This is a genomic window from Stieleria maiorica, from assembly GCF_008035925.1.
GTDB classification, from domain to species: domain Bacteria; phylum Planctomycetota; class Planctomycetia; order Pirellulales; family Pirellulaceae; genus Stieleria; species Stieleria maiorica.
Genome location: NZ_CP036264.1, coordinates 6,855,040 through 6,970,382, shown reverse-complemented (window position 1 = coordinate 6,970,382; position 115,343 = coordinate 6,855,040). Strand labels below are relative to the sequence as shown.

Genomic DNA, 115,343 nt, shown 5'->3' with positions numbered 1-115,343 from the left:
CGGATTTGGCAGTGTCGAAGCGGATATCTATTTGATCGATGGCGCGCTGTTGGTGGCCCACGACCGAGACAAGACGTCGCCCGCCCGCACCTTACAAGGGCTGTACCTCGACCCACTGCGGGCTCGAATCAAGCAAAACAAAGGCAGTGTCCACGGTGATGGACAAACCCTGACATTATTGATCGATATCAAATCCGACGGCGAATCCACCTACCACGCCTTGGACGCCGTCCTGTCACAGTACGCCGACATCTTGACCCACGTCGATGACCAAGGCGTTCATCCGGGCCCGGTCACCGCCATCATCAGCGGCAATCGAGCCGTCGACGTGATCCAGGCCGATCCGACGCGATACGCCGGAATCGACGGCCGACTCTCGGATTTGAACACGGACATGTCAGCCGACCTGATGCCGCTGATCAGCGATCACTGGGGACGCAACTTCCGCTGGCGTGGCGACGGAAAAATGCCCCCGGCCGAACGAGAACGATTGAATGGAGTGGTGGAAAAGGCCCATGCCGCCGGACGCCGTGTTCGGTTTTGGGCCACGCCCGACGACCCGGCCGTGTGGGCGTTGCTGGCCGAGGCGAACGTGGACCTGATCAACACCGATGACTTGGCGGGACTTGCGGAATTCTTGCGTTCTCGATAGCACGACGACCGCCGCACGTGCCGGCACCCGATCGGATAGACTGCGTCTGAATTCCCATCGTGTTCCCCTTTTCGCCACCTTGACTGTTCACCATGCGAACCACGCTCGTCTGTTCTCTGTTTGCGCTCGCATCGATCGTCCACGCGCAAGACACTCCGTCGCCCAAGCACCACGTGGCTGATCCGGCCGATGCGTCGATCACGATTTCTCCGGCGCGTGATCCGATCCGACTGACGCATGGTCCGATGCTCGGGCAGCCCTCGGCAACGTCGATGAGACTCTGGGCGCGGACCTCTGATCCCGGACAGTTCGAAGTCCACTATGGCACCGCGGCGGACGCGATGGACTCGGTCAGCGAGTCCGGCGAGACGACGATCGGTCACGACAATACCGGAGTGGTGGATCTGGTCGGACTGAAAAGCGACACCCGCTACCACTATCAAGTTTGGGTCAACGGTCGCCCGCACGGGCTGCCCGGCAGTTTTCGCACGCTGCCCAGCGCCGATCAGTCGCGAAACGACAGCTACAACCCCGACGGGCTGTTCAATTTCCGGTTTCAGATCGGGTCCTGCGCCAACCAGAACCCGCTGCACGGCAACGGGCATCGTGCGACCACGTACGAGCACCTCAATCGCGACTGGGCCGACAAAGTCCACTTCCATGTGATGAACGGCGATTGGCTGTACGAGGAACAGAGGCGATATCCGCCCCAGGCTTGGCAATTGGTCCAGGGTGCCAGTGCGATGCCCCGAGTCGCCCAGATCGCGCCGACCATCGTCGGCGTCTGGGAAAACTACAAACTGTATCTCGATCGCGGTGAATCGTTGTCACAGTGGCATCGCCATGTGCCCAGCTACTTCACGTTCGATGACCACGAATTGGTCAACGACATCTGGGGTTCTGCAGAAACGGGCAAGCGTCATCGCCGCACGGTGTTTCGCGATATCGGAACGCAAGCCTGGTACGACTACTTGGGTTGGGCCAATCCGACCGAACATCACCACCCGATTCATTTCGGCAAAGCGACGATGCGTCGCGACAGTGATCTGCTGTACGACCAGAACGCCGACTTCACCAAGATGCCGCTTTCAGAAATGGGGAATTTGCACGTCCACTGGGGCACCCCCGAAGCCGGAGTGAACGACATGGAATACGACGACGATTCCGGCCACAAGAACTCCTACGTTTACGATATCGTCGAAGTCATCGATCCGCACACCTTGCGGTTGCACATGCCGGCAAAGGTCGACGACACGAACGTCAGCTATTCGATCGGCCGTCGCAGTTACGGGAAAAAGCGGATCGGCAATTGCGAGTTTTATTTCATCGACACGCGCGGTGATCGCCAGATGCATGACGTGACGGAGCGGGACAAGCCCGGTGTTTCGATGCTGGGACGGCCGCAACGCGAGTGGCTGCTTCGCAGCATGCGTGAAAGCGACGCCGACTTTCGCTTCGTGATCTCGACGGTTCCGTTCATGATCCCGCACAGCGGCGCGGGCGGGTTTGAAGCCGACGCGGAAAACAAAGAAGAAGCCTGGACGGGGTTCTTTGATGAACGCGAGTTTTTGATTGCCCAGTGGGAAAAGATCGGCAAACGCGTGTTCGTGATGACCGGCGACTTGCACAACAGTTTTGCGATCAAGGTCACCGACAATGTTTGGGAGTTCTGTTGCGGGCCGCACAACAGCGTCAACCACGTCCCGGTCAACGACGAAAGCGACCGTCCGGCGACGGGCAAGTTCAAGTTCGGACCACGCGAGTGCGACATCCGCTGGAGCAGTTACATCCTGCCCGACCTGCCGCGACTGGAACGCTTGTATCCGTACTTTTGTGTCGTGCAAATCAACAACGTGTTCAACATGCCGCAAAAGCTGGGCGGGAAACGCCTGGTCGCTTACCCCCATCCCCAAGTCGTCTTCCAGTACTACGACGGCCGAACAGGTGAACTGGCCTACGCCGAATCGATTTCGACCGAGCGGTAAAGTTCGAAGCGGTGGCAACACGATGGCCACCTGGAATTGTTTTGCCCCCATTGTTTTGCCTACCCTTCGAGGATCAGGCAACGATCGTGCAATGGGACCAGTAGGACACATAGGACTTATAGGTCGCATTGGTCCTATCCATCATGACGCGCGTCACCGCAGCGACTGGACCGATCACCAGCACGAAGCCAACCGGACGCCCCGCACCTAGCTTGCGAGCGGCACTGCCGGGGGCATACGATGGGTGTCTTGCACTACAGACCCTCTGGTTGGAGTCGATGATCATGTTTCGCTTCGGCAATCGTTTCTTGGTTTCAGCGGCTTTGGTCGGCGCGGTGGTCTGTGTTTGTCTGACGCTGCCAAGCGACACGTTGCTGCGGGCACAGGACGCCGGCTTGGAAGCTTTTCGAAAACTGCAGGCGGAGCTTCGCGGGCGGATGGATTCGGATCTGCAGGCTGCGGTGACGTTTCTTGATTCGAAGATCGCCGAGAACCCGGATTCGGAAGATCACCACGTGCTCCGACACAGTCTGGCCTCGCGGTTTGCCGACCAGGCGGACTACCGGCAAGCGACCGAACAGTTTCGCAAGCTGCTCGATTTCTATCTGAAACATGCCGACGAAAGCCGAAACTTGTTCGGCAGCTGGATGACGATCCAAAGCATCCAGGACGTCGCCCAGAAATCCGGCAACGATGACGCCCTGCGAACCGCCGTCGATGATGCGTTGAACGCGTTCAAGGATGCGCCGGCCGATTCGGATTTCGATCTGCTGATGCCGCTGGCACAGCTGACCGTCTTGAAGGCACAATTGATGGTTGAATCAGGCCAGACGGACGCGGCGACGGAATTGATCGAGGCACAAGTGGGACGATTGAGCGAGATCAATGAATCGGACGACGCAAACGAAGTGTCGATGACGGCCTACATACGCGTGCTCCGCAATCTGGCCGGTGATGAACGCGGCAACGATCCTTGGCGTGATGAATGCATCGAGCGACTTGATCAAGCGGTCAACGCGGCCGTTGAAAGATACCCCGATTCGCTCGCGCTGCAAAATGACTTCGCCGAGACGCAGATGATGATGATCAGCCAGTGGCGCCAAGACGATCCCGAGGCGACCAAGGAGCGGATCGAAAGCGTGTCGCCCAGGTTGGCACGCATTGCGCTGACGAATCGCTCGGTCCAGGCGACGCTTCGTCGCATCGAGATTTATCGCGACCGAATGGCGACCGCCAAGCCGGTCGCGTCGCTCGTCGGCCAACCCGCCCCCGACTGGGACGTCGACGCTTGGGTCAACGTCATCGAAATCGATCCGGAGTCCATGAGGGGAAAGGTTGTCCTGCTCGACTTCTGGGCCATGTGGTGTGGCCCCTGCATCGCGACGTTTCCCCATCTACGCCAGTGGCGTGCGGAATTCGCCGACCGTGGATTCGAAATCGTCGGTGTTACACAGTACTACAACTTCCAGTGGGACGAACAAGCCAAACGCGCCTCCCACGCAAGCGAAGACGTCACGCCAGATGAAGAGCGTCGAACGATCGCCAGCTTTCTGGAGCATCACGATCTCAAGCATCCGGTTTTCGTGACGCCCGAAGGCAGCGAGATGTCCGGCGACTTCGGCGTCCGCGGGATTCCCCACGTGGTGTTGATCGACCGTCAGGGGACCGTGCGACTGGTCAAGACCGGTGCCGGGGAATCAACCGCCGATGAGATCCACGCGAAGATCGATGAATTGCTGGCAGATGGTGATTCTTGAAGTCCTCGGTCAGCGGCCCCCGGCAGGCTCGTCTTGCGAAGACGTGGCAAAACGATGGGGGCAAAACGATGGGGGCAAAACGATGGGGGCAGAATGATTTTGGGGTAGCGGAACTCGTCAACGGCCTGTTGATTTAATCAGCCGTTTGGCGCGAGCCTACGGGCGCCAGTTCGTTTTCTTGGTGTTGGAGGCCCGTACGCTCGCGCGAAACGGCTGATCCCACGTGTGATCGGATTAAATCAACAGGCCGCCAAGTGTTTCGGTCTCCCGGGCGAATCGCCGAAAGTCTTGGCGACTTCCGCAAAGTCCGATCCGAAGAATGCATCGCGGCAGAATCCGGGGATCAGCGGACGATGTCGTCTTCGTCGCAGCGATCGATCGCGTGGGCGCTGGCCAACAGGAAAAACCGGGTCGCTTCGACGATCGCTTCGCCGCTGACGCCGCCTCGGACCGGGATGTGGTAATCAAACACGATCGATTCGCGCTGGTTGACGTGGGCTCGGACGGTGGAGATGTCGTTGTTGACGCGATTGACGAATTCCAGCTTGTCGGCGCGATCGGTGTTTTCCTTGACGCCGACGAACGTCATCAGCATCAAGCGTTCATTTTCGGCCGTCGGCATCACGTAACAGGAAACGCCACGGCTGACGACCAGGTCGCCGTCGTTGTCGCGGCGAACATCCAGATCCGTCGGCTCGAAGATCGCTTCCAGCATTTCGTCAGTCAGGTCATCGGGTCGCAGCACTTCGTTGATCGGCATGTCGTTTCCGGGTGCGGGATGATGGCGGTGGCTTGGAAGGGGGGAGGGTGAAGCAACGTGATCGCCCTCCAACCAAACCGATATTGGGAACGCCTGTCAATGCCAAATGCCGTTCGTTTGGTCCGACTGCTGCGGTGATGAGATTTGTGCTCGATCAGAAACATCAGTCCCGTGAGTCATCGAGGTCCGATCGATCCTGCTGGCAAATAGGACCAATAGGACGTCGGGGACAAATGTGACGATCAAAGTTCTGCCAGACGCTCTAGCTGGACAGCACCACTACAAAAAACAGGCCCGCCGTTTCCGGCGAGCCTGTGTCGTTTTCGTTGCTTCGATGCGGTTGCGGATGGTCACCGCATCAGGGTCCGAAACTTAGCCAGAAATCTTGGCGACCAAGTCCAGGACCTTGTTGGAGTAGCCCCATTCGTTGTCGTACCAGGAGACGACTTTGACGAAGGTGTCGTCCAATTGGATTCCGGCACCGGCGTCGAAGACCGAGGTGCGGACTTCGCCGCGGAAATCGGTGGAGACGACTTTATCGTCGGTGTAACCGAGGATGCCCTTCATGCTGCCTTCGGCGGTTTCCTTCATCTTGGCGCAGATCTCTTCGTAGCTGGCGCCCTTTTCCAGTTCGACGGTCAGGTCGACGACGGAAACGTCCGAGGTCGGAACGCGGAACGCCATGCCGGTCAGCTTGCCGTTGAGTTCGGGAATCACCTTGCCGACGGCTTTGGCCGCACCGGTGCTGGAGGGGATGATGTTTTCCAGGATCCCACGTCCGCCGCGCCAATCTTTCTTGGAGGGGCCGTCGACGGTCTTTTGCGTCGCGGTCGCAGCGTGAACGGTGGTCATCAAACCACGTTTGATGCCGTAGTTGTCGTTCAGGACCTTGGCGATCGGTGCCAGACAGTTGGTCGTGCAGGATGCGTTGGAGACGAAGGTTTCGCCGTTGTAGGTGTCGTCGTTGACGCCCATCACGAACATCCGCGTGTCGTCTTTGGACGGAGCCGACATGACGACTTTCTTGGCACCGGCATCGATGTGACCTTGGGCGCCTTCGGAGGTCAGGAAGATCCCCGTCGATTCGACCACCACGTCGACTCCGACGTCACCCCAAGCCAGCTTGCTGGGATCGGTTTCAGCGGTCGCGCGGACGGTCTTGCCGTTGACGATCAGGTTGTTGCCTTCGACAGCCACTTCGCCTTTGAACGGGCCGTGCACCGAATCGTACTTCAGCATGTACGCCAGGTAGTCGGTGTCCAGCAAGTCGTTGATGGCAACCACTTCGATGTCGTCGCGGCCGATGGATGCACGAAAGACCAGACGTCCGATTCGACCAAAACCATTAATTCCAACTTTGATAGCCACTGTTCGTTTCTCTCCTCGTTCAGGGTAGACTCAGCCAATTCGCTGGCCGGCATCGGATAAAATGTGAGCATTCGATGAGTCAGCGGGAGCCCATTCTCACTCGCTTTGGGAGGAGCTGCGAATCGCTGCGATGAGCTGCAGTCGTGGCGCTGATCACGAGGCGAGATTATAGGAAGACAACTCTGTTTTGAGCCAGCCCCCGCATTCCACCACCCCACCCGATTGGCAGCGGCCGCGTGGTGTCGCCGCCGGAACTTGGCAATACGTCCATCAGCGGACGATCGCACGCCACTACGACGACTTTGTGGCGGACACTCCGCTATGCGAGCTCGATCGGCGCTATGTCCTGGAGACACTGTCGACGTTTTCGCACCGCCCATCCGGTATCGAATCGGCAAATTCCGGTGCGGCGAAGCCATTGGTCTTGGATCTGGGGGCGGGAACCGGACGCTTGGCTCTGCCGGTCAGTCGACGGGGCTACGACGTCCTGGCCGTTGACCTCAGTCACCCGATGCTGGAACAACTGGTCCAGAACTTCGCCCCGGCAGACGATGATGACGACCAGGCCGGCACGGTGATGCCGATGCGCGCCAATCTGGTCCAACTTGATGCAATCGCCGACTCCGTTGCCGATCACGCGATCTGCATGTTCAGCACGCTGGGGATGATCCAGGGCCGGGCCAATCGGATTCAATGCCTGTGCCATATCGCGCGCACCGTTCGCCCCGGCGGCGGTTTGATCCTGCACGTTCACCGGCGTTGGGCCGCACTGCGGGAAACGGGCGGATGGGCGCGACTACTGCGAAGCCGGGTCCGTTCGCTTTGCAGTCGCGAGGCGGAGTTCGGCGACGCGACGTATGCCTACCGCGGTCTGGAAAAAATGTTCATGCACCGTTTTTCCGAAAACGAAATCAAATCGGATTTAAAAGCGGCCGGCTGGACGGTAGAGCGGATCGACCGCGTGGGGATCGACGGCAGCGATCTGGTGACGTCGGCTTGGGATGCCAGCGGGCTGTTTTTGGTCTGCAGGCGGTAGGCGCTCGCCGCTTGGGACGATCGCTTTCCCAAGTACGATGGCCCTTCCGGGCCGTCGTCCGCAGGACTCTCCGCGACGACCTAAAAAGGACGTCGTACACCGAACCGCTAGGACGATTCGATCCGCGACCGAACCAGCGACACGATCTGCTGCAGCACTTCTTCGGGCGACATTCCGTCGGTGTTGACGACCACCGCATCTTCGGCAGCACGCAGTCGTCCGACGTCACGCATCCGGTCTTCCAGATCGCGTTGGTTTTGCGCCGACAGCACATCTTCCAGCGATACGTATCGCCCCGAATCGGCCAGTTGTCGCATCCGCCGTTTGGCGCGTTCGAGCGGTGATGCGGTTAAGAAGACTTTACACTCGGCGTGCGGGAACACTTCGGCGCCTTGATCGCGTCCTTCGGTAACGATGTCGCGGCCGGCGGCGATGTCGCGTTGGATCTGGGACAGTTGGGCGCGGACGGCGGGGACGTCGGCCAAGAATCGAATCGACTTGGTGACCTCGGGCGTGCGAATCAGTTCCGAAACATCTTCGTCACCGAGTCGCACGGAGCGGTCCTGCCAGGACAACTCGAGTGAGCCGACGAATTCGGCCAGGCCGTCGGCATTCTCCAAGTCAAGCTTGGCTCGGATCGCCGCCAGCGTGGCGGCCCGGTAAAGCGCGCCGGTGTCCAGAAACTCGAACGCCAGTTGGGAAGCGACTTGGTGCGCGATACTGCTTTTGCCGGCACCGGCGGGGCCATCGATGGTGACGATCAACGTTGGAACATCCTGTAATTGACGAACGAATTTCACCGCCTATGGTGATGGCGCGAACCACGTTGTGCAATTGGGAGGACGATCGAATCCCCACGACGCAGCGGCCCGGCGGCTCCCCACGTGTCCTTTTTTTCGCCCCCTCCGGTTCTTTCCCATCGTGCGTGACTACCTGAAGCTTCACTTTGTCGTCCTGATTTGGGGCTTCACCGCGGTGTTGGGCAAGCTGATCGAATTGAGTGCGACACAGGTCGTCTTGTATCGCAGCGCCGCCGCGGCCGTGATCCTGTTTGCCCTGCTGCCCCGCCGCGCGGCAGTTTCGAAACCGCTTGTCGTTGCCTTGATCGCCAATGGGATGCTGGTCGGTGCCCATTGGATTCTGTTTTTTCTGGCGGTCAAAGTCGCCAACGTCTCGATCTGCATGATCGGGATGGCGACGACCAGCTTCTGGACGGCGCTGTTGGAACCGATCCTGATTCGCAAGGTTCGCTTCCAGTGGGGGAACCTGCTGCTTGGGTGTGTCGTGATCGCGGCGGTGGTTTGGATTTATCGCACCGAGACACGATTTCACTATGGTTTGTTGGTGGCATTGGTCGGCGCGATCGTAGCCACGCTGTTTTCGATCATCAACGGCTTGTTTGCCGGTCGGGTTCATCCGCAATCGGTTGTCATGTACGAGATGGCCGGTGCGGCGTTGTTCTGCGGTGCGGCACTGGTGACCGCCGATCTGTTGGGGGCTCCGCTTGATTCGGACCGCTATCTGCCGGTGTCGCTGGAGTGGTTGTGGCTGGCGATTCTGGTGCTGGCCGGCACCGTGCTGGCCTATCAAATCTACGTCCGTTTGTTGGACCGTCTGTCCGTGTTCACGATCAATTTTGCCAACAACTTGGAACCGGTCTACGGGATCTCGTTGGGGGCGTTGTTCTTTGGCGACCACGAGCTGCTCGGCAGTCGTTTCTACGCCGGCACGCTGGTGATCCTGGCCGCGGTGATCGTCCAACCCTGGCTGATGAAATGCAAAAGCACACCTGGTGCCGAGTGATCCGATAGAATGGACGGCCTTTGCCAGAAGGTGGCCCCCCGGGTAAATCGGCGAAAGGGACCGTCCAGCTTAGGGCGGAGGCGAAACGCGACGAATCCAAATGATCTGGCCGATCGGGTAAGAGGTAGTCGGTGGAGGGGTGTACGACGTCCTTTCTAGGTCGTCGCGCTGAGCCCCACGGGCGACGGCCCGGAAGGGCCATCGTACGTGCAAGAAAAGCATCGTCCTAAGCTGGACGGTCCCTAAAGCCTAGACACCAACGATGCTCGATCCATTGCCACAGGTGCCTTGATGTTAAACAACGCGAACGATGCAACGAGTGCACCACGGCGATGGCAGGCACTGTCGATGGTCGCCATCGTCTTCACGGTTCTATTCGTTGCGACAGATCGCTGTATAGCGGAGCAGCGGACGATTCGGTTGAGCGTTGTCGATGCGGACACCGGCGAGCCGGTCGCGGCGCGGTTGTACTTGCAATCTTCCGCGGAAAAACCGTTCTACTTTCAATCCGACGATGCGTCCGGTTCGGCGGTGCGCTACGAAAAACAAAACTGGATCAACAAACGCTCCGTCGAGTACCACACCACGGTCTCGGCCCATCGCTGCTCGGCCGCGGTTCCCGAAGGCGAGTATCAATTGACCGTCCAGCGGGGCAAAACGTACTTTCCGCACACCCAGACGCTGACGGTCGGCGCGAATGACGTGGAATTGACGGTCCGATTGAAACGTTGGGCGGATCCGCAGTCACGGGGCTGGTACTCCGGTGACACACACCTGCACCGCACGATCCAAGACTTGGAAAACGTCATTCTCGCAGAAGACCTGAACGTCGCGCTGCCGCTGACCAACTGGGTCACGATCGCCGATCGGGCTCCGCGCGCCGGAGACAAGAACTTGTCCGACATTCCCGACGGGCTGGTCACGGTCGACCAGACACACGTCATTTGGCCTCGCAACACCGAGTACGAGATCTTCACCGTTGCCGAGCAACGACACACACTGGGCGCATTGTTCGTCCTCGGCCATCGCAACGCTCTGCAGTTAGGCGTGCCCCCCTGGCGCCCCGTCGTCCAGTCGGTCCGGTCGACGGATCCGGGCGCGTTGTTCGACATGGACAAACTGGATTGGCCGTTCGCGATGGTGTTGCCGACGATCGCGCCCGATGCGTTGTACGAGCTTTCGAACAACCATGTATGGCGGACCGAGTTTGCGTTTCGAAACTGGAACACGCCGGCCCCGGCCTACATGCAGCCGCCCTATGGCGCGGGCCAGGGCGGCCATCGTCAATGGATCGACTACACACTGGGGATGTATTACACGCTGCTCAACTGTGGCTTTCGCATGCCGCCTTCGGCCGGAACGGCCAACGGCGTCCATCCGGTGCCGGCCGGATTCGGTCGCGTCTACGTGCACCAGGAAGACGGATTCGAATTCGATGACTGGCTGCGTGGCCTTCGGGCGGGACGTTCCTTCGTCACGACCGGGCCGATGCTCTATGCGACCGCCGACGAACATGACCCCGGTCATGTTTTTCGTCTGTCAGCTCCCGAGGCGATTCCGCTGGCCGTCGACGTGCTCTCGGAAAAGCGATTGTCCTACGGCGAACTGCTGATCAACGGGCGTCCGGAGGTACTGCTGCGGCCGCAAAACCAACGTACCGCCGAAGGTGCCTTTCGCTCGGCGTTTTCACTAGACGTCCTTCCCGATCGCTCGGGCTGGTTTGCCGTTCGGTTTTGGCAGCCCCACGATGACGGGCAATCACGGTTCGTCCATTCGGCGCCCTGGTATGTCGAAATCGGTGAGGAACCGGTTCGTCCGCTAGCGCGGGAAAAACGCTATCTGGTCTCGCGATTGGAAAACGAAATGCGTCGCAGTCAGGGCATCGTGCCTGCGGCCGCGATGCAGGAATACGAACGGGCGCTGGCGTACTACCAATCGCTGGACGTTTTTGATGACTCCGCCGACGTCGCTGCCGCAGCGAGACCATCGGCAGGAGAAACACTCAAGCGTTGGCTGGACAACATGATCAATGACCATCGCTTTGACGTCGACGAAGTTCGCTTGGCAACCGGATTGTCATCAGCCGAAGCAGCCGAAGCGATCGCGCAGCGTGCCGACTCCGCCGGCTCGACTGGGTTTCGCATTCTGCCCTATCCCGGTGGCCGACACCCGCGGATCGGGTTTCTAGATGGAGCGATTCGGCCGCAGCGTGAAACCAAGGTCAGTGTCTTCCCACCCTGGGACGAGGGCGGATACGTCGTCGTCGACGTCCCCGAAGCCGTGTTCTCGAATCTCGGTTTGACCTACCTGGCCCACGAACACATCCCCACAATTTGGACCGAACAAGGCATCGACTTGCCCCGATTGGAGTGGTCGGTCGACGAAGACACACTGCACGTGGAAAGAAAGCTTCCCGGCGGGATCGTGATCGAAAGTCATGTGACCGAGCAATCCGGCGCCGCAGCGATGCAGCTGAAATTGACCAACGGCACAAAGGAAAAACTGACGGGGCTGCGTGTCCAGGTTTGCGTGATGCTGAAAGGGGCGATCGGGTTCAACTCGCAAGAAAAACTGCCCAGCGTCACCGCACCGCCGTTTGTCGCCGTACGTGCTGCAAACTCCAATCGCTGGATCATCACCGCTTGGCAGCCGAATCATCGTGTCTGGACGAACCCGCCGGTCCCCTGCATCCATTCCGACCCGATCTTCCCCGACTGTGCCCCCGGCCAGACGGTCACCGTCAACGGCGGATTGTGGTTTTACGAAGGCGACGACATTCAAAGCGAACTCGATCGCTTGGCCGATCAACCGTAATCGGAGGAATCACATGAGAGCGATCATGATTGCACTGTGCCTGGCGATCGTTGCGGCCACCTCGTTCGCGGCAGATTCCGTTCCCGTCGTGCCCGTCGATGGACAGCCCCTGGGCGCGAACGTGACACGATTGATCGAGGCGCTGGAATACCTCGGGCAACCGCTCGATCACGACATCGCCCAATCGCTCCGCACTGCGGCGAAACAACGCGATGCGACCGCATTGCAGGAAACCCTGGACGAGCATGTGCTGTTCGTCGTTTCACTCAATCCGGAGGTTCGCGTCAAGGTTGCGCGTGGCCCGGCGGCGGCGACGTTGCAACAAGCCGGTTATGCCTGCCACATCGTCAAGGTGATCAACAACAGTACCGTGACCCGCGCGCTACGCATCCTGAGTCCCCAGTCGGGACCCGTTTACGCCGGCGCGGCCGAGGGCATTTTGAAGCGGCAGGCGCAGACCGAGCTCAACGAGAATGAAAACGTCGATCGAGCCACCGATCGTTTCCTGGAGCTTGAAATGTACAACGACCAGCCGATGTCGCCGCAATTGAGCGGGCTGGAAGTCGAGTATGCGTTGGCGATGATCTATTGCAGTGAAAGCGGCAAACGTGAAGCGACGATCGGTTTTGACGTCGGCGCGGGCACCCAAGACATCGGGTTTCGTGGCGAAGTGCCTGTCCTGTTTGACGTCCGACCGGCCAAACCGCTGAAGCTGAGGATCGCCGACGAAGACGGCACCCCGACCACCGCGCGATTGACATTTCGCGACAAACTGGGGCACGTGTATCCGCCCCAGATGAAGCGTCTTGCCCCCGATTTTTTCTTCCAGCCCCAGATCTATCGAGCCGACGGCGACACCGTCTTGCTGCCCAACGTCGAATTGGAAGTGACCTACAACCGCGGTCCCGAATACAAAAACGCCACAACAACCGTCGCCTTGCAAGATCCGTCCAACGACGAACTATCGTTGCAGCTTCAGCGTTGGGTCGATCCGATGGAGTTCGGGTTTTATTGTGGCGACCACCACATCCATGGTGCCGGTTGTTCGCACTACGACAATCCGACGCAAGGCGTCTCGCCCCGCGACATGTTTGCCCAGGTCAAGGGTGAAGGATTGAACGTCGGCTGTGTGCTCACCTGGGGGCCGTGCTTTGAGTACCAACGCCGATACTTTTCGCCGATCGCCGATACGGTCAGCGAACCGACGACGATCTTGAAGTACGATTTGGAAATCAGCGGCTTCGGATCGGCGGCGCTCGGGCACGTTTGTCTGTTGCGACTGAAAGATCAAACGTATCCGGGATCCGGAGGCACCAAGGACATGGGCTGGCCGACGTGGACGGTTCCCGTTATGCGCTGGGCCAAACAGCAAGGCGGCGTGACCGGCTACCCGCACTCGGCGATGCACGTCAACCCCGGCGCCGCGGCCCAGCGAATGCTCCGTCGATACGACCGTGATCAGGATCAATTCCTGAGCGCCGCGGAAACGTCCGACGCTCTGCTGCCGAAACCGTTCGCACAAACGGACATCGACGGCAACGGAACGCTGGACTTGAACGAACTCGCTAAAACCATCGACGCGGCGGCCGATCAGATCCCCAATCTGTGCGTTCCGGAGATGAACGGCGCCGGTGCGATGGAAATCTGCGTCAGCACGGCCGAAGGCGTTTGCGATTTCATCAGCGCAATGGACACCGAACGCATCCCGGAATGGAACACCTGGTACCATCTGCTCAACTGCGGCTTCCCGATCAAGTTGAGTGGCGAAACCGACTTCCCCTGCATGAGCAGTCGACGCGTTGGTCAAGGTCGCGTGTACGTGCAACTGGGCGATCCCCAGAACTTCAACTTTGACCATTGGTGCGAAGGGTTGCGGCGAGGGCAATCCTATGTTTCTGACGGATTTGCACATGCGCTGGCGTTCGCCGTCAACGGCCAGCCCCCGGGCAACGACGATGTCACACTGGAATCCCCAGGGAACGTGACGATCGAAGCCAAAGTCGCCTTCGCGGCCGAACAGCCCAATGCGGTCGCCTACGGCGGAATCATGCCCTCGGGCGGACGCCGGGTCGTCGGAGACACTCGGCTGTTGCACGCGCCGCGTGACTCCGGAATTCAGCGTGGCGGTAACCGAACGGTAGAAATCGTCGTCAACGGAAAGGTGGTCGAATCACGCGACGTTCCCGCCGATGGCCGGATTCACGAGTTGGAGTTTCGCGTCCCGATCAATCGGAGTAGCTGGGTGGCGCTGCGTCAGTTTCCCCAATTGCACACCAACCCGGTCAACGTGATCGTCGCGGGGCGTCCGATCCGGGCGGCCAGCGACAGTGCCCGCTGGTGCGAGGAGACGATTCATTTGTTGTGGAAAAACCGCGAACGGTTCATCGCCGAAGACGAACGCGCCGAAGCGAGAGCGACGTACGACCGGGCGATTGAAACGTACCGAAGGATCGCCGTCGAATCCGCGTTGTAATTCGGACGTTACTGCTGACTCAACAAGTCGCTGACGTGGATATGGACATACGCATCGAACCAGTCTTGGCGAGTCGGCAGATCCTGCGGCGAAAGTTCGCCGGGCTTGGCGTTGCTGCGTTTCCAACGGACTTGTGACGGCGTCATCGATTCCCAGTCGATCACGGCTTCACTCAGGTCACTTTGTTCGAACAGCCTTTGCACGGTCTGGTACCCGTTGGACGTCTCTTTCCGCAGTTGCTCCAGTTGCGGCGCAAGTGTTTGGGTCAATCCCAGTGGCCGCACTAATCGAAGCAACTCCACAACCGGATCCGCATGTCGGCAGTCACGCGACCTGCTGACACCGATGCGGGAGACCCAGCGTTCTGGATAATCCCGTATGACGAACTGGCCGGGGGTGTGGCCGTTGAAGTAAGGCCGGCCGACCGGCGGATACGCATTGCTCCACTCCGAGCGGCTGGTATTTTCAAACCGTTTGACGATCGCCTCGGTCAACGATTCATCCCCGCGGACACGCGACGCAAATTCAAGGTGCTTGTCCTGTTTCAACCGCAGGACCGCGAGTGCGGCGGACAATTCGACCGGTGGTGTTTGATCGTCGACAATCAATTGTTTGCACAGGTCGAAGATCAATTCGCCAGTCCAGCCGTTCTCCGTTTCCCAGCCCCAGTTCTCCAACCAATAAAAAGGCGAGATCAGGGGGTCATCGGTGAGTGAAATTTCTCGCAATTGGTCACGCAATTGACTCCGCAGCGTGGTGTCGTAGTCGGGTTTGAACGCGATCGCCACACAAAAATCTCGCGCTTCGTTGACGAATTCATCACGACCACCGCGAACAAGAACATTGCCGAGGATCCAGCGGCAAATCGCTTCGTGCGTCTCGGTATTTTCCGTTGCGATCCGACTGGCATCGATCATTTTCGCCGCCCACTGCCGATCATCGCTCTCCAGCTGATCGATCAGGAACGTCGCTAAATCGTCTTCGGCGATCACGATTCCCAGCGCCCGGGCGACATCGACCTCGGGAATCCGTTCATGATTTTCGATCAACACGTCGACCACCGCGGACGAATCGCCAAGTGTCGCCAATGCCAACACGGCCTGCATCGCCGCTTTCAATCGAGACGCTTCGCGTTCGGTTCGGATGACTTGCAGCCACTGCCCCAGCGTTTGCCCTTCGTAAACGGGAGGCTTTTCGGCAACGCGTTTCACGGACGCTCCGGCACGTGATCCCAGCGGAAGGTGTGGCGGTCCGGGCAACGCGACAGGGCTGCCGGTCCGCGGCGTGTCGAAATGCAGGAACAGTTCGACCCCGGGTTCGGCAAACCACTGCTTGTACAGCTGATTGAGTTGCGATTCGACCTGCTGGAGCGTTTGACCGCGCACCGAGATGACACCCAGCAGACGCGGCTTGATCGTCACGTCGGCCATCACCGTTAATTCCATCTCCAGTTCATCGGCAGTCGATGAAGTCAGCTTCAAGCGTTGCCCCGGCACGAGTGGTTTGTCCGAGGCGGGAACCGGCGGGCGGTCGTTGAGGGCGGCGATGAAATCGCCGGGTCTGGGTTGTTGGGCGACCGTGCCCCCTGGTTCTGATTCATTCATCGGACGGATCCGCGCGATTGCGGTCTCGCCGCGGCGGATCACGATCGTCCCCTTGTCGATCGTCACCTGATCGCTGCCCGCTCCTAAAACCACTTGATAGGATCCGGACCTCAAACGCGTCGTGTTTACGCCCGGTTGGACATTTAGTTGTGCTGCCGGCTTGCCGTCTTGAATCAGACGCACCGACACGTCATCGACTTCCGATTCGATCACCAATTGCCCCTCGTTGGTCTTCAGGGCGATCGTAATCCCCGCAACCAGAAACAACGGCAGCGCAGCGATGGCCATCCACCAACGCCGACGCGACCGGGGCGGTTGGGCGGCCGCAGAGAGCGCCCACATTGCGGGGCCGGTCGGAGGCTCGGCGGTCGCGTCGGCCGGTAACGCGGCCGACGCTTGATCAACCAGCCCCGCCAAATCACATCCGACGCAAAACTGTGACAACGACTCGGCCACGTGTGACGCACTGGCCGGCCGCTGGTCGGCGCCGGACAACAGACTGGCGGTCAATTCGACCAGTTCGGGCGGCAATTCATCTCGCAGCGCATCCAACCGGGGTGGCCGGTGGTTGGCCAGCAACCGCAGTTTCGCCAAGGGAGACAGATCGGGTGCGGCGGCCAGCGGGGCACGTCCGGTCAGCAATCGAAACAACGTTGCGCCGAGTGAATACAGATCGGCGCGATAGTCCACCGCGGTCGGCTGTTCGGCTTGTTCGGGAGACATGTAATCCAAGGTCCCCATCAACTGGCCGACCGTCGTCAGTTCGGCCATCTCACCGTCCCAGCGGCTGTCCTGGGCGAGCCCGAAGTCCAAAATTTTGACCTCGCCATCGCGGCGCAACATCAAATTCGAAGGTTTGATGTCGCGGTGGACGATGCCTTCGGCATGGGCGTGGGCCAATCCGAGAGCCGCCTGACGCACGACTTCGCAGGCGTCGGCGACCGAAAGTTTCACCGCGCGGGCGATCTGGCTGAGATCCAATCCGTCGATGTATTCCATCGCCAAGTAGTGGACGCCGTCGTGTTGCCCCGCATCGGTCGCATTGACGATCGATGTGTGTTCCAAGCTTCCCGAAGCTCGGATCTCACGCAAAAACCGATCCAAACGTTGATCGTTTCCCGACGTCGCCACCGGCAGCACCTTGATCGCCACCTGCTTTCCGAGGTCGCGATGACGTGCCAGATAGACTGTCCCCATGCCGCCGCGGCCGATCGGACGTAGCAACTCGTAGGGCCCGATCCGCTTGCCCGGTTCCATCGTTCCACTGGCGACATTGACGTGGATCGATGGCTCGTCGCAGATCAACATCCGCGAGGCGGACAAGGCATCCTGCACGACGGGATCCGGCGGAGTCGGTTCACCGGTTGCCCCCAAGCCGGCGCGAAGTCGCCGAACAATCGTGTCGCACTCGCCGTCCAGCGATGCGAGCGTTGCTTCGCATGACCGACAGACCGCCAGATGGGATTCAATGGCGTCGGATCGAGGTTCATCCACGGCTCCGTCCAGATAGTCACGCAGCACACTGAGATCGAAACAAGCATCGGTCTTGGCCATGATCATGATGGGGGACTGCCGCTGGTGGAAGTGTTTGACAATTTGATGCTAACATCATTTAGACTGATGAACGCAATTCGACCGCTATTTCCTAGAACGATCCGGGTGTGACAGTGATTTCCGAAAACACCGATTCACACGTCACGAGAACCAGCCTGCTCGGTCGGGCACGGGAGCGTGACCGGCAAGCCTGGAGCGAATTGGTGGACCTGTACGGCCCCTTGATCGCGCATTGGTGTGGCCGCTGTGGATTAGACCGCCATGCCGCCGCCGATTGCACTCAAGAGGTTTTCGCCGCACTCGCGCGATCGATCGGTCAATTCGAACCCGCCAATACCAGCGGGTCTTTTCGGGCATGGTTGTGGACGATCACATCCAACAAGGCCAAGGACCGTCACCGAGCCGACGCGCGACACATTCGAGCTGATGGGGGAAGCACGGCGTTTCAGACGTTAAACAATGTCCCCGATCCGCACGGCGTCCCCGAGGACGAACCGACCGATGACGATCAAATCAATGGCCTGACCGTCAGGGGATTGAAACAGATTCGCCACGAATTCGCCGACAAGACGTGGCGAATCTTCGAGCGTGCGGTGATCGACGACATCCCAGCAGCGACCGTCGCCGAAGAGTTTGACATCACTCCGGCGACGGTTCGGCAAACTCGAAGCCGCATCCTCCGGCGACTCCGCCAATATCTCGGCGAATGACAGGCGAGATGCCTATCCGACACGTGCCACGCGGCGGGTGACCGAGGCGTAGATCGCGGCGTAAACAACCACGGCGATCATGGCGACCCCAAAGGTGCCGGTCCACAGCGTCGTCGGTCCGAATCGCGACAACACCGCCCCGCCGATCGGAGCACCGATCGTCAGCGCCGATGCATAACACATCGTAAAGACGCCCAGATAGCTGCCACGCAACTCCTCCGGTGCCATGTCGGTGACGATCGCCTGGTTGAACGGCGCCTGCAGGATCTCGCCCAAGGTCCAAATCGCGATGCACAAAGCGACAAAGACCAGACCGCTGCCGGTGGCCGTCAGCCCGAACCCGATCGAAATCAACACGCCGCCGATCAACACAATCGTCATCGCGTTGAAACGCGACAACCAATGCGTCAGCGGCAATTGCAGCACCACGATCAACAACCCGTTGACGGACATCAGCAATCCGAATTGCAGATTGCTGTAACCCAGTTGCCGAATGTAGATCGGCAACGTGGACAAGCCTTGCACGAACACCAACGCGATCAACAAGGTCGAGACGCAAAACAACAAGAACGGAAGATCCAGTCCGATCTTTCGCAGCGTCCCGAGCCAAGAGTCGTGCGGTGCACGTGATCCTTCCTGGTCGACAACTGGCTGGCGCCGACGCGTTTCTTCGATCGTCAGCGCGATGATCAATCCGTACACGATCATCGACGCGGCATCGATCCAGAACAGCCACTCGAACGAGTATCCGGCCAGCAGTCCGCCGATCGGTGGAGCGATCGCGAAACCCAGGTTGATGGAAATGTACATCAGGGCGAACGCATGCGGGCGGCGGTCGATCGACACCAGATCCGCGATCATCGCCGCCGCGGCGGGCCGATACAGGTCCGCCACCAGCGCAAAGATCCCGACCGACAACATGAACAGCCAGCGATTGGTCACCGTCGACAGAAACAGCAAGATCGCCGCGCCGCCGAACAGCGCCAACAACATCACCCCGCGCCGCCCGACTTTGTCAGCCAAATGACCACCGAGCACCGAACCGGCCATCGATCCCAAGCCCAACACGCCGATACAAGCGGTGGCAAAGGGCACGCCGAACCCGAGTTGTTCGCTCGCGTAAATCGCCAAGAAGACCAATACGAACGACCCGGCTCGGTTGATCAAGGATCCGAGACACAGAATCCGCACCGGTAGCGGTAATTGGATGTAATCGCGAAGCACGGGATTGCCGCCTAGGGGAAAGCATCGGAGAGATCACGGCGATCGTGACCGAAACGATGACTCTGGGACAGCGGTCGACCGTCGAGGGTTCGCCGCGCGGATGACTTGAACAAAATCTGAGCGAGCCGACCGATGGCAAAGCGCCCCCAAGGATGCAGACAGCCAGGAATCCGTGGGGACGCCCTGCCATCCGTGGGGGAATTCCAGCGCCTTGCCCGAGCTGATTGGAAGATCAACGACGTGTTGATTTAATCAGCCGTTTGGCGCCAGCCTACGGGCCCGGTGCGTTCTCACGGTGATTCAGACCCTCTCGGTGATTCAGACCCGTACGCTCGCGCGAAACGGCTGATCCCATGTGGGATCGGACTAAAACAACAGGCCGGCAAGTGGCTGGGAGATCAAGACGTCCCGTCGGGCTATAATCGTTGATTTCCCCTCCCGCCGCACGTCTGTGGACCGTTATGTATCGCCTGATCTGGCTCGTTTTCGCAATCGGCGCGATTTCGTCCTGCCCCGCCGCCGACGTCGATTTCGACTCGCAAGTCCGCCCGATCCTGTCGGACAAATGCTTTCATTGCCACGGTCCGGACGAAGCGACACGTGCGGCGGACCTACGGCTGGATACCGTCGAAGGTGCACTGGAAGATCGTGGCGGCTATGCCGCGGTGGTCCCCGGCGACCTGGAAAACAGCGAAGCACTGCGGCGGGTGTTGTCGGATGATCCCGACGAAGTCATGCCCCCGCCGGATTCCAAGCTCACACTGTCGGCGCGGGAAAAGTCGATCTTGCAAGAATGGATCGGGTCGGGCGCCCATTGGTCCGAACATTGGTCCTTCGTCGCACCGCAAACTCCCGCGGTCCCAGAGGATCCATCCCATTGGTCGCGCAACGAAATCGATCGGTTCGTTCGCTCCCGCGCGATCGCGGCCGGGGTCGCCCCGCAAGCCGAAGCTGATCGGGAAACATTAATTCGCCGCGTGAGCTTGGACCTGACGGGATTGCCTCCGTCGCCGGCCGAAGTCGACGCTTTTTTGGCCGACAAGTCCGATGGCGCGTACGAACGGCTGGTCGATCGCTTGCTCGCATCGCCACGTTACGGCGAGCGGATGGCTTGGGAGTGGCTTGACGCGGCACGCTACGCCGATACGGACGGATTCCAAGGCGACCCGACGCGGACGATGTGGCCCTGGCGCGATTGGCTGGTCGATGCACTCAACGACAACATGCCCTTTGACCAGTTCACGATCGAGATGCTGGCCGGCGATTTGATGGACAACCCGACCCCCGAACAAATCTTGGCGACCGGATTCAACCGCAATCACATGTTCAACGGCGAAGGCGGACGGATCGCCGAAGAGACGCGGGTGGAAAACGTTTTTGATCGAGCGGAAACGACGGGGACCGTCTGGCTGGGGCTGACGATGACCTGCTGCCGTTGCCACGATCACAAGTTCGACCCGATCTCGCTTGAAGAATACTTCCAGTTCTACGCGTTCTTCGACAACACTTCGGAAACCGGACGCAGCGGTCGCGGCAAGACGGCGCCGGTGCTGAACTACCTGGACGAAGATCAACGTCGGCGGCGCGACGACTTTGCAGCCGAATTGCAAACCGTCGAATCCGAATTGACCGCGCCGATTCCCAACTTGGACGCCGAACAAGCGGTCTGGGAAATCGAGATGCGGGACAAACTGGCCGATCACACCGGTGCGACCGGGCTCGGTCCCTGGTGGCAACTCGGACCGATCCCGGTCGCGGGACGGCAAGCATTTGACCGAGATCTCGGCCCGGAGAAGGCCGTCGATTTGACCGCGACGGTGGGTAACGCCACGTGGCAGCAACTCGATGACTTCAACGACGGCGTCGTGCACCCACTGCCGGAAACCGTCGGAGCGACCTACTTCTATCGCAAGATCACTTCGTCGTCCAAGCACACGTTGCAGCTTTCGCTCGGCAGCGACGACGCCATCAAAGTGTTCTTCGGCGGGAAGCAGGTGTTGGCGAACTACACCGCCAGGGCCGCCGCCGCCGATCAAGAGCTTCTGGAGATCGAACTGGAACCCGGCGAGAACGACTTGCTGATCAAGATCGTCAACACCGGTGGGATCGGGGGATTTTATTTCCAAAAGACCAGCGAATCGGTCTTCGGATTGCCAGCGGAAATCGTTGCGGCTCTGAAGACAGATCCGAACGACCGCCAGCCAGAGCAACGTCGCAGATTGCGCGAGCACTTTCGATCAGCGCATTGGCCCGCGTGGAAGCCGCTTTCGGAGCGCCGCGATCGGCTGAAGAAACAGCTCGCCGACCTGGAAAAACAAGCCGTCACCGTGATGGTGATGGACGACCTGCCCGACGAGCGCCGGCGCAAAACGCTGGTGCTGGAACGCGGCGGTTATGACAAACCGACCGACGTGGCCGTTGATCCCGGAACGCCGGCCGCGCTTCCGCCGCTACCGGCCGATGCACCACGCAACCGATTGACACTGGCCCGATGGTTGGTCGATCCGACGAACCCGCTGACCGCGCGAGTCACTGTGAATCGTTATTGGCAGACGTTTTTCGGACGCGGCATCGTTGAATCGACCGAAGATTTTGGGTTGCAAGGCAATCGTCCGACGCATCCCGATCTGTTGGACTGGCTGGCCGTTCGATTTGTGCACAGCGGATGGAATGTCAAACAATTGCACAAATTGATCGTGATGAGTGCGACGTATCGTCAGTCGTCGAATCTGGACGAGGCATCGATGGAGCGCGACCCGCAGAACAAGTGGTTTGCCCGCGCGCCACGCTATCGACTTCCCTCCTGGATGCTGCGTGATCAGGCGTTGGCGGTCAGTGGGCTGCTGACGCCGAAGATGGGCGGCCCCGCGGTCAAGCCCTATCAACCCGAGGGTATCTGGGCGGAAGCCACGTTCGGCAAAATTCGCTACACGCCCGACAGCGGTCAGAAACTGTACCGTCGCAGTCTGTACATTTTCTGGCGGCGGATCGTCGGACCGACGATGTTCTTTGACGGCGCAAAACGACAGACCTGTGAAGTCAAACCGACGCGGACCAACACACCGCTGCACGCGTTGACGACACTCAACGAAACCACCTTCGTCGAATCGGCGCGGATGATGGCCGAGCGGGTGCTTCGCGAAAAGGAGTCACGATCGTCGCGTCTGACGTATGCCTTTCGATTGGCGACGGCGCGAAAGCCGACCAAGCGTGAGTTAGACGTCCTGGAAAGCCGTGTCGAAGAACTTCACCGTGACTTTGCGGCCAACCCCGACGACGCGATGGAATTGGTGTCGGTGGGGCAATCGCCGCGTGATCCCGAAATCTCCCCCGCCGAACATGCCGCTTACACCCTCGTTTGTTCCATCCTGTTGAACCTGGATGAAACCCTGTCCAAACACTGACGACGCTATCGTAGCTACGCTCGCCAGAGCGTGGATGATGCAGGGGATCCACCTTCTGGCGAAGGTAGCTACGTTTTCATTGAGATCCGCACCAATCCATGCCACACCCATCAAACATCCATCCGATCCAACAAACCCGACGCCAGTTTTTCGGTTCGGCCGGGACCGGTGTCGGTCTGGCGGCTTTGGCAACGCTGTTAGGCCAAGACCGGGCGATCGGTGCCGGCGGATTGCCGACGCTGCCGCACTTTGCCCCCAAGGCCAAACGGGTGATCTACTTGCTGCAAAACGGTGCCCCGTCGCACATCGATTTGTTCGACCATAAACCGACGCTGACCAAACTGCACGGTCAACAGATTCCCGATTCGGTCGTCGGCGGAGCCCGTTTCAGTACGATGACCGGCGGCCAGACGGCGCGGCCTTGTTTGAAAGAGATCACCAAATTCGCACGTCACGGACAAAGCGGCGCGACGGTGTCCAGTTTTTTGCCCGAGACGGCCAAGATCGTCGACAAGTTGTGCTTCATCAAATCGATGCACACGACCCAGGTCAATCACGCACCGGCGATCACGTTTTTCCTGACCGGTGACGAACGCCCCGGACGCCCCAGCATGGGGTCATGGCTCAGCTACGGCCTGGGCAGCGAAACCGACGAACTGCCCGCGTTCGTGGCGATGACGTCGCGCGACAAGGAAGCGTCCTGCGGACAGATCTTTTACGACTACTACTGGGGCAGCGGCTTTCTGCCGACGGTGCATCAAGGCGTCAAGTTTCGCGGCAGCGGCGACCCGGTGCTCTATCTCTCCGACCCGCCCGGCATGAACCGGGATCGCCGCCGTGGCATGCTGGATGACTTGGCGGCACTCAATCAAGAACAGCTCGATGTGGTCGGCGACCCGGAGATCGCGACCCGGATCAAACAATACGAGATGGCCTATCGCATGCAAGCCTCGGTTCCAGAGCTGACCGATCTGTCGACCGAATCGGAGTCGACCCTTGCAATGTATGGACCGGACGTCACGCGCAAGGGATCTTATGCCTACAACTGCCTGATCGCCCGTCGGTTGGCAGAGCGTGGGACACGGTTCATTCAATTGATGCATGCCGGATGGGACCAGCACCGCAATTTGAACAGCCAACTGGAGATCCAGTGCCGCGACACCGACGCGCCCTCGGCGGCGCTGGTCAAGGACTTGGAACGGCGTGGGCTGCTGGACGATACATTGGTGATCTGGGGCGGCGAATTCGGCCGGACTCCGTTCCTGCAGGGAAAAATCGAAGACACAAAGCGTTGGGGCCGCGACCATCATCCGTACGTGTTCACGCTGTGGATGGCCGGCGGCGGCATCAAACCCGGTGTCACCCACGGAGAGTCCGACGAGTTCGGATTTGGCGTGGCGGCCGACGGCGTCAGCGTCCACGATTTCCAAGCCACGATCCTGCACCTGTTGGGGATCGATCACGAACGGCTGACATACCGTTTTCAAGGTCGTCGTTTTCGTTTGACCGATGTCCACGGCCATCTGATCGAACCGATTGTGGCGTAGGCGTCCGCCGCAGCTTTCTTCTCACGTAGTGGACGAGGCGACGAGTCCATTTGGATTGCCAGCTGCGAGGGCTCCTCGCGTCGTCCACGACTGCTGACCCGACAATTTTGGCGACTCGGACCACCCGTGCTAAACGGCTGTGATTCATTTGGCATCAGCCGGTAAGCGCCAGCGTCCGGGCCGTTCACTTGCCGGTATTGGGCTAAACTCAGCAGCCCCTCCATACTATCGGCGCGACTTCACCGTCAATCAGCCCACGGATGGCAAAGCGTACCCACGGATGTCAAGTTCACTGTACCCCAAAAGCGATTCACCATGCTACGGATTCTATTTGCGTCGTTTGTTTGTTTTTCCATCACAACCCAAGCAGTCACGAATGCGGCCGAACCGTCCACCGACGGACTGACGATCCAGTGGGATGGCCGATACCTGGACGTTCACGGCGCCGACATTCCAGGCGACTTCATTCGCACGCACTATCTGGAAGCCTATTGCCGCCCCGGATCGACCGACCGCGATTGGCATCAAACCGTGATCAAGCACACCAGCGAATTGATCAACGCGACGCCCGATCGCAAACGCATCGAAATCCGCGACACGCTGGACGATGGCGTGATCGTCGACCATGTGATCATCGCCGGTCAGGACGAGGTGACGTTTGAATTGACGGCGACCAACCCGACCGACAAAGCCTCCCAGGCCCATTGGGCACAGCCCTGCATGCGGGTGGACCGGTTCACCGGCGCCGATCCCGCAAATGCCCGCGACGTCTATCCGCCCTACATCAAGAAGTGTTTCCTGATGGTCGACGGCAAACTGACTCGGCTGCCGACATCACCATGGGCGTTGGAGGCTCGTTACGTTCCCGGCCAAGTCTACGCGCCGGCCCACGTCGACCGCGACGATGTCAATCCGCGTCCGCTCAGCGAGGTCGTTCCCTCCAGCGGCCTGACCGGATGCTATTCCGCCGACGAGAAAATGATCCTGGCGGTCGCTTGGCACCCGTACCAGGAGATCTTTCAAGGCGTGATCACGTGCATGCACAACGATTTTCGCATCGGCGGCTTGGCGCCGGGACAGACGAAACACATTCGGGGTAAGCTGTACGTCGTCCCGGCAGACACGCAAGCGCTCGTCCGTCGGTTTCAAACTGATTTCCCCTGACTTTCATGGTGTCGATGGATGCCGTTCATCGGCCATCGACTGCCGCCGTTTTGCCCCGAAAACTCGTTGATGGCCGTTGGCCAAACGTTCTCGGTTTTCATTTCAAACCTTAGGTGATGACCGCGGCTATGGGTGTACACGGCTTTTGGCCGAATCCCGACGATGTGAGTCCGAATCCCTCAACTTCCTGTAGACCACGATGATTCGTTTACTGTGTTTCACATTGCTAATTGCGTTGCCGATCGTTTCCACCTCGGCCCAAGAGGAATCCGACGACGGCCCGGCGACACAACCATTGAAAGTCGCGACGTACAACGTCCGCTACGCCAACCCGGGCGACGGCGAAGATGTCTGGCCCAATCGCCAGGAGTTTGTGATCGAATACTGCAAGCGAAACGACATCATCGGCTTGCAAGAAGTCACCGAGCCCCAGTTTGCCCAGTTGCGCGCCGGATTGACCGACTTTGATTCCTACGGCGTCGGTCGCGACGACGGGAAAAGCGGTGGAGAACATGCGCCGTTTTTTTATCGCAGCGACAAATTCGAAGTCATCGACAAGGGGACGTTTTGGTTGAGCGAATCACCCGAAACGGTCGGCGTGAAAGGTTGGGATGCGGCGTTGCCCCGGACCTGCACCTGGATCCATTTTCGCGACAAACGCAGCGGGGCGGAGTTTTACGTGGCAAACACCCATTTCGATCACCGCGGTGCGAAGGCCCGTGCCGAGAGTGGAAAACTGTTGGCCAAGCGACTCGGGCAACTGCCCAAGGAATTGCCGATCATCCTGATGGGCGATTTCAATTGCATGATCGACTCCGAACCGTACAACGCCATTGTGACGTCGCTGACCGATGCGAGAAACGCCAGTGAGTCCGACCCCACCGGACCGAACAGCACTTGGAACGGTTTCAAAAAGATCCAGCCCGATCGTATCATCGACCACATTTTCGTCCGAGCGGCCGACGTGCGACAGTTGGCCGTTCACGATCCCAAGACCGATCGGGGACGGTTCGCGAGCGATCACCTGCCGGTGCAGATCGTCGTGTCGTTGGAGAAGTAGGTCGTCGCGGTGAGTCGTTTACGACGACAGCCCGGAAAGGTAGTCGTACTCGGTAGCGGAAGCCGCCAAGGCTTTCGGCCCTCCCCGCGCGGCTTCGCCGCGATGGCTTCCCCGCGCGGCTTCGCCGATGACGGCGAAACGCTTGGTGAATTCCGCTACCGTTACTCCTGCTGGCCTTCCCATACCGACTGGTACTCACGGATCAGCTCCGCTTCACGCTCGGTCCCGATCGCCGAAAAGACATCCCAGCCAGGTTTCTTCGGCCCCAGCGGATGCTGGTCATTGGGCAACCCGCGCAATCCCAACCGCAGCCCGCCTTCATTGGGATGATCGCTGGGGCGGTGGTAATCGAATGCCAGGATCGACGGGCACTCGCGCAGTTTTTCCCAGGTCAATAGCAACGCGGCAGCCTGGGTCCGCAACTGGTCTTCATCCCGCTCGTCGGCATGAAACCCCTGCTCGCTGCAGATCACCGGGCGAACGCGACCGTCAGCGGTTCGGCTGGAATCGAGGTGCATGAAGCGGTCGAGCACTTGCAGGTTTTTGATGGTGATCAATCGAGTGTCAAAATCATCGGACACCTGGGTGTCGTTCCAAAAGTCAGCTTTCCACAGACTTTGGGGATACGGATGATAGGCGACGCCCCATGGAAAGTCGCCTTCGACTCGACTGTCACGGATCAGCCGCTGCAGCATTACCTTCGGCGCGTAGGTTTTCCAGTGCTGGTTGTCGGTCGTGTTCCAGCGGTGGGTCAACGAGATAAAGACGCGGGCGTTGGGATTGAGTGACCGGGTTGCCGCATCGACCAACCGCATCGACCTGATGTAGTGGTCCATGAAGACTTCGATCGGCTGTTGCCCCATGTTGGTCCACTGCCATCCATAGTCGACTTCGTTGTGGACGATCCAGTGGTCCACCCGACCATGCTTTGGATCCGCTCCACTGTAACGTTGTCCCAGGACGTGGAGTGCGGCGGAATACCGGGCCACCGACTCCGGTTCGGTCAAGTTGGGCATCGCATAGGTACCGGCATCCGTCGACTCGGGATGTGCGATCGGCGACCGAGCGTTCGACGAGGTGGGGATCAACAAGATGCCGGCGACGACGGCTCCCGCATCGCTGATGGTTCGGATGTCGCGATCTTGCTGTCGTAGCCGCGACTCGTTCAGCCACCAGGTGCGTCCGTTGACATCGATCGTCTGCCAACCGGGACGCTCGGTTTCGCTGACCAATCCGCTGACGAGGATGTTGACCGAGGCGTGCCGGATCCCGAGTTCACGTAGCTGGTCGGGGGTGAACCTGGACGTGATGCACGTCAATCCCTTGGCGGCCGCAAGCGAGTCCGACGCCGGGGCGTCTTGGCGATGAACCCAATCACGATATCGGGCGGCAGAGACCGGGGACGCCGCTGCGTCGTGTTGACCAACCAATTGAAGCCGAACCCCCGCATCCAACCAGGGCGAGCCGGCCGGGGATGCGATCACAGCATTGAATCGTTTTCCTGATGGATCGATCGAAACCGGCCAACGCCGCGCCAGCTCTTTGTCTGTCGGCGGATCGGCGGAGACGCTCTCGGCATGCCGCGCGATCAAAAACGCGCCGTCGATCGACGCGGGTTCCGAAAACGTTCCGGCGACCCGGAGCTGGGCTGCGTCAAGGGTGACCGATTCGATTTCCGCGGGCCAGCGACGCGTTTGATAGTTGTTGATTCGCTCCGCCAACGTCGTTTTCTTCAACCTGATCTCGGCAGCGTCCCTACGTTGTTTCATTTCGGCGTCGTTGATCGGCCGAACGAGCACGCTGCGCACTTGCAGCTGAATGTTCGGACGAGTGCCCCAATCGATTCGGACCGGGACTTCGACCTCGCTGCCGATCGCCTCGGGGGCGAATTCGTTGATCGAGAAGGCGTACTTGGTCCAGCCTTCGGCGCTGGGCAGGTTCGGCAATGCGGTGGCGTTGGGCCGATGAATCCCCGGTCCGCTCCGCCACTGGATCCCGCGAATCCCATCGGGGCAAAAGTACTCCAGTTCAAGCATCCAGTCCCGCTCGGCCGCTTCGAGCGGAGGCAGCTGAAAGCGAAAGAAGGGATCGTTTCCTTGGGTCAAAAACGTCACCACGCCGTCCTGTTGCGAAATCCGCAACTGGTTCGCATGGCCGTCGACGCGGGACCAATCCAATCGGTAACTGCCGGAAGTCGTCGAAGTTGCTCCGTCGCTTCGGCCCCCGTCGTTTGCATCGCCGGATGCGAAATCCGTCAAACAGAGCAGCAGCAGGGGCGTCAAAACAAAGGGGCGCAACATCATCAACATCAAACGGTGGGGAACGAAACGGCGGGAGGAAATCAGAATTGGATCGCGATATCATAGCGGAAGATGCCGAGGTTTTCGGCACCCCAATTCTCGTTCGCTGCTCGTTCCCAGGCTCCGCCTTGGAACGCGATGCCCGTGTGGCTCCGCCACGCGCACCACGGCGAGGCGGAGCCTCCCGATCAGAGTGTTCCCAGGCGGAGCCTGGGAACAAGCGGTTGAACTCGATGTGATCATGCCAGCCCGACGCGTCAGCGAGGGGCGCCGCGTGGCCCCTCGCTGACGCGTCGGGCTAGCAGAATGACGGTGAAGACGGATAAATCGACAACCCGTTGGTGAGATCCGCTACCGCAACAGGGCGTACACCGCCATGTCGTGCCAGCGATCGTAGATTCTTTCGGACCGACGCAGTGTCCCCTCGTACTGGAACCCCAGTCGCTGGGGGATCGCCCGGCTGGCATGGTTCTCCACCGCACAGCGGATTTCGAACCGTTGCAAGACGTAGAACTGCTGACCGATGTCGATCAACGCGTGCACGGCACGGGTCATGATCCCACGGCCCGTAAATGTTTCGGACAACCAGTAACCGATCGTCCCGATCCGATTCACGGCATCGATAGTGTGAAAACCGGCCACACCGACCAATTCCTGTTCCCAGAAGACCAGTGTGCACAACGCTTCGCCTTTGGCGAAACGGTCCAACTGGGCGACCAAAAAGCGCCGCGTGTGATCGACTTGGGTGACGGCATCCAGCCAGGGTAACCATCGTCGCAGATACGATCGGTTTCGCTCGGTCAACTGAAACAACGGTTCGGCATAAAACGGAACCGCCAACTGCAGGGCGATCTGGTCGGTCACGTGGCGGGAGAACACCTGTCACTCCTCTTGTGAATCGCTAGGGCGCCGCTGGCGGCACCACGAACGGGAACACGATCGGGATCACGATCATCGAAACGGCAAACACGATCACGGACAATGGCAGCCCGAAACGCACGTAATCACTGACGCGATAACCGCCGACGGTGTAGACCATCAAGTTGGTTTGATAGCCGAACGGGGTCAGAAAGCTTGCCGACGCGGCGATCATCACGGCGATCACGAAGGGCAATTCGCTGACACCCAACGTTCCGGCGGCTCCCATGGCGATCGTCAACATGATCAGCCCCGCCGCGGTGTTGGTGATCAATTCGGTGCACAGCATCGTGGCCAGGTACACCAGCGCCAGACTGATCCAGGGGTTTCCGCCGGCCAAGCGGATCATCTCCGTCGCGATCGCCTGGGCGGCACCGCTGGTTTCCAACGAACTGCCGATCCCGATCGTCGCCCCGATCACGATCAGGATGCTCCAGTCCACCGAGCGGCGGGCTTCGCTGGACGTGCAGCATCGAAACAGGATCATGGCGATCGCCGCGGCCATCGCCGCGGTCAGAATCGATGCGATCTTCAGCGCGGCGATCAACACCATCACCACCATGATCACGATCGCGTACCACGCCCGCTCGTGCCTGCGGACGACGTCCGAACCGACCCGGCTGACCAGATAAAAATCACGGAGTTCTTTGGCGCGGTGCAGAAACGACGGCGAAGCTTCCAATAACAGCACGTCACCGGTTTCCAACGTCACGTCACCGATCTTGCCCGTCAACCGACGATCGCCGCGCGCGACCGCCACGACGGCGGCGTTATAGTTGCTGCGAAAACGACCTTCGCGGATCGTCTTGCCCAACAGCGTGCATCGCGGGCTGACGACCGCTTCGATCAACGTCCGACGCCAAGCGGGCACTTCCAACTTGCGGCCCTGGTCGTCGGGCGTCAGTAAACCGCGGATCTTTCTCAGATCGACCACCGACTCGAGTGCCCCGACCAGAATCAACGCGTCATCCCCTTGCAACCGTTCGATCGGCTTGGCCGGAATGACCGTGTCGCCGCGTTGGATTTCGGCAACGTACAACCCCGGCAGACTTCGCAGCCCCGCGTCTTGAATCGATTTCCCGACCAGCGGACCGTGGGGATCGACCAACATTTCGACCGTGTACTGTTTCGGGTCGTCGCTGACACTGACCGCCGCCTTCCGCTCGGGGATCAGCTTGGTCGAGAACAGAATCATGTAGGCGACGCCGAAAACGGACGCCGGGACCCCGACCACGGCGGGGGCAAAGAAAGTGATCTCGCCGCCATAGTTGGCTTGAAACTCCTCACGCACGATCAAATTGGTGCTCGTTCCCATCACCGTGCACATCCCGCCCAGGATCGCCGCGTAAGAAAGTGGCAACAGCAATCGGCTGGCGCTGGCCCCCAATCGTTTGCAGACGTCGTCGACGATCGGCATCAGCGCCGCGACGACCGGCGTGTTGTTCAGAAACCCGCTGCCGATTGCGACGGGCACCAAGATCCTCGCCTGCGCCGAGCGAAAGGTTTTTGCCCGATCCAGGAACCAGCCGGTCGCCAATTTCGTCCCCCCGGTCATTTCCAACCCCGCGACGACGGCAAACAACAGACCGATCGTCAACAACCCCTGGTTGCTGAACCCCGCGACCGCTTCGGCCGGGCTGGGCAAATTGGGCGTGCCCGTCAAATCTTGGACGATCACCAAGATGGCCAGATACGCCAGCGCCAACAGGTCCGTCGACGCGACCCGCGTCGCCAAACTGGCCAACAATCCGAGCGAGACGGCGAGCGATAACCAGGCTTCCCAGATCATGGATCGGTGGAACTAGAGGGTGAGACGGAGGTGCGGGACAAAACGACATACTGCATCGCTAAGCTCAGCGAAAAGGCCGCTCGCGCTGGCGCAATCCGGCTGATGTCAAACGAATATCAGCCGTTTGGCGCTAGCCTACGGGCCCATACCTGAGGAAAACAACGCTTAACTCAGCGGTACGCGGCCGAAGCGATTGCGAGATGACGAACAGAAACAATAATCGCTCAGACCTCAAATGTTCAGATGGGGTTCAGATCCACGCCCATCGGGCCGCGGCGGATCGCGAAACACGCGCCACAGCAACAGCGGGGTCACCACCGCACTGAATCCACCGGGAATCAGCCCCGCCACTGCGCCCGTCAGGCCAAACCCGCCGAGGAACACGGCGGCGACCAGACCGCTTAAAAACCCGCAGATTCTGCCGAACATGAAGACCGACCCGCGGTCCCAGGACTGATCCTGCAAGGCGGCCAGACTGTTCCGCAGCAAAAAACACAGCGGAACCAGAACGATCGAAACCAGCCCGGCGGCAATCACCCCGCCCAGAATGGAGAGGGGAATCGCGTAAGCAAAAAACAATCCGGCGTCATCATCAATGTCCCTCAGGCCGCGCGAGAGCGTGATGGTTCCCACGACGATCGTCGAGAGCAACACGGCGAACAGCCCCCCGGAAATCGTCACCGCACCGATCACCGAGACGATGATCCGCCGGGCCGAGAAGGTTTGGGAATTCAGCCCCGCTTGATCAAGGGCCTCCGAACCGAGATGAGACGTCGGGGCGAAGGGGTTCAGCGGGGGCGATTCACCATCAGAGTCGTGCATCATTCTTTCAAAGCACCAAGTCTTTCACTGCACGGGAAACGGCAGAGCAAATCGATCGCCGACTATCTGGCAGTGGGACCGCCGTTACAATCGTAACGGACACCGACGATGGTCGCCACGCTTCGCCCCCATCGATTGACCTCGCCCCCAGCCGCCAGCAATGACCGCCAACGAGAAAACCTCCCCGATCGACGAACTGCGGGCCCAGTACGAGGAGCTCGCCGAACTCGCCGGATCGCTCGCGCACGAGATCAAAAACCCGTTGTCGGTGATCCACATGAACATCGATCTGCTTAGCGAAGACCTGGTCGAGTGGAATTCACCACAGAGCCGGCGGTCGATCGAACGCGTCAATATCGTGCGCGAACAGTGCGAGCGGATGCAGGGATTGCTACGAGATTTCTTGCGTTATGCCCGGCTCCGGGACATCGATCTGGTTTCCGGGTCGCTGAACGACCAAGTCGACGCAGTGCTGCGTGCTTACAAAGCCGAGGCGGCCAAGCGGGGAATCGAGATCAAACGCTACCTGGACAACGATCTGCCGTCGATCGCCCTGCACAGCGACTCGCTGCAGGCGGCACTGATGAATCTGGTCAAAAATGCGCTCGAAGCGACCGGGCGTGGCGGCCAACTGCTCGCACGCACCTACAGCACGCAATCCAGCGTCGCGTTGGATTTGATCGACAGCGGTCGCGGTGTGGACAACAACACCATCATGCACATGTTCCAGCCGTTTTACACCACCAAGGAAGGCGGCAGCGGGCTGGGGTTGCCGACGGCGCGAAAAATCATCGAGGCCCACGGCGGCCGCATCAGCGTGCAAAGCGAAGTCGGCCGGGGCACCAAATTCACGCTGGAGTTCCCGGTGCTCAAGAGAATCTCCTGACCGCCGCGTCCCTTGGTGCCCGTGCGATTTGTTTCAACCGCGTTTTTTTCCGAGCACTTGCCGAATCCGCGCACGAACCGAGGGAGCTTCATGCTCACCGGCCCAACGCAATCGCTGATCCGTCTCGGATTGAAAGGGTTCGTGCTGTTAACTTGTCTTCCAGGGCCATCGTCGTGCTCTCGTAAACCTCGTGCTCGATCCGCGCGATCACTTCAACGTGCCGTGCGATCACTCCAACGTGATTGTTCACACATCGTATCCGCTGGTGCGAGGCCCGTTCGAATTCGGCGGATGCGAACCGGCACAATCGCATCATCCGTCACAATCGATTCGATCGTTTGCCGCCGGAATGACTTGCGTCGCTGTCGTCGCTTGTATCTCGGTTTCGCCCAAATACGTTGTTTTTCCGTGTCACACCCGCGATGGTGACCTGACGCGTTCCGCCCCGAACTTTCTCCCGTCGCCACGACGTGCTCCCATGCCAAAGACGAATCTCGTACTCGCCGGTCTCACGTTCGCCCTGTTATCGCTGTCCTCCGGTCAGCAGGTGACGGCCCAGGCCGACGCATCGCCTTCGGACGCGCTCGTCATCGAGGAAGCTCAAACCTCATTGATCCAGAACGTGTTCATTGCCACACCGGTGTCCGGCGTGGTTTCCGCAGTCGAAGTGCAAGAAGGCGATCGCGTGCAAGCCGACACATCACTCGTCACACTCGAAAACGATCTTGCGGAAAAGGAACTGGTCTCCGCCCGAGCCGGCTTGGACGCCGCACGTCTGGAAAGCGACAATGACGTCAACTTGCGCTTCGCCCAGCGGACCTTGCAGGTTCGTGAGCATGAGATGAAGCAAAGCCGATTGGCCAACGAAACCTATGCCGGGGCAGTCAGCGACTTTGAGCTGGAGGAAATCCGTTTGAAAGTCGACCAAGCGGCGTTGGCGATCGAACAAGCTCGCCACGACCTGATGATCGCCGCGGCCGCCGCGGTCGAAAAGCAGGCGGCCGTTTCGATCGCCCAGACCCGGCTGGATCAACACAGCGTGGCGTCCCGCGTCGAAGGCACGGTCGCGGAAGTCGATGTCCAACCGGGCCAATGGGTCGAAGCCGGCGCAAAACTCGTCCGCGTCATCTCCCTGGACCCGCTCCGTGTCGAAGGCTTCATCGACGGCCGCAAGCACGGTCCCCAACTGATCGGTCGCAACGTCCGCTTCACTCCCGCCGGAGCGAGCGAGGACGAAAGCCTGACCGGTCGCATCTCCTTCGTCTCACGAGAACTCCATCCCGTCACCGGCCAAGTCCGACTGTGGGCAACCGTCGACAACCCCGACGGCCGGGTCGGATCCGGAACGCCGGGTAGGTTGGTGGTGGAGTAACGGGTTTCAAGTTTCAAGTTTCAAGTTTCAAGTTCTTGGTTCTTGGTTCTTGGTTCTTGGTTCTTGGTTCTTGGTTCTTGGTTCTTGGTTCTTGGTTCTTGGTTCTTGGTTCTTGGTTCTTGGTTCTTGGTTCTTGGTTCTTGGTTCTTGGTTCTTGGTTCTTGGTTCTTGGTTCTTGGTTCTTGGTTTTTCTTGTCACCCATTTTCTTGTCTCCCTTTTTCCCACATCTATTTTTCTGCCCCCCATTTTTCTGTCCTCTCCTCCCATCTCCTCCCCCCACTTCCCTCCCGCGTTGCGTCATCGTCTTCCTTGGCGGACAATCCGTCTGAATGACACGTTTGGATTTCCCCGACACCCACCAAGCCTGCGATGTCCCCCTCGCCACCTGCCACGCCGGCCCGCATGAGCGCCGGCTCGATGGTCCTTTCCGGAGTCCGCTACAACTGGCGGACCTCATTGGCGGTCGCGTTGGGGGTTGCGATCGCCACCGCGGTGATCGTCGGCGCGTTGTTAGTCGGTGATTCGATGCGTGGCAGTTTGCGTGGCTTGACGGTCGAGCGATTAGGGAAGATTGAATCGGTGGTCGCGCCGGGCGGGTTCTTTTCCGCCGATGATGCGGCGACGACGCTGGGCGTGGATCCGTCCCAATTGGCGACCATCATCTTGTTCGATCGCGCCGTCATCGAAACCGTCGGCGCGGCCGACTCGCGTCGTGCCGGCGCGGTCCAAACGATCGGGTGCGACGAATCCTTCTGGAAATTGGACGTCTCCGGCGTCGCGCCGACGATTCCGCCGGGCGAAGATTCGATCGTCTTGACCGAAGGGCTGGCCGCCGAGTTGGGGGTCCAGGTCGGTGACCAAGTCACGGTGCGGTTGCCGGTCGAACAAGCGGTTCCGGCGGACAGCCCGCTCGGACGACGCGACGTCCAGACCGAAGGGATTCCGCGATTGAAAGTCGTCGACGTCCTGCCCGATCGCGGTCTGGCCAGATTCTCACTCTCCCCGGCCCAAGCCACGCCCAAAAACGTTTTTCTATCGCGCGACTTGATCGGCGACGTGTTGGAACGGGCCGGCCAGGCAAACGTGGCGCTGTCGACGGCGTCGATCGATCCCCAAAACCTCCGCGTGAACCTGTCCGATCTGGGGCTGCAACTCGAGCGCGTCACCAAGACCTTCGAGGGCAAAACGGTCTTCGATTATTACAGCGTCACCAGCGATCGGTTGTTGCTCGATGACACCGCGGTTGACACGATCACCGCGGCCCTGCCGACCGATTCGGTGACCCTGGCGATGACCTACTTGGCCAACGCGATCGAGCGTCTTGACGATCCCGGCGATGCCGCCGGCGACGATGTTGTGTCGACGGTGACCTACAGCACGATCACGGCGATGGATTCATCGCCCGAATTGCCGCTGGACTTTGGCCAGACCGATCCGCCTGCTGACGTCGTCCCGATGGTACTGAACTCCTGGACCGCCCGGCGACTGGGGGTCGACGTGGGGGCGCGATTGCAAATCGCCTACTTCGAACCCGAGGTTGAAAACGGCAAGGAAATCGAACACACGTTCCAGGCCGTCGTAACGGGCGTGGTGCCGATCACCGAGCCGTCCCGGCGTTACTTCCGCAGTCGCCCGGCCGTGTTTGACACCCCGCCGACGCGCTACAACGATCCGAATTTGACGCCGACGGTGCCCGGCGTGACCGACCAGGATTCGATGAGCGACTGGGACACGCCGTTCGAGCTGACACGCGAGGTGCCGGCGGCGGATGATGATTACTGGAAGAACCACCGATTGACTCCCAAAGCCTTCATCCCGCTGGCCGATGGACGACGTTTGTTCGGCAGTCGGTTCGGCGAGACGACGGGATTGCGAATCGATCCGGCGGTCGCCCCGGATGTTGAAACGCTGCAATCGACACTGGTCGAGTCACTCGCAGGCGTCCTCCCCGAACTCGGCTGGCATCCGCGTCCGATTCGCAGCGACCAGTTGGCCGCATCCAAGGGCACCACGCCGTTCGACGGATTGTTCTTGGCGCTCAGTTTCTTCGTCATCTTTTCCGCCGTGATGCTGATCGCGATGCTGTTTCGGTTGGGCTTGGCCCGCCGGGCGCGTGAGCTGGGAACGTTGATGGCGATCGGATTGGAACGCAAGCAGGTTTCGCGGTTCTTTCTGGGTGAAGGCGTCGTGATCGCGATCGTCGGTGTGATGCTGGGCGTGGCCGGTGGCATCGCGTATGCCCACGTGGTTTTGGCGGCGTTGCGGACCTATTGGGTCGGCGCCGTCACCGTCCCATTTTTGACGTTTCACTGGACGCTCGAAAGTCTGGTCGGGGGCGGGGTGATCGGACTGTTGATCGGGGCCGGGACGTTGTGGTGGACGTTGCGTTGGATGTTGCAGCATCAAGCCGTCACATTGCTTCGAGGCGGAGAGTCCTCCGATCAGGTCCGCCCGGGAGTCCGCGTCAGCGCGTGGCCGTGGCGCGTGTCGATGGTGATGATCGTGATGGCAATCGGCGCAGGCGTTGGCGGTGCGATGTCGGGCGGTCAGACGGCCGCCGGAGGGTTTGTCGGCGGCGGGATGCTGTTGTTGATCGCCGTCTTGATGCTCATTTACGACTCGCTGCGGAAATCCAAACGGCACGGTGACTCCGCGGCGGGCTATTCGCTCGGGCGATTGGCCCGCAGCAATTCGACCCGGTCGCCGCTGCGCAGCACGCTGACGATCGGATTGATGGCGACCGCATCGTTTTTGATCGTCGCGATCACCGCGTTTCGATTGCAACCGTCCGACGAAGGCACCGGCGGGTTTGATCTGGTCGCCGAAACGGCCCAGCCCCTGTACGAAGATTTGACCGATCCGGTCGTCCAGACGGGATTGCTGGGGAGCGATGCACCACTCGTCTCGTCGGCCACCATCGTTTCCATGCGCGTCCGCAGCGGACAGGACGCCAGTTGCAACAATCTGTACCAGGCCACCGAACCGACGGTGCTGGGCGTCCCCGAGCGGTCGGCCGAATCGCTGGGCAAATTCCGCTTTTACGCATCGGCTACATCGGAAACCGCGGGGCAGACGGCATGGTCCTTGCTCAGCCGGCGGGCGAGCGGCAGTGAAGACGACCCGATTCCGATGATCGTCGATCAGAACACGGCGATGTGGAGTTTGCAGATGATCAAGGGGATCGGCGAGCGAAAAGCGTTCGTCTATGACACCCACACGATTCACTTCGAGGTCGTCGGATTGCTGGAGAATTCCCTGCTGCAAGGTCGGTTGATCATCGGCGAATCGAATTTCCAATCCGCCTTTCCCCAGATCAGCGGCTATCGATACGTGTTGATCCGCAGCGACGACCAGCCGGCCGACAAGGTTGCCTCGGCTTTGGAAAACCGTTTGGGTGACGTCGGCTTCGACGCCTCCGACGCCGGCCAGGTCCTCAGCGGCATGATGGCGGTGCAGAACACGTACTTGCGGACCTTCCAAAGCCTGGGCGGACTGGGGTTGCTGTTGGGGACGGTCGGGTTGGCGATCGCGCAACTGCGAAACGTGCTCGAACGCCGCAACGAACTCGCGGTGATGCGTGCGATCGGTTTCACCCAAGTCCGATTGGCGGCGATGGTGATGGGCGAAACCGCGTCGTTGCTGTTGATCGGAATCGGCTGCGGTGTCGTCTGTGCCGTGGTTGCGGTGCTGCCACATGCGTTTTCCGGCGGGGTGGCGCCACCGGTCGTCGAACCGATCCTGGTCGTGCTGGGGATCGTCCTGTTCGGGCTGCTGGCGGGGCTGATCGCTGCCTGGAAAGTCGTCCGAATGCCGCTGTTGGAATCGCTGAGGGGAACGTGAGACGGACGGAATTGGACGAAGGTCGCTTTGAGGCGATCCCCGACGCGCTGCGGGCCCCGGCCATGCTGTTGGCGCTCGATGAAGCGTTTTTGATGGCGGCCGAAGACGGCGACACCGGCCCCTCGTTTCGGACCTGGGAATTCACCAGACCGACCGTGGTGCTGGGGCGATCGTCCAAGGTGGACCGCGAAACCGACCGCGACCATTGCGATCGCCACGGCATCGAGATCTACCGCCGCTGCAGCGGCGGGGCGTCGATCGTCGGCGGTCCGGGGTGTTTGATGTACAGCGTCGTGCTGTCGTTGGAGCAGTTTCCTAGAATCGCAAAAATCGACCAGGCCCACGACTTTGTGATGCATCGGGTCTTGGCCGCGGTGCAGCGACAATTGCCGGAGGTTCGGCTTCAGGGGATTTGTGATCTGACGTGGCGCGATCGCAAGTTTTCCGGCAATGCGTTGCGGATCACGCGCCGCCACGTGCTCTATCACGGGACGATTTTGTATGCGGCCGATTTGCATTGTGTCGAACGATGCCTGGATTTTGCCCCCCGACAGCCCGATTACCGTCGCGGACGCGATCACGGTTCCTTTGTCACCAACGCTCCGCTGGATCCGACCCGATTGGCCGATGATCTGGCCGAACAATTTGGGCCGCCGGTGCGGCAAATCACCGATGCGATCGTCGCTCGGGCGACCGAATTGGTGTCAAAACGTTATAGTTGCGAAGACTGGCGTTTTCGGCACTGAGATTTCACCCGGTAGGCGGCAAGTTTTCCGATTGCGACATTTGTCGACCGAGTAAACTAACATGCGACGGCGATTCAGACGGAAAGCCCGACGAATCGGCATTGACGCTCGACGTCGAACCACTTCGGCACAAAAAGCTGATCCGATCGCGGGATCCGCGCCCGCGGTTGGCGAGGTTTGCACGTCGTTTAGCGGTGTCAATCGCAGCAATTTTGGTTGCCCGCGAAACCATTCGGCCAAGCGAAGGTTTCACAAGGATAGGGTGCGTGTGCGCGCCCGGTTGCTCGTGTTGCCTTCGTGTCCCCCCCACCCCTGACATCCTGCCCTCCCTTCAACGGTCTTCTCATGAAAATGAATCCGCGTCCTGTTGTGGTCACGCCGCGTGGCCGAAGCACGCCACTGCGACCGCGCCGTGGGGGGGCGTTCGGCGCCCTGGTCGTCTGTTTGGTGGTCGCGGGAATTCTCGGCGGGATCGGCTACGCGCTCTTTTTTAACGACGGCGACCGTCTCAACACCGGCGAATTAATCACGGCGAACGTGGTCAAGGGACCGTTCGACCACATCGTGCTCGAGCAGGGGGAAATCGAGAGCAGCAGCAACATCGAAGTCATCTGCCTGGTCAAATCACGTGGCAGCGGAACCGGCGGCACCTCGATTTTGTGGGTGATCGATGAAGGCGCGCGTGTGGAAGAAGGCGACAAGTTGGTCGAGCTGGATGCCTCGCAATTGGAACAAACGCTGAACGAGGACAAGATCCGGGTGATCACCGCCGAGGCGAACGTGACGACCGCCAAGGCCCAGGTGGAGCAAGCCAAGATCGCCCGCCAGGAATACCTGGAGGGCGTTTACATGACCGACGAACGGGCGATTTTGAACGAAAAACTGATTGCCGAACAAGACCTGGTCAAAGCTCAAAAAGCGCTCGAGAGCAGCCAACGTCTGGTCGCCAAAGGGCTGATCAAGTCGCTTCAATTGGACGCCGACAAGTTCGCCGTCGCCAAAGCACGCAACGAACTCGAAGCCGCCGAGGGCCGGTTGCGGGTGCTGCAAAACCTGACGAAAAAGAAGATGCTGGTCCAATTCGACAGCGACATCGAAGCCGCCCAGGCCCAATTGTCGGCTTACGAAAGCGAATTGTTGGAACAGCAGATTCAATTGAAGGACACCGAACAGCAGATCAAAAACTGCATCATGACCGCCCCGGCGGCAGGCGTCGTGGTCCACGCCAACAAATACAGCAGCCGTGGTGGGAACGCCGAATTTGTGGTCGAAGCGGGTGCCACCGTCCGCGAACGTCAAGAGATCATCTACCTGCCGGACCCCAACAAGATGCAGGTCAAAAGCAAGGTCAACGAATCGCGAATCACGCTGATCCGCGAAGGCATGGCGGTGAAAATCGCTGTTTCGTCGATCCCGGGTCTGACCCTGAAAGGTCGTGTGACCAAGGTCAATCGATACGCCGAACCGAGCAGCTTTACCAGCTCGGGAATCAAGGAATATGCGGTGTTGGTCGACATCTTGAATCCGCCCGAGAACATCCGCACCGGGATGACGGCGGAGGTCCAGATCTTTGTCCAGCAACTCGAAGATGCGATCCAAATTCCCATCCAGGGGCTGTACGAACATGACAACCACATGTTCGCGTTGGTCAAGGAAGGTCCCGAGTCGTTTCGAACCACCCAAGTCAAAATCGGAGCGACCAACGACACGATGGCGACAATTGACGAGGGGCTGAAAGAGGGTGACATGGTCGTGCTGAACCTGCGCGAGCACCTGAATTTGATGGAACTGCCCGAAGTCTCAGGCGCCGACAACAGCGAAATGCGCGAGATCGCCGACGTCGATCCCAATGCCAAGTCTGTCCAGGTCGAAGACGGGCCGAGTGACGAGCGCGGCGGACCGGGAGGCCGCGACGGTGGCCCCGGCGGAGCCCGACGTCCCGGTGGCGGTGGTGGCCCCGGCGGCGGTGGACGTCCCGACCCGGCAACCATCGTGTCGCGAATGATGGAAAACGGTGACAAAGATGGTGACGGCACCATCAGCGCCGACGAACTCAGTTCCCTGGACGCCAATTTTCGCGATCGCATCTCCGCCGCCGATAGCGACGGCGACGGAGCGATCACGCGGGCGGAGATCATGACGATGATCAACCAGCGGTCGGGAGGGTGAACCGAGCATGTCAATGACTGACGCCTACCGGTCCTCCGGCGCCGATCCTAACGGCACCGCCACCACCCCGAAACGCCTGGCAACGTCGATCCGGAATCTGCAAAAGCACTATGTGCTGAAAAGCGAAACCGTCAAAGCGCTTCGCGGCGTGTCCTTCGATGTCCCCGAAGGCGATTACGTCGCCATCATGGGCCCCTCGGGGAGCGGCAAGAGTACGCTGCTGAATCTGCTCGGTTGCCTGGATAAACCGACCAAGGGTTCGTTGATGCTCGGTGACGATGACATCGCCACGATGACCGATGACGAGCTGGCCGAGATCCGCTCCGAACGGATCGGGTTCGTGTTCCAGTCCTACAACCTGATCCAGCAACTGAGCGTCGTGGAAAATATTCAGGTGCCGTTGTATTACCAGGGGAACATCGGTGCCAAGGAGCGTGCCCGCTCGATCGAATTGGCCGAACGTGTGGGGCTGAAAGACCGATTGGATCACCGCCCCACGCAATTGTCCGGGGGACAGCAGCAACGCGTGGCGATCGCCCGCTCGCTGGTCAACGACCCGTACTTCGTGCTCGCCGACGAACCGACCGGTAACCTGGACTCCGTCACGACCGAAGAAATCCTGACGATCTTCGACCAGCTGAACGAAGAAGGCCGCACGATCATCCTGGTCACGCACGAGGACTTCGTCGCCGCGCGGGCTAAGCGTGTCGTACGCCTGAAAGACGGCAAACTGCATAAGGACGAAGTCAACGACGAAGCCTCGCGCGAAAAAGCGCGTGAGTTCCAGCGGAACCATGTCGCGCAGCTCTTGAAAGAGGTGGATCGTTAAGATGATTTGGTTGCGCACACTCCGGCTGGGCGTCAAAAGCCTCGCCCTTCACCCGCTCCGCAGCGGCTTGACGATGCTCGGGATCCTGATCGGCGTCTGGGCCGTGATCTTGTTGACCGCGGTCAGCCAAGGCGCGAGCGATCAGGTTCAAAAGCAGATCGAATCGTTGGGCGCCAACACGATCATTGTCCGCAGCCAGAAACCGCCCGAAGAAAAGTTGGCCGCCGGCGGGTTCGCCAGCCAATATGGGCTGCTGCGACGCGACCTCGATGTGCTGTTGGCAAGCGTCCCGACGATCAAAACCGCAGTGCCGATCCGCGAGATCCGACGCCAATTTGCATTTCGGGATCGCACCGTCGATGGGCGTCTGGTCGGTTGCACTCCCGGGTATGCCGAGGTCAACACGCTGTCCATTCGAAATCAGGGCGGCAGGTTTCTGAGTGATGCCGATGGGATCCTTGCCGATACCGTCTGCGTCGTCTCGGCCGGCGTCGCCGAACGGCTGTTCCCCTTCGAAGACCCCTTGGGAAAACGGATCTACATCCCCGAAAGCCAAGACTATTACCGTGTCGTCGGTGTGCTGGAGCCCCGCAATCCCTCCGCCGCCATCGGCGGATCACTCGATTCCCAAGACTTTTCGTCCGACGTCTACGTCCCCATCCAAACCATTCGCAGTCGGGTCGGTGACCGTATCGTCACCCGCCGCAGCGGTCAGTTCCAGATCGAAATCATGGAACTGAACCAGATCACCCTGCAAGTCGGCAGCGTCGACGAAGTGCGTTCCAGCGCTGCGATGATCGAACGACTGCTGGACCGGAATCACGCCAAGATGGGTGACGTCGCGGTCGTATTCCCGTTGGAATTGCTCGAACAGGCGCGGAACTTACGGATGATGTTCCTGGGGATCGGGATCTTGATCGCCTGCATCTCGCTGATCGTCGGCGGCATCGGAATCATGAACATCATGCTGGCCAGCGTGACCGAACGGACCCGCGAAATCGGGATTCGTCGGGCATTGGGCGCCAAACGGGTCGACATCGTTCGTCAATTCTTGGTCGAGACCCTGGTGCTCAGCTTCTGTGGGGCGGCACTGGGAATCTTGCTCGGGTTCCTCGGCCCGGCCATGTACGAGGGTTTGATTTATGTCGTTCGTGAAGGGTTCCCCGACAAGTTTGCGGCGCTTCCCGATGCGATCCGTGAGGCCAAACCGACGATCGTTTACGAGACGATTCCGCTGGCCGTGTTGATCGCCGTTCTGGTCGGCTTGGTCAGCGGGCTGTACCCCGCCATCCGTGCCGCGCGGATGAACCCGATCGAAGCCCTCCGCCACGAGTAGACTTCGTCAATCGTAGCGACCTTCGCCAGAAAGTGGTGTGGTGTTATTTCCACACTCTGGCGAGCGTCGCGACACGACCGGGAGCGAGATCTCGTCCTGACGCCCGACCGCCCGCCTCCGCCTCGTTCCAAGGCTCCGCCTTGGAACGCACTGCAGGTGTGGCTCCAGCCACACACACCGCACGCGGAGTCGGGAACTGCGCAAAATCTGGAATCTGCGCTAGTTCAGAATTCAAGCGAAATCATTCCGCGACGGCTGGTCGACTCACAGCCGACACCGGGCGACGAAACACGAGTGAAATCAGCCGATTCGCGCAAGCGTTCGGGCATCCCAAGCGTTCGGGCATCCAGCGTCGATGGAGGCCCGTAGGCTGGCGCCAAACGGCTGATCGCAAGAGGGTTCAGCGGAATCGAAAACGCCAAAATCCGACGATCGAGAACGTGAACGAATCGACCGATTTCGCGCAACCCAGGTGGAGCCTGGGGAAATCTCCGTTCCAAACCGCAGCCCAGGAACGAGGCGCCCGCGGGTTTCTTCGCGTCCGCCCCAGAGAAAACAGCCCCCAACGACGCCTCCTCGGCGCAGAGAGCGACCAGATCGGGGGCGTATCCTTCCCTTTCGCCCCCAGTTCGCGTGGTCGCTAGCGACATCACCGCCGAGTGACCATAATGCCGCTCCGATTTGTCGTCCCACCAAATTCTCCCCCGCATCCATCCACCGCATCATGTCCCGAATCCTTCTCGTCGCCTCCTTGGCCTTGATCGCCCTGCCACTTTCCGCCGCCGAGTACCTCAACGGCATCACCTGGAAAGCTCCTCCGGTCGTCACACCGGGGGAAACCAACGCCGCGCCGCCGTCGGATGCCATCGTCCTGTTTGACGGCACCGACATGTCGAAGTGGAAAAACGGCGAAAACTGGCCCGTGGCCGATGGTGTGGTGACCGTCGGCAAGGGACAGATCGTGACGAAGGACGAATTCGGTGACTGCCAAGTGCACATCGAGTGGTCGGCGCCAAATCCTCCGAAAGGCGACGGGCAAGGCCGTGGCAACAGCGGACTGTTCCTGATGGGGACGTACGAGATTCAGATTCTGGATTCGTACCAGGCCGACACGTACCACGACGGACAAGCCGGTTCGATCTACAAGCAAACGCCGCCGATGGCCAATGCGATGCGCGGTCCCGGCCAATGGAACACCTATGACATCATCTGGACCGCGCCTCGATTCAACGAAGACGGTTCGCTGAAATCGCCGGCCTACATCACCGCGATTCACAATGGTGTGGTTATCCAAAACCACTTCGAACTGCTCGGCGACACGCCCTACCATCGCCCGCCGGCCTACAAGGCCCACCCGCCCAAGGGGCCGATCTCGATCCAAGATCACGGCAATCCCGTTCGATTCCGCAACATCTGGGTTCGCGAATTGTCCCCGGCCAGCGGCGAACAAACCCGCAAGCCTTACATCCGTGACGGACAGAAAGAAACGCCGATTGAATGACGACCATCACAAAACAACCACTCGACCGATTGAGCGTCGATGACTACTTCGACGTGCTTTCGTCCTGGTTGGATCTGGAAGGCGATGCCGAACGCGCCCGGATGGCGCTGCGTCGGCAGATGCGAAACACCCGTGATGCCGAACGGACCGGCGAGACGATTCTGGGGCTGCAACTGCAGGACCACCAGACGGGGCTGGCCGGACGATTCCTGTTCGATTTTTCCAAACACGGCGGTCAACCACTGCCGCTGAATCGGCTGAAAGTCGGCTCGCCGGTCGTGATCTCTGACGCCGACGATCCGGGCGATCAAGGGATCGCGGGCGTCGTCAGTCGTCGCAGCCAATCGGTGATTCAGGTGGCGTCGGAAAAGTGGCCCGACGCCCGATCCTTTCGCTTGGATCTTTCGCCGGACGAAACCACGCGCCGCCGGCAACTCGCGGCAATGGCTTCGGCCCGCTGTGCGACCGGGCGTGCCAAACAGATGCGTGACCTGTTGTTGGGTCAGCGTCCGTTCCGCTACGGCGACACGGAACCGGTCCAGTTCCGCTCGGACTTGAATCCGCCACAACAGGAAGCGGTGCTGTTCGCGCTGGCGACTCCCGACGTGGCGATCTTGCACGGACCTCCCGGCACCGGTAAGACGACGACGCTGGCCGAGGTCATCTATCAAGCGGTGATGCGCGGGGATCGCGTCTTGGCCTGCGCCCCCAGCAACACCGCCGTCGACAATCTGTTGGAACGCTTGGTCGCCATGTTGCCCAACGTGCTGCGGGTCGGGCACCCGGCGCGCGTGTTCGAATCCCTGCGCGGCCACACGTTGGATGAACTGGTCGACGCCGATCCGTCGTCGGCTGTGATCCGGGACATGCGGCGCGAGTTGTCGGAATTGATGCGGTCGGCGGCGCGGGCCCATCGCGGTCGTGACGGAAAGAAACGCCGCAGTCTGCTGTATTCCACCGCCGGCGACCTCCGCGGCCAGATTCGATCGCTGGAACGGAGTGTCGTTCGCAGCGTGATCGACGGTTCAGACGTGATCTGTACGACGACGACGATCGATGAAGACCTGTTGGGAGACGCGCGGTTCGATCTGGTCGTGATCGACGAGGCCTGTCAGTGTACCGAATCGAGTGTTTGGCAAGCGGTCCTGCGTGCCGACATGGTCGTCATGGCCGGCGACCATTGCCAGCTGCCGCCGACCGTCCTGTCCGACCAGGCGGCGGCCGAAGGCATGCGTGACTCGATGATGCATCGTTTAATCGAGCGCGAAGGCGAATCGATCTATCGAAGGCTGACCGTGCAATACCGCATGAACGAACCGATCATGGAGTTTTCCTCACGCGAGTTCTACGACGATTCCCTGGTCGCCGACCGCAGCGTCGCCGGGCATCGCTTGTGCGATTTGCCGGGAGTGGAAACGTCGCCGATGACCGAAGAACCCCTGATGTTGGTCGACACCGCCGGGGCCAGCCTGCAGGAACAATTGGAACGCGACGGGGAGAGTAAACTGAATCCGGGCGAAGGCAAACTGGTCACCCGGTTCGCGACCGAACTGATCCAGGCCGGAGTGCAGCGTGATCAAATCGCCATCATCGCGCCTTACGCCGCTCAAGTCCGCTGGCTGCGAAATCGCGTGGAGTTGCGGGACGTCGAGATCGACACCGTCGATGGGTTCCAGGGTCGCGAAAAAGAAGTCGTCTTGATCACGTTAACGCGCAGCAACGACCGCGGCGAAATCGGATTCCTGGCCGACACCCGCCGGACCAACGTCGCGCTGACGCGAGCCCGACGAAAGCTGATCGTGATCGGCGACAGCGCCACGCTGGGTGGCAACGAGTTTTATCGTCGAATGTTGGAGTACTTCGAATCACAAAACGCCTACCGAAGCGTGTTCGAATTCGGCGACGTTTGAATCGGTTTGCACACACAAAACACCGCCACGATGGCGATCGCGGGCATCATCGGGGCACGCATTCGCATGTTGCTCCAGTAGACCGCGTGCACGCCGGTCAGCGTGACCGCCAACAACCAGATCGCCCACCAGCGACTTCCCAGCATGCGGCGTCGGTGCCGCACGACGGCGACGATCACGGCGACGAACAGTGTCAAATAAAACACGCCGACCGCTGCGACCGCCAGCTTCGAACGGCCCGACACGTCATGCGGAAACGGGCTCCACAGTCTCGCCACACGGACGACCGCCGACCAGACAAACATCGACGGCTGACGTTTGATCGTGGCCACGGCGGATTCATAGCACAAGCGGTCGTCGTCGACTTCCGAAACCGCAGCGTCGTAGTTCGGCGCGGCGTCCCAATCGCGGTGCCAAAACGCGGCCCGACGCGGGTCGCCTTCGTAGCGATGTGCGTACGCGTTTAAGAACGACGTCGCGTCCCAAGCCTGGCCGAATCGGCCTTCGGAAAGGTAGCGATAAAAGGAATCGTTGTTCGCCAACAACAGCGTGTACCCGCCGTGGGTCGTGGCCCAGACCGGGTGCCCCAAGACGCGTGTGTTGCGCCACGTCCACCCGCCCACTGCGATGGCGACCAACGAGGCGATCACCGCCGCCGACCACAGGCCCCGGCGGTCACGAAAACGCGCCACGGTTGCGATCACCAACAACACGGCCCAAACCAAGAACGTCGGACGGCACAGATACGCCATCGCCAAAGTCGCGCCCAGCCCCAGCGGAACCCATCGCGACGATGCCGCTGCCGGCGCAGGTGCATCGTCATCCTGCCAAACGATCCACAGCCAGATCGCCGCGGACGTCAATGTCGCGGCCAGGGTTTCGGTCATCACTTCGACCGATTGACGCAGCAGGATCGGATCGATCGCCGTCAACACCGCGGCGACCAAGCCCCATCGTTCGGGATTTCCGTTGCGTCCGTCACACAGCGTTGTCGCCAAGCGGCGTGTGGAAAGAAAGACGAAAGCGGAAGCGAAACCGGCCAGGCCCAAATGCAGCACCGCGACGCCCAGCGGCGACCATTGTCCGCCGGGCATGCACATCGACAGCAGCCACGGATACAGCGGCGGCCGAAATGCGATCGCCCGCGGCACGCCATCGGAGCCGGTCAACCCAAACACACCCGAGCGTCCGAGCGTCTCGGCGATCACACGGTAGGCATCTGGGTCGGCGAGAAAGGCATCAGAATCCAGCCAAATCGCCAGGCCGCGAATCACCAGCGTCAATGCGACAGCCGACAGCAGGAATCGCAGGAACGATCGATCGGGCAAGGGAAAGGACTCTGCAAAAAGACAAGTGACCAAACGACACCGAAACGATGGCGTTCGTCAATTCTATCAGCCCGGTCCAACGCCGGGCATACCTGCGAGCGTTGGATCGTCACGTGCCGACGCGCAGGAAAGAAGCGTCAGCAAACAGGGAGTCGCGGACGCGTCACGCCCTAGCCCAACCACCAGGCACCGGCGGCCAACCACGCCGGAATCAAAATGATCCCGGCGACGGACGTCCACAACACGACTCGCAACGCCGTTTCGGTGTCGCGACCGTAAAGTTTGGTCAGAACGATCGGAAAAACCGCTGCCGGCATCGCTGCCTGTAACATCACGACGGTTCGCAAGTCGGGGCTCTGGACGATCCAGCCCCCGATACCCAGCATGAGCAGTGGAAGCAGAAGTTGACGGATGCCGATCCCCGCCGCGATCACTTTGGCATCGGCCAGCCAGGACTTGTCGCGGATGAAGTCGACGATGATCGCACCGCTAAGCAGCAACCCCAACGGGATCGCGCACGATCCGAGCGTCCCGATGGCCGTCGCCAGCGGAGTCGGAATGGATTGTGCCCATCCCATCGCGCTCAAAAGAATCGAGATCACGACCGCCCACAGCGGTGGGCTGATCAGTACCTTCTTCCAACCGTCGCCGCCCGACCCGCTGATGATCGCAATCCCCAGGCTCCAAAGTGCGATCGAAACGCCCACATTGTGCAGGATCAAATCGATCATCGCCGTGGGATAAAACTGCTCGGCCAGCGGCAACGGAATGTAACCGTAATTGCAGATACCGGCACATAACGCGAATGCCCGCTGAGACGAATCGCTGACCAAGCCGAACCACCGGCCGACCACCGAGCGGGCAAACCCGTGTGCCACCAGCAGACCGACGCAGGTGGACACGAATCCGAACAACGGGGGCTGCCACGCCGTTGCGATCTCGCCGATTTCGCTGCTTTGGGAAAACTGATGGATGAAGTACGCCGGCAACATCACGTTGGCCGCCAGATTCGCGAGCGTCCGATCGGCTTCGGCGGTCAACCATCCCACCGACCGGCAGGCAGCCCCCACGCCCATCACCAGAAAGACACCGAGGACGGACGCGATGATGGGCCAAAAATCTTGCATGCGGCCCAACATAAACACAACCTCCCCCGGGCGTAAGAAGTCCTCCCGGCAAGCTGACGATATCATCACCGTAGCCAGCTCCAAAGGCGCGCCGTGGGACGCTAGTGCTATGCCGCACAATGCCAGCACGTGGCGTGACGGCCTGTTGATTTCATTCGATCACACGTGGGATCAGCCGTCTCGCGCAAGCGTACGGGCCTCCAATACCAAGAAAACACACTGTCGCCCGTAGGCTCGCGCCAAACGGCCGATTAAATCAACAGGCCGTGACGCTTCCCGCCGGCATCCTGATCCGGTGTCAGCGTCCGATCCGCAACAGCGACGTGTCCAGTGTCGTCGCACCGTCGATCGCAAGCTGGCTGGCCAATTCTCCCAGCACGCTCGTGAACTTGAATCCGTGGCCGGACAGCCCGGCGATGACCGCGACCTGTCGTGCGTTCGGGAGCAGGTCGACGATGAAATGTTCGTCCGGCGTCGTCGTGTAGTAACATCCCGTTTGCGTTTTCAACTGGTCACCGACGCCCGGCAGGTAACCGTTCAAATAATCCTCGATCCGCCGCTGCTCGTCACGGTCACGCGGATGGGGCGACGTCGGTGACTCGACCGCTGTCCCACCGCTGTGTCGTGCAACCTTCAGCCCCTCGCTCCCGATGTCGGGAAATCCATAGAAATACCCTGACGGCGTTTCGTGAAAGAAGCAGGGGAAGCCGTCGCTTTGGGCATAGCCGGGCGACTTCGGTTGATACCAGTATTGATACTTTCGCAGCACGCGCAATGGGATCCCAAGACTTGAAAGCAGTCGCCCGCTCCAGGGACCGCCGGCGATCACCAACCGTGCGGCATGTTCGATCCCCTCGTCCGTCGTCACCTCGACAGCTTGCCCGTTCGTCCTCCAGTGACGCACCGGGCGAACGTGCCGCAGGGTTGCCCCGGCGCGTTCGGCCAGCTGAAGGTGGGTTTCGACGCAGTCTTCCACGCGCAGGTAGCCGGCGTCTTTTTCGATCACGGCTCGCAGGCCGCCGTGTTCTCGCAATCGGGGACCGGCCAATCCAGGCCATCGGCGCGTGACTTCGTCGACCGACAATGCTTCGATCGCCAAGGCATGCTCGGCGGCACTTCGCAGCACCCCCGGGATCACGACGCCGTCAGCGGGTCCCAGTTCGACCAGTCCAGTTGGATGATAGAGCTGCCGGCCGGAGGCGAGTTCCAGTTCCTGCCACAGCTGATAGGCCCGGCACAACAGCGGAACGTAGGACGGGTGTTCGAAGTAGGCTTGCCGGATAATCCGTGTCTTTCCATGCGAGCTGCCCAGCGTGTGGCCGCGAGGATGCTGGTCCAACCCTAACACGCGACACCCTCTGGCGGCCAAATGATGCGCCGCGGCGCTGCCGACCCCACCCAGTCCGATCACGACGGCGTCCCAGTTCGCCATTGCTGTTGCCCTCCTCAATCCTGCATTCGATGTCAAACCACGCGATCTAGTAGGCCTGAATCATGAAGATTCTGCGCAGCGGTGTCAGGGGAGCCTTTCGGGCCTGGACAGAACCGCCATGGCCTCTCCATGATTCGCGATCTGTTCGCATCTTCATTCCAATTGCACCCGTCTATGAACCTAAGCCGTTTTGTTCAGATTTGCGGTCCGTCATTTTTTGCCGTCACCGCCGTGCTTTCGATCGGCCTGTCCGTCGCAGTCATCCTGCTTGCCGTGAAAGCAAAACGCGAACTGTTGTTGTCGGCATTTTTCCCGCTGTGTTTTCTGCCGCTGTTGATCGCCGTGGGGGTGTCCCTTTTCCGATTGCTTTCGTCGATCGATATGCAACTGGATCATGAGGAAGCCTCACTGCGAGATCCAGGGTTGTTGCTGACGATGAATCTCGTGCCGCTATTCTACGGCGCGACGGCATCGGCCGTGCCCGCGGCGTTCGCGATGCTGGGCCGTTGGGGGCTGGCCTGGCGGGCAAGTGGGATCAGGCTGCTGCCCGAGCGGAAACACGAGGATTCGGGCAGCGACCAATTCGATCCAGCCGCATGGGCCAAGAAAGATGCCGACGACTACATCGAACAACTCGTTCGCCCCCGCTAGCCCGATCGGATTTGGAGGCCGAGCGGATTAATCCGTTCATTGGTGTCCGCGCACGATGGTTCTTCCGAGCCATTTGGAAACTCGATTCGACGACCGAATCGCTGTGAAAGCGGAAATGTTCGCTCCGGGCGGATCACTGATCCGGCCAGTCGGCCAGTTCGAATTTCTTTTTTGTATTGGCGGTGTGATCGTCATAATGCCGCTCCATTTGCCGCAGCAATCCGCGTAGCGTCCAGCGGCTGCCCGGAGCCCGCGTGTCGAGGTTCACCCCACGGAGCAGGTAGGCAAACCGTCGCGTGAAGTCGCTGACCCGTTGCATTTGCCGTGCTTCTTCGTGCCCATCCCAGTCGGGATGCGCCGCGGCATAGTCCGCTGGCATCTGCTGGGGATTCAAATCCATCACCGGGATCGCCGGATCCAGTGCGTGATAGATCTGTGAAAAGAACAGCAGTTGTCGTCCCATCATGTGTTCGGCGTTCCAACGTGGCGTATGCGTTCCGTTGGCAGGCCGGAAGTTCAATTGGTTCGCACTCAGGGCACGGAACACGACTTGCGAACGCGCGCACGACGCTTCCATCTTTCTGACCAACGTTTCCAGCTCCTCGGAAAGCTCAAAGGGCGTCGATTGCAACGTCACCAACCGTGTCGTCTGACGTCGGTCGCCGGCCCGGGCGATCGCAAAGGTGTTGTGGTCGATCTGGGTAAGCTCGCCGAGTGAATTGATCTGTTTCGCAAAGCGTTCGGCGGCCTCTGCGGCAATGCCGGAGGGAATCAACACGAAGCGTGGTTGGATCGTATTGATCCAGCTGACCACGGCGTTTCCGGCAACCCGGTCGCCGGCCGGCGACGGCAGGACCACCGCGTCGATGCGGGTGTTCGCGGCACCGGTCGCAGCAGCTTCTTTCAGGAGAGCGACACCGCCGGCCGATGACTCGGCCAAAACCGCTAGAGTCACGCCGTCGGTTCGAACCAGCCAGCCCACGGCATCCCGGTCTGGTCCCAACAGCGATGTCACGCCGATCGCCCCAGGCGGTAGAGGTTGGCCCGACGCCGGATTCCACGATGCGGCGTCCTGATTCGGTCGTCGCGACCACACGTGGTCGATCCCCGTGCCGATTGCGACGTGCTTTTGAAAGGACGGATCCAGCTTCTCGTCGGCCGCGACGCCGGAAGCAACGATCACGCGAAGCCCCCAGTGATTTTCGATGTCGACGCGACCGTCGGGCCAAGTCTGAATCGCAACGGGATCGCCGTCGGCGGCAACGGACGAGACTGGCGTGTTGGCGATCAACCATACGATCATCGACACCGCACCGCAAAACGAGCGTGCGACGGGCAATATTCGAGTCCTGGGCATAGATCAATCCGTACCGGATCCGTTATTTTGATTCGTGCGACGTTGGGCCGTCTTTTCCGATGCCATTCCACTTTAGCGTAAATGATCACGATCGAATCGATCCAAGTCGGGAAAGTGGTGACCGAAGGTGATCCCGACACGCGTGACGTCCTTTCACGGCAATGGACCAGTGCCTTTCGAAAGTCTCGCGTCGACGCTGTGGTTTCAGCAAATGAATTGGGCATCGTCGGTGACCAAGTGGCCGATACCAAGAACCACGGCGGGCCGGACAAGGCGATCCTGTGCTATGCCAGCGTGCACTATCGTGCTTGGGCCAAAGAGCATCCCGAACTCGAGTTGACGCCCGGCGGATTCGGCGAAAACCTGACTCTCGCCGGTGCCACCGAGTCGGACGTCTGCATCGGTGATCGATTCCAGTCGGGCGATTGTGTTCTGGAGATCAGCCAACCGCGTCAGCCTTGCTGGAAAATCGCCCGGCGCTGGCAGACCAAGTCGATGACCAAAGAAGTCGCCCAGACCGGCCGAACGGGATGGTACGTCCGAGTCGTTTCCGACGGACAATTGGCCCCCGGCGCGACGATGGCCCTTCAGCTTCGCCCCAACCCCGAATGGACGGTCGCCCGTGCGAACGATGTGTTGTATGGCCGCGAAGTCGATCGAATGTCGGTTCACGCATTGATGAATCTTCCCCAACTGTCGCGAGAATGGCAGGACGCGTTGGCGTAAGGGCGGCAAAAAAATAAACTCCGCGTTTGGCATATTTGCGAGAAGGAATCGTTTTCGATGAGCTCTCGCCTCCCCCGCAGGACCCCAAGACGATGTCACGACCAAGCGATGACAGGATCATCGAATCGATTCGGCTGTATCGCGAAGCCCTGGATGAGACACAACGGCTGTATATCGAAGCCGGGAACCAGGTCCGCGGGTCCTACGCCTGGCTGGGCGGAGGTGACGCCCCCGATGCGGCGTCGGTCGCTGATCAGATGAATGACCTGCATCAGGGATTCTTGATGAAGGTTTTTGCGACCGTGGTGCCCGACGCGAGCGCAAAGAGTCTTGAGCAGCGGCAACTCGGCCGAGTGCTTTTGGAACACATCTGGGGCAAGTCGGTTCTGGGTAGCCAGTTGCACGAAGCGGTCGATTGGTTGATCGGTGCCGCAGGCGAATTCCAGTGGGCTGATCTGGTGCGTCCGTTCGTCGAACTGCCCGAGCTTCGCGATCACTGGGGGGAACTGGAGACGTCGGCGATGCGGATGGCGACGTTGTTGACTTCCGTCGACGGAACGGTCAGCGCGTCGGACAACCAGCGGATCGAACAAATGAAAACGCAGTTTGATACCGCCCGTGGTCGCGCGCCGGAAACGCTGACCAGCGAGGTCGACACGTCCAATGCGCGCGATGCGTTGGCGTGGCTGCGTGAAGAAGCCAAGCGGTTGAGGGAAGGCATCGGTCCGACCGCCGCAGAAAAACCGACACCGGTCGCCGGTCCCGGCGGAAGTGGCTCGGCGGGGACCGCGGCCGCTAAACCGTCGCAACCGGTCATCGACGGCCAGCCGGTCGACGAACGCACCCCCGAGGAACGGCTGGCCGACGCCAAGGCCAAACTGGACAGTCTGATCGGGCTGGAGAACATCAAAGACCAGATCACGACGTTGACAAACTTTTTGGCCATGGAACGTCGCCGCAAAGAGTTGGACCTGCCGACGTCACGCCCCAGTTTGCACATGGCCTTTGTCGGCAACCCCGGAACCGGAAAGACGACCGTCGCCCGCATCATCGCCGAAATCTACGGTTCCCTGGGCATCTTGGAAAAAGGTCATCTGGTTGAAACCGATCGCAGCGGATTGGTCGCCGAATATGCCGGACAAACCGGCCCCAAAACCAATGCCAAAATCGATGAAGCGCTCGACGGTGTCTTGTTCATCGACGAAGCCTACACGTTGATCGATGAAAGCGGTCAGGACCAATATGGTCGCGAAGCGATCCAGACGCTGCTCAAGCGGATGGAAGACCAACGCGACCGACTGGTCGTCATCCTGGCCGGTTATCCGGTCGAAATGCGGCAGATGATCCGCAGCAATCCGGGGCTGAGCAGCCGGGTCGGAACGACGATGCAGTTCGCGGACTATTCACCCGAGGCGTTGTGCCGGATCTTTGAATTGATCGCCAAGAAATCCAAGTACACGTTGCCGACCGAGTCCCGGCGCAGATTGTTACGCGGGTTCACGTACCTGCACTCCAATCGCGACCGTCATTTCGGCAACGGGCGAACGTCCAGGAACTCTCTGGAGCGAAGTGTCCGTCGGCTGGCCAATCGGATCGCCGCGGTCGAAGACGTGACGCGTGAGCTGTTGACGACGCTTGAGCCAGATGACATCGAGGTCGCCGGCGTCGATCCGATGCATCTGAAAGCCATGGCGGCCCAGCCCGGCAAGGTGCGTGTCGAGTGCAAGGGGGTGCCGCAGGTGATCGACGATCAACTGTTGGGAACCGAAGTCCGATGCAAAACCTGCGGTGAAACCTTCATGGCCGACTGGGGCGAACCGGTCTTGGAACTCCCCGCGGGGGAAGAGGAGGCGTTGTAGTCGTGTTCACCCCCGTGTGGTCTGAACACTTCAGCCTGAAACAACAAAAGCGCCCCCCCACAAGAGCTACGCAAGGGTGCGTTAATCGGCAGAAATCGATGATGATGACGACATTAAACTGGACACTCTGTGGGTTTTGCGTATCATCCGGTCCTATCCCCCCATTCATTTCCCACCATTCTTGGAGCATCTGATGCGGCGTTGTATTTGTCTATGTGGTCTCCTCCTTGCTTTGGGACTTGCGTCGCAAGCCTCCGCGGCGGCCGTGCTGCGTTATTCAGCAGACGGGACCGCTGCGAGCGCCCAAGATAACTTGGTGGTTAACGGTGATCTCGGCGAAACGTTTCGCTTTTCGGTGTTCCTTTTTGAAACCGCCGGGGACACCCGTTTGTCAGCGACTGGACTGAACACCGCCGGATTCCAGGCCAATTTCAATACCGGATTGGGAACAGTTTCTAATCCGACGACGGACGCCGGTTTCGGATTTGCTCCCCCAGCAACGGTCGACAATGCAAGTGGAACCGTCGTCGCTGGTGGCGGTGTCAACTTATTTAGCCCCGCGCGACCTGGTCGAGGCACGGGCAACGCACTGATCGGCTTCTTCGATTACACGATCGAACAACGGGGAACAACGACGTTTACATTTACCGACCCGAACCCGGGCTCGACGGCAGACAATGTCCTCGATGACGCCCCCGCGTTTACCGATTTGGACCCGGAAGTGTTCGCCAACCCCGGAACGATTACGGTTGTCTCTGCGGTGCCAGAGCCTTCGACGATCCTGGCGTTGGGCGGATTGGCGGGTTGTGCCATGTTGCGTCGTCGCCGCCGCTAATAACAACGAAATCGAGCATCTACCATGGAAGCATCGCCGGTAACTGGCGATGCTTTTTTTTATTTCGGTGTCGTGGTGCGAAACGCTCGGATCGTTGTGACGACATTCACGACCTGTTTGGCACTTCGACGGTCCCAAAGGCTTGCCTGATCGAACAACGCAACCTCAGAATGAGATCGCCACGCCGACGACTCAACCGATTCTCTTTTTACCGCGCGACATCCGTTCATTGACGCCTCCGACCGAGACCACTGCGACGCAAGCTTCGGCGGCCGCCCGACATACCCGCTCGTTTGCAACTTCATTCGGCCGTGTCCGGGCACTAGGGTTAGGCGTCTTGATCTCGGTGACGTTTCCGATGTGGTTTCACCCTTGGTGGCAGGAACTTGGTTTTCCACGCGTGCCCTGGGTGGCGATGCCGGGTGGGGCCTGGGCCGTTGGCGCGATAGAGACCGCGGCGTTGTTGGGTTTGGTGATCGGTTTAGCCGCGTTGATGATTCTGCGTCTTCATCGCTGGTGCTGGTGGGGCATTGCCGCGGCACTGGCGGCGTTGATCGTGCTGGACCAACATCGATTGCAACCCTGGGCGTACCAGTCACTGCTGTATGCCGTGATCCTGGGTGGGTTGCCATGGCGGGAAGGACGCCGCTGGCTAATGGCGCTCGCAATCAGTGTTTACTTCTACAGCGCCCTGGGAAAACTGGACTTCCAGTTCGTCCACACCGTCGGCCACCAAATGGTCCAAACGCTGGCCGCTCCGATCGGCGGACTCGGCGAAACGACGGCGACCAAGCTTGCCTTCGCACTGCCGCTGGGCGAGCTGTCGATTGCGTTGGCACTGATGTTTCCCCGGACGCGACGAATCGCCGGCGTGGCTGCCGCTGCGATGCACCTTACCCTGATCGGTTTGCTCGGCCCCTGGTCGCTCGGACACAGCCTGGGCGTGCTGGCTTGGAACGGCTTGTTGGCCGTCGAGGTTGTGCTGCTGTTTGTCGTCGCTACGCGAACGGCGACAGAAGTCGAGACGACCGAACAACCGGAATCGATCGACCGATCGCATGCCACCCCGGCAGTGAGTTGGGCGATTCGGATCGTCGTCTTCGCCGCTTTGCTGCTGCCATTGACCGAGCGACTGGGGTACTGGGATCACTGGACCTCGTGGGCGCTCTATTCGCCACACAATAGTCGCGCCGACGTTCAGATCCACGATTCGGTGGCCGATCGATTGCCGGACCACCTGGCGATGTTCTTGGCCGACGATGAGGATGGCGATGGCGACCGCTGGCATGATCTGGACCTCGGCGGCTGGTCGCTTGATCAACGTCGCGTGCCGATTTACCCCCAGGCGCGGTACCAACTGCAACTGGCGCTGGCATTTTCCAATCGCCACGATCTCGGACCGGCGGTCCGAGTGAAATTGAAGAGTGCTTCGGATCGCTGGACGGGAAAGCGGCAGGAGACGTTCTTGATCGGCGCAGACGAATTAGAACGTCACGCCGATCGGTACTGGCTGGGTGCCCCATCACCATGACGGAAAGTCGCCGTGTTCTCCGAACTCGGCGTGCGTAATAACGCGAAACTTCGCCCCGCGCCGACCTCGGAGAGGACGGCGACTGTCCGGCCCAATCGAAAACGAAGCGGCCTCGACTACAAGACCGAATCGTCGCTGATCGCCAGATGCGAATTCCGTGCGTCTTGCCACTGTGAGTCGCAGGCCGATCGGGTCCAGGTTCGCAGCAGATCCAGTTGGACGAGCTTGGAAATCAACTCCGGTAGCGTCGCGGCATCAAAATGTCTCATCACCGCCGCACGCCGTCGTTCGACCGTGCGATCGGAAATCTGCAGTTCACGTCCGATCTCGCGATTCATTTTGCCCCGGACGATTCGATCGGCGACGTCACGCTCCTGGTCCGACATCTGGCTTGCCGCGTGCTCCAGGGAATCAAGTCTTCGCTTGAATCGCACGTAGGTTTGGACGCTGGCGGTCACATCCCGCGCCAGATTGTGTCGTCGAACGATCGGGCCGCCCTCGCGTTGTGCCACCCCGACGGTGTAGATCGAGAGGATCCGTCGCTTGCCCGACGCGTCACGCACGCTGCGAAGCGCGTGGATGCGATGGCCGTCGCCGAGCTCGGCTTGCTGACACTCGGGGACATCCTCATTGAGCGGATCCCCCGGGCACAGAAACTGCTCGTACGACCGGCCGGCGAAAACGCGCGGGTTATACCCCAATACAGTTTGGATCGACGGACTGACGTACGTGACTTCCGAGGATCCACGGTTGGAAAAGAAAAAGTAGGGGTCGACAAAATCGGTTGGCCGCGGCCGGTCCAATGCCCAATCACTGCTCACTTCGACGGCTCCTGGTGTGTCTTCGGTGCGGGATTGGCCAACATACTTGGGGGGGCTCGGATTGCGAACAAAGACTGCCCGTCTGACCGGGAACCCTCAACGGGCGTGGGGGCATGGTCGGGGAGCGGCGAGGGTCGATCGATTTGGTGGGAGAGGGAGGCAAGCACAATGGGGCAGAATAATTCAGGGCAGAATGATGGGCTGCCGGATGATGGTGCGCAGAAACTCGACGGGTAGAATGGGGGTGTGGAATCGATCGGAGCGCGAATCGTTTTGCCCCCATCGTCTTGCCCCCATCGTCTTGCCCCCATCGTTTTGCCCCCATCGTTTTGCCCCCATCGTTTTGCCCCCATCGTTTTGCCCCCATCGTTTTGCCCCCATCGTTTTGCCCCCATCGTTTTGCTCTTCCAGCGTTCAGGCGGCCCTGAGTCACCAGTGAGGTCTGATTTGTCAGTGCGACGTTTGATCCTGAACTTGCTGGCGGCGGTGTTGCTGCCGGTGTGCTTGTGCGCGGCGGATGACGATTCCGTCTTGACCGCTTCTTCACCGCCCCAGAACGCACCGCCTCGAAAACTTGATCTACCTTCCACGCCGTATCGCTACAGCCAGCTGGATCTACCGCCAGTACTTCTCGATCGGCTCGGCCGGCTCGACAACACTCCCGTGGACAATCCGTTAACGGATCATGGAGCGACACTCGGTCGCGTGTTGTTTTACGACAAATCACTATCGGCAAACGGAACCACGTCCTGTGCGACGTGCCACGTCCAAGAAAATGCGTTCAGCGATCCGCGTGCGACAAGCGTTGGGTTTCGCGGCGAAAGGGTGACGCGAAATTCGATGAGCCTGGTGAATTTGCGTTTCTATGCACGCGACAAATTCTTCTGGGACGAGCGTGCCGACGGACTGGAGTCACAGGTGTTGATGCCGATCGAGAACCCGATCGAAATGGGACACACGCTCGACGCTTTGCTGCCTCAATTGTCGCGTGATCCGATCTATCGCCCGCTGTTCACCAACGCGTTCGGCGATCCCGATGTCACGGCGAAACGAATCGCTAAAGCACTTGCGCAATTCGTCCGTTCGATCGTGTCATTCCAATCACGCTATGACATCGGCCTGCGCCAAGTCGGCTCGCCCCGGGAAGATTTTCCCAACTTCACCGAGCAGGAAAACCTTGGGAAACGACAATTCTTTGGCCGCGCCCGGTGTGCCGAATGCCATCTGCCGGGTCACGACGACGACGGCATCAGGCAGTGGTCGATCTTTCAATTGAGCGAACCCGGCAACAACGGAATTGATGTCGATGGTCCCGATGTCGACGCCGGCGTGGCGTCCTATTCGGGCCGGACGGTCGACCGGGGCAAGTTCAAAGCGTCATCCCTGCGGAACATCGAATTGACCGGGCCGTACATGCATGACGGGCGGTTCATCACCCTGGACCAGGTGATCGAACATTACAATTGGAGCGTCCGACCACATGAGAACCTGGACCCGCGATTGGCCGACTTTTCCGCAAACGGTTTGGCGTTGCCGGAAGTCCCCAAGGTTGCCCTGGCAGCGTTTCTTGCGACGTTGACCGATCGCAAATTGTTGACCGACCCCAAGTACTCCGATCCGTTCGTCAAACGGCCGTAGCAAACGGTCGACCACGTGCCAACACGCCACGTCAGAGTGTGGCCTTTGATGCATTCCATCGTCCCCTGCCTCTGACTTGGAACGCGTGGCCGGTGTGTCCCCGGGCAGCAGCCCGGAGACAAAACTGATCCGCGGCAGGTGGGCGCAGGAAACCGACTTACAGTTCGCGGATGGAGAGAGCGCGGAACTGGACGGCGTCGCCGTGGCCGGCAAACCCGAAGTGGCCTTTGGGACGATCTTTGCCGGGGTGGGCGCTGTCGGCCATGTACTCGGTGATCTCCGACAGGTCGGTTTTCAAGATCACGTTGCCGTTCAGCTCCACCGTGATGCTACTGCCATCAACCGTGACCTCTTGGAAATTCCACTCGCCGACCGGACGCAAGAATCCGCGTGCCGCCGCCGCCATGCCGTAGGCCGAACCGTGGTACTGCCGCTTGTCCAAGCCTGCATACTTTTCCGCGGTGTTGTCGAGCACCTGCAGCTCGCACATCGCCTCATAGGCCGGGTTGCCTTTCAGCGGCGAACGAATCGCCAATCCGTTGTTGCCCCCCGGCGGCAACCGGAACTCCAGCCGCGCGACGAAGTTGGCGTACTCCTTTTCGGTCAGCAAGTTTCCGCCCTTTCCTTTCTTGCACGCGATCGCCCCATCGACGACTTCATAGTTGTCCGTCGCGCCGACCCAACCGGTCAGGTCACTGCCGTTGAAAATCGATTCAAACCCGTCCGCACCTTTGGCCGCCAGCGTGCCGTTCGCCTCTTCGGTGCTCAGTTCTTTGATCTTCAAGTTGCGCCAACGGATTTCCCCGCCGTGGGTTTGCAGCTCGATCGGACCGCTGACGAACAAGGGCGATTGTCGATCCCAATAGTTTTCCATGATCGCATGATCGACGACCAACTGATCATTCAACCAAACGCTGGTCCGCGCGCCGATCTGCAGCACGCGCACCGAATTCCACTCGCCGAACGGTTTGTCGGCACACACCAACGGGTCTTTCCCAGGGGCGCCGGCGCTGTTGTTCCAAAGTCCCCCGCTGCCCTTGTCGGCCCCCAGTTTGAATTTGGCCTCTTCGGTCGTATCCCAGATCTGAACTTGCGGAGTGGCTTTCAGATAGATGCCGCTATCGGCCCGCGGGACCGTCTTGTACTCCAGATGCAATTCATAGTCACGATAGTCTTTGTCGGTGACCAGGTAGGCTCCGTGCCCGTCGTTGACCAGTTCGCCGTTCTCGACACTCCAGTGTTTTTCGGCGTCGGCTTGCCACTCGGCCAGCTTGTCGGCGCGTTCCTGCTCGGGCAGTTCGGCCAACTTGATCGGGCTGAAATGGGGGCGGCCGTGCCAGCCGTCCAGGTTCTGGCCGTTAAAAATCGGTTGGAAACCGTCGGGGGATTCGGCCGGCGTGACCGATGGCAGCAAAGCGATGGCTGCGATTGCGGCAGCACAGACCAGGCGGGAAAGTTTCATGGCGGGGGTGATGTCTAGCGGGTAGGAAACTGGAAGGCCGCTATGATAACCAAACTTTGCCGCGATTGGTCGGCGGTCGGTTACCGGAACGGTCAAAAATCACGGCGTGCAAAGTACAACGACGAAACCGTCAACATCACGGCCAAGAAAAGGCTGCAACTGACGACGGGGCGCAAAACCTTTAACTGGACGACTTCCTGGTCCTCTTCCGAACTGCCCCCGATGGCAAACGAGGTCTTACCGCTGACCAACGCCGCAACCGTCTGGCTCAATTCCCCCGTTTGCGGCGTCAGGGTACGTAGCGGCGTGATCAAATAACGGTCGACGCTTCTCCAACTGGTCAGGGAGGGTCGGATGGTCCGGTCGACGGTCGCTGCCGCCGTGGCGTCGTTCCCGATCGTCACGAAGTCGATCGAGTCGATGTGGTGAGCGATCGCCAGGTGGCCAGATTGCTCGTCGAACTTGATCGCCGTCACCTCGCGTTGCGGCAGCAACGTCCAAACGACATCGGTACCGCTGCGTGTTGCGATCCGGACCCGGCCGTCGGTCGTCAAAACCGCGAAACGTTCGGCCTGGCCCACCCCTTCGGCGGCCACCACCGTCTGGTCTTCGGGCACAGGAAACTGAACGAGCGTTTCCAACGTCGTCGCGTCGATCCAACGGATCGGTTCGTCCGCCCGAGCGAGAAGCACCGAAGGGCCGCTGACGGCCATTGTCGTCCGCGCCGCGCTGTTGTCATCCATCAACACATCCGCGGTCAGCTTGGTCGTTGCATCTTCAGTTGACGGTGCATCAGCGGCGGCCGGCAACTCCAATCGCATCAGGCGGCCACGCGAATAAACGATTATTGATTGTGTCCCCGAAACCGCCTCCACACGGACCGGATCGGTCAACGTGACACCGCGGGGAAGGATGGAATGAAACGATTCGGTCGCGCCGCCCTGCATGCGGATCAAGTCGGTGATCCACGCGGTGACCCCGATGCTTTCCGGCGACGGCACCGGTTCGGCATCGGCCGGATCACTCGACCGTTCACCGCCACTATCGTCGCGCGGTTGTTCCGGATCGCTTTGCCCGATCCCCGATTCGGAAATCGCTTCGTCGATCGTGGTTGCCATCAACCCGGCGTTGTTGAGTGCGAGCAATTGGTCGCCGAGGATGACCAAACGCCGCGTTCCGTTGGGCAGCCGCAGTCCGGGATTGGGCTGCCAGTCCTGAGCCCCGTCCAAGATCAACAGGTCCAGCGATCCGCTGCCGTACAAGTTGAACCGGCCGCCACGAATGCGCGCCGTTGCGATCTTGCCCGCTGCGATGCGGACCGGCGGCACGATCAAGTCGCGGCGACGAAAATCGCCTTCGATCACCTCGTCCCACTGGTTCGATGCCGGGTCAAGACGCTTCAGCTGGCCGCCACGCGTCGTGGCCACAACGTCCCGGCCGTCAAACGACATCTGCGCGATGCGGTCGGGTCCCCGAACCAACGCGTCAAAGTAGCCGCCGATGAACCCGATCACCAAGACGAACGCGCCGAACATGCAGGTGACGCCGATCGACAAGATCGGGGAACGCCAACGCAGACCGGCAAGCAACGAAACGCTAAAAAACACCGCAAACAAGAACACCGCGACCGGGATGCACCACAGCATCCGCGCGTTCCAAATGTCCAGTCGAAAGCCCGCGATCAGCCACAGCCCGACGACCAGCTGGGTCACGCACAAAAACACAAAAGCGCAGCCGCCGACGAACTTGGACAACAACAGCATCGTCCGCGAAATCGGCTTGCTCAACAACAAGTGCAACGATCCCGGTTGAAGCATGTCGGGAACGATCGACGCGGTGACCAAAATCCCCAAAAAAATCAGCGCGAATCCGAGCAGCCAATCCATCATGATCGGCACGACAAACTGATTGATCAGCGAAACGAATTGCTCCTTTCCGATCAAGAAGAAGGCCGGGAAATCGAACCCCGCATAAGACAGCGTGACCGACCGGGCCGACATCGCGGTGAACACACCGGGCAAGGCGGCTTCGATCCGAAGCCTGGCCCGACGCCGCCGCTGGGGCGTGGTCAGTTCATCCTCGGGAATCTCATCCAACTCACGCAACTCGCGCAAGCGAACCGTCGTCTGCCACGCTTGTTGATCGTACCAGGATTCATCATCCAACGAATCGTTCAGCGAATCGGCCAGCGCCCCCTTGTCGATGCGTACGTCTTCACCGCGGGCGACCTGACGAAGCTTGCGCTGGATGTCGTCGGGAAAGGTCCGTGCGAGCCGCCCCAGCGCCGTTTCCGATTCCTTGGGATCGACCAGCCCCCGCGCCAGCATCGCCTTCATCTGCGTGCCGTTGTCCAAGTCGAACCAGCGAAACGTCGTCGTGTAATCTTCGTGGTATCCGATCGGCGCCAGCGCCGCCAGGAAGATCCAGATGGCGACAAAGGCGATCCAGAGGATCCGCGAAGCGAGTGCCGAATGAAAGGAATCGGCGATCACGGCCAAGTACGGTTTGATCACTGCTGGCCCCCATCGCCGACGACCGCCGACGGGACTTCCGAATCGGTTTCCGACGAGGGACGATCAACGGTGTCGGTTTCGACCAACCGCATGAACGTCTCCTCCAACGATTCGCGTCGCACTTCCAATCTCCAGATCGATCGGCCCGCCCCGCGCAGCCGGTCGACGACCCCATTGATTTGGTCCTGTCCGGCCACGGCAATCGTCAAACGGAATGCATCGCGGACCTGAGTCGATTCCAGCTCCAGTGGTTCACCGTCGGCGAAGATCGCTTGCCAGTCCGGTGGCCGATCGTCGGGCCCATCACAGGGGACTTCGACGATCAGTTTTTGTTCGTCGCGATGCGCCAGTTCGTCGATCGGCCCGATCGCTTTGATTTCGCCTTTGGCGAGGATCGCCACCCGTGTGCAAACCATCTCCACTTCCTGAAGGATGTGGCTGTTCAGAAAAATCGTCTTGCCGCTGTCGCGCAACCGATCGATCACCTTGCGGACCTCGTTTCGTCCGACCGGGTCCAGCCCATCGGTCGGTTCATCCAGCACCAAAAGATCGGGGTCGTGAAGCAAGGCTTGGGCAAGCCCCAACCGCTGGTACATCCCTTTGCTGAACCGCCGCACCGATTCTCGATCGCGTCCTTCCAAACCGACAAGCTTCAACAAGTCGTCGCTTTGCGCGCGAATCTCGGCAGCGGTCATGCCACTCATCCGCCCGTAGTACCGCAGCGCCGATCGGGCCGAATGGTGGCGATCGACGCGCAATGATTCGGGCAGATAACCGACGCGGGATCGGGCGGCCGAACTGCCGATCGGTTGCCCCAACAGCGTGGCGTCACCGCCGGACGGTTTGACCACGCCCAACAGCATCTTGATCAGCGTCGTTTTTCCGGCGCCGTTGGGACCGAGCAACCCGAAGACCTCGCCGGGATACGCTTGCAACGAAACGCCTCGAACCGCATCGATCCGGCGGCGTCCGGTCAGCGACAGGCTGCGATAGGTCTTTCGCAGCTGGTGGACATCAACGATGGGTTCAGACACGGCGGATCTTGATGGGTTGGCGACTGACCGACCCAGTATAGCGGCGCGCGACGAAATCCGCCCGCCCTGACCGGTTGGACATGCCGGTTCACCATGCCTGTTCGAGGAAGCATTCGCGCGCTGACATCAAGTACTGGCGGTCCGCCTGAACATTGGGTCGCCGTGTTCTCCGAACTCGGCGTGCGCATAAAATCGGCGTGCGCATAAAAAGCGAAGCTTTGCCCCACGCCGACCTCGGAGAGGACGTCGACAGTTCAGCTACCCCGCGGCGGCCCCGAACATCAGATAGCCCAACCATGCCATCGAAACGGCGATCACCGCCGCTGCCAACCAGCGATGCCCCGGATGCCGCCAATCCGGCCGTTGGATCTCGCGTTCATACAGACTGCGAAACCGCTCGCGTTGGTTTTCGGTCGTGAACACCCCGTCTTCGACCAGTTCGTTCAAACCGAATTGAGTCGAGTATTCCACCACGCCATAGACCCGATGGCGGCGGTCCAATTCGTCCACGCCGACCCCTTCGAAATACCAGAGCTGGTTGCCAAATTCGGTTTCCGTTTCGGCCCGATTGTCGATACATCGCAACTGCAAGATTTCACTGCGTTGTGGACAAAAGCGGGCGCGGATCATGGCCCGATTGCAATCGAGCCTGACCTGGCGGATGGTCGCTTCTGAAAACCGAATCACCTGCACGTGGCTATTCATAGACCCCTCTCGTTATTTTCCGCCTAGTGGAAACTAAACTCACTTAATCCGATTATTGCCGGGAACCTAAATCCCGTCATGGGCAGAAAGCGGAAAAAGCGGACCGAATCTTGATATTTGTCAAATCGTGGGTATCAGCGCTCGGCAAACTGGCGAAGCCCCGTCGTGTTTGTCGACCAGTGACTGCCACAGAATGAACGCGCGTTCAACATTTTTGCGGCTGCCCGAAAGGCGTTGCGGCCAGCACAAAGGCGGCTTGATCGACCGAACGCTGACTTCAACCGATGCATACCCGGACTGCGCACATTGAATCCCGATCGTCCTCCGGCAAGGGTCCGCGAGGAGGCAACGCAGACAGGTCGCGTCGGCTCGCGCCAGACGGCTGACCGTCGCTCGACATCCGCCGGTTGCCACGAACATTCGGCCTCTCCGGCCGGCCTTCCGTTTTCGGGTTTGGGTTCAAGCCCGCGCGTCACCACCGCTACAGCCAAATTGCCGAGCGGCGTTAAACTGGTCCTCGATCTCCCGATGACCAAGCGTTCCGCGGGATCCGCCACTGCATCGAGCGTCGCAACTCTGGGGCGGCCGCCCTGAACCGCAGACGCAGCCCCATCCGCCCCTGTCACACATTTAACCTGTAATGCTCGAACGCCGTTCCCTGCGAGCCCCCGTCACTCTGGGGGTCGTCCTGATCGTCCTGGTGGTGATCCTCGGTGCGATCTATACGGTGTCTAGCTTCATCGGCTCGGAGCGCAGCGGGTTGTTCTGGACGCTGTTCATCCTGGGCAGCCTGTTGCTGTTGAGCATTCTCGCCGGAGTGATTGTCTATTTGACGCTGACGATCAAGGCCGTTCGTTTAAACCAACGCCAATCCAACTTCATCGACTCGGTCACCCATGAACTGAAAAGCCCGATCGCGTCGTTGAAGCTGTACCTGCAGACGATGTCGCGGCACAGCGTCGACGAAAGCCAGCAACGTGACTTCCACCGCATCATGTTGGAAGACGTCGAACGGCTGGACGCCCTGATCAACCACCTGTTGGACGCGGCCCGCATCGACCGGGGAAGCGAACCCGAAGACGACGAGGTGTTCCGGCTGGACCAAATGCTTGCCGAATGCGGCGAAGCGGCATGCATGCGCTACCGCCTGCCGACCGAGACGGTCCAAGTCGACAGCACCCCCGTGACGATCCGCAGCCGTTCGGTCCAGGTCGAAATCTTATTCCGCAACCTGATCGACAACGCCATCAAATACGGCGGGTCTCCCCCCGAAGTCATTGCGTCGATTCGCCCAGTTGAAGGAAAAGGAAAAGAAGATCAAGTGGTCGTTTCGATCACCGACAACGGCGCGGGAATCCCCTATGACAAACGCCGCAAGATTTTCGGCCGATTCGTGCGTCTGGGAAACGAACTCGAACGCAGCACTCCGGGCACCGGACTGGGGCTGTACCTGGTGCGGACGGTCAGCAAATCCGTCGGTGCGAGCGTCAGGATTCGGGGCCGGCGCGAAATCGACGGCAACGCAGGCACCGTTTTCGAAGTCACCATGAAAAACGTCGTCACCGACACCAACCTGAAACCTGAAACCTGAAACTGCCACGTCCTTCCCCTCGCCCTTGAACCAATACAGCTATGCGTCCTCATATCCTTGTCGTCGAAGATGAAAAGCACTTGGGGGTCGGAATCAAGTACAACCTTGAAGCCGACAACTATCGCGTCACGTTGGTCGAAGACGGACCGACGGCGCTGCGATTGATCGATGCGTCCAGCGAACCGATCCATTTGATCGTCTTGGATTTAATGCTGCCGGGGATGAGCGGCTACACGGTTTGCGAGACGATTCGCGACGCCGGGGTCACCACGCCGATCTTGATGCTGTCGGCCCGAACGCTGGCCGAAGACCGCGCGCGGGGTTTTGACGTCGGCGCCAACCAATACATGAACAAGCCCTTCGAACTGGATGAACTACTGAGCCGGGTAAAGAACCTGCTGCAGCATTCCCCTCCCTCCCCGGGCAAGGCGTCGCAGCGCCGCATGCGTGCATCGGTCGATTACATCGAGTTCGGCAACGTTTCGGCACACTTTCTTAACCACGAGGTTTCCGTCGGCGGAAAGACGGTCCCGATGACACCCAAGCAATTGAAACTGCTGAAGTACTTTGTCGAAAACCCCGACCGCGTAATCAGCCGCAGCGAATTATTGAGCGAAGTTTGGGAGATCAACGGAAACCTGCAAACACGCGCGGTCGATCAAACCGTCGCGCAATTGCGCAAGATCATCGAACCCGATAGCAGTCAACCGACCCACCTGCTGACGATTCGTGACGCCGGTTACCGATTCATCTTGGGACCGACGGACGGTCAAGCGGAGTGATCGCCGAGCGGCATCAGGTCGGGCGAATGACGCGTGGTGATCGCGTCAGTTAATCGTGGCGACCTTCGCCAGAAGGTGGATCCCCAGCCGTTTCCACGCTCCGGCGAACGCAGCGACGACAATCCATGTTTACCAGAGCAGCGTGCGCAAAAGAGGCGTGCGCATAAAAAAAGCCCCCGGTCCAGTACGAGATCCTAGGGGGGCGGAGGATAACGCGCTATGGGACCGGGAGCCGGTGGATCGTGTGTGGCTGGCAACCACTCGGGTTCGGTTCGACGCGGTCCCATGCTTCCTTGCCGGGACCTGCCGAACACTTGCCTGCGTCTCGCCGCCTTCACCGTCACACGTGATTCAATCCGTCGAATCCGTGCCGTACGGTTCGTCCGCAGCTACCTAAGAATCGATTAATGAATTCCAAGGCGCCAGTGCAGGATCACGCCAGCGAGTCGCTTCGATCGCTGAGCTTTGTTCGGCTCAAGGCCAAGCGTCTCAGCGATGGGCGGAAGATACGGGCGCCCCTTTGCGGCGGTCAAGGCGGATCATGCGCGGATCCGAAATTGTTTTCATGAATGTATTTGCTAGCAAACAAAAGAATGTCCGTCGACCGTCCTTGACGAAAACGCCTGCGCCCGTCGCGCGCATCAATTGCATTCCATCGGACATCGCGGATGCACCGCAGACACTCGCGCCGCGCGATCGAATGAAGCAACGATTGCTCGAAATTCTTGAAATTCCTGTAGGCAATTTCTTTGCAATGTGTGATATTTGATCGTCCTCCAATCAACACATCTTATAGACTTGATTTATGACGACGATGCAAACCCGAGAGATCGTGACAGCGGCATCTGCTCTCCTTGCAAAAAGCTCGGTGCCGGAACTTCGTTCGCTGCGAGTGGATGAGGAATCTAACGAGCTGCAGCTTCACGGCAACGTCCGCAGCTTCTATCACAAGCAACTGGCACAAGAGGCCGTGCTGCCGGTCGCCGGGTCGTTGCAAGTGGTCAACCACGTCGACGTTCGCAACTGATAGCGGACGGCCATGAGAGTTGCTGCCTGTGATCGGGCAGCGAGCGACAAAGGCCGGCAATCATGTTGCCGGCTTTTTCTTTTAGTTGACGATCACGCGCTGTTCGAATCGTTCAATCTTGACCGCACGCCCCTCGGCGTCCGATTCGACAATCGCACCGCACAGCCGCACGTCACCGGTGGCCACGTGAAAGTGACAGGGCTCTGCGGTTCGTGTGGTGTGGGTGACCCGTTCGATGTCTCGCCCGATGATGCTCTCGTACGGCCCGCACATGCCGACGTCGCATTGAAACGCGGTTCGACTGGGCAGGATGCACGTGTCCGCGGTGGGGACGTGCGTGTGGGTGCCGAGCACGGCGGTGACCCGGCCGTCCAGGTAGCGACCGATGCATTGCTTGTCGCTGGTGGCTTCGGCATGCACATCAACCAGGATGTGATCGGTGTGCGGCTCGATTTCGGCCAACACTTCATCGAGCGCCTTGAAGGGACAATCGACCGGTCGCATGAACACGCGTCCCATGATCGAGACGAACGCCAAAGGCCGCCGCCCGCCTCGTTTGACCAGTGACCAGCGTCGCCCCGAAGCCTCGTCGGGGTAATTGGCCGGTTTGACGATGCGATCACTTTTTTCCAGCGTCCGGATGATCTCTTTGCGACGAAAGATGTGGTCCCCCAAGGTGACCCCGTCGATTCCGCCGTCGATCAACCGCTCGAATTGCTTGGGCATCAAACCCGAACCGTCCGAAGCGTTCTCCGCATTGGCGATCACGTAGTCCAAGTCCAACTCCTCGCGGATCCGCTGCGTATTTTGCAGCACAGCGCTCATGCCCGGTTTTCCGACGATGTCTCCGAGAAACAGGAACTTCATACCGGGTGAATCACTGCAGGGGTTGGGGGACTGCGATTCGAAAACAAGACAACAACGAGCCGGCGGCACCAACCGCCCGGCGGACGGGGAAGCCGACAGGCCAAACCGTATCGGTGCAGTCGCCCGTCGTCAACGCTCCAGGACGCCACGTGCCGCGGAATAGGGCGTCGTACCGCCCTTTTCCGCTCGCGTGACCTCTGGCGGTTCCTTCCCGGCACAGTTCGGCTATGGTGATAGAGGTTCAAACCGGATTTCGCGATTCCGCTTCCTTTCTTTCAGCAACTTTCCACGTCCATGAACACGGCCGCGCCCTCCATCGATCTCGCCACGTACTGTCGTGACACCGCGAAACGCGCCAAAGAAGCTTCTGCGGCACTGGCGACGCTCGACGCGGAAATCAAGAATCGTTGGTTGAACGAATCGGCCGACGCGCTGACCGCATCAGTCGACCAAATCATCGCCGCCAATGAACAGGATTTGGCGGCGGCTCCCGGCTACGGTCTGACCGACGCGGCGGTGGACCGGCTGAGACTCAATGCGGACCGAATCGGCGGCATCGCCACGGCGCTCCGCGAGGTCAGCATGTTGGCCGATCCGGTCGGTGAAGTCCTTGACGGGTTTACACGTCCCGGCGGGTTGCAAATTCTGAAGAAACGCGTGCCGCTGGGCGTGGTGTTCTTTATCTATGAAAGCCGCCCCAACGTCACCGCCGACGCCGCAGCCATCTGCGTCAAGAGCGGCAACGCCGTCATCTTGCGAGGCGGCAAGGAAGCGATTCACAGCAGCCGTGCGATCGTCGACTTGCTGTCCGCCGCGGCAGAGAACTGCGGGTTGCCCCCGGCGGCCGTCCAGCTGGTATCGACGACCGATCGATCCGCCGTCGGCGAGTTCCTTTCGCTCGACCAGTACATCGACGTCGCGATCCCACGCGGCGGCGAAGGGCTGATCCGTCGTGTCACCAGCGAAGCGACGATGCCCGTGATCAAACACTACGACGGCAACTGCCATGTTTATGTCGACCAGTCGGCGGACGTCGACATGGCTGCGAAAATCGTTCACAACGCGAAATGCCAACGGATGGGAGTCTGCAACGCCTGCGAGTCGTTGCTGGTCCACGAATCGATCGCCCCGTCGGCGCTGCCGGTCATCGCCGAGCGACTGCAAGCCGAAAACGTCGAGATCCGCGCCGACCAAGCGGCGGCCCCACTGATCCCCGGTAGCGTGCCGGCAAGCGAAGAGGACTGGGGGACGGAATACCTGGGGCCGGTGATCAGCGTCGCGGTGGTTCGCTCGATCGACGACGCGATCAAACACATCAATCGCTACGGATCACACCACACCGACGCGATCATCACGCGCGACTTGGCCGCAGCCGAAACGTTCACCGCGGGCGTCGACAGCTCGGCGGTGATGGTCAACGCCAGCACCCGGTTCAACGACGGCGGCGTTTTCGGGCTGGGGGCGGAAATCGGCATCTCCACCGACAAATTCCACGCCCGCGGCCCCTGCGGATTGCGCGAGCTGACGACGTACAAGTACATCGTCAAAGGCGACGGACAGATCCGCACGTAGCCCGACCCGACTCACCGTCGGCGACAGAGGCCGTGCGGTTTTTAACCCCGGAGATACAAGGCGTCTACGCGTTTCACTCCCTTTGGCAGGAAGCTGGCTTTGAGGTGGAGCGATCGGGCAGGAGGTCTGGAAGAACCGAATAAGCCCACGGATAGCAGTGCGAACCCACGGATGTGATGCGGCCTGGGATCCGTGGGTTCGCGCTTTCATCCGTGGGCAATCGACCTCCCTATGGTTCAGGGCGGCCAGAGAAATTTGCAAAAAACCCTGAGAATCAAAGACTTATAAACCGCACGCCCCCTGCCAGGGAGCTCAATCGCCACCGGATGACAGCCCCCGACCTGACGGCGTTGGTGGCACCCGCCGCAAAATCTGCGCCTTTCTGCCCCTGGAAACGGGTTGAAGTCCAAGGGATCTGTCGATATTCTCCTGGACCCCCAAAAAACACAACGATTCAGGTCTAGAAAGATGGCACATAAGAAAGGTCAGGGATCCAGCCGCAACGGCCGCGATTCCAACGCACAACGTCGTGGCGTCAAAAAATTCGGCGGCGAAGCAGTCAGCGCGGGCAACATCCTGATCCGTCAGTGTGGTACCCGTTGGCGTGCCGGACGCGGTGTCGGACAGGGCAACGACTACACGCTGTTCGCCCTGGTCGACGGCAAGGTCGAATTCGACCAAAAAGGCCGACGCATCAACGTCGTGACGGCTTAGGCCGTAGCGGAAGTCGCCAAGACTTTCGCAAACCGTCGCCCCTCTCTCGCGTTTGCTTGATGCGCAAACGCCGTCTCTCCCAGAAGGAGAGAATCTCAACGCAAGCAAGGCCCTCCGCATGACCTATGCGGAGGCGACATCCACCCATCGTTGCTGGCGATGACTCTTCAAGATCGCTTCGCAGAGCAGGATTTCGTGGTGCCCATCCAGGAATGTCGGATAGGGCGCCGGGTCCGACAGAATGCCTTTCTCGATCGCCCCGTAGAAACTGCGAAAGAGTTGCTTGAAGGTATCGGGGAATCCTTCGTTGTGACCGCCGGGGTAGCTCGAAATCGCTGCGGCGGTTGGTTCCATCGCCGCCGGATCGCGGACCAGCGACTCATTGGGCCGATCGCGGTTGCCGAGTTGCAGCGCGTTGGGTGACTGGCTGTCCCAGGTCAAGGATTGCTTCGATCCGGCCAATTCAAAACGCAAACAGTTCTTCTTGCCGGCGGTGGTTTGCGAAACCCACAGGCAACCGTTTGCCCCATCGGCGAACCGCAGCATGATCGCACCGCAGTCTTCGGTCGTGATCTCGACCGGCTCGGTCGCCACATCCGCGGGGGTATCGCCGGAGTAGGTTTGTACCGGACCGGTCGGCCGCTGCCGCGTCGGGTACACGGTGCGTAAGTCCGCGCAGACCGACGTGATGCGACGACCGCTGATGAATTGGATCAAATCCAACCAGTGGGTGCCGATGTCGGCGACGGCTCTCAACTCCCCCCCGTCGGCGGCCAGCACACGCCAATTGAAATCGGTCGGCTTGAGCAGCCAGTCCTGGACATAAGAACCGGTGACGTGCAACAGGCTGCCGAGCGAATCGTTGCGGACCCGCGCGGCTGCTTCGTGGCACAGCGGATAGAACCGAATGTTGTAGGCGACCGCGGCGGCGCGCCCGCTGTCCCTTGCGATGCGAACCAGTTCGGCTGACTCGGTCGAGTTCATCGCCAACGGCTTTTCACAGACGACATGTTTGCGGGCCTGCAGCACCGCCTTGGCTTGGTCGAAGTGATAACGATTCGGTGTCGTCAGATGGACGCAATCGACCGTCGGGTCAGCCAACACATCGTCAAGTGTCTTGTAGTCGGCGGGCAAACCGAGACGCTGCGACGCGGCAATCGACTTTTCCGGACTCGACCCGACCACACCGGCGACTTGCACACCGGCCCGGCCGAGCGCTTCGACATGAACGGGTCCAATAAATCCGGTCCCTACCACCACGGTTCGAAAGCCTGTCATCCGTCACCACGCGTTGAAATCAAGAAGGCTGAAATCAAGAAGTACGCCGCACAGTGTGTCGCACCGACGACGCGGGTTCCAGGTGGCGCGCTGACAGAAAAGCGCCAGAGAGAAGCACCAAGCTACCACACGAGGAAGAAACCCTCCCCGGCAGGGAGGGGGAGGCAGACTGGTGCTTTCCTCGTTCCCGGGCTTTGCCAGGGCCGTGCAAAATCGTTCGATTCGCTCGTATTTTCGTTCGCAGGATTCCGGCGTTTTCGATTCCGCGAAGCGCTCATGGGATCAGCCGTTTGGCGCCAGCCTACGGGCCTCCATCGACGCCGGCGCCCCCATCGACACCGGCGCCCCCATCGACACCGGCGCCCCCATCGACACCGGCGCCCCCATCGACACCGGCGCCCCCATCGACACCGGCGCCCCCATCGACACCGGCGCCCCCATCGACACCGGCGCCCCCATCGACACCGGCGCCCCCATCGACACCGGCGCCCCCATCGACACCGGCGCCCCCATCGACACCGGCGCCCCCATCGACACCGGCGCCCCCATCGACACCGGCGCCCCCATCGACACCGGCGCCCCCATCGACACTGGGCCCGAACGCTCGCGCGAATCGGCTGATGTCACTCGTGTTTCGCCGCCCGCTGGCTACTGTGAGTCGACGCCCCGCCGCTATCCCGATGCGCCCCCGTTTGCGGCAACCCACATGCGTGGATCACACACGTGTGTTTGACACTGCGTTTTATTCACCTGCGTGACGAACACCCGTGTAGTAAACGCCCTCGCGGTTGGTGAGGGCGAACACTCATACAAGCCGATGCAACAGGTGATGAGAAAAATCCTAACGCGGTTGTGACTGTTTTCCGCCGCCCCCACCGACGCCAACCAACGAAGGCGAAACGATGCTGAACCACAACGAAACCCCGATGGGCCTGACACCAACTCCCCGGCCGGTCGTGTACGCGGCAAGCAAGGACGCCGGCTGGCTCTCGAAGGTCGCCCAGGCAGCACAGGCGGAGAACTGTCGCTTCCAAACGTCCTCTTCCATCACCTCGCTGATCAACCAGGCGGCCGCCGACAACGATGTGGCCTGTGTGCTGTTGGACTATGATCCGCGGATCCAGCAATGGACCAGCATCGAGCAGTTGCTGTTCGAAAAGAACGTGGTGGCGCCGGTCGTGTTGGTCCTGGATGAAACAAGTGGGATGGCGGCATCGGAAGCCGTCGCGCGGATCGCGCACGTCGTCGCCATCAACTCGATGGAAATTCCCGAGATCATCGAAACGATCCAACATGCGGTCGGTCTGAGCACGCTAGTCGAACACCAATTCGATGTCTTGCGTTGCCACCGGTTGTACCAAGGATTGCCGGACCGCCAGCGTCAAATCGTTGATTATGTCGTCGAAGGTGCACCGAACAAACAGATCGCGACGAAGCTGAAGGTGTCAGTCAAGACGATCGAACGGGAACGTCAAAAGGCGTACCGTCAATTGAACGTGCGGAGCACCGCCGAGATGACGCGAGTGGTAATCCTGGGCAGTCTGCATGACGTGGTCTTCCCCGCCGGAAAACCCGCCAAACCGCCCGGCGGCCTGCGACTCGATTCGCGCAGTTCCGGCGTCGCGCCGATCGCCACCAAGCCGACGAACGTGTTCAACCCGCCGACACCGCGCTGATCCGGTCAATGGAGCCGCGCGGTTTACCGCAGCTTCGTTTTCGATTGGCTGGACAGTCGCCGTCCTCTCCGAGGTCGGCGCGGGGCAAAGCTTCGCCTTTTCGGTCCGCCGAGTTCGGAGAACACGGCGACTCTCGGGTCTGCAAAAGCCTATCCCGCCTTACAACCTGGCGGGGTTGACCGGCACGCGAGGGATCGTGCCGCTGGCTTTCTTGCGCAGTTGATCGCGCAGCGTATCGATCACGGCCTGACGCCTGGCATCGGGCTCGATCGCCAAGTTGTCAAACTCCAACGGATCGGCGCGATGGTCATAAAGTTCGACGCCTTGCGCCCCTTCGGCCCATTCGGTATAGCGATAACGCTGGGTGCGAATACTGCATCCCATCACCTGTGTCTCCAGCCGGTCATCGGCGGGCCGCAAGACTTGCGTGATCGCTTGGCCGTCCCAGTCCGCTAGCGGATCCTCCAGCAACGTTGCCAAGTCACGGCCGGCAAGCCCCGGCGGCCCTTCGATTCCCGCCGCACCGACCACGGTGGGATAGATGTCCACAAACTCGACGATGCGTCGACAAGCCTGGCCGTTGCCGGCTGCTCCCGGAACACGAATGATCAGCGGTGACTTGGCCGACTGCTCGAATAACGTGCGTTTCTGCCAGATGCCGTTGTGTTCGCCCAGGTGATAGCCGTGGTCGCTCCAGAACACGACGATCGTATCGTCGGCCAACTCCAATCGCTCCAGCGCGTCGAGCAGCCGCCCCACCTGGGCATCGACAAACGAAACACAGGCGTAATAAGCTTGGGTGGCGCGGCGCAGCGTCGGTGGATCCAAGTTGTAATTGGGAATCGGACAATTGTGCGCAAACGCAGCCGTCGGGATGTCGTCTCGATCCCCCGGCGGCGCGTACGGCAGCGAGATCGTTTCCAGCGGGTACAGGTCGAAGTACTTTTTGGGCGCGACGTAAGGTGTGTGGGGGCGGAAGAACCCGACACCTAAAAAGAACGGTTCGTCACGGTGGGCTTCCATCAACTTGATCGCTTCGCTGGCGATCATCCCGTCGGTTTGTTCGTCGTCGCGGCCGTCGGCAGCCAGCCATGACAGCGCAGCGCTGATCTTTCGGTGTGGCTCGGCGTTGAAGATCAACGCTTCGTCGCTCTTGTCGCGGCCTTTGGGATTGACGGTCAGGTTCCACGACGGCGGATCATCGAACCCATCGGTTCCGATCGATGCGGGCACGTTGTAGTGATAGATCTTGCCGACCCGTGCCGCCAGATAGTCCCGCTGCTGGAACGCTTGGGGCAACGTGACCACGTCGGGCAATTGGTCGCGGAAGTGACGGTCCAAGTCATAGACGCCGATTTCATCCGGTCGACGGCCGGTCATGATCGACGCCCGCGTCGGATTGCAAAGCGGCAATTGGTTGTACGCGTTCAAGAAACACACGCCGGATGCCGCCAGCCGATCGATGTTCGGCGTTTTGGCGATCGGGTCGCCGTAGCACCCCAGCGTCGATGCCAAGTCATCGACCGCGATGAACAGCACGTTGGGAGATTCTGCGGCGGCGGGGTGTGCGGGGAAACCGGCCAGCAACAGCACGAGGATGGTGGGCCGGAACGCATGACCGAGAGCGGGCGATGAGAGCATGGAGGATGGCAGAATGATACGGGGCAGAATGATGGGAGCAGGGACACATCATATTCGGTCGAAAAAGGTCCCGGCAAACGGTCGATGATGCATCGCCGCGGTTGGGCAGGAGAGGGGGCAAAACGATGGGGGCAAAACAATAAGTCAATCCGAGCAGGCCGGTCAGTCCCCATCACTCCGTCCCCATCACTCCGTCCCCATCACTCCGTCCCCATCACTCCGTCCCCATCACTCCGTCCCCATCACTCCGTCCCCATCACTCTGCCTCCCATCATTCTGCCCCCCATCATTCTGCCCCGTATCATTCTGCCTCCCATCGTTTTGCCCCCATCGTTTTGCCCCCATCGTTTTGCCCCCATCGTTTTGCCCCCATCGTTTTGCCCCCCACTAAAACCGCCCCTGCCGCTGCATCAAATACTCCGTCAGCGCGGTATCAAACGGCATGCTGGTATCCAGGGGGACGTAGTCGATTTGCAGTTGATTGCAGCCATCACGGAAGGCGTCGCGGAATTCGGCGAGCGCGGCCAGGTAGTCATCGCGGAACCCCGAGGCGTCGACGGAGACGGATTGTCCGGATTCCGAATCGGTAAACTGCACCGGGCCGTCGTAGGGGAATTCGACTTCGGCCGCATCGAGCACGTGAAAGACGATCACGTCGTGCCCGGCGTGCCGCAGCCTTGCCAGCGAAGAGACGACGTCGGCGATTTGCTCCTGCCAACTTTTTTCGCCGTCATCGGCCGGCCACAAGTCGCTAAACAGCATCACCAGCGAGTGTTGCTTCAACATGGCGGCCACCTGAGTCAACGCGGCCGGGACGTCGGTCGCCCCGGCGGGTTTCAGGTTCGAGAGTCTGGCGATGACATCGCCCAGATGCCCGCGACGCGAGCGAGCGGGCAGGGACGCGTGGAGCTTTTCGTCAAACGTGATCAAGCCGACCGGGTCTTGTTGCATGATCATCAGGTACGTCAGCGCGGCGGCCAGGCAGGTCACGTACTCGAACTTCGTCATCGATTGGCTTTCGGTAAAACCCATCGACTTCGACAGGTCGATGACCAGGTAACCGACCAGGTTGGTTTCCGATTCAAACCGTTTGACGAAGTACTTGTCGGTCTTGGCATAGACCAACCAGTCGATCAGTTTGGGGTCGTCACCGCGGTTGTAGCGTCGATGCTCGCTGAACTGGACGGAAAAACCGTGAAAGGGACTGCTGTGCAACCCTTGCAGAAACCCGCGGACGACCATCCGCGCGCGGAGGTCCAAGCGTTTGATACTTTGCAGCGCTTCGGGCGAGAGCAGCGAGCTCATTTGGCCATTTTTTCCGGTTGCGGCGGCTGGATATCCTGAAGCAATCGCGTCACCAGCGCGTCGCTGTCCATGCCGTCGGCGGTCGCTTGGAAATTGGTCCCGATGCGGTGCCGCAGCACGGGCAACGCGATCCTCCGGACGTCGTTGACGTCGACGCTGAACCGACCTTCCATCGCCGCGATCGCTTTGGCCCCGGCGATCAGGTTTTGTCCGGCCCGAGGCCCGGCGCCGAAATCGACCAGGTCGCGAATGTATTCCGGCGAGCTTTCATCGGACGGGCGGGTGGCGCGGACGATGCTGGCAACATACTTGATGACAAAGGGATTGACCGCCACGCTGGTGACCAATTGCTGGACGTTCAGAATCGCGCGGGCGGACAAGACCTTGTTGACATTGGCGGTTTCCCCCCGGGTCGTCGTCGTCAGGATTTGCTCTTCTTCGGCCGCCGAGGGGTAGTCCAATTTGATATTGAACATGAACCGGTCCAGTTGGGCTTCCGGCAACGGGTACGTCCCCTCTTGCTCGATCGGGTTCTGCGTCGCGATCGTGAAGAATGGTTTCGGCAGGGCAAACGTTTCGCGTCCCACGGTGACCTGGCGTTCTTGCATCGCTTCGAGCAGCGCGGCTTGCGTCTTCGGCGGGGTGCGGTTGATTTCGTCTGCCAACAAGATGTTGGCAAAGATCGGCCCTTCGACGAATCGGAAGCTACGTTTTCCGTGTTCGTCCTCCTCCAAGACTTGCGTGCCGGTGATGTCCGAAGGCATCAGGTCGGGGGTGAACTGGATGCGTTTGAAGCTGACGTCCAGGATGCTGGCCAGCGTGCTGACGATCAACGTTTTGGCCAGTCCCGGGACGCCTTCGAGCAAGCAGTGGCCGCGGGTGTAGATCGCCGCCAGCAACTGCTCGATCGTTTCGGATTGTCCGACGATGACCTTGGACAGTTCGCTGCGGATCGTCGACTGGTGATCGGAGAATTCACGCAGGACATCGCCGAGGTTGCGTCCGGGTTGACCGCCGGGTTTGGCGGCCGGCGGGTTGGGTGGAGTCGGGGCGCTCACGATGGGGCGGCTACCTTGCAAAAAGGGGACGTGCAAAAAGGGGACGGGGGTCGAATCAGGTGGCTCTCGCTTCGCGAGTCACGCGGCGGTGACACCGGCGGCATCGCCGACATGGATGCATCAGTGTAAGATGGACAGACAGGTTACTGGAAAGGGGGACCACCGATTGTTTCGCCGCATCACGCTAGTTTTTTCCGTCGTTGTCGCATTTTGGACGGTTCCCGCGACGGTTCATGCCGACGTGGATGCCGCTGCGGTCAATCGCGCGATCGATCGCGGGATTACCTATCTTCGCAGCACGCAGGGTGAGCGCGGCGGCTGGGACGAATTCCAGGGCCAATCGTGCGGGCTGTCGTCGTTGTGCACGCTCGCCCTGCTCAACGCCGGTGTGTCGCGTGATGACCCGGCGATCAAGCGAGCGATGACCTATTTGCGGGCGACGGTTGCCGAAAGCACCTATTCGGTGGCGCTGCAAACGCTCGTGTTCTGCCAACACGGTTCGGCCAGTGATTTGCCGCGGATTCGCAACAACGTGACGTGGTTGACCGAATCCCAAACCGCCATCGGGGCCTGGAGCTACGGCGGGAAACGCCAATTCGGTGGCGACCCCTCCAATGCCCAATTCGCATTGCTGGCCCTCGGGGCGGCCCAGGACCGTGGCGTCACGGTCGACCCGAAGGTGTTTCAGCAGGCGATCGACTACTGGGAACTGCAACAGAAACCAAACGGCGGCTGGGGTTATGGGGGCAGTTCGGCGACGGGAAGCATGACCTGTGCGGGCATCGCGTCATTGATCATCGCCAACGGTCGACTGGGCAACGTCAGTTCATCGGTCAGCGACGGCAAGATCGAATGCTGCGGCGGTGCGTCGACCGAGCAAGACCCGATCGCGCGCGGCATCGATTGGTTGGCCAAGCGATTCAGTGTGGATGTCAATCCCGGCGGCAGCGCCGACACCTACTACTATTATCTCTACGCGGTCGAACGCACCGGACGACTCTCCGGCCGCCGTTTCTTTGGCGGTCACGATTGGTATCGCGAAGGCGCCGAACGATTGATCGCGCAACAGGATGACTTTCAAGGTTTTTGGGAAGGCGGACAATGGGAACGCCCCACCGTCGCCACCTCGTTCGCGTTGCTGTTTCTTTCCAAAGGCAAACGTCAAGTCGTCGTCGGACAGTTGCAGCGTGACCGCGCCGGACAATCCGAATGGCAACCGCACCCCGATGCGTTGCGACAACTGGTGCGTCACGTCGAACGCGCATGGGGACGCGATTTGACCTGGCAGACCGTGCGGCTGGAAGATGCCTCGCTGGTCGACGTGCTGCAAACCCCCGTGCTGGTCATCAGCGGCAAACAAGCACTGTCGCTCGATGCCAACGCAAGCGACCTACTCAAGGACTACGTCGACCAGGGCGGCACGATCGTCTTTGACGCCAGTGGTGACAACGGTTGTGGCAACGCCGCGAATTTTCAGAACAGCGTGGCGAACCTGTGTGCCGAGTGGTATCCCGGCGCACCGCTGGAGCGATTGCCGACGTCTCATCCGGTATGGAATGCCGAGCGCAACGTGGACATCGGTGCGATGCCCAACGGGTTTTGGGTCTACGGCGTCCAAGCCTGCTGTCGGACCGCGGTGTTCTACGTGCCGCAAAGTCTGACGTGTCGTTGGGAATTGGGCGACCGACTGTTTCATCGCGGAGAGACCGACGATCCGGATCGCCGCCAGATCGACCATTCGATCCGGATCGGCCAAAACATCATCGCTTATGCGACGGGGCGTGAACTGAAAGACAAATTGGACGCCCAGATCGTGCTGCAAGCCGACGGCGTGGAATCGAGCGAGCGGGGGACGACACGGATCGCGCGGCTGGATGTCGGTGCCGGCGGTGAAGACGCGCGCCGCGCGCTGCCCAACGCGTCGACCATCATTCGCAAACAAACGCAGGTCGCGATCAGCGTGCCCGAAAACCCGGTCGCCTTCGACGAGCAAGCCCTCGCGGACGTCGCGGTGTTGTGGGTCCATGGGCGACGCGACTTTGTGTTGTCATCCGGCCAGCGAGACGTGCTGCGGCAATTCGTCGAGCGTGGCGGAGTGATTCTGGGCACCGCGATCTGCGGGGACGAATCCTTTGCCCGAGCGTTTCGCCGCGAGTTTGCCGCGGTGCTGGGACAGAACTCGCTGCAATCGATGCCCTCGGATCACCCGATGCTGTCCACCCAGTACTACGGTTACGACCTTCGATCGGTGACCATTCGCCGGATCGGCCGCGGGGCGAGCGGTCAACAAATCCGCCGCCAGACCTCGCCGCCGATTTTGGAATACGCCGAAATCGACGATGTCGTCGCGGTCGTGTTTTCACCGCTGGACATCAGCTGCGCCCTTGAAAGCCAGAACTCCGTCCAGTGCCCGGGCTACGGGACCGAAGACGCTGCCAAAATCGTCACCAACGTCGTGCAGATGGCGCTCAATCAGTAACCTACTGGTTTTCGCGACGAACCAAGTGGTCGGCGTTCGAAACACAGGCGTCGATCGCGGTCTCGGCGTTCCGGCGAATGCGTTTGGTCATGATGACACCGAAGCATGAAAACAGCAGCAGCATGAACGCCGCGCCGACAAGCAGCTTTTCAATCAATCCTTGAGGGAAGTTGGCCTGGGGGATGTTCGCGAAGGCGACGGCTATTGTGATGACCATGAACGCGGATAGGCCACCGAATAAACAAAGCGGAAAGAAGATCATGAAATTGCGCATCCAACGAACACCGCCCAGATCGGCTTGAACGGCGATCTTTCCTCGCGTTGAATGGCTCCGTCGCAGCGTGATTTCCGTCGCCCCAAGGATCGGGTTTTGATTGGTGCTACGCATGCCCGGTCCCCGCAACTTCACTTCGTTGTCATTTTGTGAAGTCACATTGAAACCGCAGGCGATCAGCAATTCGGACGCCTTGTTCAGAACGACGTCTTCGCTGGAGTGAACCGGTAGCTGCGTTACGTACTGCATAGCACAAGATCAGCTCATCAATCGGGAAACACCGCCATCACTTCTGCGGCCCACGCGTCCCAGCCTTCAGCGGCGGCTTCGAAATCGACCTTCATCCAACGCACCGGATCCCGCGGCATCACGCGGGGACGATACTCACTGTCGCGGCTGATCGGCAGCTGGCTGCTGTCCCCCATCGCCAACCGGTCTTCGGTTTGGGCGGACACCAGGTAATCGGCCAGCGATTCGGCGGCGACCGGGTTGGGCGCGTCCTTCAAAATCGCCAACGTGTTGGGGATCCGCAACGTCCCCGGTTGATCGGGTTGTTGGTCCGGAAACACGATCGCGACCTTGCGCAATTGGTCCTTTTCGATGATCGCATCGTCGGTGTCGGTCAGCCCCCAGGCGACTTCGCCGGATGAGACCGCTTGGGCGACTTGCTTGTTGCCAGAGAGCACCACGGCGTTGTCGTGAATCTGGCGCAAGAAGTCCAGCGTTTCATCATGACCGTCACGGACACGGAGCACGGCAAAGTGCGTCGCGGTGGTTCCGAACAACGGCCGAGCCATCGCGCAGTTGTGTTTCCATTTCGGATCCACTAACTCCGCCACGCTGGTCGGATAGTCGTCTTTGGAGGGAATCTTGTCGGTGTTGACCAGCAGCACTCTTGCGCGGGCGGCGAATCCACACCAGGTTCCATCGCTGGCGATCATGTCACTCGGCCAGCCCGGCGCGACGGCCCAGGTTCGCGGTTTCAACAACCCCAGCTTTTGCAGCCGAACGGTGTGCATGATCTCGTTGTTCCAAAACACATCGCAAACCGGCGAATTCTGCTCGGCGAGAATCTGGTTGACCAGGCCGACCGTTTTCGTCGATTCCACGTCAAACTTGGCGACGATCCCCGTCTCGTGATCCACACTTCGTTCGTAGGCGGCAAAAATCGGTGTCGCAAACTGCTCGTCCAGCGCCGAGTAGACGACCACGTCCCGTTCGGCTTTGGGGACACAGGCGGTCGTGCCCAACAGCAGCGGGCACAGCAAAAGGCACCATCGAATCGCAGCGGATCGCGTCTCAAGGGCGAATCGTCGGTTCGCGGTGTGCAGGTTAGAATGGTGCAATGGTCTCATTTATCAACAACAGTTCGATCGACTTGGGTTGGCACTTCGGCGCCGCGTTCCGCGGTGCTGCGAAGCACGTTTTCAGAAAACAACTGAATGCTTCTTGGTTTCGGCGCATTCTAACACTGATCGGATGGATCGGCATCGCGGCGTTGAATCCCGCGGAGGTGTTTGCGCAAACGTCGCCCGAGATGCAGACGGTCGAGATGCTACGAGTCCAAGGCAAACACATCGTGTTGAAGTCGGACTCCGGTTCGCGTGAGTCGCTGGTCGAGTTGGTCGACGCCTTCGATGCCGCAGTCCCCCAGTGGGAACGGTTCTGGCAACTGACACCGGGGGCGTTGGACCGCTGGCGGGTCGACGCGTTTGTGATGTCCGATCCACAGCGATTTCGTGACAGCGGAGATCTGCCGCCGGACCTGCGTTTCCCCTTCGGCTATGCCATCGATTCCAACATTTGGGCGTTGCGGCAAAAGAGCGACTACTACACCCGCCACCTGTTGCTGCACGAAGGCGTGCACGCGTTGGCGATCGAGTTGTTCGACGGCACCGGGCCGTCATGGTTTGCCGAGGGGCTGGCGGAGATGCTGGGCGTTCACCACGGCACGGGAAAGCAAGTCCAAGTCAACGTGGTACCGGAATCACGCCAGGCCGTTCCCTACTGGGGCCGGTTCAAACTGTTGTCGCAGCGTCGCGAGGAACAGCGAATTCCAGCCCTCGATGCCGTGCTGCGATACCCACCGGATTTAAAAAGCGATGTCGAATCGTACGGCTGGAGCTGGGTGGCGGCGATGTTGTTGACCGAGTATCCCGACTACCGCCCGGCAGTTCTGGCCGAGGCACGCAACGGCAGCGTGCGAACGGTCGCCTTCACCACCGCGTTTAAACGTCGACTGGCACAACAGTGGCCGATCGTCCAAGCGCGCTGGCGAATGTTGACGCACACGATCGATTACGGATTTGACTGGTCGCGGGAACGCATCGAATTGGCGATGACCGACAAACTGTGGCGGGGAAGCCAGCTTGAGAAAACGATCGCGGCAGACCAGGGCTGGCAAAGCGTCGGCGTCCGATTTGCGCCCGGGATGCGAGTCAAAATCACCGCCGAGGGGCGATGCAGCCTGGACGACGAACCGAAACCGTGGATCAGCGAGCCCCCCGGAGTCACGATCCATTACGCCAACGATCGGCCGCTCGGTCAATTGCTGGTGTGCGTCTTGCCCAACAGAACTGACGAGGAACAACAGCTTGATCCGTTGCTGATTCAGAGTGTCGAATCCGAAATCGAATTGGTCATCGACAAGCATTGCTGGTTGCTGTTTCGAATCAACGATCACCTGGACGACCTGGGCAATAATCGCGGCGGTTATGGGGTGACGATTCGGAGGTAGGGTCGGGGAGTTTTTGGTCAAAAAATTTGTTGGTCAAAAAATGGCAACGACCCGATTCCTCGTTTCCCGCCCCCATACTACGCCCGGGCTGCGCAGAATCGCGGGGCCTGCCATCGCTAAATATCTAACGAATTGATGCTTCGATTTACGAAAGACGAATACGGGGCGGCTCGCCAGGAAAACTCAACTGACATTAGCCGGTTCGCCCACGTGGTCCCAATTCTTAGCCACATGCAGAAATGGGGTAAGAAGATTTCGGAGGTAAGAAAATGATGAAAGACACCATCCATTCGATTTAGCCAATTTTCCTACCTCCAAAATCTTCCTACCTTTCCACTTGCTACGACGTCCTGCCATGTCGAAGGGAATCAGCAGGGGGATAACACCACGAAAACTGAAGCTGACCCGGCACCACGGTTTTGATACCGTCGCCGCGGGCTCGCCGAGTCCGTCTGTTTTGTGAATCGCTCTGTGCGTGGTGGATGTGTGATGCGTCGACGAAAAGGATTTCGTGGTGGTGTTCATTTTTCCAGTCGCCGACGGCTCGGGGTTGAATCCCTCGAAACGCGTCGACTGCTTGCGGGCGATGTCGTGCCGGTGGTGCAGGATCGAATCGACAGCTCCCCATCGATTGAAAGCGTTGCTGTCAACGACAACGCCTCCGATGCGGCCGGCGAAACGATGCGAACGGCGGCAGACCTAGGCGTTGTCGACGGCCCGATCCGGCGGGCGGGAAGTCTGGATTGGTTTGACCGTATCGATGTGGTTCGATTCGAAGTCGTTTCGGAAGCCACCGTCCGCATCACGCTGGACCAACTCAATCACGATGCCGATCTGTACGTGGTTGATCGCCGCGGTCACGTGATCGGATCATCAACGCGTTCGCTCGATCGCAGCGAATCGCTGTCGGGATCACTGCCGGCGGGCGAATACTACATCGCGATCTCCGCGGTCGATTATCGCAACATTTTCTATCGATTGACCGTGGATGCCCAAAGCCAGCAACCGGCAGTAGCGGCCCCACCCGCGCGGCAGAGAGACTCACCCGCGCAGCAAAGAGACTCACCCGCGCAGCCGACCACGGTGACGCCACTTGCGGACGTGCCCTACTTTGGTGGCAGCCAGGACTGGAATCTCAATGCCGTCGGGGCGCCGGAATCGTGGGCGGCCGGATACCGTGGACAAGGGGTCACGGTGGCCGTGATCGATACCGGCGTGGACCTCGACCATCCGGACTTGGTCGACAGCTTGTACATCAACCGGGGCGAGATTGCTGGCAATGGGATCGACGATGACGGCAACGGTTTCATCGACGACGTCTCGGGCTATGACTTTGTCGGCGGCGACGCCTGGGCGGATGACGGCAACGGTCATGGCACGCACGTCGCCGGCACGATCGCAGCGGGCGACAACGGGTTTGGGGTGACCGGCGTGGCGCCGGATGCCAAGATCCTGCCCGTCCGCGTGTTGGATGATTCCGGCAGCGGATCGGATGCCGGCGTTGCCGCCGGGATTCGCTACGCGGCCGACTCGGGCGCGCAAATCATCAACCTCAGCCTCGGCGGCGACGCCAGTTCGCGGATCGCCGCAGCGATCAACTACGCGATCTCCTTGGGGTCACTGGTGATCGCCGCGGCGGGGAACGAATCAGCGACCAGCCCCAGTTACCCGGCGCGACACAGCGCCGCGTCGACCGGCGTGCTGTCGGTCGGTGCCTATGACGTTGACGGCCGCATCGCGGGTTTCAGCAACGATGTGGGCAACAGTGGCGCCGTTCAAATCGACGCGCCGGGCGTTCGTGTTTACAGCGCCTATGTCGGCGGCGGCTACCGTTCGCTGAGCGGTACCAGCATGGCCAGCCCACATGTGGCAGGCGTGGCCGCGTTGACGCTGTCGGCCAACCCACAACTCACCTCGTCTCAACTGCGAGCATTGCTCGCCGGCGGAACCGTCGGGCAAGCGACAGCAAGTGATTCGATCGGCAAGGCCAGCACCTTAAACTCCGTCGCCTATGCCGCCGCGGGGTGGACATCGGCTGGTGGACGGGCAGGGGGGGGAATCGCAAGTTCGACAACGTCATCGACGCGAGTTCGAGCAACGACGGGCAATCTCGCAACAGCGGTGTCGGATTTGCTGGGCAACCAGTCGGCAACGTTCGATCAGCCATCGAATGATGTCGTCGACGCCCCATCGATTGACGTGGCGACAATGAAAAAATTGGTCTCCACCGATCCGCTCCCTTCGCACGTCGTTGACGATCTGCTTGGAAACACCGAACTTGATTGGACGGACGATGTGTTGGGACGCGACGAAACCGAGCCGATGGCAAACGCATTGTCCAGCCTTGAGGGACGCGCCGATTTGGGACCATCGGTATCCCACGCATAGCCGTCGCTCCAAGCACGATGCTCCTTCCGGGCCGTCGCTGAACCACAGGGAGGTCCCTCCCCAGAACTTTATCCCGAACGCACGCCAGTGTGCCTCTCCGCACCGACGGCGTGTCCTCCCGCGTCTCTCGGCGGCATCTGAGCGTGCCGATTGAGCTACTCCTGATCGGCCGTGATCGTCTAGAATGCGAGCATCTCCCCTCCATGAGCTTCAGGATGACGCATCGGCAGACCCGCACCAGGAATCGACCCCGCCCTTCCACAGGCCAGCCCCGCGCCGCATCGGCGGGGGTGCTGCCGGGCCGACCGTCGCCACGCGATCCCGCCGTTTTGAGTCGGCTGGCCGGAGAAGTCGCGATTCGGACCTTTCCCGCGCGGCAACGCGATCAATGGCGGCGACAGATCTATGAACAAATGCTGGTGACCAGTCGCTGCATCAACGGTCCGAATTTCCAGAAGGTCGCCGCGGACGACGTCGCTCGAATGATCCGCATGTACGATGACCGTTTTTTCGAAGGACGGATTTTAAGCGCCGCGTCGGCCGAAGGCATCTCGTTCCATCTGTCCTCACGGATGACCAGCGTCGGCGGCAAATTGGTCACTCAATACCCCGAAGGCAGCTACGACGGGCGACGCCAATTCGAACTCGTCCTCTCCAGCACCCTGCTGTTCCAAACCTTCGAAGACGTCTCCCGTCCGATCGAGGTGGCCGGGTGCTTGTGTCACGACCGCTTGGAGGCGATGCAGCGGATCGCCGAGCACGAGTTCGTGCACTTGATCGAAATGTTGATTTGGAATGACGGCAATTGCAGCGAAGCCCGTTACCAGTCGATCGCCAACCGATACTTCGGCCACACCGATTACCAACACAACCTGATCACCCAACGCGAGCGGGCCGCGGTCCGTTTCAACATCCGCGTCGGTGACGACGTCGTCTTTTTCCACGACGGGCACCGCATGCAAGGGCGGGTCAACCGCATCACCCGCCGCGCGACGGTGCTGGTCCCCAACCCCGCCGGGCAAAAATTCAGCGACGGAAAACGCTACTCACGCTACTACGTCCCGCTGGAGCGGCTGCAGAAGAGATGAGTTGGGAGAAGGGAGATGGGAGTTGGGAGTGAAGGAGAAGGGAGTTGGGAGAAGGGAGAAGGGAGATGGTTTATTAGCACCTTCACTCTCAACATCCCAACTCCTTCACTCCCAACTCCTTCACTCCCAACTCCTTCACTCCCAACTCCTTCACTCCCAACTCCTCACCCCCCCGGCGTGAAGTCATCCTCTGACTTCAGAGCGGCCGCGAAACGGGCCAACAGTTGTGCGACGTGATCAATGTCGTCGATCGAGATGGCTTCGACGGCCGAGTGCATGTAGCGGTTGGGGATGGCGACCAATCCGGTCGCGACGCCGGCGCCGTGAAGCTGCAAGACGTTGGCGTCGTTGGGGGTGGCTCGCCCGATGGCCGCACGTTGGTAGGGGATTTCATTCGCGTCGGCCAGTTCCATCAACCGCGCGGCGACTTTGGGGTTGATGTTGGGGCCGCGGAAGATCACCGGACCGCCGCCCAGGCGGATGTCGCCTTGCTTGTTTTTGTCGATGGTCGGACAGTCCGAGGCATGGGTGACGTCGACGGCGATGGCGACCGACGGGTCGATGCCCCCGGCGGCCGTCTTGGCGCCCCGCAGGCCGATTTCTTCTTGGACCGTGGAGACACTGTGCAGGTGGCAGGCCAGGCCATCGGTGCCGGCCAGTTCCTTGGCGCGGCGAAGGGCTTCGATCACCGTCCACATCCCGGTTTTGTTGTCCATCCCGGGGCCGCTGACCAGTGAGTTCATCAGCGGACGCATCCGCAGGTCCAAGGTGACCGGGTCACCGATGCGAATCTTCTCGGCCGCTTGCTGGTCGTTGGTGGCACCGACGTCCAACCACATCTCGTCCAGCGAGACGACTTTTTTGCGTTCCTGATCGTTGAGCAAGTGAATCGGTTTGCGGCTGATGACCGCGGGAACTTCACCGGCCTGGGTCCAGATCGACATCGCTTGGCCGATCAATTGCTGAGGGTCCCAGCCGCCGATCGTCTGAGCGTAAACGAAACCGTTTTCATCGATGTAGGAAACCAGCATTCCGATTTGGTCGCAGTGTCCGGCCAACATCAATCGCGGACCGTCGACGTCCCCCGACTCGGCGATCAGGTTGCCGTGCACATCGATGCGAACGCGATCGGCATGGGGGGTGATGTAGTCACGATTGAGTTGTTGAATCCGCTCTTCGTATCCCGACGGACTGGGTGTTGCGATGGCTTGATCAAAGAAGGCACGTGCTTTGTCTTGCATGGAATTGCGATTTCGATGGGAGACGCGATGAAGGTGAAACGGGTTCGCCGAAGGTGGGCAGATGACCGCTCGAATGACACGCTGTCTAGACCGATCGGGCACAAAAGTGAACTTTCCGAAAAGTTTTTTTTCTCCACAAATCGTCGTTTCCGGTGCGACTAAAACGGCGTCGGTAGCGTCTAAAGCCCCGGAAACACGGGTGTTTTGCATCATTCGCATCGAAGGGCCCGTCCCGATTGATCCGGTCAAGGCCCGTCACAGGGACGATGACGCTTGTTCCCTTCCAAACGCCCTAAAGAATTGGGGCGGTTTTGCTCGACACTAAGTCTCGGATCGACAGTTTTCGACTGAGTTTTCTCGCACCGCAGCGGTTTCGACCGCCGTGATGCGAGAGGGCTGGTGGCAGCCGAATCGTTGATCTGCCCAGGGGGGATTCTGGGAAAGCATTCGGGCCGGTGCATGTGGCGTTCGCGACATCCATCCTGCTCGACGGCAGATGGCGACTATAGCCGAACGTTCCTGCAAACACAGACTTGATGACTACACCCATCATCATGTCCGCCGTGTTTCATCCATGGGAACGTTGGGCGTTGGTCGCCGGATGTCACAGCATCTACCCCGAAAAACGGAGCGTTCCGTTTTACAACGTTTGAAACCTAGCAAGTGATCCCGTTCGGTAAGCGTCACAGGATGTGAGCCGGGTGGCCTGACCCAGCGTTCGGTTTGCAGCACACACAGCATTCAGGTTCGAAACAGTTTGACTCGCCGATCAGGACCGGTAAGACAGATGAAGCGAACGAGAAAGCGTGCGGCACGATCGATCGACCAAGGCCATGAGAACATTGGGTACCGACGCACCATTGTTCGAGGGAATAATCAACGAGGCGTTATGGAGAGCCTGATATGAAGGTCTTTACGACTGGACAGGTCGCCAAGATTTGCAAAGTCGCACCCCGAACTGTTTCGAAATGGTTCGATTCGGGGCGTTTGAAAGGCTACCGAATCCCAGGATCACAAGATCGTCGTATTCCACGTGAATACCTGATCAAGTTCCTGAAGGAACACGGCATGCCGTTGGGTGACTTGGAAGACGAAGCGATGGCCAAGTGCCTGATCGTCGCCCAAGATCAAGTTTTGATCGAGAACCTCAAGCGTGAATTGCCGCCGGAAAAATCGTTCAAGGTCGCCGTGGCCGCGAGCGGTTTCGAAGCCGGAATTCAAGCCGAAAGCTTCACGCCAGACTGCATCATCGTCGACTTTTCGATCGGCAAAATCGAAGCCGTGCAAATTTGCCAGAACCTGCGCAAAAATGCCGACTTCACCGATGTCATTCTGATCGCGCTGCTGCCCGATGACGGCCAGCCGATGAGTTTCGATCGAAGTAGCATCAACGAGACGTTCAAAAAACCGTTCGACGCCCACCTGTTGGCTGAACGACTGCGAACGCTCGTCGGAGCAAAGAAAGAACTGGTGTGAACGCGGCCTGCGAAGGCATTCGGCCGACGCAAACGCCTCGTTTCACCACCGACCATTCAAAAAACGCCACACATTTCCCGCGAATGTGTGGCGTTTTTTTGTTGGCTGATTGTGGATAAGCTGGCCCAGCCTCCTACCTTTCACACTTCACACTTTCTACTTCACACTTCCATCGTGCCTTCCAACCACTTCGACGCCGATGGCAACGTCCACATGGTCGATGTTTCCGGCAAACGCGTCACCGAACGCACGGCGACGGCATCGTCGCGGATCATGATGAATGCCCAGGCAGCCGAACTGGTGCGGCAGGGAACCAGTCGCAAGGGCGATGTGCTGGCCGTTGCTCGACTGGCCGCCATCGCGGCAACCAAGTGGACGCCCCACCTGATCCCCCTCTGTCATGCGATCCCGATCGAATCGGTCGAAGTGCAGTTTGACTGGGCCGATCATCCGCAACCGTCACCGGCCGACGCATCCCGACCCCAATCGACCGACCAACTGATCTGCCGGGTCACCTGCGTTACCTCGGGCAAAACCGGAATCGAAATGGAAGCCCTGACCGCCGCGAGTGTCGCTTCCCTGACCGTGTACGACATGCTGAAATCCGTTGATCGGGCCATGCAGATCGGCCCCACACAGTTGGAAGGCAAAGCCGGCGGCCAGTCGGGGACCTTCGTGCGCCAGCCCCCAACCCAGGGCTGATGCGACCGATCGTCGCCCCCCGGCACCTCGGCCCCCTTTGTTTTGGTTGTCTCTGGTTTCTAATTGCGGTTTTTCAGGGTATGACTTGACGGCCAGCCCCAATCCCCGCAACGACGCGCAAGAAAATGGACGCTTCCGAGACATTTCGAGACCGATCCGACACGGTTCAAGTCGACGCCCACTACCGGGCCGGCGACACCCGTTCCGGCGGCTCGCGTTCAGGCTTCTCGGGTTCGGGCGGCTCGCGAGGCGATTCCCACCCGGCCCCCCCGACCGATCCCGGTGGGCGTGAACAGGGCGGTCAAGCCACGGCCCCGCCGGCCGCCGCTTTGCTGCAACGACTCTACGCCCCCATCCTCAACCCGTTGGCGGAGGTCGAAGCTCGCTTGCGGTCGGAATTGCAGAGCCCACTCGAAGGGGTCTCGGCGCTGCTGCGTCACGGAGTCGCTTTGGGCGGCAAACGACTCCGGCCGGCGATTCATCTGCTGATGGCCGACGCCCTGGGCGGAGTCCGGCCCAGCAATGTTGTGATCGGAGCGGTCCTGGAAATGGTGCACACGGCGACCTTGGTGCACGACGACGTGTTGGACGACGCCGCGACCCGCCGTCACGTCCCGACGATCAACGCCCAGTGGAACAATCACACCAGTATCCTGCTGGGTGATTACCTGTTCGCCCAAAGTTTTCAATTGGCCGCAACGCTTGAAAGCACCCGCACCTGCCAGTGGGTCGGCCAAGCCGCGCGGTTGGTTTGCGAAGGGGAATTGCGACAGGTGCTCGGCCGCGACGATGTCGAAATCGATCGCGACACCTATTTCGAAATCATCCAGGGAAAAACCGCCGAACTGTGTCGGGTGGCCTGCTCCCTGGCCGCCGCGGAGGCGGGTTGCGACGCCGACACGATCGCGCGACTGGCCGAATACGGCAACAGCTTGGGGATCGCGTTCCAGATCGCCGACGATTTCCTGGACCTGTGGGGCGACGACCACACCGTCGGCAAGACGCTGGGAACGGACCTGGACCAGGGCAAGATCACGCTGCCGGTGATCCGGCTGTTGGAAACCGCCACGCCGACCAAACGCACCGCGATTTTAGAAGTGCTCCGCGGTCCGGCCGCCGACCGCCACGCCCAGATCCGTGGCTGGCTGGATCAGTCCGACGCCAGAGAATTCACGGCTCAAACGGCAGCGGACTTCAAACAGCGCGCCCTGGACGCGATCACCGAATTGCCCTCCGGCGCGGCCAAGCATTGCCTGGCCGAAATCGCGGAATTCTCGATCCAACGTTCGTTCTGACTTCAACGCAGTTGGAGGGGTTCGCTGGTGTCTAGGCTTTAGCCGATCCCCGGTCGATGCTTCGCAGCGACCGGGGGTGAACGATCAGGACCATACGAGCCCGAAACGCGAGCGAGTGGCCCCGCTTTGCCCCTTGCTCGCGCCGCGGCACTCGTCGATCGTCAGACCGCTCGGTCACGCGAGCGTGCTCACAACAATAAGCCGTTCATCGCGCCGGCTTCTGTACCTTCGCCCGCGCTTCGACCTGTGCCCGCGCGCCACCTGCCGCACGCTCGACGGCATGGATGCGATCGGTTTGGCCTTGCAACCAATAGCGTTTTCCTCGGGGAGCCGACAAACGCTGCAGATGCGGTTTGCGGATCATTTGCACCGAACAGGGCGGGCATTGATCGGCGCGGAGTTCGACTTGGGTGTGCTTGTCGGTGCCCCATTGCCTTAGCCGCCGCAGCAGTGCCGGGGCAATCGGCTCCTGGCGGCTTTCGGCGCGGGCGGCGACCACCGATTCATCTTCGCTCATCAACAACAGCCGCCGAACATCCTCCATCCGCAGCTCGGAGTCGCTCTCCTGGATGAACACGAGTTCGCCGGTCGCCCGTTCCAAACCCGTTTGGCCGGCCGCCTCCATGCCGCGCGGCCGGTCGTGGCGCGCGATCCGCACCTGGGGGTACTTCACCTGCAGCGTCTCCAAAACCTCCTGCGTGTCGTCCCGACTGCCGTCATTGACGACGATCACCTCCGCCACTTCACTGGTCAAATCGACCAGCCCCTCCAGGACGCTTTCCACCCGCTGTGCGATTTCATCCTGCCGATCGCGGACCGGCAGAACGATGGACAATCTTGTCGGCGACATCAAGGAAAACCCCACTGAAGGAAACACCTGCTCGGCAAAACGTGCTCGGCAAACGGCGAACAAACACCGCTGCCCGGGTTATCGTCCGCCGCGCGGCAGTGCCTTCAGCGACCGCTCCGGGCTGATCATTTCGTCGGCAAGCCCCGCGACAGTCGTTCCGTTTATTACGAATCTGCCTATAATCTTCGCCTCCCGTCTCGATTCCCCCCCGGAAATTTCACCGTGATCGATGTCTCCACCGCTGTTGATTTCTCTCGTGGCGCCGACGGACTGTTGCCGGTGATCGCGCAGGACGCCGAGAACGACCGCGTCTTGATGATGGCGTGGATGAACGAAGACGCGCTGCGAGAGACCTTGGCAACCGGCCAGGCGGTTTATTACAGCCGCAGCCGAAAATCGCTGTGGCGGAAAGGCGAAACCAGCGGACACCGCCAACGTGTCAAAGAGATTCGCGTGGATTGTGATCGCGACACGATCCTGTTGCGGGTCGAACAAACCGGCGCCGCCTGCCACGAAGGCTATGAGAGCTGTTTCTTTCGCTCGGTCGACCCCCAAGATGCCTCGCTGACGGTCGTCGACCCGCGGTTGGTCGACCCGAAAGAGGTTTATGGCAAGTAGTCCGTCATCGACCGCTGGTGTCTCGCCCTGATCACTTGCCCTGATCACTTGCCCCGAAAGCAGCGCACCACGCCTTCGTCATCGGCGACGAACAACTCGCTGTCGGTGACGGCGACGCCGGCGACAAAGCTGCCGCGGATCTCGTAGGTCCATTTCACGCTTCCGTCGGCCAACGCCAATCGCAACAAACGACCGTCGGTCGCCGGGATCCAAACATCCGCACCGGCGATCACCGGCGATGCGTCGGCAAACCGCCGCAGCGTGTGTCGCCAAAGCCGCTTTCCCGTTTTCAAATCGATCGCATCGACCTGTTTGCGCTGGCTGCTGACAACGGCGACGTCCGCGGAGATCGCTGCGCTGTTGCGATACTCTTGTGCCTGCAGGGGGTCCTCGTAGCGCCATCGCTGTTGCTTGTTCTTCCAGTCAAACGCGAACACCGAACCGTCATGGGTCGGCAAGATCGCCAGGTCACCGCGGACGGCCGGCGTGCTGCCCGTCGGCCCCTCCAGCGGCATCGCGTCCCCGTCGGCCTCGCCCGTCTTCAGATCCACCACATGCAATTTGGCGTCGCAGCCGCCCAGAAAGGTCCGGTCGCCCGCGATCGTGGGCGAACATTGGATCTGGTCTTCGGCGGCATAGGTCCAAACCGGCTTTCCCGTCGCCAATTCGAAACAGTAAAGTTTGCCGTCCTGGCAGGCGACCAAGACCTTGTCCTCGAAAATCGCCGCCGAACCGCTGATTTCGCCTTCGGTGGTCGCGGTCCAAAGCTCCGTACCGTCTGCGGCGGAGATCGCGTAGACGTTGCCGTCATAATCCCCGATGACCAGTCGCTCTCCGGCGATCACGGGCGAGGCCAGGAATCCGGTCCCGAAATCCTTTCGCCACCGCTGTTGTCCGTCGCCGCGAGCCAGGCAATAGATTTTGCCCATCACATCGGCGACAAAGACGCGGTCACCGACGACGATCGGCGTCGATTCGATCGCATCGTCGGCAGTGAATTCCCATGCCACCGCCAACTCATCGGGCAACTGTGCCGTCGTCGCTCCGGATGCCGCCGCGTCGCCGCGCGGAAAACGCCAGTCCGCAGCCGAGCAAACGCTTCCGAAAACGGCAAAACCAATCAAGCCGACGAGGGAGAATCCGAGTCTGCAAAAAAACCGCCGACCGCCCGCGTCACTGCGTCGGGAGGTCGATTCAACAGGGGACAATTCCATTATTCTAATTCTCGACTAAAAGACAAATTGCGCGAGCCTCCGGACCTCTAATCACATCGTTTTTTGCGGCCGCGTCGGATTTTGCGGTCGCGTCGCTTCGGGTTGTGGAGATGGCGTCATTTCGCGACACGAACAAAACAATGGAGGGGCCCGGTAACTGGCGCGAACCCTGGGGACCGCTGCCCCCGAGGAATTAAAATGCACCCCTGACCGTTGCATCCGCCGCGACCTATTATACGCGGGCGGCACGCCACACAGTAAACTCTTCACTGAGCCCCCCGCCGGCGGCCGCCGCAAGCTTCACTTCCCCCTCCTTCCTCTGATTTCGAAACCCTATGATTTGTGTCAGTCTCGGTCGCAGTCGCCACACCCGGATGATTGGCGAACACAAGCATTTGGTTGAACAAGGCGCCGAACTTGTGGAATTGCGGCTGGACTATGTCGGTCGAGCCGTCAATCTGAAACGTCTGATGGACAATCGACCGGGGCCGGTCGTGATGACCGTTCGACGGCGTCAAGACGGGGGGCGTTGGACGAAAAGCGAGCAGGATCGACTGATGCTGCTGCGATCGGCGATCGTCGCCGGCGCCGAATACGTCGACATCGAGGCTGACGTGGCGGCCCAAATCCCGCGTTACGGCAACACCAAACGCATCATCAGTTACCACGATTTCTCCGGCACCCCGGACAATCTGGAAGACCTGCACGCGGCGATGGCCGAAGAGGACGCCGACATCGTCAAGATCGCGACGATGGCGAATTCCTTTGCCGACAACGTCCGCATGTTCGACCTGATCCGCAACGCCAAAATCCCCACGATCGGGATCTGCATGGGAGAAATCGGAACGATCACCCGTATCCTGGCCAATCGATTCGGCGCCCCGTTCACCTACGCCACCTACAGCACCGACAAGAAGATGGCGCCGGGACAGTTGAATTGGAAGGAGATGAACAGCCTGTATGACGTCAAGAACATCAACGCGGACACCGAGCTGTTCGGGGTGATCGCCGATCCGGTCGCCCATAGTTACAGCCCACTGGTGCACAACACGGCCTTCCAGGCAGAGGAAATGAATGCGCGCTATCTGCCGCTGCGTGTCCCTCAAGATGACCTGCACCACTTCATGGACAGCGTCGACAAAATCGGACTCCGCGGGATCAGCATCACCATCCCCCACAAAGAGCGCGCGTTGGACTACTGCACCCAGGCCGAATCGAGCGCCAACGGGATCGGCGCGATCAACACCATGGTTTTTCACGAAGGGGAACGACTCGGCTACAACACCGACTATCGCGCCGCGATGGACTGCATCGTCGAACTTTTGGAACGAAAAGATGTCCCCCGTGAAAACGCGTTGCAGGGTGTCACCGCGATGGTGCTGGGCGCCGGCGGCGTGTCCCGCGCGATCGCCTGGGGATTGCGGCAGCGCCAGGCCGACGTCGTGATCACCTCGCGTACCGAAGAACGCGCCCGACTGTTGGCCTCCGAGGTCGGTTGCCGCGTCGTGCCCTGGGAAGACCGTCACAATCAAAAGGTCCAACTGCTGATCAACGGGACCCCGGTCGGCATGCACCCCGACGTTGACAAATCGCCCTTCAATGCATCGGGGCTCAACCAGTTCATGGTCGTCTTTGACACCGTGTACAACCCCGAAAACACGCTGCTGGTCAAATACGCCAAACGGGCGCAGTGCCGGATCATCACCGGCATCGACATGTTCGTTCGCCAGGCGGCCTACCAGTTCAAACTGTTCACCGGCAAAGACGCACCGGCAATGCTGTTGCGAAAAACGATCAAGCAAGCGACCAACCCGGTCCAGTTGCACTGACGATCCAAGGGTTAGGTCACTGCATTGAACGACAATCAATCCGAATCACCGTCGCCGTTGGCGGTGCCCCAATTGCGACAGGCGCTGCCCAGCGACGCCGCGGCGATCCATGCCCTGCTGCGTCCCTTCGTGATGCAACGGTTGCTGCTGTCACGCACCCATGCCGAACTGATTGAACTCACCCGGCACGGCTTCATCGCCATGATCAATGAAACGCCGGAGGAGGGAACACCGCCCGGCGATGCCCCCGGAAACGAAGCGTCGAGCGACGAAACGGCACCCGAGGAACCCGCTCAACGCTGCGTCGGGTTTTCCGCCGTCGAAGTCTACAGCCCCAAGCTGGCCGAACTGCAATGCCTGGCCGTGCACCCCGATTTCCAACGGTTCGGGGTCGGAAAACGCCTGGTCCAGATGTGTGTCGACCGCGCCAGGGATTTGGGCATCATGGAAATCATGGCCATCAGCTCCTCCGATCGGTTCTTGGAAAACTGCGGCTTCCACTACTCGCTCCCCGACCAGAAGCGTGCTCTGTTCCAACAGCTCCGCCCCCGGCCGTACGAGGACCGGAGTTAGGGAGCGAGTTTCGAGTTTCCAACCTCGTTCCAAGGCTCCGCCTTGGAACGTAATGCAGGTGTGGCTCCCGCCACACGTCACGAGGCCCTCGAGGCGGAGCCTCCGGAAAGCCCCGTTCCCAGGCGGAGCCCGGGAACGAGGCACGAAACGCTTCTTACTTCACCATCTCTTCGATCGCGGCGTCCAGCTCGGCGGCTCGGACGTTGTGCCGAACGACGGTGCCATCTTTGTCGACCAGCATCATCGTCGGCAACGTTTGCACGCCGAAGGCCTTTGACAGCCGGCTGGATTCCAGGCCGCCTTCTTCGAACAGCTGGATCCAGGGCAGACGGTTTTCGCGGACAAAGCCCTCGGCGTCAGCGCGACGGGCGTCGACGTTGATGCCGACCAGCGTCAACCCTTGCCGCTTGTAGCGGCCCTGCAAACGGCTCAGCAGCTTCATGTCCTGCTTGCACGGTTCGCACCAGGTGGCCCAGTAGTGGATGACCACCGGCCGGCCGCGAAGCGCCGAGAGTTTGAACGTCTTTCCGTCCAGCGTGGCACCCTCGAGTTCGATTTTGCGTCCCACGGATTCCAGCCGCTGGACCGCACCGGCTGCTTTCTCGCCCGCTTCGGTGCCCTTGTAGCCGTCGCGCACCTTGCGGTAGTACGCCAGGGCGTCTTTCTCGTTGTCTTCAAACTCTTTGGCCAGCGCCAGTTGCAGCATCGCCTGGGCGGCTTCGATCGTGCGGGGATGCGAATCGACAAAGTCGGCCAGGGTTTGCAGGTACCACGTTTGGACCTTTTCGAAATCCGCGTCCGGTGTTTGTTTCAGGAAGTAATCCGCCTGGATCGCCTGGTAATCGGCATAGGCCGCCAACGCCTCGTTGGAGCGTGCGAATTTACCGGAAACGGTTTTCAAGCGGTCCAGTCCGCTGGGGTACTGCCCGCTTTGCACCGCGACACTGACGGTGTCAACCAATTGACGCGTCCAGGTCGCCCGGTCTTCGTCATTGCCGCTGGCGGTGATCAGCTTTTCGACCAATTCGGCGCGGGCGGCATGCAACGCGGGCAACCCGGCTTCTCCGGCGGACGCCAGTTTTTTGTCCAGCGACTCGAGCTGGGTGACCAGATCCTGGAGCCCGGAATCGGTGCTCGGCATTGCGGCTGTCGCGACGCCGCCGGGCGTAAAGAACAGCCCGCCGGTTTGCGTCAACGCGCCGTCTTCGCTGCCGACGTTGGGCAGGGTGACCATTCGCCAGCGGTCGTCGACCTGAACCAGCGTCCCGACCATCAACTGGCCGCTCTGGCCGCCGTTTTCGTACATCGCGACGACGTTTTCGTAGACCACGACGTCTTTGGTCGAACCGCCGGTCCCCTCGGGAACCAACCCGGGCGCCGGGGCGGCGAATTGCAACCATTCGGTATCGGGCCCGATCACGGTTTGGTTCTTGGCCAGTTCGGCAAAATTGCGGGCGGCCAGCTTCGCTTTCATCTCCAGTTCGGCCAGCTTGGCTTCGCCCAGCCCCAACGCCTTCAACTCCGACGGCGTGGCAAGCAGGCGGACGAACCGCCGCGGGTCCTTGTCGCGGAGTGCCGCGACGACTTCGGCGGAGACTTCTTCGGCGGAAATTCGTCGCCAGGAATCGATCCGGCCGTCTTCATCCTGGTCCAGGCCCCAGCGGGTGCCGCTGTTGCCCAGCCAGCGATACTGGTCGGCTTTCCCGTTGAAATCCGCATCGATGTCGCGATAGGCCTCCACCCCGTAGTTGAAGTACGACCACAAATCAATCTTCTTGTCGCCGTTGGTGTCGACGAACCGGCGCAGCATTTGGCCGTCCGCAGCGACCACTTCCCAGCCATTTTGGCCGGCCTCGGTGATGTCGTTGACGGTGCATTTGGCGACGGCGTCGGCCGGAACGGTCTCATACGTTGCGTCGGGCTGAAGCGGTTTGAGTGCGAGCGCCTGGGCCGCAGTGGGGCTTTGCGCCCACGCCTCGGGGGGCAGCCCGGCAAACAATGCCGCCGCGACTGCCAACAGACCGAGGCACAGCCACTTGCTGTGCCTCCACTTGCTGTGCCTCGTGGGCGTCGCGAAAGACGTCGCGCGGCGGCGCGATCGACGTCGCGCAGAGGGGTCCACCAGGGGTGGGGGGTCTACCAGGGGTGGTCGCCGAGTGGAACGATCCATCATCTTCACGGGTGTCCAATAGAGTGGGAGGGTTGATACGCCGAGTATTTTGACCGAACCTCGGCATTTGTTGGAATGTCGATTTAAGTGAAAACGTTCTCGTGCCGAATAAAACTGGTCCACCGACAGCGAAACTTCGCCAGAGCAGCCCTCTGGAGACGGTCGACGCGGTGGAACGTGTCGGTCACGGAGAAGCTTTTTTCGCTCAGAATGCCAACTTGGCTTTGACAGCCCAATTGGTTTGCGTAAACTTCTCCCTCGCTCGACGGAACTTGCCGTGAGAGACGGCTCTGGCTGAACACTTGTTTGACAGGAACGCCTCCTCATCAAGCAAGCGTTAGCGAACAAACACGGGCGTGTAGCTCAGTTGGTTAGAGCGCGTCGCTGATAACGACGAGGTCCCAGATTCGAGTTCTGGCACGCCCACTCGGCCATCGGCCGAAACCTCAGATTTGAAACATCAATTTTGAGAGGCATCTCCGTCGGAGATGCGACCCGAAGGGGGTATAGCTCAGTTGGGAGAGCGCCTGCTTTGCACGCAGGAGGTCGTCGGTTCAAGTCCGTCTACCTCCACTTCGGTTAAACAGAAAGAAGGATCAGTCGTCACGGCCGAGCGTCGGCGACAGGCTGAGCCAAGGAGATGAGCTTGCCGCTGCAAGCAAATCATGTACCGCACCGGCCAAATACTGGCCCCGCGAGTCGTGATTTGACAGCGACGGCAGCCCGCCCGGACACACCGAGCAGCTCAACCTCTTTCCTTTTTTCACTCCCGCACGGGAAAAACCCCGTTGCGGGGCCGCGGTAGGCCGCGGCGGAAAGCTAAGAAAAAGTTTTCTTGGTTTTCCGATGAAGAACGGTTGACGCCCACGGCTGTCGGCTCTATCTTCCCGCCTCGCTCGTGAGTGACCGCTCGCCGCAAAGTTCTGCGGCGGGCGGCTGCACACGCAGTGTCCTTCGCTTTCCCCCGCGACGCGGGCCGGAAACGGAGAACTGATTTTTGACAATTTGGTTGTTTGGTAATTGGCATCAGTAATCTGCCGGTCGATCGAAATCGATTGATCGGCGACTACAAAGTTCTTCGGAACAAGCGTGGCCAGTGAACGTCGACAGGGTTCCTTAAGCCCTGGCGAAAAGTTGCTGGCCGATTAGAAGCGAATCTGACAGGATTCTGTGCGAATACTGATTTGTGACGTTGTGGCATCGCGACCGCGGTGCTGTGATCGATCAATCCAGTCATGTGATATCGTTATGGTGATTAGCACAAACGACGATCACGATTCTTGGCGTCAGGTTGCGTCGGCTTCGGCCGGTTCGACTTGAGTGTTGAGTTCGGGATTTCGTTGGCCAATCTACCAAGGGCACATGGGGGATGCCTTGGCATTAAGAGAATGGGCGTGGAAGTCTGCGAAATGCCTGGGGGAGTTGACAAACAAGCGATGATCCCGGGATACCCTATCCAACCTGGTGAACTGAAACATCTAAGTAACCAGAGGAAGAGAAAGAAAAATCGATTCCGTCAGTAGCGGCGAGCGAAATCGGAATAGCCCAAACTCAGAGGGTTTCCCTCTGGGGGTTGTAGGACTCCAATATCGAATTGTGTGTTGTTAGTGGAAGGTTCAGGAAAGTTCCGCCACAGAGGGTGACAGTCCCGTACACGAAAATAAACACGCATCGTAGGAGCACCTGAGTAGGTCCAGTCACGTGAAACCTGGACTGAATCCGCGGGGACCATCCCGCAAGGCTAAATACTCCTTAATGACCGATAGCTAACCAGTAGCGTGAGTGAATGGTGAGAAGAACCCCTGTAAGGGGAGGACAGTGAACCTGAAACCATGTGCCTACAAGCGGTCGGAGCCCGATTTGAACGGGTGACGGCGTGCCTTTTGCATAATGATCCGGCGAGTTGTGGTATGCGGCTTGGTTAAGTTCCTCCGGAACGAAGCCCAAGGGAAACCGAGTCTGAATAGGGCGAATATTGTCGTATGCTGCAGACGCGAAAGCTGTGTGATCTACCCATGGGCAGGTTGAAGCGTGGGTTAAACTGCGTGGAGGACCGAACCCACTTAGGTTGAAAACTGAGGGGATGACCTGTGGGGAGGACTGAAAGTGTAATCAAACCAGCAGATAGCTCGTTCTCTCCGAAATATCTTGAGGGATAGCGTCGAGCCACTATTTACCGGGGGTAGAGAGACTGAATCGGATGGGGGCCCTTCCCGGGGTACCTCACCGAACCAAACTCCGAATACCGGTAAAATTATCTCGGCAGTCAGTCCCTGGGGGATAAGCTCCAGGGTCGAGAGGGAAACAACCCAGATCGCCTGCTAAGGTCCCTAAGACATACTTAGTCACTAAGGAAGTTGAAGTGCTGTGACAGCTGGGATGTTGGCTTAGAAGCAGCCACCATTTAAAAAGTGCGTAACAGCTTACCAGTCGAGCATTTCTGCGCCGATAATGAACGGGAGTAAGTGTGTCACCGAAGCAGCGGGCTTGTGCCTAGCACAAGCGGTAGGAGAGCGTCGATGATCAGATACGAGCCATACGGTAACGAGTGGTGTCGGGGTCATCGAGTGATTATGCCGGAATGAGTAACGATAAAACAGGTGAGAATCCTGTTCGCCGAAAGCCTAAGGTTTCCTGGGGAAGGCAATTCCGCCCAGGGTTAGCCGGCACCTTAGTCGAGGCCGAAAGGCGTAGACGATGGAGAGAAGGTCAACATTCCTTCGCCGGTTGTGTATCCGATGCAGGGACGGCGTCCAGAAAGTGAGCGGTACGAATAGAAATGTCCGTAGCGAAGGCCGAGATGGAGGGGATTAAATCACCCTCGCAATTCAAGGCGTAGCTCGAGAGCACTTAAGTTCTCGAAGTCATTGGAAGGACGTCCAAGAAAAGCTGCTAGGTTAAGCAACTGACCGTACTAAAACTGACACAGGTAGGCGAGAAGAGTATTCTAAGGCGCTCGGGAGAACGGTGGTTAAGGAACTCTGCAAAATGGCCCCGTAAGTTCGCGATAAGGGGCGCCTCGGGTGGTTCACGCTACCTGAGGCCACAGAAAATCGGCTGTATCGACTGTTTATCAAAAACACAGGTCTCTGCTAACACGCAAGTGGATGTATAGAGACTGACGCCTGCCCGGTGCTGGTAGGTTAAGGAAGATTGTTAGCGCAAGCGAAGCAAGCGACCGAAGCCCCAGTAAACGGCGGCCCTAACTATGAGGGTCCTAAGGTAGCGAAGTTCCTTGTCGGGTAAGTTCCGACCTGCATGAAAGGCGTAACGAATTCAGCACTGTCTCAACCACCGACCCGGTGAAATTGTAGTCGTGGTGAAGATGCCACGTACCCGCGGTTAGACGGAAAGACCCCGTGAACCTTTACTGTAGGCTGATATTGGGTTGAGATATGTCTTGTGTAGGATAGCTGGGAGGCTTTGAGCTCGGCACGCCAGTGTCGAAGGAGCCGTTGTTGAAATACCAGCCTGGTCATATTTTAATTCTAACTTTGATCCTGTGAATCCAGGCAAAGGACAATGTCAGTCGGGCAGTTTGACTGGGGCGGTCTCCTCCCAAAGAGTAACGGAGGAGTGCAAAGGTACACTCAGCCTGGTCGGCAATCAGGCGAAGAGCGTAAAGGTAGAAGTGTGCTTGACTGCGAGAGCCATCACTCGAGCAGGAACGAAAGTTGGCCTTAGTGATCCGGTAATCCCGAATGGAAGGGTTATCGCTCATCAGATAAAAGGTACTCCGGGGATAACAGGCTTATCGCATCCGAGCGTCCACAGCGGCGATGCGGTTTGGCACCTCGATGTCGGCTCATCACATCCTGGGGGTGTAGAAGCTCCCAAGGGTTTGGCTGTTCGCCAATGAAAGTGGTACGTGAGCTGGGTTCAGACCGTCGTGAGACAGGTCGGTCCCTATCTGCCGTGGGCGTTCGAAACTTGAAGAGATTCAACTTTAGTACGAGAGGATTTAGTTGGACGAAGCTCTGGTGTACCAGTTGTCGCGCTAGCGGCACGGCTGGATAGCTAACTTCGGAAAGGATAAACGCTGAAAGCATCTAAGCGTGAAGCCCGCTCTAAGATTAGGTTTCGTAGACAACTGTCGAAAGTCCCCTGGAAGACGACCAGGTTGATAGGCCGGATGTGTAAGCACGGTAACGTGTTCAGCTAACCGGTACTAACGGACGAAGGATTGGCCATCGATATCCCGCACTCATGATTCTGTCATGCGTCGCTTCGGATAACGTTTGGTTCGAAGTAACTGCCATTACCAGACAACCGGCCGTGTGCTGGGCGAAATACCCCTCACACGGTCTTTTGGCGACCATATCGGAAAGGTCCCACCTGTTCCCATCCCGAACACAGCAGTTAAGCTTTCCGAGCCGATGATAGTGCCCACCAGCGTGAAAGTAGGTCTCGCCATTTTTTAAAAAATCCTTCGACGGTTCTCCGTCGAAGGGTTTTTTTGTGCGCGCCCTGTTGTCTGCTGTACACCGGCCCTTCTGGGCCGGCGGTTTTGCTGTACGCCGGCCCTTCCGGGCCGGCGGTTTTGATGTACGCCGGCCCTTCCGGGCCGGCGTGGGCCGCCGCAGGCGGCTCCCCCGGCGCTGGCAACACGGAAATAGGACCTATGGGACCGATAGGACCTATACGTCCCATGTGTCCCATTGGTCCTATTTCCCGCTGGTGATTCCCCCCACCCCGTGGCCGGTAAACCGGCCAGCGCCCGCCCGGAAGGGCCGGCGTACGACCAGCCACTGCCGCCCTCGGCCGATCAACCACCGAATTGATTGACAGCCGCCATGCAGAGGGGATACAACTGCACTATCTCGATAGTACACCAATTCGCATTGCATCAACGCGTCGGGATCAGTGACACGATTTCCATCAACAATCAGGGGTAGCCATCCAATGAAGACTTCGATCGGTTTTGGTTTGACAATCTGCGTCGCAGTCGCGATCAGTTCTGCCGCGGCCCAAGATCCAGCGAAGGATTTGGCGTTTTCCGTGCTCGGCGATTCGACCGGGCCTGTCTTCCAGACCACCGAATCACTCCAGTTGCGGGTGGTCAACGAGGCCGGGGATCCCGTCGCAGGCGCCCGCGTCACCCCCTGGGCGCTGCGCAGCGGCCAAGGCCACGGACGTTGGACCGATAGCGGAAAGGACCGCTCGGAAACCAAACCCGAAACATCGCAAACCGACGAGGATGGCATCGCGATCGTGAAGTACCCGATGTTTCGCAATGTCGCTGAGCAAACCAAGACCATCGGGGTCTCTGTCCGGGTGGACCATCGCGACTATGTCCTTGAAGGTGCGATCCACCTTGATCTTCCGCACGATCCAAATACCGCCGATCCGGTGGTGCTCAAACGCGGTGCGGATCTGTTCGTTCGTCCGCTGATCGACGGCCAACCGGCTGACCCAAAACTGATCGTTGCCAACTGGTCCGACAGCCGCAGTTGGAGAGACCCCGGTGTGATGGAAGCGGTCGATTCGGAGACGCTGAGATTTCCGTCGTTGGAACTGGGGGATGCGAGCGTGCTGCTCATGCGTGTCGATGACGACCAAATCACCCACGCCAGCCGGATCGTCGACGTGAATCTGAAAGCCGACGGGCGCAACGAGATCGCGGTTGAATTGAAGCCCGTCGTCCCGATCAAGGGCCAGTTGGATCCGTCGGTGCCGCGCCCGATCCGCAATGGTCGTGTGGTCTACTGGACACTGGATCCGTCTGTCGGTCACGACCGAGCCGGTTTCGTTTCTTGGAGCCCGGTTTCCCAAAACGGTGACTTTGTGATTCCGGTATGGCCGACGGGTGAAGCGATCCAGTTGGCGGGAATTTGCAACGGGTATATCGGCGAGTCCGGTGAAGCGCCACCCGAGGTCGCCAATCCACGCAACCCGGATCCCTACTTGCGCGCTCAGGTGATACGCCCGGATCAAGGCGACCCGGTCGTGTTGACCATGGAGCCCTTGGTCCCGTGTGACATCACTGTTGTTGACGAACTAGAGCAGCCGGTCAAAGGCGCTAAGGTTGGTTCTTGGCCAAACATTCAGTGGTGGAATAACGGATCCCAGGTCTACTGCGATACACTGCTACGTGGCGAAGACATGATCCGTGTTCGCGACCATCAACGTGATTACGAAGCGTTTGTCAACGAAGACTATGGCTTTCCGTTTGAAATTCAAACCGATCGAGACGGTGCTGGCACATTGATGTTGCCGAAGGGATCTCAGAGTCTGACCGTCAAAGACGATCGTTATGAGCTGCCCGCCTTTCTGGGGCGCCGGTACACCAAGATTGAGATGGTCCCCGGTGAACGTTCCGAAATCACGCTGACGGTCCAGCGGAAAGGAACGGATCGCTTGGGCGAGTGGGACAAACTAGCCGGCGTCGTCTTCGGCTGCTCCACACGCGAAGGCCGACGAATCTGTGCATTGCCGGAAGTGCGCAAGAAGATGGATGAATTCGCCAAGACCTTCCGCGAAGGCAAAAACCAAAAGGATCCCAAGCTCCTAGCCGAAGCCTACACGATCGTCGCTGACGCCTTCGCGACCGCCGGAGACCTGAACGAATCGACGAAATGGCGAAAGAAGGCCGCCGAGCAAAAGAGGATGATCAGTGCGGACGCACCGTAGTGGCGCCGTCCGGCAAGCCGGCGGTTCCCCGGGATGTCAGCGCCGGCATAGGACCAATGCGACCGATAGGACCTATATGTCGCATACGCCCCATTGGTCCTATTTCGGGCTGGGTCATCGCCAACGGGCGACCGGCAAGTCGGTCGCGGCGTCCCGCATCCACTACACCACAGGGATGATCTTGAAAAACTCGCGCACCCAGGGCGCTGTTTGTTGCTGATAGGCGATCAAGTAACGGCGACGCGTGAAATAATAAATCGCGTTGCCGCCCTGAAAGATCACGCTCAACACGATCACGCTTCCGTAAACCGTCAGATTCAATGCCTGGTAGAGTTGCTGGCCGTCGGAACCGAGCAACCGGGACAACTCGGGATTGGCCCGGATGTCGGGGACGTCGCCCAGCAGCATCCATAGACAGTACGCGACGATCAACGCCAGAAAACCGACCTGATTCCAGCCCAGCCAGATTGCCCCCGCGGGGTCAAATCGGAGCAATTTTCGCCGCCCCCAAAACTCCAGGCCGCAGACGGTCGACAATCCGACCGTGATCGCCACGCCATCGAGCCCGAAGAAGGCGAACGGTAACGACAAGGCCGCGATCACCCCGACCGTCCAACCATTGAACGTGGCCACCCGCGATGCGCGGCGCACCGGCCGGATCAGGCTGGTCGCTGCCAACAGCTCGCGGTAATGGTCTTCGTTTAACGGTCCGCCCGCGGGGTTCAACGGCCCGCCTACTGGGGACGCGATCGGTGCGGTATCCACGGTTTCCAACTCCCAGAGATTCGTCGGACTTTTCTTGTGACGAACCCGGAGGTTACGGCGGGAGTCGGGTGAAAGCAAGCGTCACGGAGATCATCGAGGACAGGTCCCGGGATGCAGCTGGTCAAAAGATATATTGGTCAAAAAATGAGGAAAACGTCTCCTCATGGATCGCTCCCCACGCTGTCCCCCGTCACGGCTCCCATTTTTTGACCATCCCATTTTTTGACCACCATTCTCCGACCGCCGCGAGCGGCCCCTCGGCGGCACCTCGCCCCCTCTATTTCAGGACCGGGACGCCCCTGATGCACGCGGTGCATACCAGGCATGACGGGAATGCATTGGACCCTTCGGCGACGCTAGTAAAGAATTCACAGCCTTCGACTAGCCGAATCGTCATACTAACAAGACACACGGTTCGGAATCACAAGCGTCGTATTTCGTCCTCGCACCCAGGAATACTCATGACCTCGATCAACCATTTCGCTCGTTCCGTGACGGGCGTCGTGGCGCTCTGCATCGGCGCCACCGGGTTCGCACAAGACTCTCCGTCTGCCGTCTCGTCTGGCGGAGACGGTCAGATCATTAGCAAGTGTCCGGTGATGGGCGACGTCCCGGATCCGTCCAACCGACACACCGCGGCCGGCGTCTTTTCCAACGGCGACTGGTGGCCGAACCAGTTGAACCTGCAGATCCTGCATCAGAATTCGCTCAAGAGCAATCCGATGGGCGAAGGGTTTAACTATGCCGAAGAATTCAACAAGCTGGACCTTAATGAGCTGAAGAAGGACGTCGAGGCGTTGATGACGACTTCCCAAGATTGGTGGCCGGCGGACTATGGCCACTACGGCCCGTTCTTTATCCGGATGGCCTGGCACAGCGCCGGGACCTATCGCGTCGCCGACGGACGAGGCGGCGCCGGGGACGGCACACAACGTTTCGCACCGTTGAACAGTTGGCCCGACAACGGCAACTTGGACAAGGCGCGGCGATTGCTTTGGCCGATCAAACAAAAGTACGGCAATAAGATTTCGTGGGCCGACCTGATGGTCTTCGCCGGCAATTGCGCCCTCGAGTCGGCAGGATTTGAGACGATGGGATTCGCTGGCGGTCGCGAAGACGTCTGGGAACCGCAACAAGATGTTTATTGGGGGCCGGAAACGCAGTGGTTGGGCGACAAGCGTTACTCGGGCGATCGCGAACTGCAAAACCCCTTGGCCGCGGTGCAGATGGGACTGATCTATGTCAATCCGGAAGGCCCCAATGGTAAACCGGATCCGCTGGCGGCGGCCAAAGACATCCGTGAAACGTTCGGACGCATGGCGATGAACGACGAAGAAACCGTCGCGTTGATCGCCGGCGGACACACGCTGGGCAAGGCGCACGGTGCTGCAGACCCCAGTAAATTCGTCGGCCCCGCACCCGAAGGCGCTTCACTGGAAGAACAAGGTCTGGGTTGGAAGAACAGCTTCGGAAAAGGCAACGCCGAGGACACCATCACCAGCGGACTGGAAGGTGCTTGGACGTCGACACCGGCCACTTGGTCCCACGGTTACTTTGAAAACCTGTTCGAATACGAATGGGAATTGACCAAGAGCCCCGCCGGCGCGCACCAGTGGACGCCGAAAGACGATTCGGCCCAGGGAACCGTGCCTGACGCTCACGTTCCGGACAAGTCCCATGCCCCGATGATGTTCACGACCGACTTGGCACTCAAACTGGATCCGATCTACGGTCCGATCTCAAAACGATTCTATGAGAATCCCGACGAGTTCAACAAAGCATTCGCGAGGGCCTGGTACAAACTGACACATCGCGACATGGGCCCCGTCTCACGCTGCTTAGGTCCCTGGGTGGCCGAACCACAACTGTGGCAAGATCCCGTGCCGCCGGTCGATCATGAATTGATCGGGGCGGACGAGATTGCCGCGTTGAAAACCAAGCTGCTCGATTCCGGACTGTCGATCTCGCAATTGGTCGAAACCGCATGGGCATCGGCGTCAACCTTCCGCGATAGCGACAAACGAGGTGGAGCCAACGGCGCGCGGATCCGACTGGCGCCTCAAAAGGACTGGGACGTCAATCAGCCGGCGGAGCTGGCGAAGGTCGTCCAGACGCTGGAGAAGATCCAACAGGAATTCAACGACAATCAGCCCGGCGACAAGCGGGTTTCGCTGGCGGATTTGATCGTGCTGGGCGGATCCGCGGCTGTGGAGGAAGCGGCCAAGCGAGCCGGCCATGACGTCAACGTTGCGTTCTCTCCAGGACGTACCGATGCGACTGCGGATCAGACCGATGTCGAGGGCTTCGCCGTTCTGGAGCCGAAAGCCGACGGATTCCGAAACTACTTCGGTCACAAACTGAACCGACCTGCCGAAGAGCTGTTGGTCGACCGCGCGAATCTGCTGTCACTGACCGCACCGGAGATGACCGCCCTGGTCGGCGGCTTGCGCGTGCTCGATGCTAACGCAGACAACTTGAGGCTGGGGGTGTTCACCGAGCGACCGGGGACGTTGACCAATGACTTCTTCGTCAACCTGCTGGACTTGGACACGACGTGGCAAAAGTCGCCGATCTGCGAACACTTCTTCGAAGGCCGTGACCGAGAGAGCGGCGACGTCAAATGGCGGGCGACGTCCGTGGATCTGGTGTTCGGTTCGAATTCGCAACTGCGAGCCATCGCGGAGGTCTACGCCAGTGCCGACGGAAAGCAGAAGTTCGTCGAAGACTTCGCGTCGGCGTGGAGCAAGGTAATGAACCTGGACCGATTTGATCTCGGCCCGAATCGGTAGCATGCCGGCGGGACGCGCAAGCGACCCGTTGACCGACTAGCCCGCAGCGCTAGCAGGGCGTGGGGCTTCACAACGAGTGGCGGAGCCACTCCGGCAAGCTCGTTCCAAGGCGGAGCCTGGGAACGAGGGACATAAGTGTGGGACAGGGTGCCGGCCTATCATCCTCCTTGTTCCCGGGCTCCGCCTGGGGACACGTTTTCTCGGAGGCTCCGCCTCCCGGTCACCCGCAACGCGTGGCGGAGCCACCCCGGCCTCCCGTTCCAAGGCGGAGCCTTGGAACGAGGGATACAGGTGTGGAACAGGGTGCCGGCCTATCATCCTCCTTGTTCCCGGGCTCCGCCTGGGGACACGTTTTCCCGGAGGCTCCGCCTCCCGGTCACCCGCAACGCGTGGCGGAGCCACCCCGGCCTCCCGTTCCAAGGCGGAGCCTTGGAACGAGGGCGTCAGGGCGATTTTTCGCGGCCATTCTTAATCTTCCCTTGCCTTCTTCTCGCAAGCGGCTTAACATTCAATCGTTGATCGACGATAGACGTTAAAACGGATCGAAATCGATGGCCAAGAAACAGTCTCAAACGAAATGCGACCCCTCCTCGGTGAAGCTCAAGGCGGACCCGACGGCGGATGAATTGGCGAAGCTGGCATGGGCCATCGCCCATCCGGCCAGGGTCCAGATCGTGAGACTGTTGATCGGCCGCGAGGCCTGCATGTGCGGTGAAATCGTCGACTGCTTGCCCCTGGCCCAGTCGACCGTCTCGCAACACCTGAAAATCCTCAAAGAGTCCGGCCTGATCCAAGGCGAAGTCGACGGACCGAAGGTCTGTTACTGCGTCAACACGAAGCGACTGAAACAACTGAAACGATTGGTGGCGGGACTCTAAGGACCGGCCAGCCAAGGACGCTCCCTTCTCCGCGTACGATGGCCCTTCCGGGCCGTCGCCCACGGAAGTCACCGAAAGGAAGTCGAAACGAATCATTTCCCACGACACAAAATCGCCTATCGGCGATAGACGCTTACACTTTTTCAACCGAGGAGAATTCCCGATGAGCTCTGTTCAAATCTATGACCGCGCCATGTGCTGCAGCACCGGAGTCTGTGGCCCCCAGGTGGACCCCGTGCTGCCGAAATTTGCCGCCGACCTGGACTGGCTGAAAAACCAGGGACACGACGTCCAGCGATTCAATCTGGCGCAAGACGCGGCCGAGTTCGCCAAGAATCCGACCGTGCAGTCGATGCTGGCCTCCGAAGGCGTCGAGTGCCTGCCGTTGGTGATCGTCGATGGTCGAATCGTCAGTCGCAACGAGTACCCGACCCGCGAAAACCTGGCGCTTTGGACCGGCACTTCGCTGGCCCCCAAAGGCGCGCTTCCAGTGGCAGGCTCGGGCGGTTGCTGCGGCGACACGGGTTGCTGCTAGGTTTCACCAAACAGGAGAACACGCGATGGATTTTTTACAGACAGCGACGCGGAACTTGTTTTTCACCGGCAAAGGCGGTGTCGGAAAGACTTCGATGGCCTGCGCCAGTGCGATCCGGCTGGCCGATCGAGGCCGACGCGTGCTGCTGGTGTCGACCGACCCTGCGTCCAACCTGGATGAAGTGCTGGCGACAACACTCCGCAGCGAGCCGACGGCGGTCGATGCGGTGCCGAACCTTTGGGCGATGAACATCGATCCGGAGCAGGCGGCCGGTGAGTACCGCGACCGGATGGTGGCTCCCTATCGCGGCGTGCTGCCCGACGCTGCCGTGCAAAGCATGGAAGAACAGTTTTCGGGATCCTGCACGCTGGAGATCGCGGCCTTTGATGAATTCGCCAAGCTGCTCGGGGACGCGCAGGCCACGGAGGAATTCGACCACATCGTTTTCGACACCGCACCGACCGGTCACACCTTGCGATTGTTGACACTGCCATCGGCGTGGTCGGGATTCATGGAAACGAACACCTCGGGTACTTCCTGTCTGGGACCATTGGCCGGACTGCAAGCACAACAGGAACTCTATAAGAAAACTGTTGAAGCACTCAGCGATGGCAAGCGGACCACGCTAGTCCTGGTCACCCGGCCGGAGCCTTCCGCGCTCGCCGAAGCCGACCGCACCAGCGGAGAGCTTCGCGTGCTCGCCGTGACCAATCAACACCTGGCTATCAATGGCGTCTTTCAGGCAACCGATGCCTCGGATCCCGTCGCCACGGCGATGCAATCCCGCTGCGATCAGGCGATCGCTTCGATGCCGAGTCGCTTGAAGAAACTCGACCGCACTTCGGTCCCGCTGGCTGCCCGAGGCTTGGTCGGTGTCGATGCGCTGCGTCAGTTGGGCGTCGATCGTTCGATGTCTGACTTGACCGCCCCTTCCGAGGACCACACGATCGCGCATGTTGATAACGCTGCTGACTCAGTTGCGATGGATTCGTTGATCGATACGCTGGCCGCCCAAGGGCACGGCGTCATCATGACGATGGGCAAAGGGGGCGTCGGCAAGACCACGGTCGCGGCCGGGGTCGCGCTCGCGCTGGCCGAACGGGGATTTCCCGTGCACCTCTCGACCACGGATCCGGCGGCACATGTTGCCGCGACGATCGCCGCCGACCAGATCGACGGCCTGACGGTCAGCCGCATCGACCCGGAGAGGGAAATCGAGGCGTATCGCGAAGAGGTGATGCGCACCGCCGGCGCGGAACTGGACGACCAGGGGCGTGCGTTGCTGGAGGAAGACCTGCGCTCCCCGTGCACGGAAGAAATCGCGGTGTTCCGAGCGTTCGCACGCGCGGTGGCCGAAGGCGAGGACCGTTTCGTCGTGGTCGACACCGCACCGACCGGGCACACGATCCTGCTGCTCGATTCGGCGCTGGCCTACCATCGCGAGGTGACACGTCAATCCCGCCAGATGCCGGAATCGGTCGAGAACCTGTTGCCGCGGTTGCGCGACCCCAACTTCACGCGGGTGCTGATCGTCACGCTGCCCGAATCGACCCCCGTTCACGAAGCCGCCAAATTGCAGGATGACCTCCGCCGCGCAAGGATCGAACCGTTTGCATGGGTGATCAACCAGTCACTCGCCCCGCTCGAGATCACCGATCCCGTCCTGTCTGGCCGGAAAGCACACGAGAAAAAGTACATTCACGAAGTCTTGAACCAACACGCCGATCAGACCGCAATCATTGCTTGGCAAACGACACCGCCCACCGGGACCAACGGATTACGGGAACTGTTTCTCGTGTCGACGACAAGCGGTTAATCATTCAACAGGAACACCAGTAAAAACATGGACACGAACCAACTGTATCCCGCACTTGCCAGTTTTATTGACGAGCGCCGATCGGAATTCGACCAGATTCCTGCGTCGCGAAAAACAGAACTTGAAGAGGTCGCTGCATATCTGCGTGCTCGACTGGGCGATTCAGAAACCGCCCGACTGACCTTCATCTGCACGCACAACTCGCGAAGGAGTCATCTGTCGCAAATCTGGGCCAAGGTGGCGGCAGACGCGCACGGCCTGACCGGCATCACGACGTATTCAGGTGGAACCGAAGCCACCGCGATGAATCCGCGGGTGGTCGATTCACTTCGACGCAGCGGTTTGATTGTCGACACCGACGGCGGGGACGCGGACAACCCGATCTACCGTGTGGCGTATTCGGATGATTCAAATCCGCTGGAATGCTTTTCCAAAGTCTTCAGCGAGTCGCCGAATCCGACCACCGACTATGCCGCCGTCATGACCTGCTCCAGTGCGGACCAGGCATGCCCCGTCGTGACGGGATGCGACCTACGATCGCCGATCCGCTATGAAGACCCCAAGGTCGCCGACGACACACCGCAGGAGGCTGCGGTGTACGACGAACGCTCGCGGCAGATCTGCCGCGAGATGCTTTACATGATCTCGAAGGTCTGAAAACCTACTTTCGAGCGATTTCCAAGACGCGTGCGGCGTCGTCGATTGCAGCCTTGGCCGCTTTCGCGTCACCGCACGATTGAATCAGCATCAGTGCGGGCTCCAATTGATCGATCAACGACGCCGCGTTGGCCTTGCCCCCTTTTCGGCTTACCGGCGCCTTGGCGGATCGCTTGGTCAATCCGGCTTTGCGTTTGGCCGCCGAAACCGTGGGGACCGACACGTTGCAAGCCTTTGCCGTGTCGGCAATGGTCGCTTCGGGATTCTTCTTCAAGTAGTCAATGACCTTTTCTTGCTTGTTCGCTTTCTTTGCCATCGTTCAATTCTCTGTGGGGGGGGAGTAAAGTAGAAGATAAGATGAGTGCTGACATCAACGACATGACTTATGTCAATGCCATCAGCGATAGGGTCAACCTACATTATCGTCCCGTTTTTCAATACAATTACCAGCAGGTTATACGAAAAAATTCTTGCT

Annotated in this window: 83 protein-coding genes, 2 tRNA genes and 2 rRNA genes (1 of these 87 running past the window's edge); 55 read left to right on the top strand and 32 right to left on the bottom strand. The window is 60.1% G+C overall.

Going from position 1 to position 115,343, the window contains the following annotated elements; all coding sequences use genetic code 11:
* The 3 genes from Mal15_RS23840 to Mal15_RS23830 form a co-directional block, all read left to right on the top strand.
* Positions 1-652: the 3' portion of a phosphatidylinositol-specific phospholipase C/glycerophosphodiester phosphodiesterase family protein gene (locus Mal15_RS23840; protein ID WP_147870053.1), read on the top strand. 149 nt of this gene lie to the left of the window's left edge; 652 of the gene's 801 nt are visible here — the last part of the coding sequence; its start codon lies beyond the left edge, outside the window; the stop codon is at positions 650-652.
* A gap of 92 nt (positions 653-744) precedes the next feature.
* Positions 745-2,637 (top strand): alkaline phosphatase D family protein, encoded by a 1,893-nt coding sequence (locus Mal15_RS23835; protein WP_147870052.1) that lies wholly within the window; start codon positions 745-747, stop codon positions 2,635-2,637.
* A gap of 143 nt (positions 2,638-2,780) precedes the next feature.
* Positions 2,781-4,394, top strand: coding sequence for a TlpA family protein disulfide reductase (locus Mal15_RS23830; RefSeq protein WP_147870051.1), 1,614 nt, complete (start codon positions 2,781-2,783; stop codon positions 4,392-4,394).
* 343 nt (positions 4,395-4,737) lie between these two features.
* Here Mal15_RS23830 and Mal15_RS23825 read toward each other — a convergent pair whose 3' ends face one another.
* Positions 4,738-5,154, bottom strand: coding sequence for a YbjN domain-containing protein (locus Mal15_RS23825; RefSeq protein WP_147870050.1), 417 nt, complete (start codon positions 5,152-5,154; stop codon positions 4,738-4,740).
* Between the two features lie 372 nt (positions 5,155-5,526).
* Positions 5,527-6,522 carry a type I glyceraldehyde-3-phosphate dehydrogenase gene (gap, locus tag Mal15_RS23820; protein ID WP_147870049.1) on the bottom strand — a complete coding sequence of 332 codons (996 nt, stop codon included), beginning with the start codon at positions 6,520-6,522 and terminating at the stop codon, positions 5,527-5,529.
* A 187-nt stretch (positions 6,523-6,709) separates the two neighbouring features.
* Here gap and Mal15_RS23815 point away from each other — a divergent pair, with 187 nt between their 5' ends.
* Positions 6,710-7,558 (top strand): class I SAM-dependent methyltransferase, encoded by an 849-nt coding sequence (locus tag Mal15_RS23815; RefSeq protein ID WP_147870048.1) that lies wholly within the window; start codon positions 6,710-6,712, stop codon positions 7,556-7,558.
* 107 nt (positions 7,559-7,665) lie between these two features.
* Here the strand turns inward: Mal15_RS23815 and cmk are convergent, their stop codons facing one another.
* The gene (gene cmk / locus Mal15_RS23810) at positions 7,666-8,322 is read right to left on the bottom strand and encodes a (d)CMP kinase (protein WP_147870047.1); all 657 of its coding nucleotides are present in this window, start codon (positions 8,320-8,322) and stop codon (positions 7,666-7,668) included.
* Positions 8,323-8,479: 157 nt separating this feature from the next.
* Between cmk and Mal15_RS23805 the strand changes: the two genes are divergently transcribed.
* The 3 genes from Mal15_RS23805 to Mal15_RS23795 all read left to right on the top strand — a co-directional run bounded on the left by Mal15_RS23805 (position 8,480) and on the right by Mal15_RS23795 (position 14,648).
* Positions 8,480-9,361 (top strand): DMT family transporter, encoded by an 882-nt coding sequence (locus Mal15_RS23805; protein WP_233902984.1) that lies wholly within the window; start codon positions 8,480-8,482, stop codon positions 9,359-9,361.
* Between the two features lie 291 nt (positions 9,362-9,652).
* Complete coding sequence (locus Mal15_RS23800) at positions 9,653-12,175, top strand: CehA/McbA family metallohydrolase (protein ID WP_147870046.1); 2,523 nt, start codon at positions 9,653-9,655, stop codon at positions 12,173-12,175.
* A 13-nt stretch (positions 12,176-12,188) separates the two neighbouring features.
* Positions 12,189-14,648 (top strand): CehA/McbA family metallohydrolase, encoded by a 2,460-nt coding sequence (locus Mal15_RS23795; protein WP_147870045.1) that lies wholly within the window; start codon positions 12,189-12,191, stop codon positions 14,646-14,648.
* An 8-nt stretch (positions 14,649-14,656) separates the two neighbouring features.
* Here the strand turns inward: Mal15_RS23795 and Mal15_RS23790 are convergent, their stop codons facing one another.
* Positions 14,657-17,812, bottom strand: coding sequence for a protein kinase domain-containing protein (locus tag Mal15_RS23790; RefSeq protein ID WP_147870044.1), 3,156 nt, complete (start codon positions 17,810-17,812; stop codon positions 14,657-14,659).
* 101 nt (positions 17,813-17,913) lie between these two features.
* Between Mal15_RS23790 and Mal15_RS23785 the strand changes: the two genes are divergently transcribed.
* Positions 17,914-18,516, top strand: a complete 603-nt coding sequence (locus Mal15_RS23785) for an RNA polymerase sigma factor (RefSeq protein ID WP_147870043.1) — start codon at positions 17,914-17,916, stop codon at positions 18,514-18,516.
* A 12-nt stretch (positions 18,517-18,528) separates the two neighbouring features.
* Here Mal15_RS23785 and Mal15_RS23780 read toward each other — a convergent pair whose 3' ends face one another.
* Positions 18,529-19,740 carry an MDR family MFS transporter gene (locus Mal15_RS23780; protein WP_147870042.1) on the bottom strand — a complete coding sequence of 404 codons (1,212 nt, stop codon included), beginning with the start codon at positions 19,738-19,740 and terminating at the stop codon, positions 18,529-18,531.
* 461 nt (positions 19,741-20,201) lie between these two features.
* On the opposite strand from Mal15_RS23780, the gene Mal15_RS23775 reads away from it, so the two are divergent.
* The 4 genes from Mal15_RS23775 (at position 20,202) to Mal15_RS23760 (ending at position 26,915) form a co-directional block, all read left to right on the top strand.
* Positions 20,202-23,144, top strand: coding sequence for a PSD1 and planctomycete cytochrome C domain-containing protein (locus Mal15_RS23775; RefSeq protein ID WP_147870041.1), 2,943 nt, complete (start codon positions 20,202-20,204; stop codon positions 23,142-23,144).
* A gap of 98 nt (positions 23,145-23,242) precedes the next feature.
* Positions 23,243-24,691 (top strand): DUF1501 domain-containing protein, encoded by a 1,449-nt coding sequence (locus Mal15_RS23770; RefSeq protein WP_147870040.1) that lies wholly within the window; start codon positions 23,243-23,245, stop codon positions 24,689-24,691.
* A 315-nt stretch (positions 24,692-25,006) separates the two neighbouring features.
* Entirely contained in the window at positions 25,007-25,855 is an 849-nt protein-coding gene (locus Mal15_RS23765; protein ID WP_147870039.1) for a hypothetical protein, read from the top strand.
* A 199-nt stretch (positions 25,856-26,054) separates the two neighbouring features.
* The gene (locus tag Mal15_RS23760; RefSeq protein WP_147870038.1) at positions 26,055-26,915 is read left to right on the top strand and encodes an endonuclease/exonuclease/phosphatase family protein; all 861 of its coding nucleotides are present in this window, start codon (positions 26,055-26,057) and stop codon (positions 26,913-26,915) included.
* Positions 26,916-27,076: 161 nt separating this feature from the next.
* On the opposite strand, the gene Mal15_RS23755 is transcribed toward Mal15_RS23760, so the two are convergent.
* From Mal15_RS23755 to Mal15_RS23740, 4 genes are all read right to left on the bottom strand, one after another.
* Positions 27,077-29,218, bottom strand: a complete 2,142-nt coding sequence (locus Mal15_RS23755) for a DUF5722 domain-containing protein (RefSeq protein WP_147870037.1) — start codon at positions 29,216-29,218, stop codon at positions 27,077-27,079.
* A gap of 348 nt (positions 29,219-29,566) precedes the next feature.
* On the bottom strand, positions 29,567-30,094 hold the full coding sequence (locus Mal15_RS23750) for a GNAT family N-acetyltransferase (protein WP_199773722.1): 528 nt from the start codon (positions 30,092-30,094) through the stop codon (positions 29,567-29,569).
* A 22-nt stretch (positions 30,095-30,116) separates the two neighbouring features.
* Positions 30,117-31,922 carry an SLC13 family permease gene (locus Mal15_RS23745; RefSeq protein ID WP_147870036.1) on the bottom strand — a complete coding sequence of 602 codons (1,806 nt, stop codon included), beginning with the start codon at positions 31,920-31,922 and terminating at the stop codon, positions 30,117-30,119.
* Positions 31,923-32,153: 231 nt separating this feature from the next.
* Complete coding sequence (locus Mal15_RS23740; RefSeq protein WP_147870035.1) at positions 32,154-32,744, bottom strand: hypothetical protein; 591 nt, start codon at positions 32,742-32,744, stop codon at positions 32,154-32,156.
* A 160-nt stretch (positions 32,745-32,904) separates the two neighbouring features.
* Here Mal15_RS23740 and Mal15_RS23735 point away from each other — a divergent pair, with 160 nt between their 5' ends.
* Positions 32,905-33,630, top strand: a complete 726-nt coding sequence (locus Mal15_RS23735) for a two-component system sensor histidine kinase NtrB (RefSeq protein ID WP_147870034.1) — start codon at positions 32,905-32,907, stop codon at positions 33,628-33,630.
* A gap of 94 nt (positions 33,631-33,724) precedes the next feature.
* Here the strand turns inward: Mal15_RS23735 and Mal15_RS34225 are convergent, their stop codons facing one another.
* A complete protein-coding gene (locus tag Mal15_RS34225) occupies positions 33,725-33,880 on the bottom strand; it encodes a hypothetical protein (RefSeq protein WP_167547012.1) in 156 nt (51 codons plus the stop codon).
* Between the two features lie 228 nt (positions 33,881-34,108).
* On the opposite strand from Mal15_RS34225, the gene Mal15_RS23730 reads away from it, so the two are divergent.
* The 8 genes from Mal15_RS23730 (at position 34,109) to Mal15_RS23690 (ending at position 47,334) form a co-directional block, all read left to right on the top strand.
* Entirely contained in the window at positions 34,109-35,002 is an 894-nt protein-coding gene (locus Mal15_RS23730) for an efflux RND transporter periplasmic adaptor subunit (protein WP_167547011.1), read from the top strand.
* A gap of 370 nt (positions 35,003-35,372) precedes the next feature.
* A complete protein-coding gene (locus Mal15_RS23720; RefSeq protein ID WP_147870032.1) occupies positions 35,373-38,843 on the top strand; it encodes an ABC transporter permease in 3,471 nt (1,156 codons plus the stop codon).
* On the top strand, positions 38,840-39,589 hold the full coding sequence (locus Mal15_RS23715) for a lipoate--protein ligase family protein (RefSeq protein WP_147870031.1): 750 nt from the start codon (positions 38,840-38,842) through the stop codon (positions 39,587-39,589). The genes Mal15_RS23720 and Mal15_RS23715 overlap by 4 nt, the downstream gene beginning before the upstream one ends.
* Before the next feature lie 345 nt (positions 39,590-39,934).
* Positions 39,935-41,758 (top strand): efflux RND transporter periplasmic adaptor subunit, encoded by a 1,824-nt coding sequence (locus tag Mal15_RS23710; protein WP_147870030.1) that lies wholly within the window; start codon positions 39,935-39,937, stop codon positions 41,756-41,758.
* Between the two features lie 7 nt (positions 41,759-41,765).
* Positions 41,766-42,587 (top strand): ABC transporter ATP-binding protein, encoded by an 822-nt coding sequence (locus Mal15_RS23705; RefSeq protein ID WP_147870029.1) that lies wholly within the window; start codon positions 41,766-41,768, stop codon positions 42,585-42,587.
* Between the two features lies 1 nt (position 42,588).
* Positions 42,589-43,923, top strand: coding sequence for an ABC transporter permease (locus tag Mal15_RS23700; protein WP_147870028.1), 1,335 nt, complete (start codon positions 42,589-42,591; stop codon positions 43,921-43,923).
* A 724-nt stretch (positions 43,924-44,647) separates the two neighbouring features.
* Positions 44,648-45,424, top strand: coding sequence for a 3-keto-disaccharide hydrolase (locus Mal15_RS23695; RefSeq protein WP_147870027.1), 777 nt, complete (start codon positions 44,648-44,650; stop codon positions 45,422-45,424).
* The gene (locus tag Mal15_RS23690; RefSeq protein ID WP_147870026.1) at positions 45,421-47,334 is read left to right on the top strand and encodes an AAA domain-containing protein; all 1,914 of its coding nucleotides are present in this window, start codon (positions 45,421-45,423) and stop codon (positions 47,332-47,334) included. The genes Mal15_RS23695 and Mal15_RS23690 overlap by 4 nt, the downstream gene beginning before the upstream one ends.
* Here the strand turns inward: Mal15_RS23690 and Mal15_RS23685 are convergent.
* The 3 genes from Mal15_RS23685 to solA all read right to left on the bottom strand — a co-directional run bounded on the left by Mal15_RS23685 (position 47,301) and on the right by solA (position 51,221).
* Complete coding sequence (locus Mal15_RS23685) at positions 47,301-48,662, bottom strand: ArnT family glycosyltransferase (protein WP_147870025.1); 1,362 nt, start codon at positions 48,660-48,662, stop codon at positions 47,301-47,303. The two genes, Mal15_RS23690 and Mal15_RS23685, sit on opposite strands and share 34 nt — an antisense overlap.
* Positions 48,663-48,832: 170 nt before the next feature.
* Positions 48,833-49,789: an AEC family transporter gene (locus Mal15_RS23680; protein ID WP_233902983.1), complete on the bottom strand. Its 957-nt coding sequence runs from the start codon at positions 49,787-49,789 to the stop codon at positions 48,833-48,835.
* Positions 49,790-50,087: 298 nt separating this feature from the next.
* On the bottom strand, positions 50,088-51,221 hold the full coding sequence (gene solA / locus Mal15_RS23675) for an N-methyl-L-tryptophan oxidase (protein WP_147870023.1): 1,134 nt from the start codon (positions 51,219-51,221) through the stop codon (positions 50,088-50,090).
* A gap of 174 nt (positions 51,222-51,395) precedes the next feature.
* Here solA and Mal15_RS23670 point away from each other — a divergent pair, with 174 nt between their 5' ends.
* Positions 51,396-51,872, top strand: coding sequence for a hypothetical protein (locus tag Mal15_RS23670; RefSeq protein WP_147870022.1), 477 nt, complete (start codon positions 51,396-51,398; stop codon positions 51,870-51,872).
* A 133-nt stretch (positions 51,873-52,005) separates the two neighbouring features.
* On the opposite strand, the gene Mal15_RS23665 is transcribed toward Mal15_RS23670, so the two are convergent.
* Positions 52,006-53,229: a DinB family protein gene (locus Mal15_RS23665; RefSeq protein ID WP_233902982.1), complete on the bottom strand. Its 1,224-nt coding sequence runs from the start codon at positions 53,227-53,229 to the stop codon at positions 52,006-52,008.
* An 81-nt stretch (positions 53,230-53,310) separates the two neighbouring features.
* Here Mal15_RS23665 and Mal15_RS23660 point away from each other — a divergent pair, with 81 nt between their 5' ends.
* From Mal15_RS23660 to Mal15_RS23645, 4 genes are all read left to right on the top strand, one after another.
* Positions 53,311-53,955, top strand: coding sequence for an MOSC domain-containing protein (locus Mal15_RS23660; RefSeq protein WP_147872402.1), 645 nt, complete (start codon positions 53,311-53,313; stop codon positions 53,953-53,955).
* A 92-nt stretch (positions 53,956-54,047) separates the two neighbouring features.
* Complete coding sequence (locus Mal15_RS23655; protein WP_147870021.1) at positions 54,048-55,814, top strand: AAA family ATPase; 1,767 nt, start codon at positions 54,048-54,050, stop codon at positions 55,812-55,814.
* A gap of 232 nt (positions 55,815-56,046) precedes the next feature.
* Positions 56,047-56,649: a PEP-CTERM sorting domain-containing protein gene (locus Mal15_RS23650; RefSeq protein ID WP_167547010.1), complete on the top strand. Its 603-nt coding sequence runs from the start codon at positions 56,047-56,049 to the stop codon at positions 56,647-56,649.
* 358 nt (positions 56,650-57,007) lie between these two features.
* A complete protein-coding gene (locus Mal15_RS23645; RefSeq protein ID WP_147870019.1) occupies positions 57,008-58,180 on the top strand; it encodes a hypothetical protein in 1,173 nt (390 codons plus the stop codon).
* 116 nt (positions 58,181-58,296) lie between these two features.
* On the opposite strand, the gene Mal15_RS23640 is transcribed toward Mal15_RS23645, so the two are convergent.
* On the bottom strand, positions 58,297-59,001 hold the full coding sequence (locus tag Mal15_RS23640; protein WP_147870018.1) for a LuxR C-terminal-related transcriptional regulator: 705 nt from the start codon (positions 58,999-59,001) through the stop codon (positions 58,297-58,299).
* 453 nt (positions 59,002-59,454) lie between these two features.
* Here Mal15_RS23640 and Mal15_RS23635 point away from each other — a divergent pair, with 453 nt between their 5' ends.
* On the top strand, positions 59,455-60,639 hold the full coding sequence (locus tag Mal15_RS23635; protein ID WP_147870017.1) for a cytochrome-c peroxidase: 1,185 nt from the start codon (positions 59,455-59,457) through the stop codon (positions 60,637-60,639).
* Positions 60,640-60,796: 157 nt separating this feature from the next.
* Here Mal15_RS23635 and Mal15_RS23630 read toward each other — a convergent pair whose 3' ends face one another.
* The 4 genes from Mal15_RS23630 to Mal15_RS23615 all read right to left on the bottom strand — a co-directional run bounded on the left by Mal15_RS23630 (position 60,797) and on the right by Mal15_RS23615 (position 66,353).
* Positions 60,797-62,101: a 3-keto-disaccharide hydrolase gene (locus Mal15_RS23630; protein ID WP_147870016.1), complete on the bottom strand. Its 1,305-nt coding sequence runs from the start codon at positions 62,099-62,101 to the stop codon at positions 60,797-60,799.
* A gap of 92 nt (positions 62,102-62,193) precedes the next feature.
* A complete protein-coding gene (locus Mal15_RS23625; RefSeq protein ID WP_147870015.1) occupies positions 62,194-64,614 on the bottom strand; it encodes an ABC transporter permease in 2,421 nt (806 codons plus the stop codon).
* Positions 64,611-65,648, bottom strand: a complete 1,038-nt coding sequence (locus tag Mal15_RS23620) for an ABC transporter ATP-binding protein (protein ID WP_315854273.1) — start codon at positions 65,646-65,648, stop codon at positions 64,611-64,613. Before Mal15_RS23620 ends, Mal15_RS23625 begins: the two co-directional genes overlap by 4 nt.
* A 258-nt stretch (positions 65,649-65,906) precedes the next feature.
* A complete protein-coding gene (locus Mal15_RS23615) occupies positions 65,907-66,353 on the bottom strand; it encodes a hypothetical protein (RefSeq protein WP_147870013.1) in 447 nt (148 codons plus the stop codon).
* 640 nt (positions 66,354-66,993) lie between these two features.
* Here Mal15_RS23615 and Mal15_RS23610 point away from each other — a divergent pair.
* The 4 genes from Mal15_RS23610 (at position 66,994) to Mal15_RS23595 (ending at position 69,753) form a co-directional block, all read left to right on the top strand.
* Complete coding sequence (locus Mal15_RS23610) at positions 66,994-67,944, top strand: sensor histidine kinase (protein ID WP_147870012.1); 951 nt, start codon at positions 66,994-66,996, stop codon at positions 67,942-67,944.
* Positions 67,945-67,985: 41 nt separating this feature from the next.
* A complete protein-coding gene (locus tag Mal15_RS23605; RefSeq protein ID WP_147870011.1) occupies positions 67,986-68,726 on the top strand; it encodes a response regulator transcription factor in 741 nt (246 codons plus the stop codon).
* A gap of 565 nt (positions 68,727-69,291) precedes the next feature.
* Positions 69,292-69,495: a hypothetical protein gene (locus Mal15_RS23600; RefSeq protein ID WP_147870010.1), complete on the top strand. Its 204-nt coding sequence runs from the start codon at positions 69,292-69,294 to the stop codon at positions 69,493-69,495.
* Between the two features lie 36 nt (positions 69,496-69,531).
* Positions 69,532-69,753: a BON domain-containing protein gene (locus Mal15_RS23595; RefSeq protein WP_147870009.1), complete on the top strand. Its 222-nt coding sequence runs from the start codon at positions 69,532-69,534 to the stop codon at positions 69,751-69,753.
* 81 nt (positions 69,754-69,834) lie between these two features.
* Here Mal15_RS23595 and Mal15_RS23590 read toward each other — a convergent pair whose 3' ends face one another.
* Positions 69,835-70,620, bottom strand: a complete 786-nt coding sequence (locus Mal15_RS23590) for a TIGR00282 family metallophosphoesterase (protein WP_147870008.1) — start codon at positions 70,618-70,620, stop codon at positions 69,835-69,837.
* A 294-nt stretch (positions 70,621-70,914) separates the two neighbouring features.
* Between Mal15_RS23590 and Mal15_RS23585 the strand changes: the two genes are divergently transcribed.
* Positions 70,915-72,192, top strand: a complete 1,278-nt coding sequence (locus Mal15_RS23585; protein WP_147870007.1) for a glutamate-5-semialdehyde dehydrogenase — start codon at positions 70,915-70,917, stop codon at positions 72,190-72,192.
* 468 nt (positions 72,193-72,660) lie between these two features.
* Positions 72,661-72,906 carry a 50S ribosomal protein L27 gene (rpmA, locus tag Mal15_RS23580; RefSeq protein WP_147870006.1) on the top strand — a complete coding sequence of 82 codons (246 nt, stop codon included), beginning with the start codon at positions 72,661-72,663 and terminating at the stop codon, positions 72,904-72,906.
* Between the two features lie 123 nt (positions 72,907-73,029).
* Here the strand turns inward: rpmA and Mal15_RS23575 are convergent, their stop codons facing one another.
* A complete protein-coding gene (locus Mal15_RS23575) occupies positions 73,030-74,184 on the bottom strand; it encodes a Gfo/Idh/MocA family protein (RefSeq protein WP_147870005.1) in 1,155 nt (384 codons plus the stop codon).
* Between the two features lie 172 nt (positions 74,185-74,356).
* On the opposite strand from Mal15_RS23575, the gene Mal15_RS34220 reads away from it, so the two are divergent.
* Complete coding sequence (locus Mal15_RS34220) at positions 74,357-74,917, top strand: hypothetical protein (protein WP_167547009.1); 561 nt, start codon at positions 74,357-74,359, stop codon at positions 74,915-74,917.
* Positions 74,918-75,086: 169 nt separating this feature from the next.
* Entirely contained in the window at positions 75,087-75,860 is a 774-nt protein-coding gene (locus Mal15_RS23565; protein WP_147870004.1) for a LuxR C-terminal-related transcriptional regulator, read from the top strand.
* A 159-nt stretch (positions 75,861-76,019) separates the two neighbouring features.
* Here Mal15_RS23565 and Mal15_RS23560 read toward each other — a convergent pair whose 3' ends face one another.
* The 3 genes from Mal15_RS23560 to Mal15_RS23550 form a co-directional block, all read right to left on the bottom strand.
* Complete coding sequence (locus tag Mal15_RS23560; protein WP_147870003.1) at positions 76,020-77,501, bottom strand: sulfatase; 1,482 nt, start codon at positions 77,499-77,501, stop codon at positions 76,020-76,022.
* Positions 77,502-77,888: 387 nt separating this feature from the next.
* Positions 77,889-78,806, bottom strand: a complete 918-nt coding sequence (locus tag Mal15_RS23555; protein WP_147870002.1) for a DUF58 domain-containing protein — start codon at positions 78,804-78,806, stop codon at positions 77,889-77,891.
* Complete coding sequence (locus Mal15_RS23550) at positions 78,803-79,864, bottom strand: AAA family ATPase (RefSeq protein WP_147870001.1); 1,062 nt, start codon at positions 79,862-79,864, stop codon at positions 78,803-78,805. The genes Mal15_RS23555 and Mal15_RS23550 overlap by 4 nt, the downstream gene beginning before the upstream one ends.
* Before the next feature lie 166 nt (positions 79,865-80,030).
* On the opposite strand from Mal15_RS23550, the gene Mal15_RS23545 reads away from it, so the two are divergent.
* The gene (locus Mal15_RS23545; protein WP_167547008.1) at positions 80,031-82,343 is read left to right on the top strand and encodes a DUF4159 domain-containing protein; all 2,313 of its coding nucleotides are present in this window, start codon (positions 80,031-80,033) and stop codon (positions 82,341-82,343) included.
* Position 82,344: 1 nt separating this feature from the next.
* Here the strand turns inward: Mal15_RS23545 and Mal15_RS23540 are convergent, their stop codons facing one another.
* Complete coding sequence (locus tag Mal15_RS23540; protein WP_147869999.1) at positions 82,345-82,866, bottom strand: hypothetical protein; 522 nt, start codon at positions 82,864-82,866, stop codon at positions 82,345-82,347.
* A gap of 17 nt (positions 82,867-82,883) precedes the next feature.
* Positions 82,884-83,900, bottom strand: coding sequence for an extracellular solute-binding protein (locus Mal15_RS23535; protein WP_315854305.1), 1,017 nt, complete (start codon positions 83,898-83,900; stop codon positions 82,884-82,886).
* 62 nt (positions 83,901-83,962) lie between these two features.
* On the opposite strand from Mal15_RS23535, the gene Mal15_RS23530 reads away from it, so the two are divergent.
* From Mal15_RS23530 to Mal15_RS23520, 3 genes are all read left to right on the top strand, one after another.
* Positions 83,963-85,354: a hypothetical protein gene (locus Mal15_RS23530; protein ID WP_147869997.1), complete on the top strand. Its 1,392-nt coding sequence runs from the start codon at positions 83,963-83,965 to the stop codon at positions 85,352-85,354.
* Between the two features lie 489 nt (positions 85,355-85,843).
* On the top strand, positions 85,844-87,742 hold the full coding sequence (locus Mal15_RS23525; RefSeq protein ID WP_147869996.1) for a S8 family serine peptidase: 1,899 nt from the start codon (positions 85,844-85,846) through the stop codon (positions 87,740-87,742).
* Between the two features lie 215 nt (positions 87,743-87,957).
* On the top strand, positions 87,958-88,830 hold the full coding sequence (locus Mal15_RS23520) for a hypothetical protein (RefSeq protein ID WP_147869995.1): 873 nt from the start codon (positions 87,958-87,960) through the stop codon (positions 88,828-88,830).
* A 164-nt stretch (positions 88,831-88,994) separates the two neighbouring features.
* Here Mal15_RS23520 and Mal15_RS23515 read toward each other — a convergent pair whose 3' ends face one another.
* Positions 88,995-90,071, bottom strand: a complete 1,077-nt coding sequence (locus Mal15_RS23515; protein ID WP_147869994.1) for a M42 family metallopeptidase — start codon at positions 90,069-90,071, stop codon at positions 88,995-88,997.
* Positions 90,072-90,974: 903 nt separating this feature from the next.
* Here Mal15_RS23515 and Mal15_RS23510 point away from each other — a divergent pair.
* From Mal15_RS23510 to Mal15_RS23500, 3 genes are all read left to right on the top strand, one after another.
* Positions 90,975-91,547: a response regulator gene (locus tag Mal15_RS23510; protein ID WP_094412462.1), complete on the top strand. Its 573-nt coding sequence runs from the start codon at positions 90,975-90,977 to the stop codon at positions 91,545-91,547.
* Between the two features lie 213 nt (positions 91,548-91,760).
* Complete coding sequence (gene moaC, locus Mal15_RS23505; protein ID WP_199773931.1) at positions 91,761-92,249, top strand: cyclic pyranopterin monophosphate synthase MoaC; 489 nt, start codon at positions 91,761-91,763, stop codon at positions 92,247-92,249.
* 125 nt (positions 92,250-92,374) lie between these two features.
* On the top strand, positions 92,375-93,544 hold the full coding sequence (locus Mal15_RS23500; RefSeq protein ID WP_147869992.1) for a polyprenyl synthetase family protein: 1,170 nt from the start codon (positions 92,375-92,377) through the stop codon (positions 93,542-93,544).
* 205 nt (positions 93,545-93,749) lie between these two features.
* Here the strand turns inward: Mal15_RS23500 and Mal15_RS23495 are convergent, their stop codons facing one another.
* Positions 93,750-94,394 carry a glycosyltransferase family 2 protein gene (locus Mal15_RS23495; protein WP_147869991.1) on the bottom strand — a complete coding sequence of 215 codons (645 nt, stop codon included), beginning with the start codon at positions 94,392-94,394 and terminating at the stop codon, positions 93,750-93,752.
* A 222-nt stretch (positions 94,395-94,616) separates the two neighbouring features.
* On the opposite strand from Mal15_RS23495, the gene hisI reads away from it, so the two are divergent.
* Positions 94,617-95,012 (top strand): phosphoribosyl-AMP cyclohydrolase, encoded by a 396-nt coding sequence (hisI, locus tag Mal15_RS23485; protein ID WP_147869989.1) that lies wholly within the window; start codon positions 94,617-94,619, stop codon positions 95,010-95,012.
* A 44-nt stretch (positions 95,013-95,056) separates the two neighbouring features.
* Here hisI and Mal15_RS23480 read toward each other — a convergent pair whose 3' ends face one another.
* A complete protein-coding gene (locus Mal15_RS23480; RefSeq protein ID WP_147869988.1) occupies positions 95,057-96,226 on the bottom strand; it encodes an outer membrane protein assembly factor BamB family protein in 1,170 nt (389 codons plus the stop codon).
* A 335-nt stretch (positions 96,227-96,561) separates the two neighbouring features.
* Here Mal15_RS23480 and aroE point away from each other — a divergent pair, with 335 nt between their 5' ends.
* Complete coding sequence (aroE, locus tag Mal15_RS23475; RefSeq protein WP_147869987.1) at positions 96,562-98,055, top strand: shikimate dehydrogenase; 1,494 nt, start codon at positions 96,562-96,564, stop codon at positions 98,053-98,055.
* Between the two features lie 24 nt (positions 98,056-98,079).
* Positions 98,080-98,628, top strand: coding sequence for a GNAT family N-acetyltransferase (locus Mal15_RS23470; RefSeq protein WP_233902980.1), 549 nt, complete (start codon positions 98,080-98,082; stop codon positions 98,626-98,628).
* 154 nt (positions 98,629-98,782) lie between these two features.
* Here the strand turns inward: Mal15_RS23470 and Mal15_RS23465 are convergent, their stop codons facing one another.
* A complete protein-coding gene (locus Mal15_RS23465; RefSeq protein WP_233902979.1) occupies positions 98,783-100,645 on the bottom strand; it encodes a redoxin domain-containing protein in 1,863 nt (620 codons plus the stop codon).
* A gap of 505 nt (positions 100,646-101,150) precedes the next feature.
* Here Mal15_RS23465 and Mal15_RS23460 point away from each other — a divergent pair.
* The 5 genes from Mal15_RS23460 to Mal15_RS23440 all read left to right on the top strand — a co-directional run bounded on the left by Mal15_RS23460 (position 101,151) and on the right by Mal15_RS23440 (position 107,428).
* A tRNA-Ile gene (locus Mal15_RS23460) sits at positions 101,151-101,224 on the top strand.
* Positions 101,225-101,298: 74 nt separating this feature from the next.
* Positions 101,299-101,371: transfer RNA gene (locus Mal15_RS23455), tRNA-Ala, on the top strand.
* Positions 101,372-102,140: 769 nt separating this feature from the next.
* Positions 102,141-104,989 (top strand): 23S ribosomal RNA (locus Mal15_RS23450).
* A gap of 116 nt (positions 104,990-105,105) precedes the next feature.
* A 5S ribosomal RNA gene (gene rrf, locus Mal15_RS23445) occupies positions 105,106-105,214 on the top strand.
* A 486-nt stretch (positions 105,215-105,700) separates the two neighbouring features.
* A complete protein-coding gene (locus tag Mal15_RS23440) occupies positions 105,701-107,428 on the top strand; it encodes a hypothetical protein (RefSeq protein WP_147869985.1) in 1,728 nt (575 codons plus the stop codon).
* Positions 107,429-107,590: 162 nt separating this feature from the next.
* Here Mal15_RS23440 and Mal15_RS23435 read toward each other — a convergent pair whose 3' ends face one another.
* Complete coding sequence (locus Mal15_RS23435) at positions 107,591-108,193, bottom strand: hypothetical protein (RefSeq protein WP_147869984.1); 603 nt, start codon at positions 108,191-108,193, stop codon at positions 107,591-107,593.
* Positions 108,194-108,654: 461 nt separating this feature from the next.
* Here Mal15_RS23435 and katG point away from each other — a divergent pair, with 461 nt between their 5' ends.
* The 5 genes from katG (at position 108,655) to Mal15_RS23410 (ending at position 114,868) form a co-directional block, all read left to right on the top strand.
* Positions 108,655-110,982: a catalase/peroxidase HPI gene (katG, locus tag Mal15_RS23430; protein WP_390623398.1), complete on the top strand. Its 2,328-nt coding sequence runs from the start codon at positions 108,655-108,657 to the stop codon at positions 110,980-110,982.
* A gap of 551 nt (positions 110,983-111,533) precedes the next feature.
* Positions 111,534-111,860, top strand: coding sequence for an ArsR/SmtB family transcription factor (locus tag Mal15_RS23425; protein WP_199773721.1), 327 nt, complete (start codon positions 111,534-111,536; stop codon positions 111,858-111,860).
* 163 nt (positions 111,861-112,023) lie between these two features.
* On the top strand, positions 112,024-112,395 hold the full coding sequence (gene arsD, locus Mal15_RS23420) for an arsenite efflux transporter metallochaperone ArsD (RefSeq protein ID WP_147869983.1): 372 nt from the start codon (positions 112,024-112,026) through the stop codon (positions 112,393-112,395).
* A gap of 25 nt (positions 112,396-112,420) precedes the next feature.
* Positions 112,421-114,211 carry an arsenical pump-driving ATPase gene (arsA, locus tag Mal15_RS23415; protein WP_147869982.1) on the top strand — a complete coding sequence of 597 codons (1,791 nt, stop codon included), beginning with the start codon at positions 112,421-112,423 and terminating at the stop codon, positions 114,209-114,211.
* Positions 114,212-114,238: 27 nt separating this feature from the next.
* A complete protein-coding gene (locus Mal15_RS23410) occupies positions 114,239-114,868 on the top strand; it encodes an arsenate-mycothiol transferase ArsC (protein WP_147869981.1) in 630 nt (209 codons plus the stop codon).
* Positions 114,869-114,872: 4 nt separating this feature from the next.
* Here Mal15_RS23410 and Mal15_RS23405 read toward each other — a convergent pair whose 3' ends face one another.
* Positions 114,873-115,184, bottom strand: a complete 312-nt coding sequence (locus Mal15_RS23405; protein ID WP_147869980.1) for a winged helix-turn-helix transcriptional regulator — start codon at positions 115,182-115,184, stop codon at positions 114,873-114,875.
* Between the last annotated feature and the right edge of the window lie 159 nt (positions 115,185-115,343).

Coding starts and splice junctions, on each gene's coding strand:
- Mal15_RS23765 (WP_147870039.1), top strand. CDS start 25,007: ATGCTACGGATTCTATTTGCGTCGTTTGTTTGTTTTTCCATCACAACC.
- Mal15_RS23515 (WP_147869994.1), bottom strand. CDS start 90,071: ATGCAAGACAAAGCACGTGCCTTCTTTGATCAAGCCATCGCAACACCC.
- Mal15_RS23645 (WP_147870019.1), top strand. CDS start 57,008: ATGTGGTTTCACCCTTGGTGGCAGGAACTTGGTTTTCCACGCGTGCCC.
- Mal15_RS23565 (WP_147870004.1), top strand. CDS start 75,087: ATGCTGAACCACAACGAAACCCCGATGGGCCTGACACCAACTCCCCGG.
- Mal15_RS23560 (WP_147870003.1), bottom strand. CDS start 77,501: ATGCTCTCATCGCCCGCTCTCGGTCATGCGTTCCGGCCCACCATCCTC.
- Mal15_RS23605 (WP_147870011.1), top strand. CDS start 67,986: ATGCGTCCTCATATCCTTGTCGTCGAAGATGAAAAGCACTTGGGGGTC.
- Mal15_RS23525 (WP_147869996.1), top strand. CDS start 85,844: ATGCGTCGACGAAAAGGATTTCGTGGTGGTGTTCATTTTTCCAGTCGC.
- Mal15_RS23425 (WP_199773721.1), top strand. CDS start 111,534: ATGGCCAAGAAACAGTCTCAAACGAAATGCGACCCCTCCTCGGTGAAG.
- Mal15_RS23590 (WP_147870008.1), bottom strand. CDS start 70,620: ATGAAGTTCCTGTTTCTCGGAGACATCGTCGGAAAACCGGGCATGAGC.
- arsD (WP_147869983.1), top strand. CDS start 112,024: ATGAGCTCTGTTCAAATCTATGACCGCGCCATGTGCTGCAGCACCGGA.
- Mal15_RS23830 (WP_147870051.1), top strand. CDS start 2,781: ATGACGCGCGTCACCGCAGCGACTGGACCGATCACCAGCACGAAGCCA.
- Mal15_RS23670 (WP_147870022.1), top strand. CDS start 51,396: ATGAACCTAAGCCGTTTTGTTCAGATTTGCGGTCCGTCATTTTTTGCC.
- Mal15_RS23800 (WP_147870046.1), top strand. CDS start 9,653: ATGTTAAACAACGCGAACGATGCAACGAGTGCACCACGGCGATGGCAG.
- Mal15_RS23705 (WP_147870029.1), top strand. CDS start 41,766: ATGTCAATGACTGACGCCTACCGGTCCTCCGGCGCCGATCCTAACGGC.
- Mal15_RS23745 (WP_147870036.1), bottom strand. CDS start 31,922: ATGATCTGGGAAGCCTGGTTATCGCTCGCCGTCTCGCTCGGATTGTTG.
- Mal15_RS23440 (WP_147869985.1), top strand. CDS start 105,701: ATGAAGACTTCGATCGGTTTTGGTTTGACAATCTGCGTCGCAGTCGCG.
- moaC (WP_199773931.1), top strand. CDS start 91,761: ATGGTCGATGTTTCCGGCAAACGCGTCACCGAACGCACGGCGACGGCA.
- Mal15_RS23735 (WP_147870034.1), top strand. CDS start 32,905: ATGACCGCCAACGAGAAAACCTCCCCGATCGACGAACTGCGGGCCCAG.
- Mal15_RS23575 (WP_147870005.1), bottom strand. CDS start 74,184: ATGACAGGCTTTCGAACCGTGGTGGTAGGGACCGGATTTATTGGACCC.
- Mal15_RS23690 (WP_147870026.1), top strand. CDS start 45,421: ATGACGACCATCACAAAACAACCACTCGACCGATTGAGCGTCGATGAC.
- solA (WP_147870023.1), bottom strand. CDS start 51,221: ATGGCGAACTGGGACGCCGTCGTGATCGGACTGGGTGGGGTCGGCAGC.
- Mal15_RS23410 (WP_147869981.1), top strand. CDS start 114,239: ATGGACACGAACCAACTGTATCCCGCACTTGCCAGTTTTATTGACGAG.
- Mal15_RS23695 (WP_147870027.1), top strand. CDS start 44,648: ATGTCCCGAATCCTTCTCGTCGCCTCCTTGGCCTTGATCGCCCTGCCA.
- Mal15_RS23615 (WP_147870013.1), bottom strand. CDS start 66,353: ATGAATAGCCACGTGCAGGTGATTCGGTTTTCAGAAGCGACCATCCGC.
- Mal15_RS23495 (WP_147869991.1), bottom strand. CDS start 94,394: ATGTCGCCGACAAGATTGTCCATCGTTCTGCCGGTCCGCGATCGGCAG.
- Mal15_RS23540 (WP_147869999.1), bottom strand. CDS start 82,866: ATGCAGTACGTAACGCAGCTACCGGTTCACTCCAGCGAAGACGTCGTT.
- Mal15_RS23775 (WP_147870041.1), top strand. CDS start 20,202: ATGTATCGCCTGATCTGGCTCGTTTTCGCAATCGGCGCGATTTCGTCC.
- Mal15_RS23730 (WP_167547011.1), top strand. CDS start 34,109: ATGCCAAAGACGAATCTCGTACTCGCCGGTCTCACGTTCGCCCTGTTA.
- Mal15_RS23655 (WP_147870021.1), top strand. CDS start 54,048: ATGTCACGACCAAGCGATGACAGGATCATCGAATCGATTCGGCTGTAT.
- Mal15_RS23700 (WP_147870028.1), top strand. CDS start 42,589: ATGATTTGGTTGCGCACACTCCGGCTGGGCGTCAAAAGCCTCGCCCTT.
- Mal15_RS23825 (WP_147870050.1), bottom strand. CDS start 5,154: ATGCCGATCAACGAAGTGCTGCGACCCGATGACCTGACTGACGAAATG.
- Mal15_RS23720 (WP_147870032.1), top strand. CDS start 35,373: ATGTCCCCCTCGCCACCTGCCACGCCGGCCCGCATGAGCGCCGGCTCG.
- Mal15_RS23790 (WP_147870044.1), bottom strand. CDS start 17,812: ATGATCATGGCCAAGACCGATGCTTGTTTCGATCTCAGTGTGCTGCGT.
- Mal15_RS23585 (WP_147870007.1), top strand. CDS start 70,915: ATGAACACGGCCGCGCCCTCCATCGATCTCGCCACGTACTGTCGTGAC.
- Mal15_RS23480 (WP_147869988.1), bottom strand. CDS start 96,226: ATGGAATTGTCCCCTGTTGAATCGACCTCCCGACGCAGTGACGCGGGC.
- Mal15_RS23760 (WP_147870038.1), top strand. CDS start 26,055: ATGATTCGTTTACTGTGTTTCACATTGCTAATTGCGTTGCCGATCGTT.
- Mal15_RS23500 (WP_147869992.1), top strand. CDS start 92,375: ATGGACGCTTCCGAGACATTTCGAGACCGATCCGACACGGTTCAAGTC.
- Mal15_RS23630 (WP_147870016.1), bottom strand. CDS start 62,101: ATGAAACTTTCCCGCCTGGTCTGTGCTGCCGCAATCGCAGCCATCGCT.
- Mal15_RS23665 (WP_233902982.1), bottom strand. CDS start 53,229: ATGCCCAGGACTCGAATATTGCCCGTCGCACGCTCGTTTTGCGGTGCG.
- katG (WP_390623398.1), top strand. CDS start 108,655: ATGACCTCGATCAACCATTTCGCTCGTTCCGTGACGGGCGTCGTGGCG.
- Mal15_RS23405 (WP_147869980.1), bottom strand. CDS start 115,184: ATGGCAAAGAAAGCGAACAAGCAAGAAAAGGTCATTGACTACTTGAAG.
- rpmA (WP_147870006.1), top strand. CDS start 72,661: ATGGCACATAAGAAAGGTCAGGGATCCAGCCGCAACGGCCGCGATTCC.
- Mal15_RS23510 (WP_094412462.1), top strand. CDS start 90,975: ATGAAGGTCTTTACGACTGGACAGGTCGCCAAGATTTGCAAAGTCGCA.
- Mal15_RS23610 (WP_147870012.1), top strand. CDS start 66,994: ATGCTCGAACGCCGTTCCCTGCGAGCCCCCGTCACTCTGGGGGTCGTC.
- Mal15_RS23740 (WP_147870035.1), bottom strand. CDS start 32,744: ATGCACGACTCTGATGGTGAATCGCCCCCGCTGAACCCCTTCGCCCCG.
- Mal15_RS23755 (WP_147870037.1), bottom strand. CDS start 29,218: ATGATGTTGCGCCCCTTTGTTTTGACGCCCCTGCTGCTGCTCTGTTTG.
- Mal15_RS23530 (WP_147869997.1), top strand. CDS start 83,963: ATGGTCTCATTTATCAACAACAGTTCGATCGACTTGGGTTGGCACTTC.
- aroE (WP_147869987.1), top strand. CDS start 96,562: ATGATTTGTGTCAGTCTCGGTCGCAGTCGCCACACCCGGATGATTGGC.
- Mal15_RS23660 (WP_147872402.1), top strand. CDS start 53,311: ATGATCACGATCGAATCGATCCAAGTCGGGAAAGTGGTGACCGAAGGT.
- Mal15_RS23595 (WP_147870009.1), top strand. CDS start 69,532: ATGACGACGATGCAAACCCGAGAGATCGTGACAGCGGCATCTGCTCTC.
- Mal15_RS23520 (WP_147869995.1), top strand. CDS start 87,958: ATGACGCATCGGCAGACCCGCACCAGGAATCGACCCCGCCCTTCCACA.
- Mal15_RS23600 (WP_147870010.1), top strand. CDS start 69,292: ATGAATGTATTTGCTAGCAAACAAAAGAATGTCCGTCGACCGTCCTTG.
- arsA (WP_147869982.1), top strand. CDS start 112,421: ATGGATTTTTTACAGACAGCGACGCGGAACTTGTTTTTCACCGGCAAA.
- Mal15_RS23770 (WP_147870040.1), top strand. CDS start 23,243: ATGCCACACCCATCAAACATCCATCCGATCCAACAAACCCGACGCCAG.
- Mal15_RS23835 (WP_147870052.1), top strand. CDS start 745: ATGCGAACCACGCTCGTCTGTTCTCTGTTTGCGCTCGCATCGATCGTC.
- Mal15_RS23795 (WP_147870045.1), top strand. CDS start 12,189: ATGAGAGCGATCATGATTGCACTGTGCCTGGCGATCGTTGCGGCCACC.
- Mal15_RS23555 (WP_147870002.1), bottom strand. CDS start 78,806: ATGAGCTCGCTGCTCTCGCCCGAAGCGCTGCAAAGTATCAAACGCTTG.
- Mal15_RS23710 (WP_147870030.1), top strand. CDS start 39,935: ATGAAAATGAATCCGCGTCCTGTTGTGGTCACGCCGCGTGGCCGAAGC.
- Mal15_RS23680 (WP_233902983.1), bottom strand. CDS start 49,789: ATGCAAGATTTTTGGCCCATCATCGCGTCCGTCCTCGGTGTCTTTCTG.